Source organism: Neorhizobium sp. DAR64862/K0K3 (assembly GCF_050500185.1).
Lineage (GTDB): Bacteria > Pseudomonadota > Alphaproteobacteria > Rhizobiales > Rhizobiaceae > Neorhizobium > Neorhizobium soli.
Genome location: NZ_CP191449.1, coordinates 1,067,407 through 1,181,340 on the forward strand (window position 1 = coordinate 1,067,407; position 113,934 = coordinate 1,181,340).

At 61.0% G+C, this 113,934-nt stretch carries 103 protein-coding genes and 2 other RNA genes (2 of these 105 cut by a window edge); 77 read left to right on the forward strand and 28 right to left on the reverse strand.

Annotated elements, in window-relative coordinates:
- The 15 genes from ACQY1L_RS05280 to murB form a co-directional block, all read left to right on the forward strand.
- Positions 1 to 215, forward strand: partial view of a lytic transglycosylase domain-containing protein gene (locus tag ACQY1L_RS05280; protein ID WP_430243833.1) — the end only. Its footprint begins 412 nt before the window's first position; only the last 215 of its 627 coding nucleotides appear in the window; its start codon lies off the left edge, out of view; the stop codon is at positions 213 to 215.
- A gap of 67 nt (positions 216 to 282) precedes the next feature.
- Positions 283 to 1,473 (forward strand): NAD(P)/FAD-dependent oxidoreductase, encoded by a 1,191-nt coding sequence (locus ACQY1L_RS05285; protein ID WP_430243170.1) that lies wholly within the window; start codon positions 283 to 285, stop codon positions 1,471 to 1,473.
- 42 nt (positions 1,474 to 1,515) lie between these two features.
- An RNA gene (rnpB, locus tag ACQY1L_RS05290) (RNase P RNA component class A) lies at positions 1,516 to 1,962 on the forward strand.
- 443 nt (positions 1,963 to 2,405) lie between these two features.
- The gene (gene mraZ / locus ACQY1L_RS05295) at positions 2,406 to 2,840 is read left to right on the forward strand and encodes a division/cell wall cluster transcriptional repressor MraZ (protein WP_062457964.1); all 435 of its coding nucleotides are present in this window, start codon (positions 2,406 to 2,408) and stop codon (positions 2,838 to 2,840) included.
- A 14-nt stretch (positions 2,841 to 2,854) separates the two neighbouring features.
- Positions 2,855 to 3,880 (forward strand): 16S rRNA (cytosine(1402)-N(4))-methyltransferase RsmH, encoded by a 1,026-nt coding sequence (gene rsmH, locus ACQY1L_RS05300; RefSeq protein WP_062456153.1) that lies wholly within the window; start codon positions 2,855 to 2,857, stop codon positions 3,878 to 3,880.
- Positions 3,881 to 3,883: 3 nt separating this feature from the next.
- The gene (ftsL, locus tag ACQY1L_RS05305) at positions 3,884 to 4,351 is read left to right on the forward strand and encodes a cell division protein FtsL (protein ID WP_062581108.1); all 468 of its coding nucleotides are present in this window, start codon (positions 3,884 to 3,886) and stop codon (positions 4,349 to 4,351) included.
- Entirely contained in the window at positions 4,351 to 6,099 is a 1,749-nt protein-coding gene (locus ACQY1L_RS05310) for a peptidoglycan D,D-transpeptidase FtsI family protein (protein WP_062581106.1), read from the forward strand. The genes ftsL and ACQY1L_RS05310 overlap by 1 nt, the downstream gene beginning before the upstream one ends.
- Positions 6,100 to 6,158: 59 nt before the next feature.
- On the forward strand, positions 6,159 to 7,631 hold the full coding sequence (locus ACQY1L_RS05315; RefSeq protein WP_062456161.1) for a UDP-N-acetylmuramoyl-L-alanyl-D-glutamate--2,6-diaminopimelate ligase: 1,473 nt from the start codon (positions 6,159 to 6,161) through the stop codon (positions 7,629 to 7,631).
- On the forward strand, positions 7,628 to 9,061 hold the full coding sequence (locus tag ACQY1L_RS05320) for a UDP-N-acetylmuramoylalanyl-D-glutamyl-2,6-diaminopimelate--D-alanyl-D-alanine ligase (RefSeq protein ID WP_430243173.1): 1,434 nt from the start codon (positions 7,628 to 7,630) through the stop codon (positions 9,059 to 9,061). The genes ACQY1L_RS05315 and ACQY1L_RS05320 overlap by 4 nt, the downstream gene beginning before the upstream one ends.
- A gap of 30 nt (positions 9,062 to 9,091) precedes the next feature.
- Positions 9,092 to 10,195, forward strand: a complete 1,104-nt coding sequence (mraY, locus tag ACQY1L_RS05325) for a phospho-N-acetylmuramoyl-pentapeptide-transferase (protein ID WP_062456167.1) — start codon at positions 9,092 to 9,094, stop codon at positions 10,193 to 10,195.
- A 4-nt stretch (positions 10,196 to 10,199) separates the two neighbouring features.
- A complete protein-coding gene (murD, locus tag ACQY1L_RS05330; RefSeq protein ID WP_092660614.1) occupies positions 10,200 to 11,606 on the forward strand; it encodes a UDP-N-acetylmuramoyl-L-alanine--D-glutamate ligase in 1,407 nt (468 codons plus the stop codon).
- Between the two features lie 2 nt (positions 11,607 to 11,608).
- Positions 11,609 to 12,763: a putative lipid II flippase FtsW gene (gene ftsW / locus ACQY1L_RS05335; RefSeq protein WP_430243176.1), complete on the forward strand. Its 1,155-nt coding sequence runs from the start codon at positions 11,609 to 11,611 to the stop codon at positions 12,761 to 12,763.
- A 4-nt stretch (positions 12,764 to 12,767) separates the two neighbouring features.
- Positions 12,768 to 13,892, forward strand: coding sequence for an undecaprenyldiphospho-muramoylpentapeptide beta-N-acetylglucosaminyltransferase (gene murG, locus ACQY1L_RS05340; RefSeq protein ID WP_430243178.1), 1,125 nt, complete (start codon positions 12,768 to 12,770; stop codon positions 13,890 to 13,892).
- On the forward strand, positions 13,889 to 15,298 hold the full coding sequence (gene murC / locus ACQY1L_RS05345; protein ID WP_062456179.1) for a UDP-N-acetylmuramate--L-alanine ligase: 1,410 nt from the start codon (positions 13,889 to 13,891) through the stop codon (positions 15,296 to 15,298). The genes murG and murC overlap by 4 nt, the downstream gene beginning before the upstream one ends.
- A 1-nt stretch (position 15,299) precedes the next feature.
- The gene (gene murB, locus ACQY1L_RS05350) at positions 15,300 to 16,274 is read left to right on the forward strand and encodes a UDP-N-acetylmuramate dehydrogenase (protein WP_113110663.1); all 975 of its coding nucleotides are present in this window, start codon (positions 15,300 to 15,302) and stop codon (positions 16,272 to 16,274) included.
- A 453-nt stretch (positions 16,275 to 16,727) separates the two neighbouring features.
- Here murB and ACQY1L_RS05355 read toward each other — a convergent pair whose 3' ends face one another.
- The gene (locus tag ACQY1L_RS05355) at positions 16,728 to 18,032 is read right to left on the reverse strand and encodes an MFS transporter (RefSeq protein ID WP_062456185.1); all 1,305 of its coding nucleotides are present in this window, start codon (positions 18,030 to 18,032) and stop codon (positions 16,728 to 16,730) included.
- A gap of 393 nt (positions 18,033 to 18,425) precedes the next feature.
- Between ACQY1L_RS05355 and ACQY1L_RS05360 the strand changes: the two genes are divergently transcribed.
- The 8 genes from ACQY1L_RS05360 to ligA all read left to right on the forward strand — a co-directional run bounded on the left by ACQY1L_RS05360 (position 18,426) and on the right by ligA (position 29,884).
- The gene (locus tag ACQY1L_RS05360; protein ID WP_113167595.1) at positions 18,426 to 19,352 is read left to right on the forward strand and encodes a D-alanine--D-alanine ligase; all 927 of its coding nucleotides are present in this window, start codon (positions 18,426 to 18,428) and stop codon (positions 19,350 to 19,352) included.
- Positions 19,340 to 20,260 carry a cell division protein FtsQ/DivIB gene (locus ACQY1L_RS05365; RefSeq protein ID WP_062456190.1) on the forward strand — a complete coding sequence of 307 codons (921 nt, stop codon included), beginning with the start codon at positions 19,340 to 19,342 and terminating at the stop codon, positions 20,258 to 20,260. Before ACQY1L_RS05360 ends, ACQY1L_RS05365 begins: the two co-directional genes overlap by 13 nt.
- Positions 20,257 to 21,588, forward strand: a complete 1,332-nt coding sequence (ftsA, locus tag ACQY1L_RS05370; RefSeq protein WP_430261981.1) for a cell division protein FtsA — start codon at positions 20,257 to 20,259, stop codon at positions 21,586 to 21,588. Before ACQY1L_RS05365 ends, ftsA begins: the two co-directional genes overlap by 4 nt.
- 82 nt (positions 21,589 to 21,670) lie before the next feature.
- Positions 21,671 to 23,431: a cell division protein FtsZ gene (gene ftsZ, locus ACQY1L_RS05375; protein ID WP_209901252.1), complete on the forward strand. Its 1,761-nt coding sequence runs from the start codon at positions 21,671 to 21,673 to the stop codon at positions 23,429 to 23,431.
- Between the two features lie 366 nt (positions 23,432 to 23,797).
- Positions 23,798 to 24,754, forward strand: a complete 957-nt coding sequence (gene lpxC, locus ACQY1L_RS05380; protein ID WP_430243182.1) for a UDP-3-O-acyl-N-acetylglucosamine deacetylase — start codon at positions 23,798 to 23,800, stop codon at positions 24,752 to 24,754.
- 192 nt (positions 24,755 to 24,946) lie between these two features.
- A complete protein-coding gene (locus ACQY1L_RS05385; RefSeq protein WP_062456202.1) occupies positions 24,947 to 25,813 on the forward strand; it encodes an outer membrane protein assembly factor BamD in 867 nt (288 codons plus the stop codon).
- A gap of 40 nt (positions 25,814 to 25,853) precedes the next feature.
- Positions 25,854 to 27,527: a DNA repair protein RecN gene (gene recN, locus ACQY1L_RS05390; RefSeq protein WP_430243184.1), complete on the forward strand. Its 1,674-nt coding sequence runs from the start codon at positions 25,854 to 25,856 to the stop codon at positions 27,525 to 27,527.
- A 179-nt stretch (positions 27,528 to 27,706) separates the two neighbouring features.
- Positions 27,707 to 29,884 (forward strand): NAD-dependent DNA ligase LigA, encoded by a 2,178-nt coding sequence (gene ligA / locus ACQY1L_RS05395; protein ID WP_430243186.1) that lies wholly within the window; start codon positions 27,707 to 27,709, stop codon positions 29,882 to 29,884.
- Between the two features lie 3 nt (positions 29,885 to 29,887).
- On the opposite strand, the gene ACQY1L_RS05400 is transcribed toward ligA, so the two are convergent.
- Entirely contained in the window at positions 29,888 to 30,427 is a 540-nt protein-coding gene (locus tag ACQY1L_RS05400) for a GNAT family N-acetyltransferase (RefSeq protein ID WP_430243187.1), read from the reverse strand.
- A 267-nt stretch (positions 30,428 to 30,694) separates the two neighbouring features.
- On the opposite strand from ACQY1L_RS05400, the gene ACQY1L_RS05405 reads away from it, so the two are divergent.
- Both ACQY1L_RS05405 and ACQY1L_RS05410 read left to right on the forward strand, forming a co-directional pair.
- Positions 30,695 to 31,291: a 3'-5' exonuclease gene (locus ACQY1L_RS05405; protein WP_162734954.1), complete on the forward strand. Its 597-nt coding sequence runs from the start codon at positions 30,695 to 30,697 to the stop codon at positions 31,289 to 31,291.
- A 66-nt stretch (positions 31,292 to 31,357) separates the two neighbouring features.
- On the forward strand, positions 31,358 to 31,855 hold the full coding sequence (locus tag ACQY1L_RS05410; protein ID WP_430243190.1) for a CreA family protein: 498 nt from the start codon (positions 31,358 to 31,360) through the stop codon (positions 31,853 to 31,855).
- Positions 31,856 to 31,934: 79 nt separating this feature from the next.
- Here ACQY1L_RS05410 and ACQY1L_RS05415 read toward each other — a convergent pair whose 3' ends face one another.
- Complete coding sequence (locus ACQY1L_RS05415) at positions 31,935 to 32,402, reverse strand: chemotaxis protein CheW (protein WP_062457968.1); 468 nt, start codon at positions 32,400 to 32,402, stop codon at positions 31,935 to 31,937.
- A gap of 123 nt (positions 32,403 to 32,525) precedes the next feature.
- Between ACQY1L_RS05415 and ACQY1L_RS05420 the strand changes: the two genes are divergently transcribed.
- The 3 genes from ACQY1L_RS05420 to ACQY1L_RS05430 all read left to right on the forward strand — a co-directional run bounded on the left by ACQY1L_RS05420 (position 32,526) and on the right by ACQY1L_RS05430 (position 34,328).
- Positions 32,526 to 32,681: a hypothetical protein gene (locus ACQY1L_RS05420; RefSeq protein ID WP_430243192.1), complete on the forward strand. Its 156-nt coding sequence runs from the start codon at positions 32,526 to 32,528 to the stop codon at positions 32,679 to 32,681.
- Positions 32,682 to 32,780: 99 nt separating this feature from the next.
- Positions 32,781 to 33,380: an SCO family protein gene (locus ACQY1L_RS05425; protein WP_062456221.1), complete on the forward strand. Its 600-nt coding sequence runs from the start codon at positions 32,781 to 32,783 to the stop codon at positions 33,378 to 33,380.
- Between the two features lie 66 nt (positions 33,381 to 33,446).
- The gene (locus ACQY1L_RS05430; protein WP_062456224.1) at positions 33,447 to 34,328 is read left to right on the forward strand and encodes a 50S ribosomal protein L11 methyltransferase; all 882 of its coding nucleotides are present in this window, start codon (positions 33,447 to 33,449) and stop codon (positions 34,326 to 34,328) included.
- Between the two features lie 80 nt (positions 34,329 to 34,408).
- Here the strand turns inward: ACQY1L_RS05430 and ACQY1L_RS05435 are convergent, their stop codons facing one another.
- Positions 34,409 to 34,582 (reverse strand): hypothetical protein, encoded by a 174-nt coding sequence (locus tag ACQY1L_RS05435; protein ID WP_062456227.1) that lies wholly within the window; start codon positions 34,580 to 34,582, stop codon positions 34,409 to 34,411.
- A 238-nt stretch (positions 34,583 to 34,820) separates the two neighbouring features.
- Between ACQY1L_RS05435 and ACQY1L_RS05440 the strand changes: the two genes are divergently transcribed.
- On the forward strand, positions 34,821 to 36,656 hold the full coding sequence (locus tag ACQY1L_RS05440; protein ID WP_430243195.1) for an aminopeptidase P family protein: 1,836 nt from the start codon (positions 34,821 to 34,823) through the stop codon (positions 36,654 to 36,656).
- Positions 36,657 to 36,662: 6 nt separating this feature from the next.
- Here ACQY1L_RS05440 and ACQY1L_RS05445 read toward each other — a convergent pair whose 3' ends face one another.
- From ACQY1L_RS05445 to pncA, 3 genes are all read right to left on the reverse strand, one after another.
- The gene (locus tag ACQY1L_RS05445; RefSeq protein WP_430243197.1) at positions 36,663 to 36,980 is read right to left on the reverse strand and encodes an AzlD family protein; all 318 of its coding nucleotides are present in this window, start codon (positions 36,978 to 36,980) and stop codon (positions 36,663 to 36,665) included.
- A gap of 11 nt (positions 36,981 to 36,991) precedes the next feature.
- Complete coding sequence (locus ACQY1L_RS05450) at positions 36,992 to 37,738, reverse strand: AzlC family ABC transporter permease (protein ID WP_174196527.1); 747 nt, start codon at positions 37,736 to 37,738, stop codon at positions 36,992 to 36,994.
- 117 nt (positions 37,739 to 37,855) lie between these two features.
- Entirely contained in the window at positions 37,856 to 38,482 is a 627-nt protein-coding gene (pncA, locus tag ACQY1L_RS05455; RefSeq protein WP_430243199.1) for a bifunctional nicotinamidase/pyrazinamidase, read from the reverse strand.
- Between the two features lie 304 nt (positions 38,483 to 38,786).
- On the opposite strand from pncA, the gene ACQY1L_RS05460 reads away from it, so the two are divergent.
- On the forward strand, positions 38,787 to 40,010 hold the full coding sequence (locus tag ACQY1L_RS05460) for a YeeE/YedE family protein (RefSeq protein WP_062581070.1): 1,224 nt from the start codon (positions 38,787 to 38,789) through the stop codon (positions 40,008 to 40,010).
- Positions 40,011 to 40,505: 495 nt separating this feature from the next.
- A complete protein-coding gene (locus ACQY1L_RS05465; protein WP_430261983.1) occupies positions 40,506 to 41,966 on the forward strand; it encodes a DUF2778 domain-containing protein in 1,461 nt (486 codons plus the stop codon).
- 45 nt (positions 41,967 to 42,011) lie between these two features.
- On the opposite strand, the gene ACQY1L_RS05470 is transcribed toward ACQY1L_RS05465, so the two are convergent.
- Both ACQY1L_RS05470 and ACQY1L_RS05475 read right to left on the reverse strand, forming a co-directional pair.
- Entirely contained in the window at positions 42,012 to 43,157 is a 1,146-nt protein-coding gene (locus tag ACQY1L_RS05470) for an amidohydrolase (protein ID WP_430243835.1), read from the reverse strand.
- A gap of 68 nt (positions 43,158 to 43,225) precedes the next feature.
- A complete protein-coding gene (locus tag ACQY1L_RS05475) occupies positions 43,226 to 45,802 on the reverse strand; it encodes an ATP-dependent helicase (protein WP_430243202.1) in 2,577 nt (858 codons plus the stop codon).
- Between the two features lie 218 nt (positions 45,803 to 46,020).
- On the opposite strand from ACQY1L_RS05475, the gene ACQY1L_RS05480 reads away from it, so the two are divergent.
- Entirely contained in the window at positions 46,021 to 47,199 is a 1,179-nt protein-coding gene (locus tag ACQY1L_RS05480; protein WP_430243204.1) for an efflux RND transporter periplasmic adaptor subunit, read from the forward strand.
- Positions 47,196 to 50,381: an efflux RND transporter permease subunit gene (locus ACQY1L_RS05485; RefSeq protein ID WP_209901234.1), complete on the forward strand. Its 3,186-nt coding sequence runs from the start codon at positions 47,196 to 47,198 to the stop codon at positions 50,379 to 50,381. Before ACQY1L_RS05480 ends, ACQY1L_RS05485 begins: the two co-directional genes overlap by 4 nt.
- A gap of 10 nt (positions 50,382 to 50,391) precedes the next feature.
- On the opposite strand, the gene ACQY1L_RS05490 is transcribed toward ACQY1L_RS05485, so the two are convergent.
- Positions 50,392 to 51,828: a PLP-dependent aminotransferase family protein gene (locus ACQY1L_RS05490; protein WP_430243208.1), complete on the reverse strand. Its 1,437-nt coding sequence runs from the start codon at positions 51,826 to 51,828 to the stop codon at positions 50,392 to 50,394.
- 94 nt (positions 51,829 to 51,922) lie between these two features.
- Here ACQY1L_RS05490 and ACQY1L_RS05495 point away from each other — a divergent pair, with 94 nt between their 5' ends.
- From ACQY1L_RS05495 to ACQY1L_RS05505, 3 genes are all read left to right on the forward strand, one after another.
- Positions 51,923 to 52,786, forward strand: coding sequence for a DMT family transporter (locus ACQY1L_RS05495; RefSeq protein ID WP_113167508.1), 864 nt, complete (start codon positions 51,923 to 51,925; stop codon positions 52,784 to 52,786).
- A gap of 87 nt (positions 52,787 to 52,873) precedes the next feature.
- Positions 52,874 to 54,289, forward strand: coding sequence for an FAD-binding oxidoreductase (locus tag ACQY1L_RS05500; protein ID WP_113110650.1), 1,416 nt, complete (start codon positions 52,874 to 52,876; stop codon positions 54,287 to 54,289).
- Positions 54,290 to 54,376: 87 nt separating this feature from the next.
- The gene (locus ACQY1L_RS05505; protein ID WP_430243211.1) at positions 54,377 to 58,105 is read left to right on the forward strand and encodes an AsmA-like C-terminal region-containing protein; all 3,729 of its coding nucleotides are present in this window, start codon (positions 54,377 to 54,379) and stop codon (positions 58,103 to 58,105) included.
- Between the two features lie 51 nt (positions 58,106 to 58,156).
- Here ACQY1L_RS05505 and ACQY1L_RS05510 read toward each other — a convergent pair whose 3' ends face one another.
- The 4 genes from ACQY1L_RS05510 to ssrA all read right to left on the reverse strand — a co-directional run bounded on the left by ACQY1L_RS05510 (position 58,157) and on the right by ssrA (position 59,700).
- Complete coding sequence (locus ACQY1L_RS05510) at positions 58,157 to 58,402, reverse strand: ribbon-helix-helix domain-containing protein (protein ID WP_062456265.1); 246 nt, start codon at positions 58,400 to 58,402, stop codon at positions 58,157 to 58,159.
- 98 nt (positions 58,403 to 58,500) lie between these two features.
- Positions 58,501 to 58,707, reverse strand: coding sequence for a DUF4169 family protein (locus ACQY1L_RS05515; protein WP_062456267.1), 207 nt, complete (start codon positions 58,705 to 58,707; stop codon positions 58,501 to 58,503).
- A 9-nt stretch (positions 58,708 to 58,716) separates the two neighbouring features.
- On the reverse strand, positions 58,717 to 59,220 hold the full coding sequence (locus ACQY1L_RS05520; RefSeq protein ID WP_062456270.1) for an SspB family protein: 504 nt from the start codon (positions 59,218 to 59,220) through the stop codon (positions 58,717 to 58,719).
- A gap of 111 nt (positions 59,221 to 59,331) precedes the next feature.
- Positions 59,332 to 59,700, reverse strand: a transfer-messenger RNA (tmRNA) gene (gene ssrA, locus ACQY1L_RS05525).
- A 124-nt stretch (positions 59,701 to 59,824) separates the two neighbouring features.
- Here ssrA and ACQY1L_RS05530 point away from each other — a divergent pair.
- The 5 genes from ACQY1L_RS05530 (at position 59,825) to ACQY1L_RS05550 (ending at position 65,395) form a co-directional block, all read left to right on the forward strand.
- A complete protein-coding gene (locus ACQY1L_RS05530; protein ID WP_209901104.1) occupies positions 59,825 to 60,619 on the forward strand; it encodes a thymidylate synthase in 795 nt (264 codons plus the stop codon).
- On the forward strand, positions 60,619 to 61,146 hold the full coding sequence (locus tag ACQY1L_RS05535) for a dihydrofolate reductase (protein WP_430243214.1): 528 nt from the start codon (positions 60,619 to 60,621) through the stop codon (positions 61,144 to 61,146). Before ACQY1L_RS05530 ends, ACQY1L_RS05535 begins: the two co-directional genes overlap by 1 nt.
- Before the next feature lie 162 nt (positions 61,147 to 61,308).
- On the forward strand, positions 61,309 to 62,421 hold the full coding sequence (gene hflK, locus ACQY1L_RS05540) for an FtsH protease activity modulator HflK (protein WP_062581043.1): 1,113 nt from the start codon (positions 61,309 to 61,311) through the stop codon (positions 62,419 to 62,421).
- The gene (gene hflC, locus ACQY1L_RS05545) at positions 62,421 to 63,383 is read left to right on the forward strand and encodes a protease modulator HflC (protein ID WP_062581041.1); all 963 of its coding nucleotides are present in this window, start codon (positions 62,421 to 62,423) and stop codon (positions 63,381 to 63,383) included. Before hflK ends, hflC begins: the two co-directional genes overlap by 1 nt.
- 236 nt (positions 63,384 to 63,619) lie before the next feature.
- Positions 63,620 to 65,395 carry a Do family serine endopeptidase gene (locus ACQY1L_RS05550; RefSeq protein ID WP_430243217.1) on the forward strand — a complete coding sequence of 592 codons (1,776 nt, stop codon included), beginning with the start codon at positions 63,620 to 63,622 and terminating at the stop codon, positions 65,393 to 65,395.
- A gap of 9 nt (positions 65,396 to 65,404) precedes the next feature.
- Here ACQY1L_RS05550 and ACQY1L_RS05555 read toward each other — a convergent pair whose 3' ends face one another.
- On the reverse strand, positions 65,405 to 66,007 hold the full coding sequence (locus ACQY1L_RS05555) for a GNAT family N-acetyltransferase (RefSeq protein WP_430261985.1): 603 nt from the start codon (positions 66,005 to 66,007) through the stop codon (positions 65,405 to 65,407).
- Positions 66,008 to 66,033: 26 nt separating this feature from the next.
- On the reverse strand, positions 66,034 to 66,927 hold the full coding sequence (gene serB / locus ACQY1L_RS05560) for a phosphoserine phosphatase SerB (protein ID WP_430243220.1): 894 nt from the start codon (positions 66,925 to 66,927) through the stop codon (positions 66,034 to 66,036).
- On the opposite strand from serB, the gene miaA reads away from it, so the two are divergent.
- The gene (miaA, locus tag ACQY1L_RS05565; protein ID WP_430243222.1) at positions 66,928 to 67,821 is read left to right on the forward strand and encodes a tRNA (adenosine(37)-N6)-dimethylallyltransferase MiaA; all 894 of its coding nucleotides are present in this window, start codon (positions 66,928 to 66,930) and stop codon (positions 67,819 to 67,821) included.
- Between the two features lie 16 nt (positions 67,822 to 67,837).
- Here miaA and ACQY1L_RS05570 read toward each other — a convergent pair whose 3' ends face one another.
- On the reverse strand, positions 67,838 to 70,027 hold the full coding sequence (locus ACQY1L_RS05570; protein WP_062581035.1) for a helicase HerA domain-containing protein: 2,190 nt from the start codon (positions 70,025 to 70,027) through the stop codon (positions 67,838 to 67,840).
- Between the two features lie 382 nt (positions 70,028 to 70,409).
- On the opposite strand from ACQY1L_RS05570, the gene ACQY1L_RS05575 reads away from it, so the two are divergent.
- From ACQY1L_RS05575 to ACQY1L_RS05585, 3 genes are all read left to right on the forward strand, one after another.
- Positions 70,410 to 72,188 carry an acetolactate synthase 3 large subunit gene (locus ACQY1L_RS05575; RefSeq protein ID WP_082471955.1) on the forward strand — a complete coding sequence of 593 codons (1,779 nt, stop codon included), beginning with the start codon at positions 70,410 to 70,412 and terminating at the stop codon, positions 72,186 to 72,188.
- 70 nt (positions 72,189 to 72,258) lie between these two features.
- Positions 72,259 to 72,831, forward strand: a complete 573-nt coding sequence (ilvN, locus tag ACQY1L_RS05580) for an acetolactate synthase small subunit (RefSeq protein ID WP_062456299.1) — start codon at positions 72,259 to 72,261, stop codon at positions 72,829 to 72,831.
- Between the two features lie 30 nt (positions 72,832 to 72,861).
- The gene (locus tag ACQY1L_RS05585) at positions 72,862 to 73,872 is read left to right on the forward strand and encodes a capsular biosynthesis protein (RefSeq protein WP_430243225.1); all 1,011 of its coding nucleotides are present in this window, start codon (positions 72,862 to 72,864) and stop codon (positions 73,870 to 73,872) included.
- On the opposite strand, the gene ACQY1L_RS05590 is transcribed toward ACQY1L_RS05585, so the two are convergent.
- Positions 73,869 to 74,711 (reverse strand): aldo/keto reductase, encoded by an 843-nt coding sequence (locus ACQY1L_RS05590; RefSeq protein ID WP_430243227.1) that lies wholly within the window; start codon positions 74,709 to 74,711, stop codon positions 73,869 to 73,871. The two genes, ACQY1L_RS05585 and ACQY1L_RS05590, sit on opposite strands and share 4 nt — an antisense overlap.
- Positions 74,712 to 74,907: 196 nt before the next feature.
- Between ACQY1L_RS05590 and nthA the strand changes: the two genes are divergently transcribed.
- The 6 genes from nthA (at position 74,908) to ACQY1L_RS05620 (ending at position 78,477) form a co-directional block, all read left to right on the forward strand.
- A complete protein-coding gene (nthA, locus tag ACQY1L_RS05595; protein WP_430243229.1) occupies positions 74,908 to 75,567 on the forward strand; it encodes a nitrile hydratase subunit alpha in 660 nt (219 codons plus the stop codon).
- Positions 75,564 to 76,223 carry a nitrile hydratase subunit beta gene (nthB, locus tag ACQY1L_RS05600; RefSeq protein ID WP_430243231.1) on the forward strand — a complete coding sequence of 220 codons (660 nt, stop codon included), beginning with the start codon at positions 75,564 to 75,566 and terminating at the stop codon, positions 76,221 to 76,223. Before nthA ends, nthB begins: the two co-directional genes overlap by 4 nt.
- On the forward strand, positions 76,210 to 76,599 hold the full coding sequence (locus tag ACQY1L_RS05605) for a nitrile hydratase accessory protein (protein WP_430243233.1): 390 nt from the start codon (positions 76,210 to 76,212) through the stop codon (positions 76,597 to 76,599). Before nthB ends, ACQY1L_RS05605 begins: the two co-directional genes overlap by 14 nt.
- Before the next feature lie 45 nt (positions 76,600 to 76,644).
- A complete protein-coding gene (locus tag ACQY1L_RS05610) occupies positions 76,645 to 76,833 on the forward strand; it encodes a type II toxin-antitoxin system HicA family toxin (protein ID WP_192077005.1) in 189 nt (62 codons plus the stop codon).
- Between the two features lie 3 nt (positions 76,834 to 76,836).
- On the forward strand, positions 76,837 to 77,268 hold the full coding sequence (locus tag ACQY1L_RS05615; RefSeq protein ID WP_192077004.1) for a type II toxin-antitoxin system HicB family antitoxin: 432 nt from the start codon (positions 76,837 to 76,839) through the stop codon (positions 77,266 to 77,268).
- A gap of 84 nt (positions 77,269 to 77,352) precedes the next feature.
- Complete coding sequence (locus ACQY1L_RS05620) at positions 77,353 to 78,477, forward strand: ATP-dependent DNA helicase (RefSeq protein ID WP_062456323.1); 1,125 nt, start codon at positions 77,353 to 77,355, stop codon at positions 78,475 to 78,477.
- A gap of 6 nt (positions 78,478 to 78,483) precedes the next feature.
- Here ACQY1L_RS05620 and ACQY1L_RS05625 read toward each other — a convergent pair whose 3' ends face one another.
- Complete coding sequence (locus ACQY1L_RS05625; RefSeq protein WP_430243236.1) at positions 78,484 to 79,200, reverse strand: MerR family transcriptional regulator; 717 nt, start codon at positions 79,198 to 79,200, stop codon at positions 78,484 to 78,486.
- A 340-nt stretch (positions 79,201 to 79,540) separates the two neighbouring features.
- Between ACQY1L_RS05625 and ACQY1L_RS05630 the strand changes: the two genes are divergently transcribed.
- A complete protein-coding gene (locus ACQY1L_RS05630; RefSeq protein ID WP_325262629.1) occupies positions 79,541 to 80,293 on the forward strand; it encodes a pyridoxine 5'-phosphate synthase in 753 nt (250 codons plus the stop codon).
- Positions 80,294 to 80,569: 276 nt separating this feature from the next.
- Positions 80,570 to 81,835: an NAD(P)/FAD-dependent oxidoreductase gene (locus tag ACQY1L_RS05635; RefSeq protein WP_430243238.1), complete on the forward strand. Its 1,266-nt coding sequence runs from the start codon at positions 80,570 to 80,572 to the stop codon at positions 81,833 to 81,835.
- 53 nt (positions 81,836 to 81,888) lie between these two features.
- On the opposite strand, the gene ACQY1L_RS05640 is transcribed toward ACQY1L_RS05635, so the two are convergent.
- Both ACQY1L_RS05640 and ACQY1L_RS05645 read right to left on the reverse strand, forming a co-directional pair.
- Positions 81,889 to 82,833, reverse strand: a complete 945-nt coding sequence (locus ACQY1L_RS05640) for a bifunctional helix-turn-helix transcriptional regulator/GNAT family N-acetyltransferase (RefSeq protein ID WP_430243240.1) — start codon at positions 82,831 to 82,833, stop codon at positions 81,889 to 81,891.
- A gap of 85 nt (positions 82,834 to 82,918) precedes the next feature.
- Positions 82,919 to 83,803 carry an SDR family oxidoreductase gene (locus ACQY1L_RS05645; protein WP_430243242.1) on the reverse strand — a complete coding sequence of 295 codons (885 nt, stop codon included), beginning with the start codon at positions 83,801 to 83,803 and terminating at the stop codon, positions 82,919 to 82,921.
- A 117-nt stretch (positions 83,804 to 83,920) separates the two neighbouring features.
- On the opposite strand from ACQY1L_RS05645, the gene ACQY1L_RS05650 reads away from it, so the two are divergent.
- Positions 83,921 to 84,328 (forward strand): winged helix-turn-helix transcriptional regulator, encoded by a 408-nt coding sequence (locus ACQY1L_RS05650; protein WP_113110634.1) that lies wholly within the window; start codon positions 83,921 to 83,923, stop codon positions 84,326 to 84,328.
- A 51-nt stretch (positions 84,329 to 84,379) separates the two neighbouring features.
- On the opposite strand, the gene ACQY1L_RS05655 is transcribed toward ACQY1L_RS05650, so the two are convergent.
- A complete protein-coding gene (locus tag ACQY1L_RS05655) occupies positions 84,380 to 85,429 on the reverse strand; it encodes an NAD(P)-dependent alcohol dehydrogenase (RefSeq protein WP_430243244.1) in 1,050 nt (349 codons plus the stop codon).
- A 189-nt stretch (positions 85,430 to 85,618) separates the two neighbouring features.
- On the opposite strand from ACQY1L_RS05655, the gene ACQY1L_RS05660 reads away from it, so the two are divergent.
- The 13 genes from ACQY1L_RS05660 to lipA all read left to right on the forward strand — a co-directional run bounded on the left by ACQY1L_RS05660 (position 85,619) and on the right by lipA (position 97,261).
- On the forward strand, positions 85,619 to 86,524 hold the full coding sequence (locus ACQY1L_RS05660) for an AraC family transcriptional regulator (protein WP_062456341.1): 906 nt from the start codon (positions 85,619 to 85,621) through the stop codon (positions 86,522 to 86,524).
- A 175-nt stretch (positions 86,525 to 86,699) separates the two neighbouring features.
- Positions 86,700 to 87,350 carry a TetR/AcrR family transcriptional regulator gene (locus ACQY1L_RS05665; RefSeq protein WP_062581008.1) on the forward strand — a complete coding sequence of 217 codons (651 nt, stop codon included), beginning with the start codon at positions 86,700 to 86,702 and terminating at the stop codon, positions 87,348 to 87,350.
- 39 nt (positions 87,351 to 87,389) lie between these two features.
- Positions 87,390 to 88,409, forward strand: coding sequence for a ketol-acid reductoisomerase (ilvC, locus tag ACQY1L_RS05670; RefSeq protein WP_062456348.1), 1,020 nt, complete (start codon positions 87,390 to 87,392; stop codon positions 88,407 to 88,409).
- Between the two features lie 194 nt (positions 88,410 to 88,603).
- Positions 88,604 to 88,921 (forward strand): FtsB family cell division protein, encoded by a 318-nt coding sequence (locus tag ACQY1L_RS05675; RefSeq protein ID WP_062581006.1) that lies wholly within the window; start codon positions 88,604 to 88,606, stop codon positions 88,919 to 88,921.
- A gap of 183 nt (positions 88,922 to 89,104) precedes the next feature.
- The gene (gene pdhA / locus ACQY1L_RS05680; protein WP_192086369.1) at positions 89,105 to 90,163 is read left to right on the forward strand and encodes a pyruvate dehydrogenase (acetyl-transferring) E1 component subunit alpha; all 1,059 of its coding nucleotides are present in this window, start codon (positions 89,105 to 89,107) and stop codon (positions 90,161 to 90,163) included.
- 19 nt (positions 90,164 to 90,182) lie between these two features.
- Positions 90,183 to 91,622 (forward strand): pyruvate dehydrogenase complex E1 component subunit beta, encoded by a 1,440-nt coding sequence (locus ACQY1L_RS05685; RefSeq protein ID WP_113165432.1) that lies wholly within the window; start codon positions 90,183 to 90,185, stop codon positions 91,620 to 91,622.
- 10 nt (positions 91,623 to 91,632) lie between these two features.
- Positions 91,633 to 91,926 (forward strand): hypothetical protein, encoded by a 294-nt coding sequence (locus ACQY1L_RS05690; protein ID WP_062580997.1) that lies wholly within the window; start codon positions 91,633 to 91,635, stop codon positions 91,924 to 91,926.
- Between the two features lies 1 nt (position 91,927).
- A complete protein-coding gene (locus tag ACQY1L_RS05695) occupies positions 91,928 to 93,325 on the forward strand; it encodes a pyruvate dehydrogenase complex dihydrolipoamide acetyltransferase (protein ID WP_430243249.1) in 1,398 nt (465 codons plus the stop codon).
- A gap of 123 nt (positions 93,326 to 93,448) precedes the next feature.
- Entirely contained in the window at positions 93,449 to 93,691 is a 243-nt protein-coding gene (locus ACQY1L_RS05700) for a hypothetical protein (RefSeq protein WP_062456364.1), read from the forward strand.
- A gap of 47 nt (positions 93,692 to 93,738) precedes the next feature.
- Positions 93,739 to 94,377, forward strand: a complete 639-nt coding sequence (locus tag ACQY1L_RS05705; RefSeq protein ID WP_113110630.1) for an SGNH/GDSL hydrolase family protein — start codon at positions 93,739 to 93,741, stop codon at positions 94,375 to 94,377.
- Between the two features lie 77 nt (positions 94,378 to 94,454).
- Positions 94,455 to 95,918, forward strand: coding sequence for a dihydrolipoyl dehydrogenase (lpdA, locus tag ACQY1L_RS05710; protein ID WP_113110629.1), 1,464 nt, complete (start codon positions 94,455 to 94,457; stop codon positions 95,916 to 95,918).
- Positions 95,919 to 95,988: 70 nt separating this feature from the next.
- Positions 95,989 to 96,234, forward strand: coding sequence for a GlsB/YeaQ/YmgE family stress response membrane protein (locus tag ACQY1L_RS05715; RefSeq protein WP_430243251.1), 246 nt, complete (start codon positions 95,989 to 95,991; stop codon positions 96,232 to 96,234).
- A gap of 37 nt (positions 96,235 to 96,271) precedes the next feature.
- Positions 96,272 to 97,261, forward strand: a complete 990-nt coding sequence (lipA, locus tag ACQY1L_RS05720) for a lipoyl synthase (RefSeq protein WP_430243253.1) — start codon at positions 96,272 to 96,274, stop codon at positions 97,259 to 97,261.
- 27 nt (positions 97,262 to 97,288) lie between these two features.
- Here lipA and ACQY1L_RS05725 read toward each other — a convergent pair whose 3' ends face one another.
- Complete coding sequence (locus ACQY1L_RS05725) at positions 97,289 to 97,486, reverse strand: hypothetical protein (RefSeq protein WP_062456378.1); 198 nt, start codon at positions 97,484 to 97,486, stop codon at positions 97,289 to 97,291.
- A 305-nt stretch (positions 97,487 to 97,791) separates the two neighbouring features.
- Here ACQY1L_RS05725 and ACQY1L_RS05730 point away from each other — a divergent pair, with 305 nt between their 5' ends.
- On the forward strand, positions 97,792 to 98,244 hold the full coding sequence (locus ACQY1L_RS05730; RefSeq protein ID WP_062456381.1) for a type II toxin-antitoxin system RatA family toxin: 453 nt from the start codon (positions 97,792 to 97,794) through the stop codon (positions 98,242 to 98,244).
- 11 nt (positions 98,245 to 98,255) lie between these two features.
- On the opposite strand, the gene ACQY1L_RS05735 is transcribed toward ACQY1L_RS05730, so the two are convergent.
- Both ACQY1L_RS05735 and ACQY1L_RS05740 read right to left on the reverse strand, forming a co-directional pair.
- On the reverse strand, positions 98,256 to 98,753 hold the full coding sequence (locus ACQY1L_RS05735) for a CinA family protein (protein ID WP_192086376.1): 498 nt from the start codon (positions 98,751 to 98,753) through the stop codon (positions 98,256 to 98,258).
- Positions 98,750 to 99,973, reverse strand: a complete 1,224-nt coding sequence (locus ACQY1L_RS05740) for a bifunctional 2-C-methyl-D-erythritol 4-phosphate cytidylyltransferase/2-C-methyl-D-erythritol 2,4-cyclodiphosphate synthase (RefSeq protein WP_430243256.1) — start codon at positions 99,971 to 99,973, stop codon at positions 98,750 to 98,752. Before ACQY1L_RS05740 ends, ACQY1L_RS05735 begins: the two co-directional genes overlap by 4 nt.
- Positions 99,974 to 100,120: 147 nt before the next feature.
- On the opposite strand from ACQY1L_RS05740, the gene dusB reads away from it, so the two are divergent.
- The 9 genes from dusB (at position 100,121) to ACQY1L_RS05785 (ending at position 111,782) form a co-directional block, all read left to right on the forward strand.
- Positions 100,121 to 101,143 (forward strand): tRNA dihydrouridine synthase DusB, encoded by a 1,023-nt coding sequence (gene dusB / locus ACQY1L_RS05745; RefSeq protein WP_430243838.1) that lies wholly within the window; start codon positions 100,121 to 100,123, stop codon positions 101,141 to 101,143.
- Entirely contained in the window at positions 101,140 to 102,285 is a 1,146-nt protein-coding gene (locus tag ACQY1L_RS05750; RefSeq protein ID WP_430243258.1) for a two-component system sensor histidine kinase NtrB, read from the forward strand. Before dusB ends, ACQY1L_RS05750 begins: the two co-directional genes overlap by 4 nt.
- Positions 102,285 to 103,736: a nitrogen regulation protein NR(I) gene (ntrC, locus tag ACQY1L_RS05755; RefSeq protein WP_062456396.1), complete on the forward strand. Its 1,452-nt coding sequence runs from the start codon at positions 102,285 to 102,287 to the stop codon at positions 103,734 to 103,736. The genes ACQY1L_RS05750 and ntrC overlap by 1 nt, the downstream gene beginning before the upstream one ends.
- A gap of 218 nt (positions 103,737 to 103,954) precedes the next feature.
- Positions 103,955 to 106,231 (forward strand): sensor histidine kinase NtrY-like, encoded by a 2,277-nt coding sequence (locus ACQY1L_RS05760; protein WP_062457992.1) that lies wholly within the window; start codon positions 103,955 to 103,957, stop codon positions 106,229 to 106,231.
- The gene (locus tag ACQY1L_RS05765; protein ID WP_113110622.1) at positions 106,221 to 107,585 is read left to right on the forward strand and encodes a sigma-54-dependent transcriptional regulator; all 1,365 of its coding nucleotides are present in this window, start codon (positions 106,221 to 106,223) and stop codon (positions 107,583 to 107,585) included. Before ACQY1L_RS05760 ends, ACQY1L_RS05765 begins: the two co-directional genes overlap by 11 nt.
- 6 nt (positions 107,586 to 107,591) lie before the next feature.
- A complete protein-coding gene (locus tag ACQY1L_RS05770; protein ID WP_430243840.1) occupies positions 107,592 to 108,455 on the forward strand; it encodes a D-amino-acid transaminase in 864 nt (287 codons plus the stop codon).
- Between the two features lie 106 nt (positions 108,456 to 108,561).
- On the forward strand, positions 108,562 to 108,804 hold the full coding sequence (gene hfq, locus ACQY1L_RS05775) for an RNA chaperone Hfq (protein ID WP_007757453.1): 243 nt from the start codon (positions 108,562 to 108,564) through the stop codon (positions 108,802 to 108,804).
- Positions 108,805 to 108,806: 2 nt separating this feature from the next.
- Entirely contained in the window at positions 108,807 to 110,237 is a 1,431-nt protein-coding gene (gene hflX / locus ACQY1L_RS05780) for a GTPase HflX (protein ID WP_209903444.1), read from the forward strand.
- A gap of 273 nt (positions 110,238 to 110,510) precedes the next feature.
- Positions 110,511 to 111,782 carry an MFS transporter gene (locus tag ACQY1L_RS05785; protein ID WP_062580972.1) on the forward strand — a complete coding sequence of 424 codons (1,272 nt, stop codon included), beginning with the start codon at positions 110,511 to 110,513 and terminating at the stop codon, positions 111,780 to 111,782.
- A 93-nt stretch (positions 111,783 to 111,875) separates the two neighbouring features.
- Here the strand turns inward: ACQY1L_RS05785 and ACQY1L_RS05790 are convergent, their stop codons facing one another.
- The 3 genes from ACQY1L_RS05790 to ACQY1L_RS05800 all read right to left on the reverse strand — a co-directional run.
- Positions 111,876 to 112,691 (reverse strand): ferredoxin--NADP reductase, encoded by an 816-nt coding sequence (locus ACQY1L_RS05790; protein ID WP_430243261.1) that lies wholly within the window; start codon positions 112,689 to 112,691, stop codon positions 111,876 to 111,878.
- Between the two features lie 128 nt (positions 112,692 to 112,819).
- Positions 112,820 to 113,329: a DUF934 domain-containing protein gene (locus ACQY1L_RS05795; RefSeq protein ID WP_062580968.1), complete on the reverse strand. Its 510-nt coding sequence runs from the start codon at positions 113,327 to 113,329 to the stop codon at positions 112,820 to 112,822.
- A protein-coding gene (locus ACQY1L_RS05800) for a nitrite/sulfite reductase (protein WP_430243264.1) crosses the window boundary here: on the reverse strand, positions 113,329 to 113,934 show its 3' portion. The gene runs 1,068 nt beyond the window's last position; the window shows 606 of its 1,674 coding nt (coding positions 1,069-1,674); its start codon lies beyond the right edge, outside the window; its stop codon occupies positions 113,329 to 113,331. The genes ACQY1L_RS05795 and ACQY1L_RS05800 overlap by 1 nt, the downstream gene beginning before the upstream one ends.

Below are 113,934 nucleotides of genomic sequence, written 5' to 3' on the forward strand. Positions count from 1 at the left end.
CGGGCGCCCATGATCTGGGTGGCGGCAAGATTTGCGGCACGATCCTTAAATACAATGCGGGCCACGCCGCCAAGCGTATGAACCCGACGTCCAAGCGCTACTGTCAGCGCGTCGAGGCGGTTCTTGAAGACAACAAGGACGATGTGATCGAAAAGACCTTCGCGTTCGATTTTCCGCCGAAGGGGTATGCCGTTCTGGCGCCTCTGGTATTCTGATTCCGGAAACGGTTAGAACTGCCTGAAAAGAGCGGCAATTCGAGCTAGGGAATCGAAAGGACAGGGCATGGCGGCGCGGTTCAAATACATCATCATCGGAAGCGGCATGATGGGGGCGGCAGCGGCCCGGCATCTTTCCAAATGGACCGATGGTGTGGCGTTGATCGGGCCGGGCGAACCTGACGATTACCAGCGGCATGACGGCGTGTTCGCAAGCCATTACGACGAGGCGCGCATCACCCGGACGATCGATCAGGATCCAGTCTGGGCCCGCCTCGCCAATCGTTCGATCGAGCGCTACGGCGAGATCTCGTCCGAAAGCGGTATCGATTTCTACTCGGAAGTGGGCTGTCTGATGGTCGGGCCTGGGCGCGCCGGGCAGCCATCCTATGTCGGTCGCGTGCTCGATGCCGCCGGGCGGCTCGGGGTCGAGACCGAAACGCTGGGGCATGATGCGCTTTCGAAGCGGTTTTCGTATTTCGCCTTTCAGGATGGCGCCGAAGGCGTCTGGGAGGAGAAGCGGGCGGGTCATATAAATCCGCGCCGGCTGGTGAAGGCGCAAGTCATGCTTGCGGAGCGCCAGGGTGCCACGCTGATCCCCGAGACCGTTTCGGCCGTAAGCCAGGACGGCGCGATCGTGACCGTGACGACGGCGGAAGGGCGCAGCTACACGGCCGACAAGGTTCTTGTGGCGGCAGGCGGCTTTTCCATCAACGAGGCACTTGTCGGCGCTCGTCTCGATCTCTCAGTCTATGCAAGGACCATCGCGTTCTACGAGGTCGGCGAGGGGGCGATGGAGGAGCTGAAGGCCATGCCATCGCTGATCTGGAAATGGAACGAGGAGGATGACGGGATCTACCTTCTGCCGCCGGTCCGTTATCCTGACGGGAAGACCTATGTGAAGATCGGCGGCGATCCGGATGATCTCCTGCTGCCGTCAGAGCCAGAAATCCGTGACTGGTTCAAGACCGGCGGACGCGAGACGACCCGGCGCCACCTGACCGACGTGATGGAACGGCTGATGCCGAAGCTCGATCTGTCGCGATCTTCCATGGCAGCCTGCGTCACGTCTTTCACGCCAAACAACTATCCGGCCGTCGCCATGACAGCGTCCGACCGGATCGGTGTTCTGACCGGCGGTTGTGGCGCTGCCGCCAAGAGTTCCGACGAGATCGGCCGGCTCGGCGCCGAACTGATCTTTAACGGGTCGATCATCGACGATGGCTATCCGGTCGATTTCCATGCGGAATACCGGTAGGCCTATGGCCTTATCCGCGCATCTCGGCTAAGAGCCGCGCGACCAGTTGGCCGGGCAGCCGCACTTTACCAATGCCGAAAGGCGGTAGGGTGAGGAAAGTCCGGGCTCCACGGAAACACGGTGCCGGATAACGTCCGGCGGGGGCGACCCTAGGGACAGTGCCACAGAAAGGAAACCGCCCCGCTTTCTGATCGACCGGATGACGCATTGCGGCAAGGGTCGATGAGATAGCGGGGTAAGGGTGAAAGGGTGGGGTAAGAGCCCACCGCGCGACCGGTAACGGAAGCGGCATGGTAAACCCCACCGGGAGCAAGACCGAATAGGGATGACGCGGGACGTGCGCAAGTACGTCTACAGCCTGTTTCCGGGCCAGTCATCCGGGTGGGTTGCGCGAGGCGACGTGTAAACGGCGTCCCAGATGAATGGCTGCCACGTTCCGGTGTTCGCACCGGGGCCATACAGAACCCGGCTTACAGGCCAACTGGTCACTACTCTCTTCTGATTCGTCAATTGTGCCCGTCCCCGACGGGGCAATCTGACATGCAAATTGCCCGATTTCGGTGCCGCTTTTTATATGAGCAGGCCGGAAAGCGCCTTGCGTTTCCGGCTCTTAGCAACTGTCAAAATATCACTTGCGAAGGGTCGCAAAGGCAGTTTCTCCAAAGCGCTCAATAACCCTTTGTTAAACTTAACAGCTTATAAATAAATCCGAACATGGAGGAGCTTGCAGGGCCTCTCCCATTGACGCCCATATGGTCCCATGGTATCCCAAATTCGCACTGCACAAGGGCATTTTGCCCATCAAATCAAGAGTTTCGATCTCACAATCGGGCAAGCATCTGCTTATCCGCACGGATCTTCCTTGTTTGAATCCAAGCAGTCTGGCGGGAAGTTTCCCGTGTCTTTTGCGAACGGGGCGGGTGTTTGTTGCGATGAGCCGCTTCCTGTCGAATGCGACGAACAGGATCGATACGAAGGGGCGGGTCTCTGTGCCTGCCGGCTTTCGCGCGGTTCTTTCCGAGCGCGGAATTCAGGAGCTCTACTGCCTCCAGGATTTCATCTATCCGGCGATCAGCGTCGGCGGTCCGGATCTGCTCGATCGCTACGAGCGGCAGATTGCGTCCGTCGATCCGTTTTCACCGGACGCCAACAGGATGTCGCTGCTGATTCACGGCGGCGGTGTCTTCATGAGGCTCGATGCGGAAGGCCGGCTGATGGTCTCGGATTTCATCCGGGATTTCACGGGTATCAGCTCGGAAGTCACTTTCGTCGGGCGTTCGGATCATTTTCAGCTTTGGCAGCCGCAAGCATTTCACGAGGCGCAGGCGGCAGCACGGGAGGGACGTTTGAGTTCACGTCCCGCATAGTACAGGAGAGCGGGATGTCGGCGAATCCAGGCGAAGGTCAAACTGAGCCCGAAGGCGGACCGGTTCGCCATATTCCAGTTCTTCTGCACCAAGTGGTGGAGGCGCTTCAGCCTCTTCCTGGCAAGGTCATCCTTGATGGCACCTTCGGGGCGGGCGGTTATTCGTCCGCCCTGCTGGCTGCCGGTGCTGACGTCATTGGCCTTGATCGCGATCCTTCCGCAATCGCCAATGGGCAGGCTCTTGTTGCCGCGCATGCAGGTCGCCTCTCTCTCATTCATTCACAGTTCTCGCAGCTTGCCGATCATGCGCCGGAAGGCGGGCTCGATGGCGTCGTGCTCGATATCGGCGTGTCCTCGATGCAGATCGATGAGGCCGAGCGCGGCTTCTCGTTCCAGCGCAACGGTCCCCTCGACATGCGCATGTCGAGCAATGGCGTATCGGCGGCTGATGTCGTCAATCGCGCGAAGGTCGGCGATCTCATCCGCATCTTCGGCTTTCTCGGCGAGGAAAAACATTCCGGTCGTATCGCACGTGCCATCGAAAAGCGCCGCGTGACCGAGCCCTTCCGCACGACGCGCGATCTCGTCAATCTCATCGAGAGCGTCAATCCGCGTAAAGCCAAGGACAAGATCCATCCGTCGACGCGTGTTTTTCAGGCGCTGCGCATTTTCGTCAACGACGAACTCGGCGAGCTGGCACAGGCGCTGTTTGCCGCCGAGCAGGCGTTGAAGCCCGGTGGCCGGCTCGTGGTCGTCACCTTCCATTCGCTGGAAGACCGGATCGTCAAGCAGTTCTTCGCCGATCGCTCGTCCAAGACCTCCGGCTCCAGACATCTGCCGATGGTTGCGGTGAAGGAAGCGATCTTCGATCCGCTCGGCAAGGCGATGGTGGCGGCAAGCGAGGAGGAGGCGGAGATCAATCCGCGCGCCCGTTCCGCCAAGCTGCGCGCCGGTATCCGCACCGAAGCAAAATCGCGTGGCTCCGACATGTCGATCTTCGACCTGCCGAGCCTCGCAAGCCTTTCGACATTGGGGGTCTGACGGATGTTGAGAAGCTTCGATCTCGTGCTGATCGGCGTCATGACGGCAACGGCTGTTGTGACCTATTCGATCAAGCATCGCGCCGATGAGAAACTTGAAGAGGTCCGGCGTCTCGAAACCGAGATCAGGCTCGAGAAAGATACGATCGATCTCTTGAGGGCTGACTGGGCGCTTTTGACTCAGCCAAACCGTCTTCACCGGCTGATCGGCGTCTATGGCACCGAGCTCGGCCTTGGCGCGACCGATACGACGCAACTCGCCATGCCCAAGGAATTGCCGATGATGAAGTCGCGTCTGCCGCAGCCCGAGACCACCATCGAGGACATCATTTCCGGCAAGGACAGTGAAGTCGCAGCGGCGCTGAAGGGCGTCGAGGCTGCAAAGTCCAGGCCTCCGTCCAAAATACCGGTGCCGAAAAACCGTGGTGCTTCTTCTCTTGATGTTCATTCAACCGGATCGGTGAGACGCTGATGTCCTTCCTGTCACGAATCATGGTTTTGAAGAGCAGGGCGCATTTTTCGGCCGGGGGCCGTGGCCGCCCATCGATGCGCGGCGCGTCGTTCGAAGGTACGCGCAAGCGCAAGTCCGCCCAGGCGAAAAACCGCGTCGGCCTCCTGATCGCCGGCTTTGTCGCGTTCTACGGCGTCATCGGTGGACGTCTCGTGCAATACGGCTTTGCGATGCCTGAGGTAACGTCGAGCATTCTGCCGGCAGACCGGTTCATGGCGTCGCGCCCGGATATTGTCGACCGCAACGGCGAGGTGCTGGCCACCGACATCCGCACCGTCTCGCTGTTTGCCGAGCCGCACAAGATCGTCGACGCCGACGAGGTGATCGAAAAGCTCGCGACCGTGCTGAACGATCTCGACGTGAAGGGCACCTATACGAAGCTTCGCTCCAATTCGCATTTCCAGTGGCTGCGCCGCCAGCTGACCCCGAAGCAGCAGAGCCAGATCCTGGCGCTCGGCATCCCGGGTATCGGTTTCCGGCCTGAGAAGCGCCGTTTCTATCCCGGTGGCAGAACTGCTGCGCATCTCGTCGGTTACGTCAATATCGACAACCGCGGCGTCGCCGGAATGGAACGCTACATCGATTCCCAGGGTCTCGCGGACCTTGCGGCCGTCGGCATGACCTCCGATCAGCCGCTTGAGCCGGTCAAGTTGTCGATCGATCTGCGCGTCCAGGCAATCGTTCAGCAGGTCGTTGCCGAATCAATCGGCAAATACTCGGCGATCGGTGCTGGCGCCGTCGTCATCGACGTTCACACCGGTGAAATCCTCGGCATGGCATCGGCACCGGATTTCGATCCGAACGACCCGAACGGCGTGGACGCTGAAAAGGGCTGGATGAACCGCATGTCGAACAGCACGTTCGAAATGGGCTCCACCTTCAAATCCTTCACGCTCGCCATGGGTCTCGATGACGGCAAGATGAACCTGCAGAGCTCGTTCGATGCGCGCTTCCCGATCCGCATCGGCGGTTTCACCATCAAGGACTTCCATGGCAAGGGGCGCGTGTTGAGCGTTCCGGAAATCTTCCAGTATTCTTCGAACATCGGCACGGCGAAGATCGCCGACATGGTCGGCATTGCGGGACACAAGGACTTCCTGACGCGGCTTGGACTTCTCAGCCGGATGAAGACCGAACTGCCTGAAATCGCGATGCCAAGTCAGCCGCGTGAATGGAAGAAGATCAACTCCATCACCATCTCGTTCGGTCACGGCGTGTCGACAACGCCGCTACAGACGGCTGTTGCCGGTGCGGCACTGGTCAACGGCGGCAAGCTCGTTCCGCCGACATTCCTGCCCCGCACCCAGGCGCAGGCCGACGAGATCGCCACCCAGGTCATGAAGCCCACGACCAGCAAGGACATGCGCTTCCTGTTCGAATGGAACGGCATCAACGGATCGGGCCGCAATGCGCGCGTGGCCGGCTTCAATGTGGGCGGCAAGACCGGAACGGCGGACAAGGTCGTCAACGGCCGCTACGCCCACGACAAGAACTTCAACGCGTTTCTGTCTGCCTTCCCGATGGACAATCCGCGCTATGTCGTCCTGTCCTTCAGCGACGAGCCGAAGACCGACAAAGGCAATGGCGCCGCGCTTGCTGCAATGTCCGCAGCACCCATGGTCAAGGAGATCATCGCGCGGTCTGCTCCCATTCTCGGTGTAAAGCCAAAATTCGGCAATGACGGTTCTGCCCTGCTTGTGTCTTATTGAGGATCAAGAACGGGCCCTCGATTCGTGAGGGAGCCTGCTGTTAGATGGAAAGATTACCGATGAAACTGCGCGATCTTGCCGGAGACGATTTTCCGGAAGCGGCCGATATCCTGGCTGGACCAGCCGGTGATGTGGATATTCTCGGTCTTTCCTCGGACAGTCGGCAAATCGCCGAGGGCATGCTGTTCGCAGCTCTTGCTGGATCCAAGGCTGACGGGTCGCGCTTTGTCGACGATGCCGCCGCCAAGGGCGCGGTTGTCGCCATCGCGTCCCATCCGGCAGACAGCAGCATCCCGGTTGTGGTCGTGGACAATCCACGCCGCTTTCTAGCAATCGCTGCCGCTCGGCTGTATGGCGCTCAGCCGGAGACGATGGTTGCGGTAACAGGCACTGCCGGCAAGACTTCGGTTGCCTCCTTCACCCGGCAGATCTGGGCCTATGCCGGCCATGCGGCTGCACAGATCGGCACCACGGGCGTCGTCTCGCCTGATCGCAACGACTACGGCTCGCTGACCACGCCTGATCCCGTCGAGCTTCAGAAGCTACTGGCGGAACTCGCGTCCGAAGGCGTCACCCACGCGGCGATGGAAGCGTCCAGCCACGGTCTCGACCAGAGCCGTCTCGACGGCGTCAAGCTGTCAGCTGTCGGTTTCACCAATCTTGGCCGCGACCATATGGACTACCATCCGACTGTCGAGAGCTACATGGCCGCCAAGATGCGGCTGTTCGATACGCTGGCACCTGCGGGCGCTCCGGCCGTGATCTTTGCCGACGACCGCTGGACTGAAACTGCGATCGAGGTGGCACTTGCTTCAGGCCTCAGCATCCGGACCGTCGGGCGCAAGGGCGGTTATCTCTGCCTGAAGCGTGTCGAACACTTCCGTCACAAGCAGACCGCGGAGATCCATGCGGACGGCAAGATCTATGAGGTCGATATTCCGCTCGCGGGCGACTTCCAGGTGGCCAATGCGCTGGTTGCCGCAGGACTTGCGATGTCGACCGGCGTTCCGGCCGCTGTTGCCATGGCAGCGCTTGAAAAGCTCGTCGGCGCATCCGGCCGGCTCGAGCTTGTCGGCCAGACGAAGGATGGCGCGCTTGCCTATGTGGATTACGCCCACAAGCCCGATGCGCTCGAGAACGTTCTGAGCTCCGTGCGTCCGTTCACCACCGGCCGCGTGGTCGTTGTGTTCGGCTGCGGCGGAGATCGCGACAAGGGCAAGCGTCCGATCATGGGAGAGATTGCCACCCGCCTTGCGGACGTGGTGATCGTCACCGACGACAATCCTCGCTCCGAGGAGCCAGCCACGATCCGCTCCGAGATCATGGCGGCAGCGCCGGGCGCGGAAGAGATCGCCGACAGGGCAAAGGCAATCCGTCACGCGGTCGGACTGCTCAAAACTGGCGATACGCTGATCGTTGCCGGCAAGGGGCATGAGGAAGGACAGACGGTTGGGGCAACGACATTGCCGTTCTCCGATCATGTCGAAGTGCGCAAGGCATTGCAGGACCTGGCGGAGGGCGTAGCATCGTGAGCTTTCTTTGGACCTCGCAGGAAATGGCCACCGTCATGGACGGCCGGCCGATCGGGCAGATGCCGGAAGGCGTCACCGGTCTTTCGATCGACAGCCGCGGAATCACCGAGGGTGAAGCGTTTTTCGCCATCAAGGGTGACCGGGTCGACGGGCATGACTATGCCAGCATGGCGATTGCCAACGGTGCATCGCTGATCGTCGTTTCAGAAGCGAAGCTGCCGGCAATGGGCCGTCTGACGATCCCGATGATCGTCGTCGAGGACGTGCTGGCCGCACTCGTCAAGCTCGGGATCGCGGCGCGTGACCGCAGCCGCGCCCGTATCGTTGCCGTAACCGGTTCGGTCGGCAAGACGACGACCAAGGAAATGCTGCGGCATGCGCTTGCCCCGTCCGGCAAGGTGCATGCGGCCGTCGCCTCGTTCAACAATCACTGGGGCGTCCCGCTGACGCTTGCGCGCATGCCGTCCGATACGGATTTCGGCGTGTTCGAGATCGGCATGAACCATGCCGACGAGATCCGGCCGCTGGTCAAGATGGTGCGCCCGCATGTGGCGATCATCACGACGATTGCGGCCGCCCATCTCGGGCATTTCAACAGTCTCGAAGAGATCGCGGCTGCCAAAGCCGAGATCCTTGAGGGTATCGAGCCCGGCGGGGCTGCCATCCTCAACCACGACAATGCACAGTTTGCGATGCTGGAACAGAAAGCCCACGAGTTGGGTATCAGCCACGTCATGACGTTTGGCCAGCATGCAAAGGCCGACTATCGCCTTGCCGATTTCGAGGGCAATGCCGAGAGCTCCGTTATCTGGGCCGTTCTCAATGGCGAGACGAAGGAGTTCGTAATCGGCGCACCTGGCCGCCACATCGCCGAAAATGCCATGGCAGTTTTAGGAGCGGCGCTCCTCCTCGGTGCCGACATGGGCTCGGTGGGGCAGGCGCTGGCCGAACTCAAGGCCGTCAAGGGCAGGGGACAGCGCCATCGTCTCGGTATTGGCGAAGGCCATTTGACGCTGATCGACGAGAGCTACAACGCTAATCCTGCCTCCGTTCGGGCCGCGATCTCCCTGCTCGCAGCGACAGCACCGGAACTCACCGGTCGCCGCATTGCCGTCCTCGGCGACATGCTGGAAATGGGCGAGTTCTCGGCCCAGGTGCACGAAGAGCTGGGCGGGCCATTGCTCGCCTCCGGGATCGAGCACGTCTGGCTCGCCGGCAAGGAAATGGCCGCTCTGCGGGATGCGCTGCCTGATAGTGTCGACGTACAGTATTTCGAAACGACGGACGCACTGACTGAATACGTCGTGCGCTCCGTCATTCCCGGCGACGTGCTGATGGTGAAGTCGTCACTTGGGCTTGGTTTCGGCAAGATCGTTGCCGCGCTGCTTGACAACTACCCGGCTTTTTCCGACACGGACCGCCAACCTTAAGACGACGCGGCTTTTTTGAAAGGGCCCTTTATGCTGATCTGGCTCGTGGAACTGGCAGACAAGATTCAGTTCTTCAACCTGTTCCGATACATCACGTTCAGGACGGGAGCGGCGCTCTTCACCTCGGCGTTCATCGTCTTCATGTTCGGGCCACGGATGATCAATTCACTCCGAATCCGTCAGGGCAAGGGTCAGCCGATCCGCGCCGACGGACCGCAGACCCATTTCAAGAAGGCCGGTACGCCGACCATGGGCGGGTTGATGATTCTCGCCGGCATCGTCGGCGGATCGCTGCTCTGGGCCGATCTTTCCAACATCTACGTGGTCGCCACGCTGCTCGTGACGCTCGGATTCGGCGCGATCGGTTTTTACGACGACTATCTCAAGGTCACCAAGCAGACCGACAAGGGCTTTTCCGGCAAGGCGCGCCTCGGCATCGAGTTCCTCATCGCCGGCATCGCCGTGTTCTTCATGATGCGACTTGCGATGGTGACGGAGCCTGCGGGAAACCCGCATCTGGCAACCTCGGTCGCCTTTCCCTTCGCCAAGGATTTCCTGATCAATATCGGCTATTTCTTCATCCTGTTCGGTGGCTTCGTCATCGTCGGCGCCGGCAATGCGGTCAACCTGACTGACGGTCTCGACGGGTTGGCGATTGTGCCGGTCATGATTGCCGCCGCGTCGTTCGGGGTGATTGCCTATCTGGTCGGTAACGCCGTCTTTGCAGGCTATCTGCAGATCAATTTTGTCCCCGGAACCGGTGAGCTCGCCGTCATCATGGGCGCGGTGATCGGGGCTGGCCTCGGCTTTCTCTGGTTCAACGCCCCGCCGGCTGCGATCTTCATGGGCGATACCGGTTCGCTGGCACTCGGCGGCCTGATCGGTTCGGTTGCCGTCGCCACCAAGCACGAGATCGTCATGGCGATCATCGGCGGCCTGTTCGTGATGGAAACGATGTCCGTGATCATTCAGGTCGGCTTCTTCAAGATGACCGGCCGGCGTGTGTTCCTGATGGCGCCGATCCATCACCATTTCGAAAAGCTTGGCTGGACCGAAAGCCAGGTCGTGATCCGGTTCTGGATCATCGCCGTCGGCCTCGCGATGCTCGGCCTCTCGACCCTCAAGCTGCGGTGATCCGATGATCCCGGTCACGACGTTCAGCGGAAAACGTGTCGCACTATTCGGTCTCGGTGGTTCGGGGCTGGCGACCGCGCAGGCTCTGGTTGCCGGCGGTGCCACGGTTCTGGCCTGGGACGACAATCCTGACAGCGTCGCCAAGGCAAACGTTGCCGGCATCGAGACGGCGGACCTGAGAACCATCGACTGGAGCGCGCAGGCGGCCTTCGTCCTGTCTCCGGGCGTTCCGCTGACCCATCCAAAGCCGCATTGGAGCGCAGATCTGGCGCGTGCTGCCGGCGTCGAGATCATCGGCGATGTGGAGCTTTTCGTGCGCGAGCGCCGGGCGCATGCGCCGGATTGCCCGTTCATCGCCATCACCGGCACCAACGGCAAATCGACCACGACGGCGCTGATTGCGCATATCCTGCGCTCAAGCGGGCGCGACACGCAACTGGGCGGCAATATCGGGACGGCGATCCTGACGCTCGATCCGCCGAAGGCCGAACGGTATTACGTCGTCGAATGCTCGTCCTACCAGATCGATCTGGCTCCGACGCTCAATCCCACGGCCGGCATATTGCTTAACCTCACGCCCGATCATCTCGACCGTCACGGCACGATGCAGCATTATGCCGACATCAAGGAGCGATTGGTTGCTGGGGCGAAGACCGCCGTCATCGGCGTCGACGACAGCTATTCGACGCTGATCGCCGACCGGGTCGAGCGCACAGGCGTCAAGGTTCGTCGCATTTCCAAGCGTAATGCGGTCGCCGATGGTATCTATGCCGAGACAACCCGGCTCATCGAGATGAATGGTGGCGTTTCGTCTGCGCTCGTCGACCTCGATGGCATCCCGACGTTGAAGGGCAGCCACAATGCTCAGAACGCGGCAGCGGCGATTGCAGCCTGCCTGGCGGTCGGCGTGTCTGCCGATGACATCCGCGCCGGTCTGCGGTCATTCCCGGGCCTCAAGCACCGCATGCAGCCGGTCGGGAGACGGGACCATGTTGTTTTCGTCAATGATTCGAAGGCAACGAACGCCGAAGCCGCGGCCCCTGCGCTTTCCAGCTATGAGCGGATCTACTGGATTGCGGGCGGTCTTCCCAAGGAAGGCGGCATCGCAAGCCTCGCACCACTCTTCCAGAATATAACAAAAGTCTATTTGATCGGAGAAGCAGCACCGGCATTCGCAGCAACTCTTGGAGACACGGTCCCTTACGAAATTTCGGGCACGCTCGAACGGGCCGTTACCCATGCAGCCGCAGATGCGGCAGCCGACACTGTTTCGTCGGCAGTGATGTTGTCGCCGGCATGCGCCAGCTTTGATCAGTTTAAGAATTTCGAAGTGCGCGGCGATGCGTTTGTCGCACTCGTCGCAGCTCTCGACAGTGTGGACATGCTGGTCGATACCGGAAAAGGAAACTGAATATGGTAAGCCGCGCAGACCGTGGACCGCTCGCAGACTGGTTCTGGACGATCGACCGTTTTTTCCTGGCGGCCTTTATCATGCTGATGGGCATCGGGTTCATGTTGTCGTTTGCGGCATCGCCAGCCGTTGCCCAGCGCATCGGTCTCTCAGACTTCCACTTCGTCGAACGCCATGCGGTTTTCCTCATTCCGTCACTCGCCATCATGATTGGCCTGTCGTTCCTGACCCCGCGTCAGGTACGAAGGACCGCAATCGTGCTTCTTACTCTTTCGCTGGCCGCGATGGTTCTGGCGTTGTTCTTCGGCGTCGAGGTCAAGGGGGCGCGGCGCTGGATCGGTGTTGGCGCACTGTCCATCCAGCCGTCCGAATTCATGAAGCCCGCCTTCGTGGTGGTCTGCGCCTGGCTGTTTTCAGAGCACGCACGGCAGCCTGAAATTCCGGGCAATCTCTTCGCCATCATCCTGTTCGGCATCGTCGCGGCCCTTCTTGTCGCGCAGCCCGACCTTGGGCAGACGATCCTGACCAGCATCGTGTGGGGCGGCATGTTCTTCATGGCCGGCATGCCGTGGCTCTGGATCGTTCTGCTCGGCGGTGTCGGTGTCGGCGGTCTTCTTGCGGCCTATTACATGCTGCCGCACGTGACGGCCCGTTTCGACAAGTTCCTGACCGGCGAAGGCGACCGCTTCCAGGTGGAGACAGCGCATGAGGCGATCGTGCGCGGCAACTGGTTTGGCCAGGGCCCGGGCGAGGGCATCGTCAAGCGGATCCTGCCCGACAGTCACACCGACTTTGTGTTCTCCGTCGCGGCCGAGGAATTCGGCATCATCTTCTGCATGGCGCTTGTTGCAATCTTCGCCTTCATCGTGCTGCGCGGCCTCAAGCATGCCTTCAACGAGCGCAACGACTTCAACCGCTTTGCCGTCGCCGGCCTTGTGCTGCAGATCGGCATACAGTCGATGATCAATATCGGCGTCAATCTCGAGTTGATGCCGGCCAAGGGAATGACGCTTCCGTTGATCTCCTATGGCGGATCGTCGATGATCGCCATATGTGTGACAGCTGGTTTTATTCTGGCACTCACACGTCACCGGCCGGAACGGCGCGCGCAGGAACGCAGCTTGTTCCGCGTCGCGTCCGGAGTTCCCGCGGAGTAGGTATATGAGCAAGGGCATTATTCTGTTATCCGCCGGGGGAACCGGCGGTCATCTTTTTCCTGCGGAAGCATTGGGTCACGAGCTGAAAGCACGGGGCTTTTCCGTGCATCTGGTGACCGACAGCCGCGCCGAGCGTTTTGCTGGCAAGTTTCCGGCGGACGAGATTCATGTCGTACCGTCGGCGACGTTCGGATCGAAAAATCCGATCGCGATGGCGCGGACTGCCTGGAAGCTCTGGACCGGTCTTCGCGCCGCGCGCAAGCTGATATCGCGTTTGCGGCCGATCGCGGTCGTCGGCTTCGGTGGCTATCCAACAGTCCCGCCATTGATGGCCTCGACCGGCATGGGCGTGCCGACGATCATCCATGAGCAAAATGCGGTGATGGGCCGCGCCAACAAGGCGCTGGCTTCGAGGGTGCAGGCGATCGCTGGCGGGTTTCTTCCCGAAACGACCGGGACATACGCGGCAAAGACCGTAACGACCGGCAATCCGGTGCGTCCCGCGGTTCTGGAAGCCGCAAACGTGCCCTACGTCGCGTCGCGGGGAACTGATCCGTTCCGGCTCGTCGTGTTCGGTGGTAGCCAGGGCGCTCAGTTCTTCTCGTCTGCCGTGCCCACGGCCTTGAGCCTTCTCGATCAATCCGAGCGGGACAGGCTGGTTGTGACACAGCAGGCACGCCCCGAGGATCAGGGCCGTGTCGGCTCGTGCTTCGGCAAGCTGAATTCGAAGGTAGAAATCTCGCCGTTCTTCCCCGACATGGCCGAGCGTCTTGCGGCGGCGCATCTCGTGGTGTGCCGCTCGGGTGCATCGACGGTATCGGAGATCTCGGTGATCGGGCGACCGTCCATTCTGGTGCCCTATCCCTATGCTCTGGATCACGACCAGGCGGCCAATGCGGCGGCGCTCGTTGCGACCGGCGGAGCCGAGGTCGTGGCGCAGTCCGAGCTTTCGCCGGAACGCCTCTCGGCGATGATATCGTCTGCCATGAATGAGCCGGAGCGGCTGGAACGGACGGCGGCAGCCGCCAAGCGGGCAGGTCGGCCCAATGCGGCGATCGCACTTGCAGACCTCGTCACCGCGGTTGCTGAACGTAAAAATATTGCAGAATTCAAGGGAGTACGGGCATGAAGATGCCGAAGGCTATTGGCCTCGTTCATTTCATCGGCATCGGCGGGATCGGCATGAGCGGTATCGCCGAAGTGCTGCACAATCTCGGCCACAACGTTCAGGGCTCCGACCAGGCCGATAGCGCCAACGTGCAGCGCCTGCGCGACAAGGGTATCCCGGTTTTCGTCGGCCATACCGCCGAAAACCTTGGCGATGCGGAAGTCGTGGTCGTTTCGACAGCGATCAAGAAGAACAACCCGGAACTGGTCGCGGCACGCGAAAAATCGCTGCCGATCGTCCGGCGCGCGGAAATGCTGGCGGAGCTGATGCGCTTCCGCAATGCGATCGCGATCGGCGGCACGCACGGCAAGACCACCACGACTTCGATGGTCGCGGCGTTGCTCGAAGCCGGTAATCTCGATCCGACGGTCATCAACGGCGGCATCATTAATGCCTACGGCACCAACGCCCGCATGGGCGAGGGCGAGTGGATGGTGGTGGAAGCCGACGAATCGGACGGTACCTTCCTGAAGCTGCCCGCCGACGTTGCGGTTGTGACCAATATCGATCCGGAGCATCTCGACCACTACGGCAATTTCGACGCGGTGCGGGCGGCCTTCCGGCAATTCGTCGAGAACGTGCCGTTCTACGGCTTCGGCATTCTCTGCCTCGATCACCCGGAAGTGCAGGCGCTGGTCGGCAAGATCGAGGACCGCAAGGTCGTGACCTACGGGGAGAACCCGCAGGCCGATGCGCGGTTTTCGAACATCCGCATGGAGGGTACCAAGTCGATCTTCGACGTGGAAATCCGTCGCCGTCGCACCGGTCGGATCTTCACCTTCAAGGATCTGGTGTTGCCGATGCCGGGCCGCCACAACATCTCCAACGCAACGGCTGCGATTGCCGTCGCAAACCGGCTCGGGATATCGGAAGAGAATATCCGCAAGGGTCTTGCGAATTTCTCCGGCGTCAAGCGCCGCTTCACCCTGACCGGCACTGTCGACGGCGTTTCCATCTTCGACGATTACGGTCACCATCCGGTCGAGATCAAGGCCGTGCTGAAGGCAGCGCGCGAGGCATGCCAGGGGCGTGTCATCGCCGTCCACCAGCCGCACCGTTTCTCCCGGTTGTCGAGCCTGTTTGACGATTTTGCGAATTGTTTTAACGATGCCGACAGTATCATCCTTGCGCCGGTGTATGCCGCGGGGGAAGATCCGATCGAAGGGGTCAATTCAGAATCGCTGGTGTCGCGGATCAAATCGAGCGGCCACCGCGACGCGCGTTACATGACCTCTCCGAGCGAACTGGCTTCGATCGTCTCCGGCATTGCGAAGCCGGGGGATTTCGTGGTGCTTCTGGGGGCAGGCAACATCACGCAATGGGCTGCGTCGTTGCCGAAGGAACTTGAGAGATTTTCGGGACAGTAGAATGAAACAAGTAAATGGGGAAAAGCTGCTGACGTCACTCGGGGACGGCGTCAAGAACTTGCGTGGTCGTCTGACGCCGAACGCACCGATGGACCGTGTCACGTGGTTCCAGGCGGGCGGACTTGCCGAGCTGATGTTCCAGCCGCATGACGCCGAGGATCTCGCGACTTTCCTCAAGATGCTGCCGCAAGAGGTCCCTTTGACCGTTGTCGGCGTCGGCTCCAATCTGTTGGTGCGTGATGGTGGTATTCCGGGCGTTGTGGTCCGTCTCTCTGCCAAGGGGTTCGGCCAGCTCGATCTCATGGGTGACAACCGGATCAAGGCCGGTGCGATCTGCCCGGACAAGCACCTCGCTGCGATGGCGATGGACAATGGTATCGGCGGGTTTGCCTTCTACTACGGCATACCGGGTTCGATTGGCGGGGCGCTGCGGATGAACGCCGGCGCCAATGGCGGGGAGACTGCCGAGCGGCTGGTCGAAGTCCATGCCGTCGATCGCGAGGGCAACGAGCATGTGCTTTCCAACGAGGACATGGGATACAGCTACCGCCATTCATCGGCTTCCAAGGACCTGATCTTCACCCATGCGGTGTTCGAAGGGTACCCGGAGGACCGTGCCAAGATCCGCGCCGACATGGACGCTGTGCGCCAGCACCGCGAGACCGTGCAGCCGGTCAAGGAAAAGACCGGCGGCTCTACCTTCAAGAACCCGGAAGGCCATTCCGCCTGGAGCCTTATCGACGAGGCCGGCGGCCGCGGCCTGATGAACGGCGGCGCCCAGATGTCGTCGCTGCATTGCAATTTCATGATCAATATCGGCCATGCCACCGGCTATGATCTCGAATATCTCGGCGAGATGGTGCGCCAGCGCGTGTTCGACAAATCGGGCATCAAGCTGGAGTGGGAGATCAAGCGCCTCGGTATCTTCATGCCGGGCCGGGAAGTGCGGCCCTTCCAGGGTGCGACGACGGAGTAGCTATAACTAGTCCTTCTTCAAGGATGGGCGAATGACGCTGATACACAACGAGCGAACCAAACTTCTGGCGAATTCGCTGGACAGGCTTTCGACGGCCTGTGTGGCCGCGGGTTTCATAGCTCCGGCTGTCTCGCTTTCCAACGGAGCAGCTTCGGCTGGTATCTCGCTGTCTATCGCCCTTTCGACGCTGGCTTGGATTTCCGGCGGTTTGCTACTACATTGGGGTGCAAGACGTGCTCTTGGAGAGTTGATCTCATGAACGCACCCACTTTCTTCTTCCTGTATGTCCTGCCCTTTGTGATCGCTGGAGCGGGTTGGGTTGCCGTCTTGCTTGCGGAGCGAAGCAGCCGTCGCAAGCACCGGCTACATCCAGGAGAGTGACAGTTCACACAAAAAAAGCCCGCGAAGTCAGAGACTTCGCGGGCTTTTTTGTCATTTTGATTCCGGTTTAGCTTAGACCTCGTCCTTGCCCGACAGGAGGATGCAGACCAGCGTGATCACGGCAGCGATGCCGAGATAGTAGCCGACATAGGCCATGCCGTAATTGGCCTGGAGGTAGGTTGCGATATAGGGCGCGAGCGACGCGCCGAAGATGCCGGCGAGGTTGAAGGTGATCGACGAGCCCGTATAGCGGACCGCGGTCGGGAAGGGAGCGGCCAGTGCCGTTCCGATCAGGCCATAGGTCATGCCCATCAGCACCATCGCCAGTACGACGAACAGGAAGATCATGCCTTCGCCATTGGTCATCAGTGCCGGCAGGACAAACGAGAACAGCCCGATCAGCACCGTCGTCACGATCAGCATCTCGCGGCGTCCGTAGCGGTCACCCAGCTTGCCAACGATCGGAATGAAAATGCCGAACACGATCGAGCCGAGCAGCTGCACCTCGAGCGCATCGAGGAACGGCATCTTCAGGATCTTGACGTTGTAGGACAGTAGATAGGCCGAGCCGATGTAGAACAGCACGAAGGTTGCAAGTGCCACGAAAGTGCCAAGCGCCAGGCTGCGCTTATGCGTGCGGAACAGTTCCACGACCGGGATCTCGACCCGCTCCTGCTTGTCGATCGTCTTTTGGAAGGCTGGCGTCTCGGTGATCGAGAGGCGTACCCAGAGGCCAACGGCAATCAGCAGGATCGATGCAATGAACGGAATGCGCCAGCCCCAGGACAGAAGCGCTTCCTGCGACATGAAGTGCAGCAGGATCCAGAACACGCCCGAAGACAGGAACAGGCCGACAGGAGCGCCAAGCTGCGGGAACATGCCGTACCAGGTGCGCTTACCCGGAGGCGCGTTTTCGGTCGCGAGCAGAACAGCACCGCCCCATTCGCCGCCGAGGCCAAAGCCCTGGCCGAAACGGCAAAGCGCCAGAAGCAGCGGTGCTGCCACGCCGATCGTCTCATAGGTCGGCAGCAGGCCGATGATCACGGTGGAAATGCCCATGGTCAAAAGTGCGGCAACCAGCGTGGTCTTGCGTCCGATCCGGTCACCGAAATGGCCGAACACGACGGCTCCGAGCGGGCGGGCAAAAAATGCGATCGAGAAGGTTGCGAACGAGGCAAGCAGCGCCGTCGTCGGATCGCTGTTGGGGAAGAACAGCGCCGGGAAGACGAGGACCGCAGCCGTCGCGTAAACGTAGAAATCGAAGAACTCGATCGTCGTGCCGACCAGGCTGGCCGTCAGGACGCGTGCAGGAGAATTCATTGCAACATGCGCTAACGGCTCAGCTGACGGCGAAGCGGGAGGCGTCGCGTTTGTCATACTGATTCCAATTCAGGAGATTTAAATATGCGGCTCTCAAGGAGTACCGGCTGCGACATACAGCAGTTTTCTGACGAGTAAAACAAAAAACGCGCAATAAACGGCACGTTTTCACCCCTGATCCATTGCGATCTTGCCGCGTTCGAGCAGCTGTTCGAGCTGCATGTCCCGTGCGGTACCCTGCGACCTCAAGTCCTGCATTAACCATTTCAAAATCTAATTTGTGCTTCAATTTCAGCCTGTTGGGTTCTCCCATTGAGGAAAGTAAACGATTTGTTAACCATTTTGGTGCACCAATAGCCTGGCGATCAGATCTGAGAAAGAATCGTTGGTCGTACAAGTTTGGCGCAAGCGATGTCGCTTAAGCCTAAAGCCCTTTTCCGGGAGTGGTTGATGAACGACATGCATGTGGCTGTATTGATGGGAGGGTTTTCCTCCGAGCGGCCGGTCAGCCTGTCTTCCGGCAACGCCTGTGCTGAGGCTTTGGAAGGCGAGGGTTACAAGGTGACGCGGGTTGATGTCGATCGTGATGTCGCAGCGGTTCTTGCCAGCCTGCGCCCGGATGTCGCCTTCAATGCGCTGCATGGTCCCTTCGGTGAAGATGGCACCATCCAGGGCGTGCTCGAATATCTCGAAATTCCCTACACGCATTCCGGCGTTCTTGCTTCCGCTCTCGCGATGGACAAGCAGCAGGCCAAGCGCGTGGCCAAGGCTGCCGGTATTCCTGTTGCTGAAGCCAAGGTCATGGATCGCCATGAGTTTACCAACGAGCATCCGATCGCGACCCCTTACGTCGTCAAGCCGGTGCGCGAAGGCTCGTCCTTCGGCGTCGTCATCGTCAAGGAAGGCCAGTCTCACCCGCCGCAGATCATTACCTCGCCGGAATGGAAGTACGGCAGCCAGGTGATGGTCGAGCGTTATGTCTATGGCCGCGAGCTGACCTGCGGCGTCATGGGCGACGTGGCGCTGGGTGTGACGGAAGTCATCCCGAACGGCGATGCGTTCTATGACTACGATGCGAAATATGCGGTCGGTGGTTCGAGTCACGTCATTCCTGCACAAATTTCACCAAATATTTACCAAAAAATTCAATCCTTGGCGCTTGAGGCGCACCGGGCGATGGGGTGTCGTGGCGTCAGTCGCTCGGACTTTCGCTTCGACGACCGGTTTTCCGAAGACGGCGAAGTCATCTGGCTGGAAATCAACACGCAGCCCGGGATGACGCCGACCTCGCTTGTGCCTGAGATGGCTGTTCATGCTGGTCATACTTTTGGTGGTCTCGTCCGTTGGATGGTGGAGGACGCGTCGTGTTTGCGTTGAATAGCAAAAAAGCTGACGATCACGGCCGGGCAAACTATCTCGGCGCTGAAGAGCGTCGTGTACTGCCGCGTCCACTGCGCCGCGTCGTCCGCTTCGGCTTGAGCCTTGCGACGGGCCGCATCCATATCCCTGATCATACCGGCACGTTCGCGACTTTCGGTTTCTTCGCGGTTGTCGGCCTCTACGGAATGTCGCTTGGCGGTCATGCCCAGACGGTTGCTCAGGCGACGACAGCGGCCGTCGGTTTCGCCATCGAAGACGTTCGCGTCTCGGGCAATGACCAGACGTCGGAGATCGATATCCTTCAGCTTCTCGGTCTCGATGGCACGACCTCGCTGGTCGCTCTCGATGTCGATCAGGCGCGCCGCAAGCTGTCCGAGCTTCCCTGGGTTCGCTATGCCGAAGTCCGCAAAGTCTATCCGCGCACGATCGAAGTCATGCTCAAGGAGCGCGAAGCTTTCGGGATCTGGCAGAACGGTTCGGATCTCGCTCTGATCGAAAAGAACGGTTCCATCATCGCGCCGCTGCGGGACAGCAAGTTCGCTTCCCTGCCGCTGTTCGTGGGTCGTGAAGCAGACAAGGCCGCATCCGCTTTTGTCGATCAGATGGCTGCGTGGCCGGAGCTTCGCTCGCGGGTAAAGGCGTACGTCCGCGTCGCCGGTCGTCGCTGGGATTTGCACATCGACAACGGCGTTGTCCTGAAGCTGCCGGAAACCCAGGTCGAGACCGCGCTCAGCGTGCTGGCTCGTCTGGAAAAGGAAGAACGGATCCTGGAGCGTGACATCGCTGCCGTCGATCTTCGCCTGCACGACCGCACAACCGTTGAACTTACTTCTGCCGCCACCGAACGCCGCAACGAGGCAGTCGAGGCACGCACGAAGGCGTTGAAGAAGGCAGGAGAGACGTGAGTGTATTCGGTTCTTCCAATTACGGGCTTCCGCACATGAAGCCACTGTCTTCCAAGCGCAGCCACATCGTTTCGGTGCTCGACATCGGCTCGACCAAGGTCGTGTGCATGATTGCTCGGCTGACGCCAAAGCAGGAAAGCCAGATCCTGCCGGGTCGGACCCATCATGTCGAGATCATCGGCATCGGCCACCAGCGTTCGCGCGGCGTCAAGTCCGGCGTCATCGGCGATCTCGATGCGGCGGAAAGCGTCGTCCGTCTTGCGGTTGACGCTGCAGAGCGCATGGCCGGCCTCACGGTCGACAGCCTCATCGTCAATGTTTCTGCCGGTCGTCTGACCAGCGACGTCTATACGGCATCGATCGACCTCGGTGGACAGGAAGTCGAATTGGCCGATCTGAAGCGTGTTCTCGTCGCCGCCAGCCAGAAGTCGGCTCGCCAGGACCGCGCAATCCTTCACTCGCTGCCGACCGGCTTCACATTGGATGGCGAAGTCGGGATCCGCGATCCGCTGGCGATGTACGGCGATATGCTGGGCGTCGATATGCATGTCGTCACCGCCGAGCGCGTGATGCTGCGTAACCTCGAGCTCTGCATCAACCGTGCGCATCTGTCCGTCGAGGGCATGGTGGCAACGCCTTATGCCAGCGGCCTTGCAGCCCTTGTCGACGACGAAGTCGAACTGGGTTGTGCAGCGATCGACATGGGCGGCGGCACGACAACAATTTCGGTGTTTGCCGAAGGCAAGCTCGTTCATACGGATGCGATCGGCCTCGGTGGCCATCACGTCACCACGGACCTTGCACGTGGTCTTTCGACCCGGATCGAGGATGCCGAGCGGATGAAGGTCGTGCATGGCTCGGCCGTCTCCAACGGCGCAGACGACCGCGACATGATTTCGGTTCCGCCGATCGGCGAGGACGACCGCGACCAGCCGACCCAGGTTCCGCGCTCGCTCGTCACCCGAATCGTCAAGGCCCGCATCGAAGAAACGCTGGAACTGATTCGTGACCGGATCCAGAAATCCGGTTTCAGCCCGATCGTCGGCAAGCGCGTCGTTCTGACGGGTGGTGCAAGCCAGTTGACTGGCCTGTCGGAGACAGCCCGTCACATTCTGGCCCGCAATGTTCGTATTGGTCGTCCGATGGGCATTTCCGGCTTGCCGGCTGCCGCCAAGGGCCCGGCCTTTTCGACGGCCGTAGGACTGATGATCTACCCGCAGGTCGCAGACCTCGAAACACATGCATCCCAGAGCGGCCTGATCGGCTCGCTCGGAAATGGAAACGGCCGTCTCGCCCGCGTCGGGCAATGGCTCAAGGAAAGTTTTTGACCCGGGCTCTGCTCCCGGATCAGAGAAGTTGCAATGAATTGGCCAGCTCGGCAATGCGGCCACGAGAAGAAGGACAGGTACAATGACGATCAAGCTTCAAAAGCCTGATATTACCGAGCTGAAGCCTCGGATCACCGTTTTCGGCGTCGGCGGCGGCGGCGGCAATGCCGTCAACAACATGATCACCGCAGGGCTGGAAGGCGTCGATTTCGTCGTTGCCAATACCGATGCCCAGGCGCTGACCATGACCAAGGCCGAGCGGATCATCCAGATGGGTGTGCAGGTCACCGAAGGTCTCGGCGCAGGTTCGCAGCCGGAAGTCGGTCGCGCTGCCGCTGAGGAATGCCTCGACGAGATCATCGATCATCTTAACGGAACGCATATGTGCTTCGTCACCGCCGGCATGGGCGGCGGCACCGGCACCGGTGCTGCTCCAGTCGTTGCACAGGCTGCCCGCAACAAGGGTATCCTCACGGTTGGCGTTGTTACCAAGCCGTTCCACTTCGAAGGCGGTCGCCGCATGCGGCTTGCCGAACAGGGCATCCAGGAACTGCAGAAGTCGGTCGACACGCTGATCGTCATTCCGAACCAGAACCTATTCCGCATCGCCAACGACAAGACGACGTTTGCCGACGCCTTCGCCATGGCCGACCAGGTTCTCTATTCGGGCGTTGCCTGCATCACCGACCTGATGGTCAAGGAAGGCCTCATCAACCTCGACTTCGCGGACGTTCGTTCCGTGATGCGCGAAATGGGCCGTGCGATGATGGGCACCGGCGAAGCTTCGGGTTCGGGCCGTGCGATGCAGGCAGCGGAAGCTGCTATCGCCAACCCGCTGCTCGACGAGACTTCGATGAAGGGTGCACAGGGCCTGCTGATCTCCATCACCGGTGGTCGCGACCTCACACTGTTCGAAGTCGACGAAGCGGCAACCCGCATCCGCGAAGAAGTCGATCCGGACGCCAACATCATCCTCGGCGCAACCTTCGACGAAGCGCTGGAAGGCATCATCCGCGTCTCCGTCGTTGCCACCGGCATCGACCGCGCCCATGGCGAAATCGACCTGCGTGCCGCTGAAATGCGCGCAGCCCAGAAGCCGATTATCCGTCCTTCGGCGGCCGTTGCTCCGGCTCCGGCCGCACAGCAGCCTGTCATGATGCAGGCACCGGTTCAGGCCGCAGCGCCTGCGCCAATGGCTCCGAAGGCAGTCGATCCGATCGCCGAGACCATCCGCCAGGCCGAAGCCGACATGGAACGCGAACTGGCTATCCCGCAGCCGGTCATGCAGCAGCCTGCAGCGCCCGCGCCGCAGCCAGTCATGCAGCAGCAGCCGCCGGCCGAAGAGGCATTCCGTCCGCAGAGCCGTCTGTTCGCACAGTCTGCACCGGTTGAAGCCGCTCCGCAGGTTTCGCGCCCGGCTCCGCAGATGACGCAGCAGCCAGCACCACGCATGACACAGCCGGTTCAGCAGGAGCCTGTCTACCGCGAACCCGTCATGGAACCGGTCCGCATGCCGAAGGTCGAGGATTTCCCGCCGGTCGTTAAGGCCGAGATGGATCACCGCACCCAGCCTGCCAGCCATGTGCAGGAAGAGCGCGGCCCGATGGGTCTTCTGAAGCGAATCACCAACTCGCTTGGCCGTCGTGATGAAGAAGAGCATGTCGAACCGGCCGCCGCTCCGGCACCGGCTCAGCAGCAGCGCCGTCCGCTGTCGCCTGAGGCAAGCCTCTACGCACCGCGTCGCGGCAACCTCGACGATCACGGTCGTTCGGTACCGCAGAGCTCGCAGCATGACGACGATCAGCTCGAAATTCCGGCATTCCTTCGCCGTCAGTCGAACTGATTTGTGGGAGCGTCGCAGCGTCAGCGCGCGGCGTTCAACAAATGTCTGCAGAGCCCGGGTCGTTGCACCCGGGCTTTGTGTATCCGGACGCCTGAGGCGTTAAGGATTTTGTCCTGGACCTCCGGAAAAGTTGCCTTAATTCAGGTTGTTACCGGTAGACGTCCGCGTTTGTGCCTTGAGTCCTAACACCGCGTCATTCTGCGGGTTGGTGGCGTAACAATCCGATACGAACAGTGATTTGGAATGTTAAAGACGCCTGCGTATGTAAGACGATAAGTGATGCTGACATGAACGTTTGAGAGGCGTTGTCGCCGGTATCTAACCAAGCTCGATCCCAGACCAGGGGTCTTGAGAGAAGGCATTAGAATGACCATCGGATTGCTCGGTTTCCAGACCACCATCGCGGCCCCGGTTTCTTTGACCGGTATTGGCGTGCATTCGGGGTCTCCGGTCAGCATCACATTCCAGCCTTCTGAAGCCAATTCCGGTATCATCTTCGCGCGTCAGTTTGATGACGGATCTTCTGCCGAATACCGCGCCGTCTCCTCTCAGGTTGGACCGACCGATCTCTGCACGATCCTCGGTTCGTCGCCGGCCACCTGGGTTGCCACGATCGAACACGTGATGGCAGCACTCTACGCGCTCGGGATCGACAACGTGACTGTCGATGTCGATGGCGCCGAAATGCCGATCATGGACGGCAGCTCCTATCCTTTCATTGATGCGATCGAACAGGTCGGCATCGTCAATCTCAATGTGAAGCGTCGCTACATCCGTGTCATCAAGCCGGTCCGAATCGAATCGGGCGCGTCCTGGTCCGAGTTCCGGCCGCATGATGGTACCCGCTTTGAAGTCGAGATCGATTTCGCATCTCCGCTGATCGGCCGTCAGAGCTGGAACGGTGAACTGACCGCAGCGCGGTTCAAGCAGGATCTTTCACGGGCTCGTACATTCGGCTTCATGCGTGACGTCGAGCGCCTTTGGGCTGCTGGCTACGCTCTCGGTTCGTCGCTTGAGAATTCCGTCGTCATTTCCGATGACGAAACGGTCGTGAATGTCGAGGGTCTTCGCTATCAGGACGAATTCGTGCGCCACAAGACGCTGGACGCGGTTGGCGATCTTGCGCTTGCCGGCGCTCAGTTCATCGGCTGCTACCGCTCCTATCGCGGCGGCCACAAGATGAACGCCAATGCGCTGAAAGCTCTGCTCAACGATCCGACGGCTTATGAAATCGTCGAAGCGCCATCGTCGCGGGTTGCGCGCGTGAGGGCCGGAGATTTCGTTCCGGTCAGCGTCAGTGAACTGGCGCCGTCTTTTGCTTGAATAACAACTCCAGTCGACTTGGCCGCTTCCGTTGGAAGCGGCTTTTCTTTTGAATAGCCATGTGTGCTGCGGTCGGTGCCACAAAAATGCGTTAATGGGTGAGCATTGCGTTGCTCTGCCAATACTTTTATGGCTAGAACGACCTGCTTTCGGGCAGCAGGGCAAAACGGGCGGGACATCGGGAATTGTCGAATGGCGTATGCGAAGGCTGTAGAAATGCGTAGAGCGGCAAGGATCGCACTTGTATCGTTGGTGTTTGCGGGTGCCGGTCTCGGCCTTACCGCATGCCAGTCGGACAAAGACATCGACATCACCAAGCTCGGTTTCGAAAGCGAGTCGCCCGAGGCCCTCTACAATCAGGGCCTTGCCAACATGAAGGCGGGCAATATCGTCGAAGCGAGCCGCAAGTTCGACGCCATCGAGAAGCAGAACCCGTTCACCGAATGGGGCCGCAAGGCGCTCGTCATGAGCACGTTCAGCAAGTATCGCATGGGCCGCAACGACGAAGCCATCACCGTCGGTAACCGCTATCTCAACCAGTACCCGCGCTCCGCAGATTCGGCCTACGTGCAGTATCTGGTCGGCCTTGCCTATTCCAAGCAGGTCGCCGACGTCACGCAGGACCAGAAGGCCGCCAACAACACGATCGATGCGATGACCAAGGTCGTCCGTGATTATCCCGATTCGGAATATGTCGAGGATGCGCAGGCCAAGATCCGCTTTGCGCGTGACCAGCTTGCCGGCAAGGAAATGCAGGTCGGGCGATACTATCTCGAGCGCAAGGAATATCTTGCCGCCATCTCGCGCTTCCGCAGGGTCGTCGAGACCTTTTCCAATACCAACCAGGTTGAAGAAGCCCTCGCGCGTCTGACGGAAACCTATTACGCGATGGGCATCGTCGAAGAGGCGCAGACCGCCGCAGCCGTGCTTGGCCGCAACTATCCGGACAGCCAGTGGTACGCAGACTCCTACAAGCTGCTTCAATCTGGCGGCGTTCAGCCGCGCGAGAACAAGGGCTCGTGGATTGCGCGTGCCGGCGCAAAGCTCGTCGGCGCCTGAGACCTTTCAACCAAGTGCCTGACAGGATAGGCGAGGCCGCATGCTGATCCAGCTTTCGATCCGCGACATCGTTCTGATCGAGAAGCTGGACCTTGCCTTCGAAGCGGGCCTATCCGTGCTGACCGGCGAGACCGGTGCAGGCAAATCTATCCTTCTCGACAGTCTTTCTCTGGCGCTGGGCGGCCGCGGCGACGGCGGTCTTGTGCGCCATGGCGAGGATAAGGGGCAGGTGACGGCGGTCTTCGACGTGCCGATGAACCATTCCGCCCGCAAGCTTCTGCGCGACAACGGCATAGACGACGAAGGCGATCTGATCTTCCGGCGTATCCAGTCGGCCGACGGCCGCACCCGCGCTTCGATCAACGACCAGCCGGTCAGCGTGCAGATGATGCGCCAGGCGGGGCAGGTTCTGGTCGAGATCCACGGCCAGCACGACGATCGCGCGCTGATCGATACCGGCGCCCACCGCACTCTTGTCGATGCGTTTGCAGGCCTCAACGATGAGGTTCTCGCGGTTTCCCACCTCTACAAATCCTGGCGGGATGCCGACCGGAGCTTGAAGACGCATCGCGCCAAGGTGGAGGCCGCTGCGCGCGAAGCCGATTACATCAGAGCCTCGGTCGAGGAACTGGAAGCCCTCTCTCCCCGCGACGGCGAGGAGGAGGAGCTGGCCGAGCAGCGCTCGAAGATGCAGAAGTCCGAGCGCATTGCCGGTGATATTTCGGAAGCGTCGGAATTTCTCAATGGCAACGGTTCGCCCGTGCCGCTGATCGCCTCCATGGTGCGCCGCCTCGAGCGCAAGAGCCACGAGGCGCCTGGGCTGCTGGAAGAGACCGTCGAGCTGCTGGATCAGGCGCTCAACCATCTGTCGAACGCACAGATGGAAGTCGAAACGGCGCTTCGCCGGACCGAGTTCGATCCGCGTGAACTGGAGCGAGTCGAGGAACGGCTGTTCGCCCTGCGTGCCGCCGGCCGCAAATATTCGGTCGCCGTCGTCGATCTTCCGGCGCTTGCCGAGAAGATGGTGGCTGACCTTGCCGATCTCGATGCCGGCGAGGAACGGCTGGGTGAGCTGGAAAAAATCGCGGCCGCTGCGAAAGAGGAATTCGATCGGGCGGCACTCGTTCTCTCTGACAAACGTAAAGCGGGCGCGGAGACGTTGGCCGAAGCGGTGATGCAGGAATTGCCGGCGCTGAAGCTGGAGCGGGCCCGCTTCATGGTCGAGGTGACCGCCAATCCGGAGGCTGCGGCGGCCGAGGGTATCGATACGGTCGAATTCCATGTCCAGACCAATCCGGGCACACGCCCCGGGCCGATCATGAAGGTTGCCTCCGGTGGCGAGCTGTCGCGCTTCCTTTTGGCGCTCAAGGTGGCGCTTGCCGATCGCGGCTCGGCACCGACGCTCGTCTTCGACGAAATCGACACTGGTGTCGGTGGTGCGGTGGCGGATGCGATCGGCCAGCGGCTGAAGCGTCTGTCGGGCACCGTGCAGGTGCTTTCGGTCACCCACGCGCCGCAGGTGGCGGCCCGTGCTGCGACTCATCTTCTGATCTCGAAGGGTCCGGCCGGCGACGGTTCCGACAAGATTGCCACGCGGGTGGCCACCATGGCGCCTGAAAACCGCACCGAGGAAATTGCCCGCATGCTGGCCGGCGCTTCGGTAACGGACGAGGCGAGGGCGGCCGCCAGAAGCCTGCTTGCGGGCAAGAGCTAAACGGTTATCCGGCAGTCGCGGGAGCGTGCGGTCAGGCTCACCCGGACAGGGCGTAACGCAATCCGGTATCCCGAAACGATGCTGTATTTCGTGGCGTTCAGTCACAGGCGAGATGGGCGCTGCTTCTTCCAATCTTCTCAAATTGCACTAGAAATGCCGTTGAAGATGGAGATTCCCGCATGGCCGCCGACCAGACCCCGACCGAGACCCCTGTTGATGACTTGACGGAACAGGCAGCGGCTGATGAGCTGGAGCGACTGGCGCGTGAACTTTCCCATCACGACGAGCTCTACCATGCCAAGGACGCGCCTGACATTTCCGACGCCGCCTACGACGCGCTGAAGAAGCGTAATGCGGCGATCGAAGACCGTTTCCCGCAGTTGATCCGGGCCGATTCGCCGTCCATCAAGGTCGGTGCGGCACCTCTGCCGACCTTTGCGCAGATCACCCATTCGCGACCCATGCTCTCGCTCGACAACGCCTTTGCCGATGACGACGTGCGCGACTTCGTGAACTCCGTCTACCGCTTCCTCGGTCAGTTGCCGGACGGCTCGATCGCCTTTACGGCTGAACCGAAGATCGACGGGTTGTCGATGTCGATCCGCTACGAGAACGGGATCCTCGTCAATGCCGCGACCCGCGGCGATGGCACGACGGGCGAAAACGTCACCGCCAATATCAAGACGATCAAGGAAATCCCGAACCGGCTGCCCAAGGGCGTTCCTGCGATCGTCGAGGTGCGCGGCGAAGTCTATATGGGCAAGAGCGATTTTCTGGCGCTCAATGCGGAGATGGAGGCGAAGGGCAAGCAGCTCTACGTCAACCCGCGCAACACGGCGGCAGGATCTCTGCGGCAGCTCGATGCCAAGGTGACCGCAAGCCGAAAGCTGAAATTCTTTGCCTATGCCTGGGGCGAGATTTCCGAGCCGAACGAGTTGCCGAGCAACCAATATGAGATGGTGCAGACCTTCAAGGACTGGGGTTTCCCCGTCAATCCGCTGATGAAGCGGCTGAATTCCCTCGACGAGATCCTCGGTCATTACCGCGAGATCGGCCTCGAGCGTCCGGAACTCGACTATGATATCGACGGTGTCGTCTACAAGGTCGATCGGCTCGATCTGCAGGCGCGCCTTGGTTTTCGCTCGCGCTCGCCGCGCTGGGCGACGGCGCACAAATTCCCGGCCGAGCAGGCGTTCACGACGGTCGAGAATATCGATATCCAGGTGGGCCGTACCGGTGCGTTGACACCGGTCGCGCGACTGACCCCGATCACCGTCGGCGGTGTCGTCGTCACCAATGCGACGCTGCATAACGAGGACTATATCAAGGGCATCGGCAATTCCGGCGAGCGGATCCGCGAGGACGATCACGACATCCGCATCGGCGACACCGTCATCGTGCAGCGGGCCGGCGACGTCATCCCGCAGGTGCTCGACGTCGTCATGGAAAAGCGGCCGGCGGATGCCAAGGCCTATGAGTTCCCGAAGAAATGCCCGGTCTGCGGCAGTCATGCGGTGCGCGAGAAGAACGAGAAGACCGGCAAGCTCGATTCGGTCACCCGCTGCACCGGCGGCTTCGTCTGCCGTGCGCAGGCAACCGAACACCTGAAGCATTTCGTCTCGCGCAGTGCCTATGACATCGAAGGGCTGGGCGCAAAGCAGGTCGACTTGTTCTTCGAAGCGGAAGATCCGGCTTTGCAGATCCGCACAGCGCCCGACATTTTCACGCTGAAAAAGCGTCAGGAAACATCGAAACTGCTGAAGCTCGAAAACATCGACGGGTTCGGGAGAATCAGCGTCAGGAAGCTGTTCGACGCGATTGACGAGCGGCGCTCGATCGCGCTCAACCGCTTCATCTACGCGCTCGGCATCCGCCATGTGGGCGAGACGACGGCAAAGCTTCTGGCGCGTCACTACGGCACCTACGAGGCCTTTGCCGAGGCCATGAAGGAAGCGGCCAGTCTCTCCGGGGATGCCTGGGCTGACCTCAACAATATCGAAGGCATCGGCGAGATCGTCGCCCGCGCCATCGTCGAGTTCTTCAAGGAGCCCCGCAATCTCGATGTCGTGACGCGCCTCCTCACCGAAGTGACGCCGCAGGCGGCAGAACAGATCGCTGCGTCGAACAGCCCGGTTGCCGGCAAGACGGTCGTCTTCACCGGCTCGCTGGAGCGCTTTACCCGCGACGAGGCCAAGGCGCGTGCGGAAGGGCTCGGCGCCAAGGTGGCCGGTTCCGTTTCCAAGAAGACCGACTATGTCGTTGCCGGCCCCGGCGCCGGTTCCAAGCTCGACAAGGCAAGGGAACTCGGCGTCGAGGTGATGACGGAAGACGAGTGGCTGACGTTTATCGGTGGCTGATCATCAAGTCCTCAGCCGCGCCATCGCGTAGGCGTCGACATAGTGCCCGTCGCGAAAGGCGTCGTCCCTGAGATGCCCTTCGATAACAAAGCCGTTGCGCTCGTAGAGCCTGATGGCGTCGTGGTTGTCGGTAAAGACGTCGAGTTCCAGGCGGTGCAGGTTCAGCCAGTTGTCGGCAAGGTCGATCGCGGCCTTCATCAAGGCCGAGCCGACGCCGCGGCCGACGAAATCGTCGTGCACGCCCATGCCGATCGTCCCGACATGGCGGCGGCGGCCCTGTAGCGGACCGAGGGAGATGCCGCCGATGATGACGCCGTCCATGTCCGCCACGAGATTCTTTGCGCCGGGCGTCGGGTTTTCCAGATATTGGCGTGTCTCAGCCACGGTCTGATATGGCAGCCTCAGCGTGCCGTAGCGATATCCGGGAAGATTGGCGAGGGCCGTGATGGCCGCCGCATCGTCGGGTGTCGACGACCTGATCACGTAACCGTCCAGCCGTTCGGCTCGCGGTGGCTTTTCCTTGATCTCTTCGCTTGAAGTCACTCTTGCTCTCCTTGGGGATCACCGAGGCAGAGCAGACCAGCCGATCCCTGCCAGTTTCGGCAGGGTGGTGGACGGATGATCGACTAACGCGCCAAACCCGCCACACGCCCTGCAAGGCGGATGGTCATGGTAAGACGGGTAAGGGCGATAGCGTTCATCATGGTCACATTGGGCCTGACAATCATGTGGAGGTCAAGATGCAGGCGGGGATCCGCTTTGCCGAATCGTTCCATCCGGAATAAAAGTCCGATGACCGAAGATTAGGGTATGACCTTGAAGACCATTGCGATCGATTTCGAAACCGCCAACGAACAGCGCGGCAGCGCCTGCTCGGTGGGTCTTGCGTGGATCGAGGATGGTCGCGTGGTGCGGGTCGAGGAACGGCTGATCCGGCCGCGGGACATGCGGTTTTCGTCCTTCAACATCGCCATCCATGGGATCCGGCCCGACCATGTCGAGGATGCCGGCGAGTTTCCCGAAGTGATGGACGAGTTCATCGACGATTTTCGCGGCGCGACGATGATCGCCCATAATGCCGCCTTCGATTTCAGCGTCTGGCGCGCCTGTCTCGACCAGTACCGGCAGTCCTATCCGGAACTGTCCTATCTCTGCAGCGTCAAGATGGCCCAGAAAGTCTGGCCGCATCTGATCTCGCACAAGCTCAATATCCTCGCGCAGCACCTGGGGCTGAGCTTCCTGCATCACAACGCAGCGGAAGATGCGGCGGTCTGTGCCGAAGCCTCGATCGCGATTGCACGGTCGCTTGAGGTCATGCATATCCACGATATTCCGACCGCGATCGGCATGCGGGCAGGGCGGTTGTTTTCCGGTGGCTATGATGCCTGCACATTGCGCAAGCAGTGATCACTTGTAACCCCGCTGCCGAAGCTTATCTCTGATCACGTATCGTTGACTGGAGATTTTGCCACTATGACTCGTTCGAGCCGCCGCCTTGCCGTTCTCGCGACCGCCGCTATCCTCGGCGGTCTTGCCGTTCCCGCTCTTGCCCAGGTGGTCGGCAAGGTCGGCGTCGACTGGATCGGCAACGACATCATCGTCGAGGCGGTGCAGGACCCGAAGGTGAAGGTTGTCACCTGCCACGTCACGTATTTCGACCGCAGCGTCATCGACAGGCTGAAGAACGGCAAGTGGTTCGAGGACCCGTCCAACAATTCCATCTCCTGCCGCCAGACCGGGCCGATCGAGATCGGTGATATCGAGCTGGACGACGGTGGCGAGGAAGTGTTTCGCCAGGGTCGGTCGCTGATCTGGAAAGACCTTCTGGTCAAGCGGATCTACGACAAGCCGAACGATACGCTGATCTACCTTGCCCATTCGCGACAGGTTGTCGAAGGATCGGCGAAGATGGCGATCTCCAGCGTGCCGCTGTTCAACCAGCCGGTGACCTGGGAAAAGGGCAAACCCTGATCCGCTTTACGTCCTGACGTAAGAAAACCGGGCTCCTTTCGGAACCCGGTTTTAACTAGGACAGCTCTAAGGCTTACGATCAGGCGGCTTCCCGCGACAGTTCGTCTGCAATGACGGTGTCGAGGTTCAGGAAGCAGACCATGGTCTTTTCGAGAGCAACGATGCCGCGGCAGAAATCGCGCTGGGCTTCCGGAATGATTTCCGGTGCCGGCTGCAGATCTTCGCTTCTGATCGTCATCATGTCGGAGACCTGTTCGACCAGAAGGCCGACCAGCTTGCCCGCGATGTCGGTGACGATGATCGCCGAACGCTCTGATGGTTCGGTCATCTTCATGCCGAGGCGGCACGCCATGTCGATGACCGGGATCACCGCGCCGCGCAGGTTGATGAGGCCAAGCACGTAAGGCGGAGTATGCGGCATCGGAGTGACCGGCGCCCAACCGCGAATTTCGCGGATCGCCATGATGTCGATGCAGAATTCCTGGTCTCCCAGGTGGAAGGAGACGATTTCGAGATAGGCTCCCGACTGCTTGATGGCGTTACTCATGTCGATCATCCTGATGTCGTTTTTTTGAAGGTCTCACGTCCCCGTTAAACTTCCCCTAATCTTTGCCGCCTCAACGCGCTTTTTGTTCTATTTCCCAGCCGGTCGACGATGCTATAGTGGGTCATGCAACCGACCGCCCCATCGCTCCGACTTCCGGTTTTTCTGATCGCCGCGCTTGCCGCGATGCTGATCGGCGTCCTGGCTTTTGTTGGTTGGGCGCAGCACGGTTCTTCCATCTTCCTCGCGATGGCCGAGGGGACGCTCTCCTGGTGCATGTGACGGCCACGTCTGTGAAAACGCGGTGGTGATTTGCAACAATCGTCGTCTGCGGCTATCAGCGGTCACGATCGCAACTGATGATGCAGCAGGCAAACTACGATGAAGACTTTCCGAATTGTACTTTGGCTCGCCGTCGTCATTCTGGCCGGTGTTCTGGCCTGGCTGACCCTGGAGGTCACGCGTTCGAAGCAGCAGGTGGCCGAAGGGCCGTTCGGTGTCCCGTTTGAACTTGTGGCGCAGGACGGCAGCCCGATTACCGAAGCAGCGTTCCGCGACAAACCGACGGCCGTGTTCTTCGGCTTTACCCATTGCCCGGAAGTCTGCCCGACAACTCTGTTCGAGCTGAACACCTGGCTGCATCAGGTCGATCCCGATGGCACAAAGCTCAACGCTTACTTTGTGAGCGTCGACCCGGAGCGCGATACGCCGGAGCTGATGGGACAGTATGTCTCGAATGTCTCCGACCGTATTCGCGGTATTTCAGGCCCGCCTGCCAAGGTGATGGAGATGGTCAAAGGGTTTCGCGTGCTCGCCCGCAAGGTGCCGGTGGATGAGAAGAACCCTGGCGGCGATTACACGATGGACCATACGGCATCGATTTTCCTCCTGAAGGACGGCGGCCGTTTTGCCGGAACGATCGCTTACGGCGAGGATCCTGCTGCTGCTGCAAAGAAGCTCGAGAACCTGACCAAGGGATAAGTCGCTTGAGGCGGATGCCTTATCTGTGGCAAAGCTTGCCGCGAAGATTATGAAAGGCGACTTCCTTTGAGTGAAATCCGGCTTTACGTGACATCCACCGAAATCGGTTCGGCCGAGATCCTCGACCTCCTGTCGCTGGAGTTCGGCGAAGAGGACGTGGCGATTGCCACGACCGAGGTGGACGAGAAGAAGGATATCTGGGAAGCCTCCGTCTACATGATGGCGGACGACGAAGAGGTCTTCAGAGAACGCATCGCAAAGGCGATCAGCGAGGATTTTCCCGATCTTTCGATTGCGATGGAGGTTATCCCGGATGTCGACTGGATTGCCAAATCGCTCGAAGGGCTCAAGCCTGTCAGGGCAGGGCGGTTTCTGGTTCATGGCTCGCATGACCGCGACAAGGTCAAGATCAACGACATTGCCATCGAGATCGATGCTGGACAGGCATTCGGGACCGGCCATCATGGCACAACGGCGGGGTGCCTCGAGGTGATCGACACGGTCGTTCGAGCAACCGAGCCGAGAAATGCGCTCGATCTGGGAACGGGCAGCGGCGTTCTGGCGATTGCGGTGCGCAAGTTGCGCAACATCCCGGTTCTTGCAACGGACATCGATCCGGTCGCCGTTCGGGTTGCCAAGGAGAATGTTCGCCGCAACGGCATTGCCAGCGGACTGCGGCTGGAGACGGCACCGGGTTTCCACTCCTCGGCCTTTCGCCAGGACGGTCCGTTCGACCTCATCATCGCCAATATTCTGGCGCGGCCGTTGATCAAGATGGCGCCGCAGCTGGTGACGCATCTGACACCGGGCGGATCGGTGATCCTGTCCGGTATTCTAGCCGAGCAGCGCTGGAAGGTGATTTCCGCTTATGCAGGCGCCCGCTGCCGGCATGTGCGCACGATCTGGCGCAACGGCTGGGTGACCATGCACTTCGTGCGAGGCATGTGACGGGCCATGGGCTGGCCTGTCAGGTTCTGTAGGCTTGCCGGCACACCGAGTTGCGTGCCGGGTATCGCGTCGTCTTCAAATCAGAAGATGTAACGGGTCGCACCCTGGCGCTGAAGTTCTTCGCGCGTCGTGCCGAGGCTCTTCAGCGTCGCATCATCAAGGCCAAGCATTGCGCCGTTGACGTAACGGGAGACCTGACGCTGACGGGCTTCGACCACGCGGTTCATTGCATTGCGGAGAAATGAGTTGGCCATCGTGTTCGTCCTTTTCAAAGTGATGACCCCAGAGGTCATCGAACATTGACGACACCTTAGATGATAAAAAATGAGGCAGGCAGTGGGTCTGCATCATGTGTGGCATGCGTCGGCTGCATGGATGGGTTCCTGACCCTGACTGCCCTGTCACGTATCTGCATAGTATACTGGCGGCGGCGCGGGGAAATGTTCTAACATGGCGGCCATCAGTCGGAATCAAACCAGCCGGAATTCACTCATGTTTCAATCGTTCGAGACCAAGTCCGCCCCGCAGTTCGGCCGCGAAAGGGTGACTGCCCTGCGCGACGGCTTTGCCGAACTCGGCATCGACGGGTTTCTCGTGCCCCGCGCCGACGAGTATCAGGGCGAGTATGTGCCTGAGTCGGCCGAGCGCCTGTCGTGGTTGACCGGCTTTACCGGATCTGCCGGCATGGCGCTCATCACGCAGCGTGAGGCGATCGTGTTCGTCGATGGACGTTACGTGACGCAACTGGCCGAACAGGTTGACGGAACTGTGTTTTCCGGCGGCGATCTGGTCGGCGAGCCGCCGCATGCCTGGATTGCGAAACATGCGCCGAAAGGGTTCCGCCTCGGCATCGACCCTTGGCTGCATGCCGGTGCGGAAGTGCGCAAGCTGGAAAAGGCGCTTGCGGAGATCGGCGGCACGCTGGTTTCGCTGGCCCACAATCCGCTCGATGCGATCTGGAGCGATCGCCCTGCGGAACCGGTTGGCGCGTTGACCATCCAGAGAGAAGAGTTTGCCGGAAAGCCGGCCGGCGACAAGCTGAGCGAGATCGCGCGGCAGACCGAAGCGAAGGGACTGTCTGCGGTACTGATCACGGATCCGTCCTCCGTCGCCTGGATCTTCAATGTTCGCGGGGCTGACGTGCCGCACACGCCACACCCGCTGGCGCGCGCGATCGTCTTTGCAAACGGCAAGGCAGAACTCTTCATCGATGCGGCAAAGCTCGGGAGCGAAGAGGCGGTTTACCTGGACGCTCTCGCCCTCCGGCGGGATCCCTCCGAGTTCCTCGGGCGTCTTGCTGAGGTTTCAAAAGACGGCGCCTGCATCCTGATCGATCCGGATCTGACACCGCTCGCGCTGACGGCTGCAATCTTCGCAGCTGGCGGCGAGGTGATCGAGGGGATCGATCCGGCAAAGCTGCCGCGCGCCTGCAAGAATTCGGCGGAACTCGATGGATCGGCGAAGGCGCATCTGCAGGATGGCGCGGCTGTCGTCGAGTTTCTGTGCTGGTTGGATGGCCAGACGCCGGGCTCAATCACTGAGATCGAAGCGGTAAAGACGCTGGAAGCGACCCGGGCCCGCGTCGGCCAGAGTATGCAGAACCCGCTGAAGGACGTTTCCTTCGATACGATTTCCGGTGCCGGAGAGCATGCTGCGATCATGCATTACCGGGTGACGTCCGAAAGCAACCGGCAGATCCTGCCCGGCGAACTGTTCCTGATCGATTCGGGCGCGCAGTATGTCAACGGAACGACGGATATCACCCGCACGGTTGCGGTCGGCTCGGTTTCCGAGGATCGCAAGCGCTTCTTCACGCTGGTTCTGAAGGGCATGATCGCCATCAGCATGGCGAAGTTTCCGAAGGGAACGCGCGGCTGCGATCTCGATCCGCTCGCTCGGATCGCGCTGTGGAAGGCGGGGGCTGATTTCGCGCATGGCACGGGACACGGCGTCGGGTCCTATCTCTCCGTGCATGAGGGACCGCAGCGCATTTCGCGGATGTCGACGCAGGAGCTTCTGCCCGGCATGATCCTGTCGAACGAGCCCGGCTATTATCGCCCCGGCGCCTTCGGGATCCGCATCGAAAACTTGATCTTCGTGAAGGATGCGCAGCCCATCGAGGGTGGCGACATGCCGGTTCTGTCGTTCGAGACGCTGACCTGGTGCCCGATCGATCGCCGCCTCGTCGTCGCCTCGCTGATGACCTCGGAAGAACTGCAGTGGCTGAACGACTATCACGCAGAGGTGCGCGAAAAACTGATGCCGCTGATCGACAAGGATTCGGTCAAGACCTGGCTCACTGCTGCGACGGCGCCGATCTCCGGCTGAACCGGATTACATGCCGAAACCGTGCCGGGCGGCCATGACTGCCGCCCAGCCGACGACGAGGACCATGAGGCCCGGAAAACGCAAGCCGAACACCAGCGCCGCGATCATCGCAATGCGCACGTCCCAGCCGCTGTTGACGAAGGGTGGAGCGACGAGTGTCACCAGAACGGCGGCCGGCACGGCGTTGAGGGCCGATTCCACCCGTGGCGGTATGCGTTTCAGGCTGTTGACAAGGATGTAGCCGCCGAGCCGCGTGGCGTATGTCGCAATTGCGGCCATCAGGATCAGGGTGACGGTCTGGCTATCGACGGAGAAGGCGCTCATGCCGGTTTCCATTACGCAGCCTCCGTTTCAAGGGCCGGGTCTTTCACGTCGTGATCCGAGGCTCCGGGAGGAGGCAGGATGGCCGCGACGACGATCCCGAGCGCTGCCCCCACACTGATATGCCAGGGTGACCCGACGACCCAGTAGGCGACAACCGATCCGACTGCTCCGGCGACGAGGACGGGTAGAAAATTGTGCCGCTTGCGAAAGCCCATCACCAGACCGAGAAAGTAGACGGGCAGGAGGACATCGATGCCGATCGCCTTCGGGTCGCCGATCAGGCTGCCGAACAGCGCGCCGACAATGGTATTGCCGACCCATCCAATCCAGACCACGCCGCCCATGGCGATGTACCAGGCGAAGGTTACGGGGGTCTGTTCTTCACGTTTCTCCGTCTCGGCAAATTGCGGATCGGTCAGCAGGAAAAACGAAAGACAGCGCTTGAGGAGCGGGAAGCGCCCGAGGATCGGTGATACTGCCGCGGAATAGAGAACGTGGCGGAAATTGACGGCGAGCACCGAGAGCACGATCATCCAGGCCGCGACATGATGGCCGAACAATTCGATCCCGACCAACTGGCTCGCACCGCCGAAGACAAACGCGCTCATCAGCGCCGCTTCCGCCATGCTGAAACCGTTGTCGATGGCGATCGCTCCGAACAGGATGCCGAACGGGGCTGAGGAGAGGACGATGACGAAGCCCTTCTTCAATCCGTTCCTGATCTGGCCGCTTGTGGTGATCGGTTCGCTGAAACTCATGAGTCTTCCGATGCGTGCGCGTGCAATGCTTCGTTTATGCACGTGAGCGCCCGGTGACAATCGAATTGCGTTGATGCGTGTATCGATTTTGCTGAACGATCGGCGGCGCGGAGTGCGTCAGTCCGCGAGAATCTCGCTGCTCTTGATAATGCCGACACCGTTGGCACGCATCTCCTCGATGGCAGCCCTGACACCCTCGGGTGTTATGCCGCGGCTCGCATCCTCGATGAAGCGCACTTTGACGTCCGGCAGCATTTCGACAGCGTCCAAGGCTGAAAACTTCACGCAGTAGTCCGTGGCGAGACCGCAAACGTCAAGCTCCGTAATCTGCTGCGCCCGGAGGTAACCGGCAAGGCCGGTAAGGGCGGCCTGGTCGTTGTCGCGAAAGGCGGAATAGCTGTCGACCGCAGGGTTTTCGCCCTTCTGCTGGATATAATCGACTGCGCCGATATCGAGATCCGGGTGGAATTCCGCATCCGGTGTTTCCTGCACGCAGTGATCCGGCCACATGACCTGCGGCTGGCCCGAGAGCTCGCCCATGTCGAATGGTTTCTTGCCCGGTTGCTGGGAGGCGAAGCTGCCGTGATTGGCGGGATGCCAGTCCTGCGAGGCGACGATCACATCGTAACCGCCGTCGGAAATGAGGCTGTTTGCGATCGGCACGATGTCGTCACCGTGGGCAACAGCGAGGTTGCCGCCAGGGCAGAAGCCATTCTGGATGTCGATCAGGAGCAGCGCTTTCATAGATCGTCCTCACGAGTGGTTCTTCCTTGTCACACGAAGATGCCAAGCATGGCGGCATCGATCAAGCCTCTTCTGCCCAACACGATCGTCGCTCCAAATCATTTGTGACGAAACGGTCGGCCTTGGTGGCAGGTTCTGCGGTCATCTGATCTCCGCGGTTTCTAGGATGTCTGAAGATGACTCGATCGCTTTTGCTGACGGATCTGAAATCTCAATCCGGTTTCGAGCCGAATGTTGAAACGTGATTCCTCGTCGGATGCGGACCACAACCCTATCTAGAGGTCATCTTCACGGAGTTTCTCCCATGTCACTGTCGTCTTCGCTAGAAACGCGGGCTGAAGGCCTGCCGCCGATCGGTTTTCCCGGTCTCGGCGCTCTCATCGTGCTTGTTGTCGGCACCGTTGCGCTCGGCCTCGCTTATGGTCCAGCCCAAGGTGCGCTCTTCCTCATCGGAGGCGGGCTTGGCATCGCGCTCTATCACGCGGCCTTCGGGTTCACGTCTGCCTGGCGTGTCTTCATTGCGGAGGGCCGGGGCCGGGGTCTTCGCGTTCAGATGATTCTTCTGGCGCTTGCCGTCATCCTGTTTTTCCCGGCTCTATCCAACGGCGTGCTGTTCGGCACCGAGGTGCGTGGCAATATTTCGCCGGCCGGTATCGGCGTGATCGTCGGCGCCTTCATGTTCGGCATCGGGATGCAGCTTGGCGGCGGTTGTGCATCCGGCACGCTGTTTACCGCCGGTGGCGGCAATGCGCGCATGCTGGTGACCCTGTTCTTCTTCATCGTCGGTTCGGTTCTCGCCACCATTCACTTCGACTGGTGGGTCAGTCTTCCTTCGCTGCCGCCGACGTCTCTGTTTCAGACGTTCGGCGCATTTGGCGGCATTGCGGTATCGCTTGCCATATTCGCGGCGATCGCAGCGATCACTGTGGTCGTCGAGAAGCGGCGCAACGGCGCGCTTGAACAGGCACCACCGTCGCCACGGCATGGTCTTGCCCGCTATCTGCGTGGTCCGTGGCCGCTGGTGGCTGGCGCGATTGCACTCGTCATCCTCAATTTCGCGACGCTCGCAATCGCCGGCCGTCCCTGGGGGATCACGTCCGCCTTCGCGCTCTGGGGTGCGAAGGGCGCGCAGGCGATCGGCTTTGATCCGACAGCCTGGGCCTACTGGCAGCAGCCGGGGAATGCCAAGGCTCTGGCCGGAAGCGTGTTTGCCGATGTCACATCCGTCATGGATTTCGGCCTCATCGCGGGCGCCATGCTGGCCGCCGCGCTTGCTGGAAAGTTCGCACCCAGCCTCGACATTCCGCTCCGCTCGATCCTTGCGGCCGTCGTCGGCGGTCTGCTGCTCGGCTACGGTGCGCGAATCGCCTATGGCTGCAATATCGGAGCCTATTTCTCCGGCATCGCTTCCGGCAGCCTGCATGGCTATCTCTGGGCAGTCGCGGCGTTTGCCGGAAATGTGCTGGGTGTGAAATTGCGGCCCTTCTTCTTCATGGAAGGTCGGTCCATTCGCCGGGCCGACGGTTGAGCCGTTCACCGGATCCCTTCAAAACTCCACGATCCATGGGCGCCTCCACAGAGGCGCCCATTTTCGCATGTGGGTTCAGACAGAGTGTCGCCACACTTTGGCTCTGGCTTGCCGCATCTTACCCCCTCAAAATTGCGGGTGCGATTTCGTACCTCAAATGTCGCAACAGTTAAAAACCGGTGTAAGCCTTGAGTTTGTTAACTTTTGTCGCTAAACAGCAACAGTCGACGAGCTAGACACCGGACTTGCGGGCAGGGTCGAACACCCCTTTGCCGCATTTCTGCTTAACTTCCGGCGGTATGCGCTTTTAAGTGCACCACCGAAACCAAATCGGGGCGGCGTAAAGACATTGGTTACCATAATCGTTCATTCTCATATGCAGTCGATTGGCGGCGATGAGCAGATCCTGTCTGCTTTCTCAGTCCGCTTTGATCTTGCGGGCAAGACTGCGAAAGCAGGCCTTGCCGGTGTGAGTAACGGTTCGGGTAACGAGTAATGGCGCGTCAGTTGGAATCCAAAGCTTCGAAGCAGAACGGTCGCAAAGCGGCATCGAAAGCATCCTCGGCGCAGGCGCGCCGCAAGAAGTCCCGCTCACTCATGACGAATATGGCGCTTGGCGTCGGCTTTACCGTGGCGGCGCTGGTTGGTGCCTCGATGGTCACGGTCGCGACCTCGGTCAAGTCTGCCCCCAGCATCAGGTTCGAAACGGCCCTGCTTGCGCCACCAACGGCGCGCGAGCATCTCGTGGCTGCATCGGCGCGCACTGCGGACCGCAATCTCGATATTTCGAAATTCTCTCGCCTTCCAGGCAGCGCGCCGGCCGAGCCGAAGCGCGGTCGTCTGGAAGGAGCGCAGCTTGCTGCTCTCTCTTCCCAGCGTCCGGATGACGCAAGCGTTCGTCAGTCGATGCATCTCGCGATGGCAAAGGCTGCCCGTCACGCCGAAACCGAACAGCAGTTTGCGGCCCTTGGCAAGCTGCGGCCCGGCTCCGACCAGATCAAGTCCGCTCTCGGTTCTGCCATGGAAAGTCTTGTGGTCGTAGCGCCACGCGGTAGCGAAGCTCTGGGCGCAATGCCCGACATTCTCCAGGAAGTTCAGCCGGCGACAGAGGTGGCGGAACTCAACACGATGAAGCCGGTGGAACTGGCGTCGCTCGAAAGCGATCTGCCGGAAAGCATGTCGGAGGATACGGTGGCGATTGCCGAACAGGCGACGCCGCTACCTTCACCTGCGCCGACATCTCTCGCCCAGGCGCTGCCGAAAGCCGGACCACTGCCGGTCCTGCGTCCCGGTGCGGCCACCACCAGCGCTTCCATGGCCGTCGCTTCCGTCAAGCCTGAAAAGCCGAATGCACTTGCCGCAATCGCAGCCGTCGCACCGCAAAAGCCTGGCCGTGGCGACAACGATAACGACAAGCGAACCGTGCTTGCCTTTGCCAAGCCGAACAACCCGATGCGCGAAGAGCCTCTCGCTCCGTCGCAGGGTTCGCCGAAGTGGCCGGGCATTGGGACCAAGGTTGCGATCTACGACATCACCAACGGCGTGGTCATCATGCCGAACGGCAGCAAGCTCGAGGCCCATTCCGGCATCGGCAGCATGCGCGACAACCCGAACTTCACGCATGTGAAGATGCGCGGCCCGACACCTCCGGGCACCTACAAGCTCTCGATGCGCGAATCGCTGTTCCACGGTGTTGCGGCAATCCGCCTGACGCCGACCGACGGCAAGGCGCCGCAGGGCCGCACGGGTCTTCTCGCTCACAGCTTCCTGCTTCGCGTTCGCGGCGACAGCCACGGTTGCGTAGCGTTCGCCGACTACGACAAGTTCCTGAAGGCCTTCCAGCGCGGCGAAATCACCCACATGATCATCGTGCCGAAGTGGGATGGCAAGCGCCCCGGCGCCGGCCCAAGCGGCGGCGGCATCATGGCAAAGCTGTTCGGCAACAAGGACGCCTGATCAAACTCAAAACAAACGGAGCCTTTTAGGCTCCGTTTTTCGTTGTCAGCCCAGCGTCTGCCGCGTTGCGGCCAGGAAGATGCGCGCGCCGATCGCAATCAGATCGTCGGGATAATCATAAGTCGGGTTGTGCAGGGCAGGGTGGTTTTCGCCCGCGCCGAGAAACAGCATGGCCGATTTCGAGACCGTAGCGAAGCGGCCGAAATCTTCCGAAGCGCGATAGGCTTGTCCCGCGACATGCAAAACACCCTCGGCATCCATCGCAGCCCTCAGGATGTCGGCTGCAGCGGGATCGTTGATGCAGTGGCCGAACACATCCTGATAGGACACGGTCAACGCCAGCCCATCCGCCGCAGCCGTATCTCTCGCCATTGTCTCCGCCTGTTCGACAAGCGCCGACATCTGATCATCCGTCGACGTGCGCAGCGTCACCCAGATCTCCCCATGCGCCGGTGAAATGCCGGCGGCGGGTTCACCGATCGTCACGTGGGTCACGGTCGCACGCACGAGGTCGTCGTTTTCGACCGAACCATCTGAAATTCCGCTCAGGGCGGGCAACAACTTGGCCACCGCCGCCACAGGCGAAATCCCGGTCTCGGGCCATGCCGCGTGGGCAGTCTTGCCGGTCAGGATGATCTTCATGCCGCGCGATGCGCAATTGGTCGGCCCGTCCTTCAGATGGACGTGGCCGAGCGGGATGCCCGGCATATTGTGCAGCGACAGGCTGATATCGGGCGTGAGGGCCCGGAACGTCTCGTCGGCAAGGACCGCTGCCGCCCCGGCGCCGTTCTCCTCCGCCGGCTGGAACAGGAGAACGACACGACCCTTGGCGGGACGTCGACGTCCGAGCGCACGGCCGACCGCCGCAAGCGTTGCCATATGCCCGTCATGCCCGCACATATGGCTCTTTCCCGATACCTTCGACTTGTACTCGGGATCGCCCAACTCCTTGATCGGAAGAGCATCGAGCTCCGCCCGCAGCATCACCGTCATTCCGGGCACGCCACTGTCGTAGACGACCGCGACGCCGGTGCCGCCCAGACCTTCGACGATCTCGTCCGGACCGGTCTCCGACAGGAACCGCACCACCTCGCGCGCCGTCCCCGCTTCCTCACCGGAGACATCAGGCATGGTGTGAAGCCGGCGGCGCCATGCGGTGAGTTCGACGACGTCGCTGTTGGTGAGGGACATGTCATTCATCGAATTCTAAACCCCTCATCATGGTCACGACCCTCGTTTGCGAGTGGATAGACGTCCAGTCAGCCCGCCTTCTCCACGAACCCGTCCAGCACCCGCTTTTGCCCTGCCTTGTCGAACTCGATCGTCAGCTTGTTGCCTTCGATCGCGGTGACGTTGCCGTTGCCGAATTTGATGTGGAAGACGCGGTCGCCGACTGTGAATTTCGACGGCGTGTCGGTTGTCGACTTGGCGACCAGTTCGCCGTCGATCGTGCGGCCGCGGGGGCCGCTTTCGCCGTAGCCGATGCGTTCCACGGCGTGGCCGGAGCGGCTGCCCCAGTTGTCGCGGGTGGCGTCTGTCTTGTTGGCCTGGGCGCGTTTCCAGCCGGGCGTCGAATAGGAGTTGCCGGCGAAAGCATCCGCCTTGTCGAAGCGCGACTGGCCGTAGCCGCCGCGGCCGCCATAGCCGCCGAAGCTCGAGGACTCCGAGGACGCCACATCGACATGGCTCGGCGGCAGTTCATCGAGAAACCGCGAGGGCATGGTTGATTGCCACAGGCCGTGAATGCGTCGGTTCGAGACGAACCAGATGTGGCAGCGTCGCTTTGCGCGGGTGATGCCGACATAGGCGAGGCGGCGTTCCTCCTCCAGCCCCGAGCGGCCGCCTTCGTCCAGGGCGCGCTGGTGCGGGAAAAGGCCTTCTTCCCAGCCGGGCAGGAATACGGTCTCGAATTCCAGACCCTTGGCCGAGTGGAGCGTCATGATCGAGACGGCATCGAGGTTCTCGTTGGTCTCGGCATCCATGACGAGCGAGACGTGTTCGAGGAAGCCGCGCATGCTCTCGAACTGCTCCATCGAGCGGATCAGTTCCTTCAGGTTTTCCAGCCGCCCCGGCGCTTCGGCGGTCTTGTCGTTCTTCCACATGTCGGTATAGCCCGACTCTTCGAGGATCTGCTCGGCCAGTTCCGTATGCGGCACGGTTTCGAGACGTGCCTGCCAGTTGCGGAAATTCTGCACGACATCGAACAGGGCCTTGCGGGCCTTCGGCTTCAGCTCGTCGGTCTCGATCATTTCGCTTGCGGCCTGCAGCATGGGCACATCGCGGGCGCGGGCGCTGTCATGCAGGTAGCGTATGGTCGTGTCGCCGAGGCCGCGCTTCGGCGTGTTGACGATACGCTCGAAGGCAAGGTCGTCGGCCGGCTGGCAGACCATGCGGAAATAGGCCATCGCATCGCGGATCTCGAGGCGCTCGTAAAAGCGCGGGCCGCCGATGACCCGGTAGTTGAGCCCGAGCGTCACGAACCGGTCTTCGAACTCGCGCATCTGGAACGAGGCGCGCACCAGGATCGCCATGTCGTTCAGCGCGTGTTTCTTGGAATCGCTGCGACCATCACCGCGCTGCAGCCTCTCGATCTCCTCACCGACGGCACGGGCTTCCTCTTCGCTATCCCAGGCGGCGTGGACGATGACCTTTTCGTCTTCAGGGTCGACCCGGTCGGTGAACAGCGTCTTGCCGAGGCGTCCTTCGTTATGGGCGATCAGATGGCCGGCAGCGCCGAGGATATGTTCTGTCGAGCGGTAGTTGCGCTCGAGCTTGATGACCTTGGCGCCCGGAAAATCCTTTTCGAAGCGAAGGATGTTTTCCACTTCGGCGCCGCGCCAACCATAGATCGACTGGTCGTCGTCGCCGACGCAGCAGACGTTTTGCGGCACATCCTTCGGGCGCTGAGCGAGGAGACGCAGCCACATATACTGGGCCGTATTGGTGTCCTGATACTCGTCGACGAGGATATAGCGAAACCGCTGGTGATACTCCTTGAGCAGATCCGGTGCCTTGCGGAACAGGGCGATCGGGTGCAGCAGAAGGTCGCCGAAATCGCAGGCGTTGAGCGTGCGCAGGCGGGCCTGATAGGCGGCATAGAGTTCGCGGCCCTTGCCGTTGGCAAAGGCCCGGGCGTCGCCTTCCGGAATGTCGGGCGGCAACAGGCCCTTGTTCTTCCAGCCATCGATCATGCCGGCGAACTGCTTGGCCGGCCAGCGCTTGTCATCGAGACCTTCCGCCTGGATGAGCTGCTTGATCAGGCGCACGACGTCGTCGGTGTCTAAGATGGTGAAATCGGATCGCAGGCCGACCAGCTCCGAATGGCGCCGCAACAGCTTGACGCCGATCGAGTGAAACGTGCCGAGCCACGGCATGCCTTCGACGGCGCCGCCGACAAGAACGCCGATGCGCTCCTTCATCTCGCGCGCCGCCTTGTTGGTAAAGGTCACGGCGAGAATCTGGCTCGGATAGGCGCGACCGGTCTCCAGCAGGTGGGCGATACGGGTGGTCAGCACGCGGGTCTTACCGGTTCCGGCGCCAGCCAGAACCAGAACGGGACCATCCAAGGTCTCGACCGCTTCGCGCTGTTCCGGGTTGAGGCCGGTCATATAGTCGGGCGACGGCCGGTTGCCGCCGCGTGCCGCCATGGCCCGCGCCGCGATCCCCAGACCACCGGAGGCACCACCGGCACCACCAGCAGGAACAGGAGCCGAACCATGGTTGCCAGCCGATGCCGGCACCGGGCGCTGGTCCGATTGGTCTTCGCCTCGCGCCTTGCGGGGGGCGGGCTCCGGCTCCTCATCGAAGAAAGGGATGTCGTCGTAACTGTTACTCATCCGGCCAATGTAGTGATTCGGGCTCGAAAGACCAGCCGATGTTCTCTTTTCATTCCTATGTTTCCCCTAGGAATCGTCCGGATCCGTGTCGTTGAAGCTCTGACACATCCGTGAAATCGCGTGATGTTACAAAACAGTAAGGTAGGTTCCTCGACCTTGCCAGTTGGGCGCGAAACGGGGATACTTGCACCACTTATCGATAGACTTGCGAGGAATGAATGCGGATCTGGAACCAGCTTCTGATGTCGGTTGCGGTACTGCTCGGAGGGCTCTGTCTCTGGGTCTACCTGTCGGAAGATGCCGGGCGGTCACTGATTTCGATGGGCGTTCCCGCAGGCATGGTGACTTCCATCAATCCTGATGTCGCCGAGCCGGCGGCCGCAACGGTTGCGGGCGCACCGGCTTCGTCATCGCGCGGCGGGCAGCGGGGCGGCGGTGAGAGCCAGGTGGTGTTGGTTGCAACCAGACCCGTCGGAACCGGCGTGGTCAACGACAGACTGTCGGCGATCGGTGACGGCGAGGCGATCCAGTCGGTTATCGTGATGCCGCAGGCGACGGGCACCGTAAACGAGATCCTCGTCAAATCCGGCGACATGGTCAAAAAGGGCCAGATTCTTGCGCAGCTCGATGACGACGAGCAGATCATCCTGCGCGATCAGGCGCAGGTGGTGTTGCGCAGTGCGCGCGAGAAATCCGATACTTACCGGAACCTCAAGAGCTTTTCCCGTCTCGACGTGCTCGACGCGCAGATTGCGTCCGAAACGGCGCAGCTGACGGTCACCAACGCCGAATTGGCGCTGAAGCGTCGCTCGGTCGTTGCGCCAATCGATGGGATCGTCGGCATCGTCGCGGTCAATATCGGTGACAACGTCACGACCGCGAGCAATATCGTGACGATCGACAACCGTACCGAGCTGCTGGTGGATTTCTGGGCGCCGGAGCGTTTCGCGGTCCAGGTCAAGCCTGGCATGCCGGTCGAGGCCGCCTCCGTCTCGCGTCCAGGCCGCACCTTCGAGGGTTCGGTCGAGGCCGTCGACAACAGGGTCGATCCGGCAAGCCGTACGATCCGCATTCGTGCCAGAATTCCCAATGTTGATGACGAACTCCGCGCCGGCATGTCTTTCGGCGTGACGATGCGGTTTCCGGGCGAAACCTTTCCAAGCGTCGATCCGCTTGCAGTCCAGTGGGATGCGAAAGGCTCGTTCGTCTGGCATATCGTCGATCACAAATCGGTCAAGGAGCGGGTGAGGGTGATCCAGCGCAATCCCGATGCGATCCTCGTCTCGGCCAATCTGAAGGATGGCGATGTCGTGGCAACCGAAGGGTTGCAACGGGTCCGGGAAAATGGTGCCGTCCGCATTGCCGGTGAAAAGCCGCCGGAGGTCGCCAGCCGATGAGCAGCAGCCACAGCGGTAACGCCAATAACAACGGGTCGTCCGGCCAGTCTTCAGGAAAGCAGAACAGCTTTACCGCGCTCTTTGTGCGGCGGCCGGTCCTTGCCGCGGTTCTCAACACGCTTCTCGTCGTCGCAGGCCTTGCCGCTCTTGCCGGCGTCGAGGTGCGCGAGTTGCCGGATGTGGACCAGCCGGTCATCACCATCCGCACCACCTACGACGGCGCTTCCGCCCAGACGATGGACCAGGAGGTGACCGATATCATCGAGGGCGCGGTTGCCCGGGTCGCCGGCCTCAAGGCCGTTTCGTCGGAATCGCAGTTCGGCCAGAGCCGTGTCACGCTGGAATTCAACGACACCGCCGATCTTGCGGTGGCCGCCAACGACGTGCGCGATGCGCTTGGTCGTGTCACCGGCCAGTTGCCTGACGACGTGGACGAGCCGCGCATCATCAAGGCCGATTCCGACAGCCAGCCGATCATGCGGCTTGCCGTTACGTCCAACTCGTTGTCGATGGAAGACCTGACGCTTCTCGTCGATAACGAGGTCTCCGACCGGCTTGCGTCGGTTGACGGCGTCGCTGACGTGGAACTCTACGGCGACCAGGAAAAGGTCTTCCGCGTCGACGTGAACCAGACGGCGCTTGCCAGTCGTGGGCTGACGATTGCAGACCTCTCCGAGGCGCTATCGACGGCTGCGCTCGACGTGCCCGCTGGGTCGCTGGAATCCTCGACGCAGGACATTGTCGTGCGCGCGACGGCGAGCCTGACCAAGCCCGAAGACTTCGAAAACGTCATGCTGGGCAACAATGTTAGGCTGCGCGATGTGGCGACCGTGATGCTCGGGCCGGACGACGGCACGACGGCGTTGCGATCGAACGGCGTTCCGGGCGTCGGTCTTGGCGTGCTGCGCCAGGCGCAATCGAACACGCTCAGCATCTCGGAAGGTGTACGGGCCGCCGTCGCCGATCTCCAGAAGACGTTGCCCGAGGGCACGCGCATTGCCATCACCAGTGATGACGCGGTCTTCATCGAAGGCGCGCTGCATGAGGTGGAGATCGCGCTGGCGCTGTCTGGCACGATCGTCATTGCCGTCATCTATCTCTTCCTGCGCGACTGGAAGGCGACGCTCATCCCGGCGCTTACCATGCCGGTGGCGCTGATCGGTACGCTCGTCGCGATCTATGCCGTCGGGTTCTCGATCAACATTCTGACGCTGCTGGCGATCGTGCTTGCGACCGGCCTTGTGGTGGATGACGCGATCGTCGTTCTCGAAAATATCGTGCGACGACGATCCGAGGGGATGGGACCGCGCGCGGCCGCCGTGATCGGCACGCAGGAGGTTTTCTTCGCGGTGCTGGCGACGACCGCCACGCTTGCCGCCGTGTTTATTCCGCTGTCCTTCCTGCCCGGCCAGATGGGCGGCCTGTTCCGCGAGTTCGGTTTCGTTCTGGCATTTGCCGTCGCGCTGTCTTCGGTCACGGCGCTGACGCTTTGCCCGATGCTTGCCTCGCGCATGCTGACCAAGCCGATACAGGAAAAGAACGACGGCCTGCTCGGCCGGTTCGGAACGCTGTTTGCCAATTTCTACCGGGTGACACTGCATGCCTGCCTTGGCGCGCCGGCGATCGTCATCGTCTTTGCGCTGCTGTTCGGCGGTGCCGGCTATATGGCCTTCAAGACGGTCAAGAGCGAACTCACCCCACCGGAAGACCGGGCCATGGTCATGCTGCGGGCGACGGCGCCCGAAGGCATCAGCCTGCAATATATGCGCGACAAGCTGCAGCAGATCGAAGAGAAACTGCAGCCGCTCGTGGCGTCCGGCGAGATCCAGAACATCTATTCGATCTCGGGGCAGGGTGGCGCCACCAATAACGGCTTCATGGTTCTGACCCTCGCGCCTTGGTCCGAGCGGGAGCGTAGCCAGGCCGATATCGTCCGGGATATCAACGCGGCCACCGCGACCGTGCCCTCGCTTCGCGCCTTCGCGACGCAGCAGAACAGTCTGCGTATCCGCGGTGCCGGCAACGGGTTGCAGATGGCGATGGTCGGCACCAATCATGAAGAGCTGACGGCCGCCGCGCTGAAACTGGTCGACCAGCTTCGTGCGAGCGGATTGTTCGATACGCCGCGTCTCAACAACGAGCCGACACAGGCCCAGATCTTCGTGTCGGTGAACCGTGAGCGGGCATCGGATCTCGGAATCGACATCACCAATCTCGGCACGTCGCTGCAGTCTCTTCTCGAAGGCCGATCTGTGGTGGACGTGTTTGTCGACGGCGAGGCGACGCCGGTCAAGCTGACATCGACGACGCGTCCGATCGATGACCCGACGGATCTCGAGAACATTTTTCTGAAGGCCAAGGATGGCCGCATGGTGCCGCTCTCCACCGTCGCGACGCTCGAGGAACGGGCCGTGGCGCCGAGGCTCAACCGCGAACAGCGGCTTGCGGCAGTCTCCTTCTCGGCCAGCCTCAAGGACGGTGTCTCGCTCGGTCAAGCGGTCCAGGCGGCGACCGAGCTTGCGCAGCCGCTCCTGCCAGCTGGATCACGTCTGATACCGTTGGCAGAGGCTGCGACACTCAAGGAAAACTCGAGCGGCATGGCGCTGACATTCGGCTTTGCGATCGCCATCATCTTCCTGGTGCTTGCGGCGCAGTTCGAAAGTGTCCTGTCCTCGATCATCATCATGTCCACGGTGCCGCTGGGACTTGCCTGCGCTGCCTTCGCCTTGGTTCTGACCGGCTCCAGTCTCAACGTCTATAGCCAGATCGGGCTTGTGCTGCTTGTCGGGGTCATGGCGAAAAACGGCATTCTGATTGTCGAGTTCGCCAACCATCTGCGCAACGAGGGCGCGTCCTGCCGCGAGGCGATCGAACGGGCGTGCGCTATCCGTCTTCGACCGGTGATGATGACGATGATCGCGACCGTGATCGGCGGCGTGCCTCTGGTTCTTGCCAAGGGCGCCGGTGCCGAAGCCCGTATCGCGCTCGGCTGGGTGATCGTCGGTGGCCTCGGCATGGCAACCATGGTGACGCTCTACATCACCCCTGTCGCATACTTGTTGATCGCCCGCTTCTCCAAGCCACAGGTGCACGAGGAACAGCGGCTGCAGGACGAGCTGGAAAGCGCCCGCAAGGGACGTGCCAACGATACGAAAGAGCAGCAGCTGATGGCAGCCGAGTAAGGGCTTGCCTTCAGGCAACGGTTTCGGGGTTCCGCATGTCGGCGAAAATCTGCTTCAGGACGTCGTAGATCCGGCCATCGAGCGATTGCGACACGTTGAAGCGCATGGAGCTCGCCGCTGATTGCGACGGGCTGAAGACATTGCCCGGAGCAAGCACAATGTTGTGCTTCAGTGCCGCCCGCGCCACGTCGGCGGAATCGAGACCCTCGGGCAGCCTGCACCACAAAAACATGCCCGCCTGCGGCGCGATCCACGGCACGATCCCGATCGCCTTCAGCCGTGCCGATACCTCGAACCTTGCGCCGGCGAGCCGCCCCCTCATCGTGTCCACATGCTTGCGGTAGCTGGCATCGCTCAGCGCCTGGTAGACCAGTTCGGACGCAAGCGATGGGCCGCCGAACGAGGTCGCGATCTTGAGGTCCGTCAGACCCTCGATCCAGTCCCGCTTGGTGGCGATGAAGCCGCAGCGGACCGAAGCGGACAGCGTTTTTGAAAAGCTGCCGATATGAATGACCCGATCGAGACCGTCGAAGGCTGCCAGCCTCGGAGCCGGCGTGTGCTCGAAATCCGCAAAGATATCGTCCTCGACGATCGTCAGGCCGAACTGTTCGGCTAGTTTCAGGACGCGATGCGCAGTGACGGGACTAAGCGTTGCCCCCGTCGGATTGTGGACCGCCGAATTGGTGATGTAGAGGCGAGGGCGGTGTGAGGCGAGGACGTTTGCGAAAGCGTCGAGATCGGGCCCGCTTGGCGTATAGGGCACGCCGACGATCCGGGCGCGATGGGCGCGCAGGATCGCCTGGAAATTGAAGTAGCACGGGTCGTCCACAAGCACGGTGTCTCCGGGCTCGATCAGGAACCGGCAGAGAAGGTCGATCGCCTGGGTGCCGGAATCGGTCAGCACGATCTGGTCGGGCGAAGCCTCGATGCCGCGCTCTCCCATTCTGCGCGCAATCAGGCTTCGAAGCGGTGTCAGGCCGAGCGGAGAACCGTAGTCCGTAAGTGCTGCCGTATCGCCGCGGGACAGTGTGCGAAGCGATCGCCGCAGGGTCTCGTCCGGTAACCAGGACGGCGGTAGCCAGCCGCAACCAGGCGTGAGGCCATCGCGCCGGACATCGAGCGATTGCCGTGACACCCACAGGGGATCAACGGCGCGGTCGAGCTTCGGACCGATCTGCGCGAGCGACAACGGTGCCGTCTGGCTGGCAACGTAGAAACCGGAGCCGGGGCGGGAGGTGATCACGCCCTCTGCCGTCAGCCGGTCGTAGGCATCGACGACGGTGGAGGTGGAGACTTTAAGAGTTGCCGCGAGGCTTCGCACGGAGGGAAGCTTTGCTCCGGGCACAAGGCTGCGCCCGGAAATCCGTTGCCGGATGGTTGAAACGACCATAGCGACCTTCTGCCCACCTTGCGTCCCCAAGTCCATCCGTACTGCCTCATGCACCATTACAGTTTTGTCAAATCGTACCTGAGTGTAGCTGTCGCGGCCAGAGGCTTGCGTGCATAAGCGTCGAAGGCTTTTGGTAGGGGTATGCAGGCTTATGGATCGTTCTCTTTCAGGTTGGATCAACGGCATGATCGGCGTGATCATCTTCAGCGGGTCGCTGCCGGCGACAAGGGTTGCCGTCACGCAGTTCGATCCGGTTTTTCTAACCGTTGCCCGTGCCGCGATTGCCGGCATCCTCGCGCTCTGCATTCTCCTTGTTTTCCGGGAGAAATGGCCGTCGCGCCGCGACCTCGTGTCTCTTGTGGTCATCGCGCTCGGCGTCGTGGTGGGTTTTCCGCTTCTCACTGCGCTGGCACTCCAGCACGTGACATCGGCCCATTCCATCGTCTTCATCGCTCTGTTGCCGCTCGCGACGGCATGCTTTGCGGTTCTGCGCGGTGGCGAGAGACCCAGGCGGGCATTCTGGATCTTCGCGATTGCCGGGAGCGCTTGCGTTGCCGGTTTTGCGCTGTCGCAGGGTGTGATGGCGTCACCCTATGGCGACGGCATGATGCTTGCCGCGGTTCTCGTCTGCGGCCTCGGTTATGCGGAAGGTGGCCGCCTGTCGCGGACGCTCGGGGGGTGGCAGGTGATCTGCTGGGCGCTTGTTCTATCTCTGCCGGTGATGGTCGTCATCACGCTTACGCAGCTGCCGCCGGATTTCTCAGCGATCCGGATGCCGGTATGGCTTGGCCTCGGCTATGTCTCACTCTTCAGCATGCTGATCGGTTTCATCTTCTGGTACCGCGGGCTGGCGCAGGGCGGCATTGCTGCGGTCGGCCAGCTGCAACTGACGCAGCCATTCTTCGGCCTCGTGCTTGCCGCCCTGCTGCTCGGTGAAAGCATCAGCCCGATGATGATCGTCGTGACGCTGGCCGTCATCCTCTGTGTGGCCGGGGCTCGCCGCTTCGCGCGATAAACCCAGCGTACCGATGCGGGGTTGTTCGTTCTGGACAAACCTTGCCGTGTCTCCTAACCAAGCCCTAGCATCTTGAGGAGACGTAGCATGGCAATTCGCGACGTGAAGGCAGGCCAACGGAACGAGGAGGGCATTGCCGCGGTCCTCGGTATCTTGAAACAGGCCTTCGGCGAGCGGTTCCAGACCGGCCAGTCATTCCGCGAACAGCACGCCCACACAACGACCTATCTTCCGGGCCAGCTTCCGGATGGCGTCGTGTTCGTCGAGACGAGCGACGATGTGAAGACCGTGGTGAAGGCTTGCTCCGAACACCGGGTTCCGATGATCCCGTTTGGCGTTGGTTCCTCGCTCGAAGGTCAGGTCAATGCGCCGTCCGGCGGCATTTCGATCGATTTCAGCCGCATGAACAAGGTCCTTCGCATCAGCCCTGAAGATCTCGACGTCACCGTGGAGCCAGGCATCACCCGCGAGGAGCTGAACCGCGAACTGCGCGATACCGGCCTGTTCTTTCCGATCGATCCCGGTGCCAACGCAACGATCGGCGGCATGGCGTCGACCCGTGCGTCCGGTACCAACGCGGTGCGTTACGGCACGATGAAGGACAATGTCCTGGCACTGACCGTCGTGACCGCCGATGGCGAAGAGATCCGCACCGCGCGTCGCGCCCGCAAATCCTCGGCCGGCTACGATCTGACCCGGCTTTTCGTGGGCTCCGAAGGCACGCTCGGCGTGATCACGTCGGTGACGCTGAAGCTTCAGGGAATTCCGGAAAAGATCGGCGGCGGCGTCTGCGCCTTCCCGAGCGTCGAGGCTGCCTGCGATGCCGTCATCATGACCATTCAGATGGGCATTCCGGTTGCGCGTATCGAGCTTCTCGACGACGTGCAGATCCGCGCCTGCAATGCCTATTCGGGCCTATCCTACCCCGAGAAGCCGACATTGTTTCTCGAATTTCACGGCACAGAAGAAACGGTCCGCATCCAGTCGGAACAGTTCGCCGAGATTGCCTCCGACTGCGGCGGCGACGAGTTCCATTGGACTGCCAATGCCGAGGAACGCACGAAGCTGTGGAACGCCCGCCACAATGCCTACTGGGCAGGCCGGGCGCTCGATCCGTCGCTCAACGGCCTTTCCACCGATGTCTGCGTGCCGATCTCGCGGCTGGCGGAATGCGTGGCCGAGACCCAAGCCGATATTCGCGACGCGGGGCTTCTGGCGCCGATCGTCGGCCATGCGGGCGATGGCAATTTCCATGTTCTCGTGCTTTTCGACGACAAGGATCCGGCTTCCGTTGCCAATGTCGAGGCGTTTACGGGACGCCTGAGCCGCCGTGCTCTCGCGATGGACGGAACCTGCACCGGCGAACACGGCGTCGGGCAGGGCAAGATGTCCTATCTCGACGAGGAACTGGGCGGTGCCGTCGAGCTGATGCGGTCGATCAAGAAAGGCTTTGATCCGCAAAACCTCTTCAATCCGGGAAAGATCTTCCGCATCGCGGAATAACACTTCCCAATGATTGACTTGCCAGTCCGGCGCGTGGAACTACTCTTGCCGTAGAAACAGGGAGATAGGCCGGTGCTCGGACGCATCATGTTGGCTTTGGGCGGATTGGTCGTGGCGGCGCTGTTTGCGGCGCTGCTGGTGCCGTTCTTTGTAGACTGGTCGAGCTTCCGCGTCGCTTTCGAGGATCAGGCCAGCCGTCTGCTCGGCAAGAAGGTCGCCGTCCACGGCTCGGTCGATGCGCGGATCCTCCCATTTCCGTCGGTTACACTGCATGACGTGCGCGTCGGCCAGGACGTCGATGGCCAGCCGCTCGTGCAGGTGGCGCAATTCTCGATGGATATGGAACTCGCGCCGTTTCTCTCCGGCGAGGCACGCATTTTCGATATGCGCATCGACAAGCCGAAGGTGCGTTTCCGCATCCTGAAGGACGGCACGTTCGAATGGCTGCGCGGCAGTCGCCCGACGATTGCGGCCCGCAGCGTCATTCTCGAAGACGTCCATATCATGGGTGGCGAAATCGAGATCATCGACGATCGCAACGGCCAGGTCCGCCACATGACCGGACTGTCCACCGACCTGTCGGCGGGGACGCTTGCCGGGCCATGGCGGGGCGAGGGCAATGCGGTGCTGGATGGCCAGGAGGCCCGCTTCAGCCTGACAAGCGGTGAAGCCGCCGCCGAGGGACGGCAGATTCCATTGCGGCTTCGCGTCTGGCCGGATGCCCATCCGGTCGTGGTCGATTTCGATGGCGAACTTGCCGCAGTGGACAACAAGCCCAGCTACAACGGCAAGTTCAACCTTGCCTTCCTGCAGGAAGAAGACGAGTCCGAGCCGGTCAAGGCGCCGCCGCCCGGTCCGCGTGTCTCGGGCGATTTCGAGCTGACCGGCGAGCGCGCCCGCATTCCGCAATACCGGGTCGAAGTCGGTCCGAAGGAAAACCCTTACATCGTCACCGGCGAGGCAACGCTCGATACCGGGCCGAAGCCGGAATTCCTGCTGACGGCCGATGGCCAGCAGATCGACGTCAACCGCCTGAGCGACGGTCCCCAGGCTAAGACCGGTCGCAATCCGGCGGCGTCCGCGCAGCGCCGCCTGAATGCCTTCGTGCAGATGGTCGCGTCGATCCCGATCCCGCAGGTGCCAGGAAGGGTCAACCTCAAGCTGCCGGCAATCGTCTTCAACGACACAACGATCCGCGACATCCATCTCGACGTTAGACCGGCCGGGCGCGGCTGGGCCGTCGACAATGTGACTGCCACCCTGCCGGGCCGCACCCAGCTGGAGGCCAAGGGCAATCTCAACCTTGCAAACCGAACCGCCTTTGTCGGCGACATGCTGGTTGCCTCGACACAGCCGTCAGGTCTCGCCGACTGGCTGTCCGGCAGCGTTGATCCTGCGATAAGGCAGCTGAAAAACGCCGGCTTCTCGGCCAAGGTGAACCTCACGCCGGAACTTCAGAGGTTCGAAGCTCTGGAACTTGGGATAGGGCCTGCAACGCTTAAGGGTCGGCTGGAGCGCCAGTCGCCGAATGGCCAGGCGCCAAGCCTTTCCATGGCGCTTGCCGGCAACGAGATCGATATCGACGCGATGCGCGCGCTCGCTTCGCTGGTCACCGGCGACGATGCCGGTCAGGACGTGCTGGATCACCGGGTCGCAGCAAGCCTCAAAGCCGACCGGCTGACGGCTCTCGGGGTCGTTGCAACCAAGGTCGATACCGCTTTCAGCGTGGCCGAGGGCGTGTTGTCGCTGGAGCGGCTGACTGTCGGAGATATCGAGGGCGCCACCTTGTCCGCCAAGGGCAGGGTAGAGGGCTCGCTGGTTTCCTACGGCGGGACCGGGTCGGTGAGTTTCCGTTCACCGGACCCTACGTCTTTCATCACCATGCTGCGGGATCGGCTGCCGCATCATCCGTTGCTCGACCGGTTGGCCCGAAACGGCAGCTGGTATGCGGATTCGGATCTGATCGCCGATATTTCGCTTGGCGGTAGCGGTCTTGGCGGTGCGAATATCAAGCTGCGCGGCAAGGCGAATGGCAGCACTGTCGATGCAGATCTGAAGCTGCCCGGCATCTTCGATCTCACGGCCGGCAACGCGATGACGCTGTCTGCATCGCTTGCCAACCCGAAGGCGACGGTCCTGCTGGGTCAAGCCGGTCTCGATCCCTTGCCTTTCGATGGTGACGGCGCGGGACGGTTGGCGCTGACATTGCAGCAAAAGGAACAGCACGCGGCCACCACCGAACTGAGCTTCACGACGCCCAAGACGTCGCTGCTGATGGCCGGCGACGTGAATATCCAGAATGCCGGATTTGGCGAAGGGCGGGCGCGGGTGTCGCTCAAGAGCGCCGATATCGAGCCCTATCTGCTGGTCACCGGTGTCAGCCTGCCGCAGTTCGGCAGCGGACTGCCTGTCAATCTCGCGGCTGATGTCGAGCTTTCGGCAGATGCCGTGAAAGTCTCTGGCCTCAGTGGCGATCTTGCCGGAAACACTGTCGGTGGATCGCTATCCGCCGATCGCCGCGCTCCCGGCCTGCCTGTTACCGGCGACATGTCTGTCGACACGATCGATCTTGCCTGGATGGGCGAGGCGGTATTCGGGCCGATGGAGAATGGCGTGACAGGCGCCCCATCAAAGACGCCGTTCGCCACGCCGCTGATTGGATCGACGGATGTCGGCATCAATCTGTCGGCAAAAACGCTCCGGGCGGATGCGCTTGGAACAATTACCGGTTTTTCGGGCAGGGTGAACGGCAAAGCCGGTGGTCTGACGATCGACAACGCCTCCGGTACCTGGCAGGGCGGAAATCTGTCCGGACGGCTGATGATGTCGAACGGCGATGCGACCGGCATCGTCCAGGCAAAGCTGCAGGTCGAAAACGCCGATCTCGCACCGCTCGTCTGGCAAAAGGGCGGCACACCGGTCGCGACGGGCAAGCTGGACAGCACTGTCAGCATCGAGGCGACTGGCAAGAGCATGGACGAACTCATGCATGGCGTCAGCGGCTCCGGCGAGATGCGCCTCAAGGATTTCGAGATTGCCGGGATCAATCCGGATGCGCTCGCGCCGATACTTGCCGGTGCCGACAAGCTGCAGGGCGAGGTCAACGAGGCAGCGGTTCAACCGATCGTGACAACTGAGGTCCTGAAAGGGACAACCCGGCTCGGGTCCGTCACCATTCCGATGACGATTACCGGCGGCGCCGCACGGGTTCAGAATTTTACCGCAACGGCCGGCGCCGCACAGGTCTCGGCTGAGGGCGTGCTCGACTTTGTCGATAGCCGCATCGATGCCGGGCTGTCGGTCCGTTACGATGCGGGTGAAGAGACTGTGGCGGGGGGAGAACCGACTGTCACGCTCGGTTATTCCGGATCGCTCGAGCAGCCGGAACAGCGCATTGATATGGCCGCAATGGCAAACTTCCTGTCACTGCGTGCCTTCGAACAGGAACGCCGCCGCGTCGAGACGCTGCAGGCAAGCGTGCTCGAGAAACAGCGGCTGCGCCGCGAAGTCGCGCTCTACACATTTCGTGGCGTGGAACGGGAGGCGGCACGCGTCAAGGCAGAGGCCGAGGAGCGGGCACGCCAGGAGGCGGCGGAGGCAGAACGCAGAAGCCAGGAAGCCGAACGGCAGGAGGCAGCAAGGCGCGCTGAAGCAGCCCGGCTCCAGCAGGAGCGGCAACGGGAAATCCAAAGGCAGAACCAGCAGCCATCGGCGCCGGCGCCGTTCACGATGCCACCCGCCGGCGACCTTTTCCAGGAGCAGCCTTCGGGTACGGGTCGCTCCTCAAACCCCAGTTTGCCGGGCGTGCAGCCGTGAATGCGGCGGCACGCTGATCTGAGCAAATGGGGGGCGGGAGGACGCTGACCGTCAGCGCCTGGCTGGCAGCCCGGCAAGACAGTCTGCCAGCGAGGTTTTGAACCAGCGCAGCACATGCAGGCGGAGTGCGGAGGAAAGATTGTTGTCTTCCGAACGACCGTCGTCGACCTCGGCGATCAAGGCGGCCAGACTGATGCCGCGTTTGGCAGCAATGGATTTCAGTTCATGCCAGAATTCATCTTCCAGCGAAAAACTCGTTCGATGACCGTGCAGGGTCGCAGAATGTTTTCGGATCAAGTGTAGGCCCCGTCACCCTCATGGTGATTGATGGAGCGCAATTGAGGATGTCGCATGCGCACGGTCAAGCCGTTGCCATGAGTCAGCCTAACGAAGCCTTAACGCCGTTCGTCCGTTTCCGGAGAAGGCTTTTCGAGCTTGCCCTGATCGAGGGTTTTCCCCGCTTTTTCGTTGAGGGCCGTCGTCAGCTGCTTCTCAATCTTGGTGCGGCCAAAGCTGATGCGGTTCTGTTCGGCAGCCGCGTCCTTTTGCGAACGCGCCTTGCCTTTGCGAAACTGCCGAAGGTTGACGATCTCGGCGCACATCGTGTCTGCCTACTGCTTCTTGCGGAACGAATCGAGGGAGACGACGGAGCCTTCCTTCTTGTCCTCGCCGGTGGCGGCATCCGCATCCACAACCTTTGGCGTGGTATCGACCGGGATCGCGGTGATCTCGGCGGAAACTTCGCCTTCCTCGACCATCGGCACTTCGAACTCGAGTTCGAAATTCACGGACGGGTCGTAGAAGCCGCGGATCGTGTTGAACGGGATGACCAGGCGTTCCGGCGTATCGTTAAACGACAGGCCGATTTCAAAAAGCGTATCGGTGATCTTGAGGTCCCAGAACTGGTGCTGGACGACGATCGTCATCTGTTCCGGATATTTCGACTTCAGCGCCGGAGAGATTCGTACCCCGGGTGCGCCGGTCAGGAATGTGATGAAGAAGTGGTGGTCACCCGGCAGTCTGCCGGTTGCCGCGACCTCGGACAAAACCTTGCGGATAACGCCGCGGAGGGCGTCCTGTGCCAGAATATCGTAGCGGATGTGATCCTGCCCCATGCGATCCTGTCTTTCTATTGCTCTTCAAACGCCGCTTATGTCACGAGACGCGCCCGCGGGGAAGTCCGCTTCGGCGTCGAGTCATGTCATGATATTCCACCGGGGAGCGAAGGTGAAGGCTTCTGTTGCCAGGTGCCTCCGGACCCCGCCTTACGGGGCTAACCGTAAGGACTTAGTTCGGGTTTCCCGCACCGCCATTAGGCAGCGAGAGCGTAACCCTTAGCGTTGTTGTCATTTGCAACTACACTTGTGACCCGATAACGGCGGTATCATGCCGAGCAAAAGTTCGATCTTTACACCCTTGTCGATCCTATTTCGCCCCCATCACAAGCCGGTCCAGATTGACCGACCGGTTTGTGGTGGAGGCGCCGGGTACCGCCCCCGGGTCCAATAGGCTTATTTCATCGACCGTTTATCGCCATATCCGAACCGAAGTCCGGCACGAGTGATATAGGGGTTTGCGAACCGGATGAAAAGAGGTCTCGTCATATTCCTATCATCAACGTGAAAAGCTTGGAAAAGCCGCGCCGGTGACGGGGAGGTGATTGGTGAGTAGGCTTCGTGCTATTATGTAGGACGATCTCGACCAATCGGCGGAAGACCCATGAAGCAGTATCTCGACCTTCTCCGGCACGTGATGGAGACTGGCGCCGACCGCGGCGACCGCACCGGGACCGGTACCCGCTCGGTCTTCGGCTATCAGATGCGATTCGATCTGAACGAGGGTTTTCCGGTCCTCACCACCAAGAAGCTGCATCTGCGCTCGATCATCCATGAGCTCTTGTGGTTTCTGAAGGGCGACACGAACATTGCCTATCTCAAGGAGAATGGTGTCTCCATCTGGGATGAATGGGCGGACGAAAAAGGCGATCTCGGTCCGGTTTACGGATATCAGTGGCGCTCATGGCCGACGCCTGATGGCGGTCATGTGGATCAGATCGCCCACCTGATCGAGAACCTGAAGGTCAACCCAAACTCGCGCCGGCACATCGTCACAGCCTGGAATCCTGCACAGGTTGACGACATGGCGCTGCCGCCCTGCCATTGCCTGTTCCAGTTCTACGTGTCGGAGGGGCGGCTGTCGTGTCAGCTCTACCAGCGGTCGGCGGACATATTTTTGGGAGTTCCGTTCAACATCGCCTCTTACGCGCTCCTGACCATGATGGTGGCGCAGGTGACCGGGCTGAAGCTTGGCGATTTCGTGCATACGCTTGGCGACGCGCATATCTATTCGGATCATTTCGAACAGGCGCGGCTGCAGATGACGCGCGAGCCGAAGCCGCTGCCGACACTGCGCATCAATCCTGATGTGAAGGACATCTTCTCCTTCCGCTTTGAGGATTTTGCGCTGGAGAATTACGTCGCTGATCCCAGCATCAAAGCACCGATTGCAGTCTGATGGCGGTTCCGGTCGCAATCTTCGTCGCGGTGTCGCGCAACAATGTCATCGGCAGAGATGGCGACATGCCGTGGCGATTGTCGACCGACCTCAAACGTTTCAAGGCGATGACGCTCGGCAAGCCGATGGTGGTGGGGCGAAAGACGCTCGACAGCTTCGGCGGCAAGCCGCTGCCCGGCCGCCCGCATGTCGTGGTCACCCGCAATCGCGATCTCTCGGTCGAGGGTGTGGAGACGGCGGCGTCCCTCGAGCAGGCGATATCTAGGGCGAGGGAGATCGCTGCAGCGACCAGTGCTGAAGAGATCGGCATTCTCGGAGGCGGTGAAATCTACGCGAAAGCAATCGATCTGGCAGACCGACTTTACGTGACCCATGTGGAAGCGGATATTGCAGACGGTGATACGATGTTTCCAGCAATCGATCCAACCGTGTACGAAAAGATCGAGGAGATCTTCGTCCCGGCCGGCGAGCGCGACAGCTTTGCCACCCGTTTTGCTGTCTACAGCCGCCGATCGATGCCAAAGTGACATAATTCGTTACCGAACACCGGGAAGTTATTGAAGCTGCGTTGAAAGCGGCTCTTCCGATACTTATAACGGCATGACCGGGGGCACGGACCGCGAGCTGCTGCATTTCAGGCGGCTCGGACAGGCGACCGGTTAGGGAGTAGCACTAACAAAGAGGTTTTGATGCCCTGGAGCAATCAGAATGGCGGCGGCGGCCCATGGGGCGGCGGCGGCGGCGGCGGTAACAATCAAGGACCTTGGGGACAAGGCCCGAACCGTCCGCGCGGCGGCGGTGGTGGCGGAGGGGGAAATGGCGGACCGCCTGACCTCGAAGACATCCTGCGGCGCAGCCAAGACCGGCTGAAGGGTTTTATGCCTGGTGGTTTCAACGGCGGAGCAGTCGCGGTCGTCTTTCTGGCCGTTCTCGCATTCCTGGCATTCGAATCGATCTATACGGTTCAGCCGGACGAGCGGGGCGTCGAACTTCGGTTTGGAAAGCCCAAGGAAGAGCTGTCGATGCCGGGCCTTCACTTCCATCTCTGGCCGTTCGAAACGGTGGAGATCGTCAAGGTCACCGAGCAGCAGCAGAATATCGGTGCGCGCAGCAGTGCCACCAATTCGAATGCCGGATGGATGCTGACCGGCGACCAGAATATCGTCAACGTCCAGTTTTCGGTCCTCTTCACCGTCACCGATCCACGCGCCTATCTCTTCAACGTCGAGGCCCCGGCCCAGACGCTGCAGCAGGTTGCAGACAGCGCCATGCGCGAAGTCGTCGGACGCCGTCCGGCTCAGGATATTTTCCGCGACGCTCGTGAAGGCATGTCGACGCAGGTGCGCGACATCATTCAGGGCACGATGGACCGTTACGGCGCAGGCATTGCCATCAACGCCGTGCCGATCGAAGATGCCGCGCCGCCGCGCGAAGTGGCAGACGCGTTCGAAGAGGTTCAGCGCGCCGAGCAGGACGAAGACCGTATCGTCGAGGAAGCCAATCGCTACGCCAACCAGAAGCTTGGTGGCGCCCGCGGTCAGGCCGCGCAGGTCCGCGAAGAGGCGTCCGCCTATCGTGACCAGACGGTCAACGAGGCTCAGGGTGAAGCGCAGCGCTTCGTGTCGATCTACGACCAATATGTGAACGCACCGGACGTGACGCGCGAACGCATCTTCATCGAGACCATGGAGAACGTTCTGAAGAACTCCAACAAGGTCATCATCGAGCAGGGTCAGAACGTCGTCCCTTATCTGCCGCTCAATGAAATCAACCGGCCGGCAGCCGCACAGGGGGGCAACTGATGATCTCGAACAAATTGCCCGCTTTCCTGATCGGTCTCGCCGTTCTCCTTTTCCTCGTCTACTCGTCCGTCTTCGTCGTCAACGAACGGCAGCAGGCGCTCGTGCTTCGCTTCGGTGAAATCCAGAGCGTGAAGAACGAGCCGGGGATCTATTTCAAGCTTCCCTTCGCCTTTGCCGATGCGGATCGCGTTCAGTATATCGAAGACCGCGCACTTCGCCTGGATCTCGACAATATCCGCGTTCAGGTCCGCGGCGGCGCCTTCTATGAAGTCGACGCGTTCGTGATCTACCGGATCGAAAATCCGCAGCGTTTCCGGGAAGCGGTTTCGGGCGATCGCGTGTCTGCCGAATCGCGTATCAGCACGCGTCTCGACGCCGGTCTGCGCCGCGTCTACGGTCTGCGCAGCTTTACCGAGGCGCTGTCCGAAGAGCGTGCGTCGATGATGACCGAGGTCAAGCGTGATCTCGACGTTGCCGCCGAAACGCTTGGCGTCAAGATCCAGGATGTCCGCATCCGCCGTACGGATCTGACGCAGGAAGTCTCGCAGCAGACGTTTGCGCGCATGCGTGCCGAGCGTCTCGCGGAAGCGGAACTCATTCGCGCCCGTGGTAGCGAAGAAGGCCAGCGCCGCCGTGCTATCGCCGACCGCCAGGTTGTCGAGTTCGTCTCGGAAGCGCAGCGCGATTCGGAAATCATCCGAGGTCAGGGCGATGCCGAGCGTAACCGCATCTTTGGGGAAGCGTTCCAGCGTGATCCGTCGTTCTTCCAGTTCTACCGGTCGATGCGCGCCTATGTCGCCTCGATGGCCGGGAAGGATACGACCCTGGTGCTTTCGCCTGATTCACAGTTCTTCCGGTTCTTCAACTCGTCGGACGGCGTGGTAACGCCGCCTGCAGCGGGACGGCCTGCACCGGCACAGCCGACGCCAGCCCAGCCGGCACCGGCGCAACCGACGAACTAAGCACTTAAGAAAAGGGCGGCCTGTCATGGCCGCCCTTTTCGCAACTGCCCTTTTCACCCGTCATCCACATCCATGTGCGCCGATGGTCGCGGTTTCACGAAAAGGTAATTTTCCCGGCCGTTATTCCGCCCTATGCTTTCTTCAGAACGGGGCGCGAGTTATCAATGCGTAACGTTGTGGGTTGCACGGATGCTTTTCTGCCGCAGCAGACACCGTGACAGAAAACGAGGATGCCAATGGGCCATTCGAAACTATCGTCCTTGAAGGGTTCCGTGAGCCTCGGTCTAGTGGTTGCCGTCATGGTCAGTCCGCTTCAGGCACTGGCGCAAAGCCCGGCCCAGCCGCAGCAGGTCCAGGCCCCGGCCCCTCGGCCACAGGCGCCAGCGCCTCAGGGACAGGCGCCCGCTCCGCAGGGGGAAGCCCCGGCACCTCCGGGACAGGCGCCGGCTCCACAGGCTAACAGCCAGCCGGCCACTCAGCCCGGCGGCATGCTGCCCGCGCCACCAGCGCCAGTCGGCAACAATTTCAATCCGCCACCTCCGGTCAGCCAGTCCGCAGTGCCCGCCGGTCCAGCGCCGATCTCCGATCTGGCGGAAGGCCTGCTCGACGCCGTCGTCAACATCTCGACGTCGCAGAGCGTCAAGGACCAGGGTGCCGGCCCGCAGCCGCAGATCCAGGAGGGCTCACCCTTCCAGGAATTCTTCGACGACTTTTTCGACGACAAGGACAATCAGGGCGGAAACCAGAAGGTGTCTTCGCTCGGCTCCGGCTTCGTGATTGATTCCTCCGGCTATGTGGTGACGAACAACCACGTTATCGAAGGCGCCGACGATATCGAGGTGATTTTCCCGGATGGCCGTAAGTTGAAGGCCCGGCTGGTCGGCACCGACACAAAAACCGACCTCTCCGTGCTGAAGGTCGAGTCCAAGACGCCGCTCAAGGCCGTTCCCTTCGGTGATTCCAAGAAGATCCGGATCGGCGACTGGGTCATGGCGATCGGCAATCCGTTTGGTCTTGGCGGGTCGGTGACGCTCGGCATCGTGTCCGCACGCGGCAGAAACATCAATGCAGGGCCCTACGACAACTTCATTCAGACGGATGCGGCGATCAACAAGGGCAATTCCGGCGGACCGCTGTTCAACATGCGCGGCGAGGTAATCGGGATCAACACGGCGATCATTTCACCCTCCGGCGGCTCGATCGGTATCGGCTTTGCCGTCCCGACAGAACTTGCGGAAAACATCGTCCATCAGCTGATCGAGTTCGGCGAAACGCGCCGCGGCTGGCTCGGTGTCCGCATTCAGCCCGTGACTGACGATATCGCGGCGAGCCTGGGGCTCGACAAGGCCCGTGGAGCACTGGTTTCCGGCGTCGTTGAAAACGGTCCGATCAAGAACGGTGAAATCAAGTCGGGCGATGTCGTGCTCGCCTTCGACGGACAGTCGGTCAGTTCGATGCGCGATCTGCCGCGGATTGTTGCCGAAAGCCCTGTGGGCAAGGATGTCGAGGTGCGGTTGCTGCGCGACGGCAAGGAGCAGACCGTTCGCATCACGCTCGGGCAACTCGATGATACGGCCGATGCCGCAGATGGCGATGAGCCGGCAGCACCCGATGGACAGTCGCCAGACGCACAAAGCCCTGACGATCAGTCCCCGGATGACCAGGGCAAGAATGACAGCGGCTCCCCGGACGCCGGCGAGAAAAGCAGCGAGCCCGTCACGGTTTACGGCATGACGCTGAGCGTGCTGGATGAGGCGCACCGCAAGACGTTCGGGATCGCGGAAAGCGTCGAGGGCGTGGTGGTGTCCGAGGTGAAGGCTGGTTCGGTTGCCGCTGCCAAGGGCTTCAAGGCCGGCGACGTGGTGGTCGAAATCGCCCAGGACTTCGTCGAGAACCCGGGTGAGGTCGCCAAGCGCTTCGACGTGCTGAAGAAGGAAGGCCGCCGCAACGCGCATGTCATGGTGGCCGACAAGACCGGAAACCTGCGGTTCGTGGCACTTCCGCTGGAATAGCCTGAGAGTTCAGGCTTCCTCGACAAGGCGGGCGTTCCGCCTTGTCCATTCCTCCGGTGTCATTGCGTAGACGACATGGCGCTTGAGGTGGGGATGCGTCTCCGGCACGCGCGGATGGTCGAAATCCATGCCGGCCGCCCGATGCATTCCAAGGCGCTTCATGACAGCCGTCGAGCGGTTATTGTCCGCTACGGCGAACGAGACGACGGCCTTGATGTCCTTCTCCACGAAGGCGAAATCGAGAAGCGCTTCTGCCGCTTCCGTCACATAGCCATTGCCCCAGTAACGGGCAGCCAGACGCCAGCCGATCTCCACCGTTTCGGCCGGAAAAATCCCCGGCATATTGGCATAGGTCAGCCCGCAAAACCCGAGTGGCTCGCCGGTTTCCCTGAGTTCGAGCGCGTAAATGCCAAGCCCGTTTTCGGAAAACATGTCGTTCAGTTTCCCGAGGAACGCATCCGATTCGTCGTGGCTGCGACGGAACGGGAAGAACGCCATCACGTCAGGATCCGCGTTGATTTCGCGGAACAAGTCCCGGTCCGTGGGGAGCCAGCGGCGCAGGACGAGGCGTGAAGTTTCAAGGAGCGTGGTTGCGACAGGCTGCGGTTGCATGGTGATGCTCATCCCTCTGTGGAGCCTCAGCCGGGAATGACGAAATCCGTCTTCCGGTAGCCCTGGATATAGAGGAGCGCGGTCAGGTCGCCGTGGTCGATTCGGATCTTGGCCTGGGCCGCAACGGTGGGCTTGGCATGGAGGGCAACGCCGGAGCCTGCGATGCCGAGCATGCCAAGGTCGTTTGCGCCATCGCCGACAGCAATCGTATCATCAGGGGTGATGCCGAGTTCGCGGGCGATCTCTTCCAACGCATCCACCTTGGCCTGTTTGCCGAGGATGGGTTCGGCGACTTCGCCGGTCAGGATGCCGTCTTCTTCGAGAAGGATGTTGGCGCGGTTGATGTCGAAGTCGAGCATTGCGGCGATGCGGCTTGTAAAGACGGTAAAGCCACCGGACACGAGTGCCGTGTACCCACCTTTCGTCTTCATCGTCGCGATCAGTTCCGGTCCACCCGATGTCAACGTGATCCGCTTCTCGATGACCTCATCGACGACGCGGATCGGCAGGCCTTTTAAGAGCGCCACCCGTTCTCTCAACGCCGGCTCGAATGCGATCTCGCCGTTCATGGCACGTGCCGTTATCGTCGCCACCTTGTCCTTCAAACCGACGACGTCCGCGAGTTCATCGATGCATTCCTGGCCGATCATGGTGGAATCCATGTCTGCGATGAGGAACGACTTGCGCCGGGTTTCCGCCTCCTGCACCACGACATCGATCCGCTCCTCGCCGATCAAGCCGCGAAGTGTTTCTTCCGCAGCCGAGAGATCGGTGCCGTCGCGAAGGGCGATATCGCAGGCGATCCCGTCTGCCAGCCAGTAGAGACCGGAGGCATTGACCGCCTTGGCGGCCCGTTCGGCGATGGCCGGAGTGAGAACGGGGTTTGACGGATGGGCAATGAGCGTGGCAACGAAAGCCATATGACCGACCTTATGCAAAATACTGATGCGATCCTGATAACCGGGCCAACTGCCAGCGGCAAGTCGGCGCTTGCCATTCGCATGGCACGCGAATGCGGCGGCGTCGTCGTCAACGCCGATAGCATGCAGGTTTACGACACGCTCAGGATCATCACCGCGCGTCCGTCAGAGGAAGAGACCGCGGACATCACCCATTACCTCTATGGGCATGTGCCGGCGACACACGCCTATTCGACGGGCGAATGGCAGCGGGACGTATCCGCACTCCTGCCGGTCTTGAAAGAACAGGGGCGGATTCCGGTCTTCGTCGGCGGCACGGGGCTGTACTTCAAGGCGCTCACGGGCGGTCTTTCGGACATGCCGGAGATTTCCCAGGATATTCGGTGCCGTGTGCGCTTGCGGCTCAAGGAGGAGGGACCGCAGGCGCTTCACTCGGAGTTATCGGCACGTGACGCGGCGGTTGCCGCCAATCTGAGGCCGATGGACGGACAGCGAATCCTGCGGGCACTGGAGGTGCTGGAAGAAACAGGCCGATCCATCACCGAGTTTCAGGGCAAGGCAGGCCCGGTCATCATCGATCCGTTGCGAGCGCGCAAAATCGTCGTTCTGCCGGATCGAAAAATCCTGCACGATCGTATCAATGCCCGCTTCGTCAAGATGCTGGATGGGGGCGCAGTCGAGGAGGTCGAATCGCTGCTCGCCTGCGATCCGGCCCCGGACCTGCCGATCATGAAGGCGATCGGCGTGCGGGAGATCGGCGAAATGCTCGCGGGACGGATGACCCGCGACGCGGTCATCGAGCGTGGCTCCGCGCTGACGCGGCAATATGCCAAGCGTCAGATGACCTGGTTCCGCAACCAGATGGACGAAAGCTGGGAGCGCCTCGCGACGTGAGGACGCTCGCTCGCGATCAGTCCTTGTCGTAGAGACTACTCAGCGGCTTCTTGAGAAGGCCATCGCGCAACGAACCTTCCCTTGGCGGAGCTTCGCGCCGCAGGAATGCGTTCGGACGCGGTTCCAGTGACGGCGAGCCTGGTCGAGGGGTCTCGGACGAAACCTGCCGACGAAGATCGGCGAAACGGTCGTGAATGGCGGGCGGGCGATCCGTGAGCCGGTCGGTCTGACGCTCCGCGGGACGCTCGGCAAAGCGCTCAACCGGCCTGTCGCGTTCCGGGAAGCGCGGTGCAAGCCGCTCCGCTGCACGCGGGGTCGGTAGCATGTCGGATCTGTAGGGTGCCAACGAGGGCGGTTCCGGCGAGCGCGGGGCAGGCGCATCGAGCGGCGGTATACCGCTGCCGATTTCACGCCGCCAGTCATTCAGTTCCGCGTCATCGGCGGACGGCACAGCCTGCCTGTCTTCGGGCGGGATCGGCAGACCTGCCTCCGGGGCGGGTGGATTGGCGGAATAGCTCTGCTGGAACGATGAGATTTCCGGCGCTGTGACCGAGCGCATGCGGGACACGATCGAACGCAAATCAACCGTGTCGGGCGTTTCTTCGCTGCCCTTGTTTGCAAGACTGTTGGTCTTTGGAAGATAGCGTTTCTCGACGCGTGAGAAGCGCATGCGCATGGGAACCGAGATGGCCTCGCCGAACGCGATTGCCTCGCCATTGCCGATCGACGACAGGAAGCTCGTCGTCGAGATCGACGAATTCGGGATCGCCGACTTGATGATGACCTGATCCCGCTCATTCGACAGGCGCATGGCAAACAGTGTCGAACACTGGGACAGGATCGTCTGGTCAAGCTCGCCTGGGCGCTGCGTGATGATGCCAAGGGAAACGCCGTATTTGCGGCCTTCCTTTGCAATGCGGGAGATGGCCTGCACGGTCGGTGCAAACCCGAGCTCCCGGTCCGCCGGTACGTAGCGGTGCGCTTCCTCGCAGACAACGAGCATGTGAATTGCGCCATTGCTCCAGAGCGCAAGCTCGAACGCCATGCGGCAGAGGATAGAGGCGACAGAGTTCACGACTTCCGATGGGATGCCGGCAAGCTGGAACGTCGAGATCGGCCGGTCGTCGCCGGGAATGCGGAAGATATGCGCGATCGTCTCCATGATCGTGTCTTGGATCGTGTTGTTGGAGAACATGAAATGGTAGCGCGGATCGTTGATCGCCGACGTGATGCGCATTTTCAGAGCGCGCAGGAACGGCTTGTCGGAGCGACCCTCCAGCCTGCCGAGCCGTTCGTCGATCAGGGCCAGCAGATCGGCCATGCGGTAAGGGACGGGCGTATCAGCGGTCAGCGAACTTTTTTCCGAAGCCGAGCGGCGCATCAGGCCCGAATCGCTGCCCTTGAAAGCGCGTTTTGCTTCCGGAATGAGGTCGCGCATGATGTCGAGCTCTTCGGGGATAGCCGGGCGGCCACGGAAAATGACTTCCGAGAATTCCTCAAGGCGCATCAGCCAGAAAGGCAGGTCGAGCGTGTCGGTATCGATAACGACCGCATGATCGGGAAAGGCTGCCGCAAATTCGTTGTGCGGATCGAGGATCAGAACGCGCAGCCGATGGTCGGCTTCGATCGCCTTGTGCAGGAGAAGCGAAACGGCTGTCGACTTGCCGACGCCGGTGGAGCCGACGATGGCGAAATGCTTCGACAGCATCGAAGGCACATGAATCGCCGCATCGATGCTCTCATCCTGGCTGAGCTTGCCGATCGTGCACGTATCGTTCTTGCCGGCATCGTAGATGCGCAGAAGGTCGGCCGAGCGGATACGATGGGCAATGGCGCCGAGATAGGGGTAGGCGGAAATGCCGCTCGAAAACTCTTCGCGGCCATCATGCCCGACACGGACCTCGCCGAGCAGCTCGACTTCGATGTGGAATTTCGTGTCTTCGCCTTCCGCCCACTGGCGTTCGCCAGATTGCATCGAATAGGCAAGCGCGACGACGCGGTTGCTGCCGACGGAAATGGAGATCAGCCGGCCGACGGACCAGAGTTCGGTGAGATCGGTGTCGCCATGCTCGGCGACAGCTGCGATCGTCGCATGCGAGCCGTTGCAGGCGACGACACGGCCCAGCATCCGGTTACCGATTTTCTGGGCATCGCGACGCTCTTGCTCCCCGGCAGAGATCGAACGGTGAAGGTCGTTGTTCAACAACAGTAACGGCCCTGCAAATGGGGTGGCAATCGAAAGGTGATATGGAGATCAGGTTCCTCCAATCTCGCGACTGTAGCCTTGCCGGCTTAACAACTTGTGTAGGACCTCGTGACTTTCGGCGTGAACTGCGAGCGATCTCAATGAGATGACGTTTTTGCTGACGGTCTGCGTTGACGAATGGGGCATATCCGGCTAACACTCACGGCCATGAAGATTTCGAACGCACTTATCGTGGTGGGAACGCGCATGGGCAGGACGGTGTAACCGTCCGGCGATAGCCACCCATGCGCGGAAAGACAGGCTCCTCAAGGGGCCTTTTTTTATGTCTTCAAACCGGCTCGGAGGAGCCGCCGGTAAATCCAGAAGTGAACGGATGACGATGATGACGGATACGAATAACAGGATGACGGGCGCAGAGATCGTCCTGAAGGCGCTCAAGGACAACGGCGTCGAGCATATTTTCGGCTATCCCGGCGGCGCGATCCTGCCGATCTATGACGAAATCTTCCAGCAGGATGACATCAAGCACATCCTCGTCCGCCACGAACAGGGCGCCGGCCATGCTGCCGAAGGCTATGCCCGTTCGACCGGTAAGGTCGGTGTCATGCTCGTCACGTCAGGTCCAGGCGCCACCAACGCGGTTACGCCGCTGCAGGACGCGCTGATGGATTCGATCCCGCTCGTGTGTCTGACTGGCCAGGTTCCGACCAACCTGATCGGCTCGGACGCCTTCCAGGAAGCCGATACGGTCGGCATCACGCGCCCCTGCACCAAGCACAACTGGCTCGTCAAGGACGTCGACCAGCTGGCTGGCGTCATCCACGAGGCGTTCCGTATCGCCCAGTCGGGCCGTCCGGGACCTGTTGTCGTCGATATCCCAAAGGATATCCAGTTTGCGACCGGAACCTACACGCCACCGGGCGCGACGCCTGCCAACAAGAGCTACGCGCCCAAGCTTGCCGGCGATATGCAGGCAATCGAGGCAGCCGTCCAGCTGATGGCTTCGGCCCGTCGGCCGATCCTCTACACAGGCGGCGGCGTCATCAATTCCGGTCCGGAAGCATCGCGTTTGCTGCGCGAGCTGATTGAGCTGACGGATTTCCCGATCACCTCGACGCTGATGGGGCTCGGCGCCTATCCGGCATCGGGCAAGAACTGGCTCGGCATGCTGGGCATGCACGGTTCCTATGAAGCCAACATGGCGATGCATGACTGCGACGTCATGGTTTGCGTCGGTGCGCGTTTCGACGACCGCATCACCGGTCGCCTGAACGCGTTCGCGCCGAACTCGCGCAAGATCCACATCGATATCGACCCGTCGTCGATCAACAAGAACGTTCGTGTCGAGATCCCGATCATCGGTGATGTCGGCCATGTTCTGGAGGAGATGGTCCGCCTGTGGCGCGCCCTGCCGCAAAAGCAGGACAAGGCGCAGATCTCCGACTGGTGGAGCGAAATCCAGAGCTGGCGGGGTCGCAAGTCGTTTTCCTACAAGAACTCGACCGACGTCATCATGCCGCAATACGCGGTCGAGCGTCTCTACGAGGCGACGAAGGGTCACAAGACCTTCATCACGACCGAGGTCGGCCAGCACCAGATGTGGGCGGCACAGTTCTTCGGTTTCGAAGAGCCGAACCGCTGGATGACATCGGGTGGTCTCGGCACGATGGGTTACGGCCTGCCGGCAGCTCTCGGCGTTCAGGTCGCGCATCCCGATGCGCTCGTCATCGACATTGCCGGCGACGCGTCGATCCAGATGTGCATCCAGGAAATGTCCTGCGCGATCCAGCACGATCTGCCGGTCAAGATCTTTATCCTGAACAACCAGTATATGGGCATGGTGCGCCAGTGGCAGCAGCTGCTTCACGGCAACCGTTTGTCGAACTCCTATACGGAAGCGATGCCTGACTTCGTCAAACTCGCGGAAGCTTACGGTGCTGTCGGCATGTATTGCGACGATCCGAAGGAGCTGGACGACAAGATCGCCGAGATGATCGCAATCCGGCAGCCAGTCATCTTCGACTGCCGTGTCGCAAACCTTGCCAACTGCTTCCCGATGATCCCGTCAGGCAAAGCCCATAACGAGATGCTGTTGCCGGACGAGGCGACCGACGAAGTTGTTGCAACCGCGATCGACGCCAAGGGCCGTCAGCTGGTTTGATCGGCGCATCTGGGGCGTCAGCGGAGGGCTGGCGTCCTGAACCTATCTCTGAGGAAACGGACCTGAGACCATGAATGCACATCAGCAGCCGACCGGTTCTGCCTACTTCTTCCAGCCCGAGACCGCCAAGGTCGAGAGCCACACGCTTTCGGTTCTCGTCAGCAACGAGCCGGGGGTTCTTGCCCGCGTCATCGGGCTTTTCTCCGGCCGCGGCTACAATATCGAAAGCCTGACGGTTTCGGAGACCGAGCATGAAGCGCACCTATCGCGCATCACCATCGTGACCAACGGAACGCCGACCGTGCTCGAGCAGATCAAGGCGCAGCTCGAGCGCATCGTGCCCGTCCACCGGGTTCTCGACCTAACGGTCCGGGCGCGCGATCTCGGCCAGGACCGGCCGATCGAGCGGGAAGTGGCATTGCTCAAGGTCGTCGGCCACGGCGACCAGCGGGCAGAGGCCTTGCGTCTCGCCGACGCGTTCCAGGCGAAGGTCGTGGACGCGACGATCGAGCACTTCATCTTCGAAATCACCGGCAAGTCGTCGAAGATCGATCAGTTCGTGGCGGTCATCAGACCTCTCGGCCTGATCGAGATCTGCCGCACGGGCATCGCCGCGATGAACCGCGGCTCGCAGGGCATGTAAGTGTCGGGCCGTGGCGCCGGGGATATTCCATTGCAAAAGGACTGGCTGCCGAAACCTGGAATGCGCATCGGTGCGACCTTCTATGTCCGGCAGTCCCAGCCCTTTTTGCGGCATTACTTCGGTGTCGAGGCGCTTGAACCGACGCTTCGGCCGGGAATCGGCGGGATCGTTCTGTGGGGCGGTCGCGCTCCGGCAAAGGCGGCGCGGCTGATTGCTGCGCTGCGCGGCCTGCCGAGCTGGTATCTCGAAGACGGGTTTTTGCGTTCGGTCGGGCTCGGCAAGCAAAACACGCTGCCGATTTCGATCCAGATCGACGACCTCGGCATGCCGGTGAGGGCCGCCGTTCCCTCGCGCCTGGAAAAGGTGATCGCGGCATCTGCCGACGATTGGGATGCTGCATCCCTGGGCAGTGATATCCGCACTGCGCTGGTGTCTGAAAAGCTGTCGAAATACAACAACCTGCCGCATCGGGAGCTGAAACTCGAGAGATCGCGGCGAAAGCGCATCCTTCTGGTTGACCAGGTGTTCGGCGATGTTTCGGTGCCGATGGCGGGCGGCTCGCCGGACAGCTTTTCGCGGATGCTCAAGGATGCGATCGGGAGCGGTGCTCAATGCGTGGTGCGCACCCATCCGGATGTGATGGCCGGTTTCCGCAAGGGCTATCTGACCGAACAGGCAGCGAAAGCGTCCGGCGTGATTCTCCTGTCGGATGCAGTCTCGGTTGCCTCCATTCTCGATGTGGTGGATGAAGTCTGGACGGTCTCGAGCCAGTTCGGGCTGGACGCGCTCCTGCGCGAAAAGCCGGTGCGGTGTTATGCCGGTCCGTTCTATGCGGGCTGGGCCCTGACCGAAGATCACCTCGGTGAGGGCGCGCAGGCCACGCTGTCTCGTCGGACCGCCCGTCCCACCATCGATCAGCTGGCAGCGGCAGCCTTCGGCCTCTACCCGGTCTATCGCGACACGAAGAGCTTTGCCGAAATCGACGTGTTTACCGCGATCGAGACGCTCGTCGCCGAGCGTCGTCAGCTAGACCTCGACTAGAGCATTTCCAGCGGCTGCTTGCGTTCCGGCGGCGGGAAGGCGGCGTCGAGCACTTCCCAGTCCTCGTCGCTGATCTCAAGGTCCGCAGCACCGGCATTTTCCTCGACGCGCGACGCCGTCGAGGATTTTGGAATCGCGATCACCTTATCCCGCTCCAGCAGGAAAGCGAGCGCCACCTGTGCCGGCGTTGCCTGGCAGGCTTTGGCGATGCGGATCAGTTCCGCATTGCGCAGGATCCGTCCCTGTTCGATCGGGGAATAGGCCATGACCGGGATGTCGTGCTCCTGGCACCAGGGCAAGAGATCGTATTCGATGCCGCGGCGCGACAGATTGTAGAGAACCTGGTTGGTCGCGCAGTTGCGTCCATCCGGCACCTCCATCAGTTCCTCCATGTCGGCGATGTCGAAATTGGAGACACCCCAGGCGCCGATTTTGCCGTCGCGGCGCAGAGCCTCGAACCCGGCGACGGTTTCTTCGAGCGGATGCTCGCCGCGCCAGTGCAGGAGGTAGAGGTCGAGCCGATCCGTTTTCAGGCGTTCGAGACTGGCCTCGCAGGCCTCGATCACACCGCGGCGGCTGGCATTCCAGGGATAGACCTTGCTGACCAGAAACACCTCGTCGCGTCGGCCTTCGATGGCTTTTCCTGTCAGCTCTTCCGACGCGCCTTCGCCATACATTTCCGCCGTGTCGATCAGCGTCATGCCAAGGTCGAGGCCGCGGCGCAGACTTTCGATCTCGGCGTTGGCGTCGTTCGGGGACTCGCCCATCTTCCAGGTTCCAAGACCAAGCGCTGGAACCGAGATGCCGGAGGGCAGGGTGACGGTTGGAATATCGGGCATCTTCGACCTCGCTGATGAGTGATCTGATGTCAGATAAGGCGCTCTGCCGTGATGCCAAGCCTCCGGTTCGTCCGGTGGCGGCAAAGGCTTGCCGGGCATGAGGAAGGCGCATACGCTGAACCGACGACGACAACGTTTGCATCTCCTCGATGCGGACGTTGGCAAAGGTATCCCGCAGCGATCATGAGGTCCCGCCATGCACGAAGATCACGAGACCGATCACCACGACCACCATGGCCACGCTCACGGTCACGGTCACTTTCACGACCACGACAACCGCTACACCGACATGCAGGCGCGGGTAAGGGCGCTTGAAACGGTGCTGGTCGAAAAGGGCCTGATTGACCCGAAAGCGGTCGATGCGATCGTCGAGACCTACGAGACGAAGATCGGGCCGAAGAACGGCGCCCGCGTGGTAGCGAAAGCGTGGAGCGATCCGGCATTTGCAGACTGGCTGAAGGCAGATGCGACGGCGGCGATCGCCAGCCTCGGCTATGCCGGTCGTCAGGGCGAGCATATGCGCGCCGTGTTCAACACCGTGGAGACCCATAACCTCATCGTCTGCACGCTCTGCTCCTGTTACCCGTGGGCCGTGCTTGGCCTGCCGCCGACCTGGTACAAGGCGCCGGCCTATCGCTCTCGTGCGGTCATTGATCCCAGGGGCGTGCTCGCCGAATTCGGCCTCACGCTTCCCCAGGAGACAAAGATCCGCGTCTGGGATTCGACGGCGGAACTGCGCTACCTCGTCATTCCGGAACGGCCTGACGGGACGGACGGGCTGGACGAGCAAGCGCTTGCCGCACTCGTCAGCCGCGACGCGATGATCGGCACGGCGGTCGCAGGAGTGCCATCATGAACGGCCCGCACGACCTCGGCGGCCAGATGGGGTTCGGCCCGGTGGCGCCTGACAGCAACGAGCCCTATTTCCATGCGGACTGGGAACGCCGCGCGCTGGGCCTGACGCTGTCCTGCGGTGCATTTGGCGCGTGGACTATCGATGAAAGCCGGAATGCGCGCGAGAATATCCCGCCGGCAAGCTATCTCTCGGCCAGCTACTACGAGATCTGGACCCGGGCGCTGGAAGTGCTTCTGGAGCGGCACGGTTTTGCGACCGGCGCGGAAATCGCCTCGGGCACCAAACAGAGCGAGCCGGCAGTGCCCAAACGCATCCTGAAGGCCGAGATGGTTGCGGGCGTGCTTTCCAAAGGAGGTCCGTGCGACCGGCCGTTGGAGACAAGGCCTGCCTTTGCAACGGGTGACCGTGTCCGCACCAAAAACTTCAATCCGGAGACCCATACGCGACTGCCGCGTTACGCACGCGCAAAGGCCGGCGTGGTCGAGGCAGTACAGGGCGCTTTCGTGTTCCCGGATGACAATGCCCATGGCAAGGGCGAGAACCCGCAATGGGTCTATACGGTCGTATTCGACGCGTCAGAAATCTGGGGTGAGGGCGCCGATCCGACTCTGACGGTCTCCATCGATGCCTGGGAGAGCTATCTTGAGCGTGACTGAAACTCGATGCGATAGCAAACCCGACCTTGCGCAATCGCCGGGCTTGCCGGTGTCACCGGAGGGTGATCCGGTATTTCCCGAGCCCTGGGCAGCCGAAGCATTCGCGCTGACCGTGCACCTGCACGAGCGCGGCGTGTTTACGTCGGCCGAGTGGGCGGCGTCTCTGTCGCACCAGGTCCATCAGCCCAGCAGAGCAGATGATGGAAGCGACTATTTCGACTGCTGGGTGGCAGCCCTTTGCGACGTGCTGGCACAAAAACAGGTCGCCGACGAAGCGACGATCCTTGGCCTGCAGCAGAGTTGGCAGCGTGCAGCGCAAGCCACGCCGCATGGCATGCCGATCGAGCTGAGGAACGATCCGCACCGACAGAGTTGACAACAGGCATCTTGAAAATACACATCAAGTGTGTATAGATAGTCCATGAAGAGTGGCGACATCATCTCTGCGTTGAAGGCTGATGGCTGGTACGAGGTCGCCAGGAAGGGCAGTCATGTCCAGTCCAAGCATCCAAGGAAGCTTGGTCGGGTAACTGTTCCTCACCCGAAGCAAGATATTCCAGTCGGAACGCTCAAGAGCATCGAGAAGCAAGCCGGACTAAATTTGAGGTAAGCCATGCGCAATTATATCGCACTGATTCATAAGGATGCCGACAGCGATTTCGGCGTTTCCTTCCCGGATTTCCCCGGTGTTGTCACCGCTGGTCGGGATCTGGATGAGGCGCGGCGTATGGCTGAGGAAGCGCTGGCGTTGCATGTCGAAGGACTGCTGGAAGATGGCGATGCTATTCCGGAACCGGCGTCGCTTGATGCCGTGATGGAGAACCAGGACAACAGGGACGGTGTCGCCATCCTTGTTTCGCTCAAGACCGAAGGCAAGAAGTCCGTTCGCATCAACATCACGCTTCCCGAAGACATGCTCGCGTCGATCGACGCTTTCGCCGAGGCGAATGGATTTACCCGATCCGGCTTTCTGGCCCGTGCGGCCAAGCATGAGATGGAGTCCGCCGAGTCGGGCAATGGCCGGAAGCGAGCGCTGGACGTCTGAACCAGCTTCCTCCATCCCCGGCTTCCATTCATCTTTCGTTCTTTTCAGTTGCGCTGACGGGCAGAATCCTGCCAAGTCGCGGCCATGCAATTTGCGCCGCAACAAGACGAGGCCTTGAAGGCCGTTTCGAAATGGCTGAAGGAAGGCCGTAGCCAGGTTTTCCGTTTGTTCGGGTATGCGGGCACGGGCAAGACGACGCTTGCCAAGCATTTCGCCGAGCATGTGGATGGCGACGTGCTGTTTGCCGCGTTTACCGGCAAGGCGGCGCAGGTGCTGCGGTCGCGTGGCGCGCGCAATGCCAAGACAATTCACTCGCTGATCTATCGCCCCCGTGGCGAGGAGGAGGTTGAAAACGAGGAAACCGGCAAGACTTCCGTGTCGCCGATGTTCTCGATCAACCGCCAGAGCCCGCTCACCAAGGCCGCTTTGATCGTCATCGACGAATGCTCGATGGTAGACGAACAGCTGGGGCGTGACCTCTTAAGCTTCGGCACGCCTGTTCTGGTTCTGGGTGATCCCGGCCAGCTGCCGCCGGTCACAGGCGGAGGGTTCTTTACCGAACAGGAACCGGATTATCTGCTGACCGATATCCATCGCCAGGCGCAGGACAACCCGATCATCCAGCTCGCCATGACCGTGCGCGAAGGCAAGGAGATCATGCATGGCGACTACGGCAAGGCGAAGGTAATTTCCCGCAACGAGGTGACGCAGGAACTGGTGATGGAGGCCGATCAGGTTCTGGTCGGAACCAACCGGACCCGCAAGCGCTACAACCAGCGCCTTCGCGAACTGAAGGGCTTTACCGCCGATTACCCACAGTCCGGCGACAAGCTGGTCTGCCTTCGCAACGATCAGGTCAAGGGCCTTTTGAACGGGTCTCTGTGGCAGGTGATGAGTTCGTCGCGAGAAACCGTCAAGCCCGGTATCAACCTGATGATCCGCCCGGAAGACGACGACATGGATCGCGGTGCAGCCAAGATCAAGCTGCTGAAGACTGCGTTTGAGAGCGACGAGGAAATTCCGTGGTCGACACGCAAACGCTATGACGAGTTCGATTACGGCTATGCGCTGACCGTCCACAAGGCGCAGGGTTCACAGTGGCAGAACGTCGTTCTGTTCGACGAGAGTTTTGCCTTTCGCGATACGCGGGAGCGCTGGCTCTACACGGCTATCACCCGCGCTGCCGAAACGCTGACGATCGTCCGCTAGAGCGGTTCAGTTGAGGACGACACCGGCCACCAGTGCCTTGGCGATTGCCTGAAAACGGTTGCTCGCCTCGAACTTGTCGATCAGCGCGATCTCGATTCGGCGCATTTCGTCGAGATCAATCTCAAGCTCGCGGGCTATCCTTGATGCGGAATATCCATCGCTCATCAACGACAGGCATCGGCGTTCGATATCGGCAAGCGGCGGACAGGCTGCACGCCGGCTGTTCTCGGTACGGTCGTCGGTGTCCTGTGACACCAGGGTCTCGATCTGCTGCATCTGCCGCCGGATCTGGGAGATCTCTGCGGTCATCTCCCGTTTGCGTTGTTGAAGTGCGGTACTGAAGATGTCGTCGGCCTTGGCCTGGCTGGCAGCTCCTGCCAGCTCCGACAGGAGGTCCTGGATCATCACGATGCCGATGCCGACCTCGCGGCAGGCCGTGATAACTGCCATGCGACGGATCTGATCTGATGCGTAAACCCGCATCGGGGCCGTTCCGCGTCCCGTTGCACGGCCTGCGACCAGCAGCCCTTTTTCCTCGTAGAAATGCAGTGTCCGGTGCGTTACGCCGAACAGGTCCGCCACGTCGGCAATCGGCACAGGCTGATCCGGCAGCTCGAACGGCAACTGGATTTGCGGGAAAAATCTGATCGCCAGGAATTCCGGCGACAACAGGCAGGAGGGCTGGGAACTCTGGCTCGTTGCATCAAACAGGTCGCTTCGCATCGGATCCTTCGGTCGCTAGCTGGTCCTGCTCGATTGCATCCACAGGCCGCTTTATGCGTCATGATGAGCGGATGATCTTCGGTAAAAGGAATGCGGACCCGATTGATCGTGACAGCAGAATTCGCCTCGCCGGCCTCATGTGCCGCATCTTGCCGACTTGGCGAATTCTGCATGAAGACAACGTACGTAAAGTTTTAACGATTACTACTCCGGATTTTTGTAGATTATAATATGCTTACGTATCGGAAAGATCTATTTTCTACGTAATGTTCCCAAAAGGTGGTCAACACGCTGCGCATGTCCTAAAAGCAGGCTGACATTTCTCGCTTCGGACGCTGCCATGACCACTACGCTCTCCGTCAATCTCAATGCTGTCGCCATGCTCCGCAATCGCCGCGATCTTCCGTGGCCAAGCGTTGAAGCTTTGGGGCGGATTGCGTTGCAGGCCGGGGCATCCGGACTGACGGTTCATCCGCGTCCCGACCAGCGCCATATCCGTTTTTCCGATCTGCCGGTTTTGCGCGCCCTGATCGACGACGAATTCCCGGATGCAGAATTCAACATCGAAGGCTATCCGAGCGAGGATTTTCTGGCGCTGTGCGAACGTATCCAGCCGGAGCAGGTGACATTGGTGCCTGACGATCCGGCCCAGGCGACGTCCGACCACGGTTTCGATTTCCGTGCGACAGGCGAAATGTTGAAGCCGATCGTGGCGCGCTTGAAAAAGGGCGGTATGCGCGTTTCGCTGTTTGCCGATGGTGACGGAGATGTCGAGGCAGTAAAGCTTGCCAAGGCGACCGGCGCGGACCGGATCGAACTTTATACCGGTCCCTATGGCGGCTGTTTCGACAATCCGGAACGCGGCATCGAGTTTCTCGAGCTGTTGGGAAGGACTGCGGATGCTGCATTGGCGCACGGCCTTGGCGTCAATGCCGGGCACGACCTGACGGTCGACAATCTCCCCGCGCTGGTGAAGCGCCTTCCGGCGCTTGCTGAAGTCTCGATCGGCCACGGGCTGACGGCCGATGCGCTGGAATACGGAATGGCCGAGACGGTGCGCCGTTTCTGCCGCGCCTGCGGTCAGACGATCTAACTGAACCCGCAGCCGCGGCTCTCTCTTCGACCATGAGGCTGTTAGCGTCTGGTGCCGTCACGGCAGGCTTGTCACGGCGTAAAGGCGACGGGTCGGATGCTGACCCCACGCGGCGCTATCGAGCGCCTGAATGCCTTGCATCAGGCGCTCCCTGCCTTGCACAAAAGGCAGATGGACAAAGTGCCGCAGTTCCGTTGACTGAGAACTTGATTAAGACCTGCATCATATTGCGCTGCAGCATTTCATTGTCATTCGTCATTCGGGGAAGCATCCATCGTGAGCAAGCATAGAGTTGTCGTCGTCGGGGGAGGTTTCGGGGGATTGCAAACGGTGCATGGGCTGAAAGGTGCCGATGCCGACATCACGCTCATCGATCGTCGCAACCATCATCTGTTCCAGCCGCTCCTCTATCAGGTCGCGACGACGGTGCTCGCCACGTCGGAAATCGCATGGCCGATCCGCAGGCTGTTCCGCGATCGGCGCGATGTCACGACGGTGCTCGATGAAGTTCTCGGGATCGACAAGGGTGCGAAGACGGTGAAGCTCGCGTCCGGCCGTATGGTGCCCTATGATACGCTGGTTCTCGCAACCGGCGCACGCCACGCGTATTTCGGCCGCGACGAATGGGAAAGTGTCGCGCCCGGCCTGAAGACGTTGGAGGATGCGACGACATTGCGCCGCCGCATCCTGCTCGCATTCGAGCGGGCAGAGATGGCGGAAAAGACGTCGGAGCTGGATTCCGAGCTGACATTCGCGATCATCGGCGCCGGTCCGACAGGCGTGGAAATGGCCGGCATGATCGCGGAACTCGCGAACAAGGTGCTGCCGAACGAATTTCGCAAGATCGACACGACCCGCACACGGGTGATGCTGATCGAGGCAGGTCCACGCGTGCTGCCGGCTTTCACCGAGGATCTGTCGGCTTACACGAAGACGGCGCTCGAAAAGCTCGGCGTCGAGGTTCATACCGGCAAGCCCGTCACCGCGATCACCGAGGAAGGCGTCACCGTTGGCGACGCGTTCATTCCCTGCAAGACGGTGATCTGGGCAGCCGGTGTTCAGGCATCGCCCGCAGCGCGCTGGATCGGCGCGTCGGCGGACCGGGCAGGGCGCGCCGTCGTCGGTCCGGATCTGTCAGTCCCGGAGCAGCCCGAGATCTTTGTCATCGGCGATACCGCGCTGGTCTCGCAGGATGACGGCAAGCCGGTGCCCGGCATCGCGCCGGCCGCCAAGCAGCAGGGCGAGTACGTCTCGAAGGTCATCAAGACGCGGCTCGCCGGCAAGCCTGTGCCCGCGGCGTTCCACTATCGCCACCAAGGCAGTCTCGCAACCATCGGCAAGCGTGCGGCGGTGATTGATTTCGGCAAGTTCAAGCTGACCGGCGGACTTGCCTGGTGGATCTGGGGGCTTGCCCATATCTACTTCCTGATCGGCACGAGATCACGCGCCGCCGTCGCCTGGAGCTGGCTGTGGATTTATCTGTCCGGCCAGCATAGCGCGCGGCTGATCACCCAGAAGGAAACGCTGAAGGACGAGTCCTGATCGTCTGGCAGGGTATGGATCCTCGGGCGTGATCCAAGGATCCAAGCACGATCTCAGACATCGGCGCGTGGTACGTCCGTCAGATCGAGTTCCCAGGTCTGGCCGACGCATTCCGGGCCGAACATCGCATGTCTCTCCTCGGCGACAAGCGTGAAGCCGGTGGCCTCGTAGATGTGGAGGGCAGCCTTCAGCACGTCATTGGTCCACAGCGACAGCTTGGTATAGCCTGCCGCCTTCGCGAAGGCGATGCAGTGCTCGACAAGGGTCCTGCCAAGGCCGAGGCCACGGCCTGCAGGATCGACATAAAGGACGCGCAGCTTGGCGATGTTTTCGCCAGCGTCAGCGACCAGAACCGAGCCTATGCGCTGTCCGTCTCTTTCGGCAATCCAGCACCGCTCCCTGTCCGGATTGAAGTTCTGGATGAACCGTCCCGCCACCTCGGCGACGAGACCTTCGAACCGGTCGTTCCACCCGTATTCCCGCGTATAGGCAACCGCCTGCGCCTCAATCAGCCAGCCCATGTCGCCGGTTCGGTGTTCACGGATCACGACCGGTGCCGTGGAGCGCTCTGTGGTTGCCAGGATGCCGTGGATGGTAGCCATCGCGGTGACCAGTCTGTCTCGATCACCGTCGCTGACGCCGGAAAGCTCGCGGGCGATCTGCGCTCTCGATCGCGTGCCGAGCATTTCGTATTCCGCTTTCCCCGGCGCGGTAATCGTCAGGATTTGACTGCGCCGGTCCAACGGGTCGGGTTCGCTCTCGAGAAAGCCTGCTTCGCGGAATTTCTTCAGGATGCGGCTGAGATAGGCAGGATCGAGCCCGAGTTCACGGTTGAGCTCGGTGGCCGAAATCCTTTGGCGCGCACCGATCTCGTAGAGGATACGCGCTTCCGTCAGCGTGTGGTCGGTATCGAGGTATCCCTTTGAAAGCACGCCGAGCTTGTTGGTGTAGAAGCGGTTGAAGGCGCGGATTGCCTCGAAGGTCTCTGCTTTAGACATGATGATCCTCCCATTCAGGAGGATAGATGTTCCGGTATTTAGTTGACTGAGTCAACTAAATACCGGAACTAGGTCGCCTGTTGTCTTACGCGGTGAGGTCGGCCTTGCGGCTGTCGAAATAGGACGCAAGCGATTGGGGCTTTGCACCCGTCAGCGTCTCGTAATCGTCGGTCACCAGATCGAAGTTGCCCGCCCTGATATTGGCATCGGCGGATACGAGCATCTTGATCAGGAAGTCGGGAAGCCCCGCATTGGCCATTCCGCCCGCAAGTTGCTCCTCGGTGACCTTGACGACCGCAAGCGTCTTGCCTGTGACCTTCGAAACCAGTGCTGCGATGTCGTCCGCGCCGAGGCTTTCCGAGCCCGTCAATGTCACCGTCCTGTTGCCGGCCGGGGGATTGGCGAGCGCTGCTGCGGCGGCGCGGGCGCAGTCATCGCGTGAGATGTTGGAAAGCTTGCCGTCGCCCATGGCCGTGTACCAGGTGCCGGTCGCGAGGTTATGCGGCATCGACATCAGATAATTGTCGCCGTACCAGGCGTTGCGCAGGATCGTGTAGGACAGCCCCGTCGCCTTGATGGCCTCCTCGGTGCCGAGATGATCCGGCGCGAAGCTCACCAGCGATCTGTCCGGGTTCGGCATCGATGTGTAGAGGATGTGCTTGACGCCGGCCTTTTCAGCAGCGGCAACGGCAGCCTTGTGCTGCTTGAGGCGACCGCCCGGCGTGGCGAGATCATCGGTCGAGATGATCAGCACGCGATCGATCCCTTTGAACGCCTCTACCAGCCCGGCTTCGTCGGTGAAATCCGCCTTGCGGGTTTCGATACCCTTGGCCGCAAGCTCCGACAGTTTGGACGGATCGCGGCTTGCGGCAACGATATCGCCTGCGGAAACCTTCGATGTCTCCAGGAGGTGATGAAGAACGGCGCGGCCGAGCTGACCGGCGGCACCGGTGACGAGAAGTTTGGTCATCCTGCGTTTCCTATCTTTGTAAGTCTCAAAAAGAGACTAACACTAGAATAGGAATTGACGACCTCCTGTAAAGGAGGCAGTTTTGAGGGAGATCGTTACCAAAAGGGAACCACCGCAATGGCCGTTACCGCACGCAAGCCGACGCTGGCTGAGCAGCCCTGTGACACGTCGACCTGGGATGCCGGGAACTGTCCGGTCCGGGACGTGATGAACCAGATCGCAGGCAAGTGGTCGACGCTCATTCTTCAGGCGCTTTCGGAAAAGCCGTACCGGTTCGGCGAGCTGCGGCGGCTTGTGCCCGATATTTCCCAGCGGATGCTGACGCAGACGCTGCGGGATCTGCAGCGCGACGGTTACATCGATCGGCAGGTGTTTCCGACCAAGCCGCCAAGCGTCGAATACCGGATGACGCCGCTAGGCTACTCGCTGTTTGAACCACTCTCGGCAGTGCTTGCGTGGGCGGCAAGCAACCACGCCAACGTCAGGGCGGCACGGTCGAAGTTCGACGCGGGCGATCTTCGCTAACACAAAGGGCGGCCCGAAGACCGCCCTTGTCATTGCACTATACCAAACGGATTAGGCGTCGAGCGATGCCATGTCGATGACGAAGCGGTAGCGCACGTCGCTCTTCAGCACGCGCTCATAGGCTTCGTTGACGTCCTGGATCTTGATCATCTCGATTTCCGAAACGATGTCGTGCTTGCCGCAGAAATCCAGCATGTCCTGGGTTTCCTTGATCGAGCCGATCATCGAACCCGACAGGCTCTTGCGGCCCGGGATCAGCGAGAAGGCATGAACCGGGATCGCATGCTCCGGTGCACCGACAATGACCATCGAGCCGTTGACCTTGAGCAGGCCGAGATAGGCGTTCCAGTCGATCGCCACGCCGGCCGTGCAGATGATCAGATCGAATGTGCCGGCAAGCTTGGTGAAGGTTTCCGCGTCGCTCGTCGCGTAATATTCCTTGGCGCCGAGCTTCAGGCCGTCTTCCTTCTTGGAGAGGCCCTGCGAGAGGACGGTGATATCAGCGCCCATCGCGGAACCGATCTTGACACCCATATGGCCGAGACCGCCCATGCCGACGATCGCGACCTTCTTGCCAGGGCCAGCCTGCCAGTGGTGGAGCGGCGAATAGAGCGTGATACCGGCGCACAGCAGTGGAGCGGCAGCGTCGAGCGGAAGATTGTCCGGGATCGACAGGACATAGCCTTCCTTGACGACGATGTGATCGGAATAGCCGCCCTGGGTGGCCGCATTGCCGTTCAGCGTATCGACATCGTTATAGGTCTGGACGAGGCCTGGCATATACTGCTCGTTGTCGACATCGCGCGCTGCGCAGCCGACGCAGCTATCGACGAAGCAGCCGACGCCGACGCGGTCGCCGACCTTGAATTTGGTGACGGCCGAACCGACGGCGGTAACGATGCCGGCAATCTCGTGACCGGGAACGATCGGATAGACGGCGTTCTTCCACTCGTTGCGGACGGTATGGATGTCGGAATGGCAGATGCCGGCGAATTTGATATCGATCACCACGTCATCTTCTTTCGGCTCGCGGCGCTCGAAGGTAAACGGTGTGAGCGGCTTGGTGGCGTCGGTCGCGGCATAGCCTCGTGCAATAGCCATGGAAAACTCCATTCATTTTCAGTTGAAATCAACTGCCGGACTATGCCGATCCGTCGTCACAAGCGTTAGATCGATCCTGCAAGCTTCTTGCACGATCCTACAAATTCCGTTTTCGGATACTACCTCTGTCTTGTGCCTGATATGGATTTGCCATGTCAGTGCCGGAACGCGCGACGGTGGTGAGACTTCATGACAATTTCCTTCATGCCCTATCAGGAACTGACGGCACTCGCTGCCCGGCATGCAGTCGAAGGCAATGATGGCACGACTGCGATCGAAGGTTTGCGGCTGCACCGATGTTCGGCTCCAACCGCGCCGCTTCATACGGCCTATTCTCCCAGTTACACGCTGGTCCTACAGGGCTCCAAGAGCCTGACGCTTGGCCGTGAGACGTATCGCTACGGCGTCGGCCAGTATCTGCTGACCTCGCTCGATCTGCCCGTCGCGTCCTGGGTGGTGGAGGCCAGCGGCGATATTCCCTACTACTGCCTCTGCCTCGATCTGAAGATGGAGCGGCTCCACGAATTGTTCGACCGTATCAACTTCCAGCCAGACTCTCTGGCAAGCGAGGGATACCGCGGGCTGACGGTCAACCATGCGTCGCCTGATCTGATCGATGCGACAACCAGACTGGTGCGGTTGCTCGATACACCATCCGATATCGCTGCGATGGTGCCGCTTATCGAACAGGAGATCTTCTACCGCCTGCTGACCTCGCCCGATGGGCCAAGGCTTGTCCATATGGCCATGTCGGAAACGCAGAGTTCCAGAATCGCACGCGCCGTCAGCTGGTTGCGATCAAATTTCCATCGTCCGCTCAAGATCGAGGATCTGTCGGATCACGTGGGAATGAGCCCGTCCTCGTTCCACCATCACTTTAAGGCCGTGACGGCTCTCACGCCTGTCCAGTTCCAAAAGCATCTCCGCCTTCACGAGGCGCGCCGGTTGATGCTGGTCGACGGGCTGGATGCAGGCAATGCCGGCCACCGCGTCGGTTACCAGAGCCCGTCCCAGTTCAGCCGCGAATATGGCCGTCTCTACGGCATGTCGCCGAGCCGTGACATCAGCGCAGTGCGTGAGCCGTCTGCCGGCTGATCGCGGTTGAGGCGGGTGAGCGCGACTTCTCTCTTGCTTTGCAAAGCCAATTCCTTCCGCATCTTATTCACAGGACCCGCCAGAAGAACTTGACGGACATGTGAAATCATTTATACCGGCAGAACCGTACCGTACGGTACTTCAGAGGTGAGCCGTGAGAACCGAAACCGCAGACATGCCCGACTTTTCGCCGCGCCAGAACGAGGTTCTGGAGCAGGCGCTGCGTCTGCTCGTCGAAGGCGGTGAGAAAGCACTCACCACATCCGGGCTTGCACGCGCTGCAAGCTGCTCGAAGGAAAGCCTCTACAAGTGGTTCGGCGACCGCGAAGGCCTGCTGGCCGCGATGATCGCCCATCAGGCCGCCAAGGTCCGCACGTTCGAGCGGTCCGGCGAGCGGCTGAGTGCCGAGCTTTTGCGGGATCATCTCGAACTTTTTGCACGCGATCTGCTGGAGGTTTTATCCGGCGATGTGTCGCTGGCGCTCAACCGGCTGGCGATCGGCCAGTCGGGACCGGGTGCCGGGCCGAACGGATCCAAGCTCGGCAAGCTGCTGGTCGAGCATGGCCGTCGCCAGATCGATCGTCGCGCCATGGCGCTGATCGATGCGGGCAAACGGGTAGGGCTCCTGCGGTTCGACAACGCGGATGCCGCCTATCATACGCTTTACGGCCTGATCGTCTCCGACCTGCATGTCCGCATGCTGCTCGGCGAACCCGGGCTGAAGGATACTGCACGTCAGGCGGAAAGAGCCATCGATGCCTTTCTGTCGCTGTATCGCACCGAGAAACAGCCGCTGGAGGTGTCACGCACCTCCGCGGCCCGCTAATCATCAACAACAGTTACGTTCATAGGGAAGGAACATACGATGCGCGTTTATTACGATCGGGATGCTGATCTCAATCTCATCAAGTCCAAGAAGGTTGCCATCATCGGTTACGGTTCGCAGGGTCGCGCCCACGCGCTGAACCTGAAGGACAGTGGTGCCAGCAATGTCGTCATCGCCCTGCGTGCCGATTCGCCGACCGTCAAGAAGGCCGAAGCCGATGGCTTTAAGGTCATGACCGTTGCCGAAGCTGCCGCCTGGGCAGATCTGATGATGATGGCGGCTCCCGACGAGCTGCAGGCAGACATCTACAAGGCCGACATCGCCGGCAACATTCGCGACGGCGCTGCCATCGCTTTCGCCCACGGCCTCAACGTCCATTTCGGCCTGATCGAGCCGAAGGCTTCCGTCGACGTCGTCATGATCGCACCAAAGGGCCCGGGCCATACGGTTCGTGGCGAATACCAGAAGGGCGGCGGCGTTCCTTGCCTCGTTGCCATCGACCAGAACGCGTCCGGCAATGCGCTTGAGATCGCTCTCTCCTACGCTTGTGGCGTTGGCGGCGGCCGGTCCGGCATTATCGAGACCACGTTCAAGGAAGAGTGCGAGACCGATCTGTTCGGCGAACAGGCTGTTCTCTGCGGCGGTCTCGTCGAGCTCATCCGCGCCGGTTTCGAAACGCTGGTCGAAGGCGGCTACGCGCCGGAGATGGCCTATTTCGAGTGCCTGCACGAAGTGAAGCTGATCGTCGACCTGATCTATGAAGGCGGTATCGCCAACATGAACTACTCGATCTCCAACACGGCCGAGTGGGGCGAGTACGTCACCGGTCCGCGCATCATCACCGCCGAGACAAAGGCCGAGATGAAGCGGGTTCTGACCGATATCCAGACTGGCAAGTTCACGTCCGACTGGATGCAGGAATACCGTGCCGGTGGCGCCCGCTTCAAGGGCATTCGCCGCATGAACGACAAGCACCAGATCGAGGAAGTCGGCACCAAGCTTCGCGCCATGATGCCCTGGATCGGCAAGAACAAGCTGGTTGACAAGGCCGTCAACTAAGCGATTGTTGCAGATTGAAACGGAGGCCGGAGCCAAAAGCTCCGGCCTTTCGCATTTCTGGGTGACGTCGAGCGGGTGAAGTCGCCGGTCGAGGCTCCCCGGTCAACCATTGCTTAAGCAAGTTCTGCGATTCTCTCTCGCAGTTCGGATCGATCCTGATCCAGTTTAGCGTATTGGGTGGGCGTCTCGTGAGCATGTGGACCAAGCATCACAAGAAAAGAAAATTCGGTCGTTTCGTCCTGCCGGCCATCACGATCGCATTCGTTTCCTATTTCGGATATCATTCCGTGCATGGCGAACTCGGGCTGATCGCGACGGAGAAATTCGAGAAGCGGCGGATCGAGCGGGTTGCCGAACTGACAAGGCTGACCGACGGTCGCAAGGCGTTGGAGCGTCAGGTCCAACTGATGAGCGACGGGTCTCTCGAGAAGGACATGCTCGACGAGATTGCCCGCTACCAGCTCAACGTCTCCAAGCGCGACGAGATCGTGATCTTCAACAACTACTTCTAAATTAACCAAAAGCTGGTTAATTTCACAATTCAGCAACGATATCAGTGATTTAATTTGGATGTGAGCCATGCAATTATGGCATTGCTGGTCCGTGCTTTCTTCCCTATGTTACGCTCCGAAACCAGGGTGCGTCATTTTGACATGATGTCCCCTTTATAAAGAGCAGCACACAGGGAGGGATCGATGGCGCAAGCTAAAACCGCGTCTACGTCCGGCCGCAAAACGGCGGCAAAGTCTGCAACCCAGAACGTTTCAAAGGATTTTACCGGCAAGAATATGTCGGACTTCGGCAAGGATGACGAGCTGCACGCGTATCGCGAAATGCTGCTCATCCGCCGCTTCGAGGAAAAGGCCGGCCAGCTTTACGGCATGGGCTTCATCGGTGGTTTCTGTCACCTCTATATCGGCCAGGAAGCTGTCGTCGTCGGCATGCAGATGGCGCAGAAAGAGGGCGATCAGGTCATCACCGCCTATCGTGACCACGGCCATATGCTGGCAACCGGCATGAGTGCCCGTGGTGTGATGGCGGAACTGACGGGGCGTCGCGGCGGCTATTCCAAGGGGAAGGGCGGCTCGATGCACATGTTCTCCAAGGAAAAGCAATTCTACGGCGGCCACGGCATCGTCGGCGCGCAGGTGTCTCTCGGCACCGGTCTTGCTTTCGCCAATGCCTATCGCGGCAATGACAGCGTATCGGTTGCCTATTTCGGCGATGGCGCTGCCAACCAGGGTCAGGTCTACGAGAGCTTCAACATGGCTGCTCTCTGGAAGCTCCCGATCGTCTATATCGTCGAGAACAACCGTTATGCGATGGGCACATCGACTGCCCGTGCGACGGCGCAGTCGAACTATTCGTTGCGTGGCTCCGGCTTCGGCATTCCCGGCATCCAGGTGGATGGTATGGATGTGCGCGCCGTCAAGGCCGCCGGCGACGAGGCGCTCGCGCATTGCCGTTCCGGCAAGGGTCCGATCATTCTCGAAATGCTGACCTACCGCTACCGTGGTCACTCGATGTCCGACCCGGCAAAGTATCGTTCCAAGGAAGAAGTGCAGAAGATGCGCTCCGAGCAGGACCCGATCGAACAGGTGCGTCTGCGCATCCTCGACGGCGGCTGGGCGACCGAGGACGAACTGAAGACGATCGACAAGGATATCCGTGACGTGGTCTCGGATTCTGCAGATTTTGCCCAGAACGATCCGGAGCCGGATGTATCCGAGCTCTACACCGACATTCTGCTCTGATCGCGGGGAGGGAACCTCAATGCCAATCGATATCCTGATGCCCGCGCTTTCTCCCACGATGGAAGAAGGCACGCTCAGCAAGTGGCTGAAAAAAGAGGGTGACAAGGTCACCTCCGGCGACGTGATCGCCGAAATCGAGACCGACAAGGCGACCATGGAAGTGGAAGCTGTCGATGAAGGCGTGATCGGCAAGCTGCTGATCGAGGCCGGCACCGAAAACGTCAAGGTCAACACCAAGATCGCAATCCTGCTTGCCGAAGGCGAAACCGCCGACGACATGAAGGCTGACAAGCCTGCACAGGAAAGTGCGCCCCAGGCGGATGCTCCGAAGGCCGATGCCGACACTCCGGCGGCGACCTCCGATGCTGCCGGCGGCAAGGCACGCGAAGCCAAGGACGAGACACCTGCTGACGCCAAGGTACCGGCCCAGCCGAAGATCGAAATTGCTGCCGATCCGGACATTCCGGCCGGCACCGAGATGGTGATGACCACGGTTCGCGAAGCACTTCGCGATGCCATGGCCGAAGAAATGCGTCGCGATGGCGATGTGTTCGTGATGGGTGAGGAAGTCGCCGAATACCAGGGCGCCTACAAGATCACGCAAGGCCTGCTGCAGGAATTCGGCGCGCGTCGCGTCGTCGATACGCCGATCACCGAACACGGCTTTGCCGGCGTCGGCGTTGGTGCCGCTATGGCGGGCCTGAAGCCGATCGTCGAGTTCATGACGTTCAACTTCGCCATGCAGGCGATCGACCACATCATCAACTCGGCTGCCAAGACGCTTTACATGTCCGGCGGCCAGATGGGTGCGCCGATCGTGTTCCGTGGACCGAACGGTGCTGCTGCCCGCGTTGGCGCACAGCACAGCCAGGATTACGCTGCCTGGTACAGCCAGATCCCGGGCCTCAAGGTCGTCATGCCGTATACTGCTGCCGACGCGAAGGGTCTTCTGAAGGCTGCGATTCGCGATCCGAACCCGGTCATCTTCCTGGAAAACGAGATCCTCTACGGACAGCAGTTCGAAGTGCCGAAGCTGGACGATTTCGTTCTGCCGATCGGCAAGGCGCGTATCCACAAGACCGGCAAGGACGTGACAGTCGTCTCCTTCGGTATCGGCATGGCCTATGCCACGAAGGCGGTTGCCGAACTCGAGAAGGACGGCATCGATGTCGAACTGATCGATCTTCGCACCATCCGTCCGATGGACCTGCCGACTGTGATCGAATCGGTGAAGAAGACCGGTCGTCTGGTCACCGTCGAGGAAGGCTATCCGCAGTCGTCGGTCGGTACCGAAATCGCCACCCGCGTCATGCAGCAGGCCTTCGACTATCTCGATGCGCCGATCCTGACGATCGCTGGCAAGGACGTGCCGATGCCTTACGCCGCCAACCTTGAAAAGCTGGCGCTGCCGAATGTCGGTGAAGTCGTTCAGGCGGTGAAGACCGTCTGCTACAAGTAAGGGACCGGTCATGCCGAAATCTTCTGTGAAGCAGATTCTGCCGGTTTCCGGTTCTTGGTTCCGAGTGATCGGCACCAAGAACAACCCGGTCTTTGAAAGAATTGTGTTCTGGGCCTTGGTCAAGACTGAAGACACCGAGGTGATCGTCGGTGTGCCGCGCGAAGAGATTGGCGTGATTGGTGCCGTCGACGGCTGGCTTGAAGACGTTGCCGGTTACATCGAAGTGACGCCTGAAGATGTCACCCGGCTGACGGAACATCCTGACGAACTTGCCCAGTTTGAACTTGTGTGGGCGGAGGATTAACATGCCTATCAACATCACCATGCCTGCCCTGTCGCCGACCATGGAGGAGGGCAACCTCGCCAAGTGGCTGGTCAAGGAAGGCGATACGGTCAAGTCCGGCGACGTGATCGCCGAAATCGAGACCGACAAGGCAACGATGGAAGTCGAAGCCGTCGACGAAGGCGTTGTCGCCAAGCTGGTGGTTCCGGCCGGCACCGAAGGCGTCAAGGTCAACGCCCTGATCGCCATCCTTGCGGTCGACGGCGAAGATGTTTCGGCTGCCGCTTCCGGCGGCGAGGCTCCGAAGGCTGAAGCCCCGAAGGCAGATGCTCCGAAGGCTGAAGCCGCTCCTGCGGAGAAGGCGTCCGAAGCGCCGAAGTCCGAAGCCAGTTCCAACAAGCCGCTGACGGATGCCGCTCCGGCACCGTCGACGCCTGCTCCGAAGGCAGAAGACGGCAAGCGTGTGTTTTCGTCGCCGCTCGCCCGTCGTATGGCCAAGGAAGCCGGTCTCGATCTCACCGGCGTTACCGGCACCGGCCCACATGGCCGTGTCGTCAAGGCCGATATCGAGAAGGCAGCCGCTTCCGGCGGTGCAAAGCCTGCTTCTTCTGCTGCAACGCCGGCAACTGCCGGTGCCGCTCAGGTTCCAGCCGCGCCAATGGCAAAGGGTCCGTCGGACGACAACATCATGAAGCTGTTTGCGGAAGGCTCGTACGAGCTTCTGCCGCATGACGGCATGCGCAAGACGATTGCCTCGCGCCTGACCGAGTCGACCCAGACGGTTCCGTCGTATTTCGTTTCGATGGATTGCGAACTCGATGCGATGCTCAAGCTGCGCGCCGAGATCAATGCGTCCGCGCCGGTGAAGAAGACGGAAAAGGGTGAGGTTCCGGCCTTCAAGCTTTCCGTCAATGACTTCATCATCAAGGCGATGGCGCTGGCGCTGCGGGATGTTCCCATGGCAAACGCCTCCTGGACGTCTTCTGCCCGCGTCCTGCACAAGCATGCGGATGTCGGCGTCGCCGTGTCGATCCCGGATGGTCTGATCACTCCGATCGTCCGCAAGGCCGAGACGAAGACGCTTTCGGTCATCTCCAACGAGGTCAAGGACCTTGCCAAGCGGGCCCGCGACAAGAAGCTGAAGCCGGAAGAATACCAGGGCGGCACCACGTCGGTGTCAAACCTCGGCATGTTCGGTGTCTCCAACTTCACGTCGATCATCAACCTGCCGCAGGCCTCGATCGTCTCCATTGGCGCCGGTGTCGAAAAGCCGATCGTTCGTGGCGGCAAACTCGAAGTCGGCACGGTGATGACGGCAACGTTCGCCTTCGACCACCGCGTCATCGACGGCGCGCTCGGCGCAGAGCTTGCCTCGGCCTTCAAGCGCTACATCGAAAGCCCGATGGGCATGCTGGTTTAAGAAATCTCGGCCGCGGCCTAAGTCGCGGCCGTTCCCATCGGTGAATGCGCTTGATGCGTGACATTTGTAAGCTGCTCCACCATATTTGATGGAGCGGAATACGGTCCGCTCAGGAGCACGTCGATGGCGAACGAACCGGTGGACATGATCATGCCGATGCTGCGTGAAATACGCGGTGAAATGCATGAGATACGCGGTGAACTCGGTGCCGTGAAACAGCAATTGCACAAGCTTGAGATCGGCCAGAAGAGTATTCGCAATGCGCTGACCGCCGATACGATGCTCTCGAAGTTCATGACTGGTGACTTCGAGGAGCGGATATCCGAGTTGGAAAGCAAGGTCGAGACGCTGATGAAGGGGACCTGAGCTCGACAGAGACAGGTCGGCAGGGAATGACTGGGCGTATGGACACTATGAAAACCGTTCTCTGCTTTGGCGACAGTCTCACCTGGGGATACGACCCCGTCGGTCCCGGCCGGCATGCGTTCGAGGATCGCTGGACGAGCGTGCTCGGCGCCGCACTCGGAGACGAGGTCACGGTGATTGCCGAGGGCCTGAACGGGCGCACCACCGGCTACGACGACCATCTCGCCGATTGCGATCGCAACGGCGTCAGAAATTTTCCGACCGTCCTCCACACCCACATGCCGCTTGATCTGGTCGTCATCATGCTCGGCACCAACGATATGAAGCCTGTCATCGCCGGCACGGCGCATGCGGCGCGGGCCGGCATCCAGCGGCTGGTCGCTTTGATCCGGCACCACGAATGGTCGTTCGACTATGATGCACCTGACGTGCTGATCGTTTCGCCGCCACCACTTTGCGAGACCGGGGATCCGATCTTTTCGGCGATGTTCCAGGGCGGGATCGAGCAGTCGTCGATGCTGGCCTCCCTTTACCGCGATCTCGCCGACGAGCTCGGGTGCGGCTTCTTCGATGCAGGATCGGTCGCAAAGACCAGCCCGCTCGATGGTGTGCACCTGACCGCTGAAGATACCCGCGCCATCGGCCGTGGGCTTGAGCCGATCGTCCGGATGATGCTCGGCATCTGACCCAAGAATTCACATCGGCAGGCCGCGTATCGATGGTCGCCGCAGACACAGACTTGAAAAGACAAAGGCAGGAAACAATGGCTCAGTCCTACGATCTCATCGTTATCGGCGCCGGTCCGGGCGGTTATATCGCCGCGATCCGTGCATCCCAGCTGGGCATGAAGGTTGCCGTCGTCGAGCGCGAGCATCTGGCCGGCATCTGCTCCAACTGGGGCTGCATCCCGACCAAGGCGCTGCTTCGGACCGCCGACGTGCTGCACACCGCGCAGCATGCCAAGGATTACGGCCTGACGCTGGAAGGCACTATCACGCCCGACGTCAAGGCGGTCGTTGCGCGGTCGCGCGGCATTGCCAACCGCATGAACAGCGGCGTCGGCTTCCTGTTCAAGAAGAACAAGATCGATATCATCTGGGGTGAAGCCAAGGTCACCAAGGCGGCATCCGGTTCGCAGATGGCCGAAATCGTCGTCGGCAAGATCACCAAGGAGATCGTCCAGCCGCAGGGTCCGGTGCCCAAGAACACGCTGGGCGAGGGCACCTACACCGCCAAGCACGTCATCGTCGCCACCGGCGCCCGCCCGCGTGCGCTGCCGGGTATCGAGCCGGATGGCAAGCTGATCTGGACCTATTTCGAAGCGATGAAGCCTGAAGAGTTGCCGAAGTCGCTGCTCGTCATGGGATCTGGCGCAATCGGCATCGAGTTCGCGTCGTTCTATCGCACCATGGGCGTCGACGTGACCGTGGTCGAAATCATGAGCCAGGTCATGCCGGTCGAGGATGCCGAGATCTCGGCCTTCGCCAAGAAGCAGTTCGACAAGCAGGGCATCAAGATCCACCTCGAAGCCAAGGTCGCGAAGGTCGAGAAGGGTGCAAACTCGATTACTGCCACGATCGAGAAGAAGGACGGCACGTCGGAGAAGATTACCGCAGACCGGATGATCTCGGCTGTCGGCGTGCAGGCCAATATCGAGAATATCGGCCTTGAGGCTGTCGGCGTGAAGACCGACCGTGGCTTCATCGTCATCGACGGCTACGGCAAGACCAATGTCGAGGGTATCTACGCGATCGGCGATGTCGCCGGCGGTCCGCTGCTGGCGCACAAGGCCGAGCATGAAGCCGTCGTCTGCATCGAGAAGATCGCCGGTCTGCCCAACGTCCACGCCATGGACAAGAGCAAGATCCCGGGCTGCACCTATTGCAATCCGCAGGTCGCGTCGGTTGGTCTGACGGAAGCGAAAGCCAAGGAGCAGGGCCGCGAGATCCGCGTCGGCCGCTTCTCGTTTGCGGCCAACGGCAAGGCCGTGGCCCTCGGCGAGGACCAGGGCATGGTCAAGACGATCTTCGACAAGAAGACAGGCGAGCTCATCGGTGCACATATGGTCGGGGCGGAAGTGACCGAACTCATCCAGGGCTTCGTCGTCGCGATGAACCTCGAGACGACAGAGGAAGACCTGATGCACACGATCTTCCCGCATCCGACGATTTCGGAATCGATGAAGGAAAGCGTTCTCGATGCCTATGGTCGCGTCCTGAACGCTTAAGTCTCAGCGCCGATTGCATATGGGCGGATCGCCGCCCATATCTGCTGAAGAGGTTTGAACGGAGTAAGACATGGGCGTGGGCTGGTTTGCAGCAATCATCATCGGAGGCCTGGCAGGCTGGCTTGCCGGCAAGCTGATGGATATGCGCTTCGGCATCTTCATGAATATCGTGATCGGCATTGTCGGCGCGGTGCTCGCCAATGCGATCTTCGATTCTGCCAACATCCATGTCGCCAGCGGTTGGCTGGGTTACCTCGTGCAGGGTTTCGTCGGCTCGTGCATTTTGCTATTGGTCGCAAAACTCGTCAGACGTTGACGGTACCCGCATTCAAGGCGGTTGAGGACAGTAATTTATGGTCACCATTCTCGACAGGATAAACCTCATCACCCCGGCCACGGGCGATGAGAAGCGTGTCCGCCATCCGGAAAAGGCGCATCGGCCCGATACCGCAGTGCTGCGCAAGCCGGAATGGATCCGTGTCAAGGCTCCGGTTTCCAAGGGCTATCAGGAAACCCGCTCGATCGTGAAGGAGCACAAGCTCGTCACTGTTTGTGAAGAAGCGGGTTGCCCCAACATCGGCGAGTGCTGGGACAAGAAGCACGCCACGTTCATGATCATGGGCGAGATCTGCACGCGCGCCTGCGCGTTCTGCAACGTCTCGACAGGAAAGCCGAACGCGCTCGACCTGTCAGAGCCTGAAAACGTCGCAAAGGCCGTCAAGGAGATGGGCCTCAGCCACGTCGTCATCACCTCGGTCGATCGTGACGATCTGGCCGATGGCGGTGCGGAGCATTTCGAAAAGGTGATCTGGGCAATCCGTGCAGCGTCACCGTTGACGACGATCGAGATCCTGACGCCGGACTTCCTCAAGAAGCCGGGCGCTCTCGAGCGCGTCGTTGCGGCAAAGCCCGACGTCTTCAACCACAATATGGAGACGGTTCCTGGCAACTACCTGACGGTTCGCCCCGGTGCGCGGTATTTCCACTCGGTTCGTCTGCTGCAGCGGGTGAAGGAACTGGATCCGACGATGTTTACCAAGTCGGGCATCATGGTCGGCCTCGGCGAAGAGCGCAACGAAGTGCTGCAGCTGATGGACGACCTGCGGACCGCCGACGTCGACTTCCTGACGATCGGCCAGTATCTGCAGCCGACCCGCAAGCATCATGCGGTGATGAGTTTCGTGACGCCGGAAGAGTTCAAGTCCTACGAGACTGTGGCCTATACGAAGGGCTTCCTGATGGTGGCGTCCAGCCCGCTGACGCGATCGTCGCATCACGCAGGCGATGATTTCGCCCGTCTGCGCGCCAATCGCGCCCGCAAGCTGCTCGCAGCAGCGGTGTAATCCGCACTTCTGCGGTCTGGCGGCCGATCACTCGGCCGCTTGAACCTTCTCGATCTTATCCTGGTTCTTGTCCTGCCCGCGGCGGCGCTCGCGCAGCGTCGTACGATGTCCGCGTGTCTCGGCTTTCGCCATTTCCACAAAATAGGCGAGCATGGGGAGCTGGTTCATATCGGCCAGTTGCTTGGCGGATTCGAGCAGCTTGATCATTTGTGTGAAGTCATCCATGGAATGCGTCTTTCCGACAGGTAAAAGCCAGTCATCTCCCGTGAAGCGTTATACGCAGGATTGATCCCGCGGATCATTACAACTTCATTGCTGAGACATTAAAATTATTTAATCTTCGGGCGTCCCGTTATCGAGCCGAGCGGCGACGTCCCAGATATGCCTTGAAGCAGCAACCCGCCAGAGGGCAGGGCCATTTTTTTGGACGACAGCGAGAGCGCAGGATTTGGGCGCGCCTGATGTTGAAATCGCACCGACACATGCGTCAGCTTCTTGATCTTCTGCCTGTGCGCGATTAACTCCACGACATGCCCAAGTTCGAAATACGCCGCCCCGTCAAGCATAGTCCCGAGAAGATGTACGCGCTGGTCGCCGACATCGAGAAATATCCGGAATTCCTGCCGCTTTGTGAAGCGCTGTCGATCCGTTCCCGCAAGGAACGTGATGGCAAGGAGTTGCTGCTTGCCGACATGACCGTCGGCTACAAGGCGATCCGTGAAACTTTTACGACCCAGGTCCTGCTGCATCCGGCGGAGCAGGCGATCGATGTCAAATATATCGAAGGTCCGTTCAAGTATCTCGATAATCGCTGGCGGTTCGAGCCGGCGACGGACGGTTCCGACGGTTGCACCGTTGCCTTCTTTATCGACTACGAATTCAAGAGCATGATTCTCGGCGCTCTGATGGGCTCGATGTTCGACCGCGCCTTCCGCATGTTTGCCGAAGCGTTCGAAGCACGCGCGGACAAGATCTACGCCTAATTGGGGTCAGTTCAGTCCGCCGCCTCCAGCAGCATCTCCAGCGCAGTCCTGACGGTCGCAAGCCGGATCTCGGTTCGGCCGATGTCGCCATAGCGCATCTCCCGGTGCAGGATCTTCCCGGTCCGGCCGCGCGCTGCGAGATGGACCAGCCCGACTGGCTTTTCGGCCGAGCCGCCGCCGGGGCCTGCTATGCCTGTTACGGCAACAGCGAGATCGGCGCGGGAGCGGAACAGGGCGCCAGTTGCCATCAACAGGGCAGTTTCCCTTGAGACGGCGCCGTGTGTTGCAAGCACCGACGAGGGCACTCCCAGCATGTCTGTCTTCGCGTCATTGGTATAAGTGACAAAGCCGCGATCAACGACCGCCGACGACCCGGCGATCTCGGTCAGCGCTCCGGCGATCAGGCCGCCTGTGCAGGATTCTGCCGTCGAGACCATCAGCTTGCGCTTTGAAAGCGTCTCGATGATGCGGCGGGCCTGTGCCTCGATATCGTCCGGAAACAGGCTCATGCCTTCACCGAGCCGAACACGACGGTGGCTGTGGCAATCGCCGCGATCCCCTCGCCACGGCCGACAAATCCGATCTTCTCGTTGGTCGTCGCCTTGACCGAGCAGCGGTCGAGCGAGATGCCGAGGATTTCGGCGAGCTTTTCGCGCATTTCCTGACGATGCGGACCGATCTTGGGGGCTTCCGCGATCAGCGACACATCGGCATTCATGATGGTGCCGCCGTGTTCGCGCACGATCTTCGCAGCGTGCTCAAGAAAGATCCTCGAGGCCGCGCCCTTCCACTGCATGTCGGACGGCGGAAAGTGGTCGCCGATGTCGCCGGCGCCGCAGGTGGCGAGCAGCGCGTCGGTGAGGGCATGCAGCGCCACGTCGGCATCCGAATGGCCGCTCAGCTTCTGATCGTGGGGAATGAAGATCCCGCACAGCGTCACGCCGTCGCCGGACACGAGCTGGTGGACGTCGTAGCCATTGCCGGTGCGAACATCCGGCAGATAGTGTGGGGCAGGGTTGCCCTGCGTGAGTTTTTCGTCAGCCATATCGATATCCCGCTTCAGCGTCAGTTTGATATTGTCGACGGAGCCTTCCACAATCGTCACGGCAAGGCCCGCCCATTCGGCGATCGAGGCATCGTCGGTGAAGTCGTCGTGGCGAAGGGCTGCGGCCTTTTCATGCGCGGTGCGGATTTCCGAGAGACGGAAGCTCTGCGGTGTCTGGGCCGCATAGAGCCCCGCCCGCGAAACCGTTTCGTGCACCAGCCCGTCCGATCCGCCACGCTTCAGCGTATCGGTCACCGCCATCGCCGGCAAGATTCCGTCATTGCCCGCGGCAAAGCCCTCTGCAATGCGATCCAGCAGTGCGTGGTCGACGAAAGGGCGGGCCGCGTCATGGATCATCACGTGGGTCGCCTCCGTTGCCGCAATCGCCCGCAGGCCCTCGTAGACGGAGCGCTGCCTTGTATCGCCGCCGAAGGTGACGATGATGTTCTCGGCTCCGCCAAGTCCCTCCGTGGAAGCCGCATAGAGCGCCTCGTCTTCCGGATGGATGACGACGACGATCGGACCGCTCTTTGGCCAGGTCAGAAATTTCTGCAGCGTATGATGAATGACCGGCAGGCCACCGATGCGGCGATATTGCTTCGGCCCGTCTCCCGGCGCACCCGCACGCTCTCCGCGGCCAGCGGCCACGATGACGATGCCTATCTTGAAGATCTCGCCGTCCATGAGCCCTCGGAAATTGGTGGGAGGTTGACAGCCGCAGAACTATAGGACCAAAAGCCTTTATTCCAGCACGTCGCTTAAAAATAACGCAGCTCGTGAATTGCCCTTGGCAAACGCATGACTCCTGAATAAAAATAGTGCAGAAGAATTATCTGCCCGAAAGATCATCACTTGCCGTTTCCCGACCTTGCCTCACCTTTTCATATCGGGCCAGTCGCCATCCGTAACCGGGTGGTCCTGGCGCCGATGTCCGGCGTCACCGATCTGCCGTTCCGCACGCTTGCCTGGCGCCACGGTGCAGGCCTCGTCGTAACCGAAATGGTGGCGAGCCGCGAACTGGTCATGAACCGCGAGGAATCCTGGTCGCGTCTGCAGGGAACGGGGATCACGCCGCATATGGTGCAGCTCGCCGGTCGCGAAGCACACTGGATGGCGGAAGCGGCAAAGATCGCCGAAGCCAATGGCGCCGATATCATCGATATCAACATGGGCTGTCCGGCGAAAAAGGTGACCGGTGGCTATTCCGGTTCCGCGCTGATGCGCGATCCTGATCACGCACTGTCGATGATCGAGGCGACCGTCAAGGCGGTCAGCGTGCCGGTCACCGTCAAGATGCGGCTCGGCTGGGACGAGAATACCATCAACGCACCGGAAATTTCACGCCGTGCCGAACAGGCCGGTGCCCGGATGATCACCATCCATGGCCGCACCCGCATGCAGTTCTACGAGGGCAAGGCGGACTGGGATGCCATCCGTGCGGTGCGCGATGAGATCAAGATCCCGCTGATCGCCAATGGCGATGTCGAGACGCCGGAAGATGCGGCCGAGATCATCCGGCGCTCGGGCGCCGATGCGGTCATGGTCGGACGTGGCGCGCAGGGTCGTCCCTGGCATATCGGATGGCTTGCCGGCGCTTCTGCACCGTGCCGCGAGGAGATGGCTGTCATCGTCGTTGAACATTACGAAGCGATGCTGGAGCTTTATGGCCGCGAGGCCGGGCTTCGACACGCAAGGAAACATCTCGGCTGGTATCTCGACCGGTTCGCGCCGAACCTGCCAGCAGATCAGAAGGGCGCAATCATGATCTCGAAGGACGCGACCGACGTTTCGAAAAGAATGTCGTCGGCACTGCTCGACGGTGCGTTCGATGAGTCGGCAAGGAAGGCAGCATGACAAAGTCTCCCGCACCCGATGCCGCGCAGGGGCAAGCGCTGGCCATGGCGGTTCTCAATTCCGTTCAGAACCCGGTCATTCTTGTCGATGCCGATGGCAGGGTCGCATTCGCCAACTGGGAAGCAGAGTCGTTCTTCGGCTCCAGCGCCTCGCATCTGGCCAAGAACACGATCTCGAGTTTCATTCCGTTCGGAAGCCCGCTTCTTGCGCTGATCGATCAGGTTCGCGAACGCAGGGCGCCGGTCAACGAGTACCGCGTCGACCTGTCGTCGCCGCGCCTCGGCCAGGAAAAGCTGGTCGATCTCTATGTCGCGCCTGTCGTCAGCGAACCGGGGTCTGTCGTCGTGGTGTTCCAGGAACGCTCGATGGCCGACAAGATCGACCGGCAGCTGACCCACAGGGCTGCGGCGCGATCGGTCACCGGTCTTGCGTCAATGCTGGCGCATGAAATCAAGAACCCGCTCTCCGGCATCCGCGGAGCAGCCCAGCTGCTTGAGTCGGTCGTGCCGGACGAAGACCGCTCGCTGACCCGGCTGATCTGCGACGAGACCGACCGCATCGTGTCGCTGGTCGACCGTATGGAGGTGTTTTCCGACGAGCGTCCGATCGACCGTATGCCGCTCAACATCCATTCCGTGCTCGATCATGTGAAGGCTATCGCCAAGGCCGGGTTCGGACGCGATATCAGGATCGCGGAAATGTACGATCCGTCGTTGCCGCCGGTCTATGCAAACCGCGACCAGCTGGTGCAGGTGTTCCTGAACCTCATCAAGAATGCTGCCGAAGCGGTCGGCGATCAGCCGGATGCGGAGATCATGCTGACCACCGCCTACCGTCCGGGCATCCGCCTGTCGGTTGCCGGCACGCGGGAGAAGATCTCGCTGCCGCTGGAATTTTGCGTCATCGACAACGGTCCGGGCGTGCCGGCCGATATCCTGCCGCATCTGTTTGACCCTTTCATCACCACCAAGACGAACGGTTCCGGCCTTGGTCTGGCGCTGGTTGCTAAAATCATCGGTGCCCATGGCGGCATCATCGAATGCGACAGCCAGCCGCGCCGGACGATATTCCGCGTTCTTATGCCCATGCACAAGGAAGAAGGCGGCGATGGCCGCGCCTTGAACTTCACAGGAAGCGATTAATGACTGCCACGATCCTTGTCGCAGACGACGACGCAGCCATCCGCACGGTTCTCAACCAGGCGCTGACCCGCGCCGGTTATGACGTCCGCATCACATCGAATGCCGCAACGCTATGGCGCTGGATTTCCGCCGGCGAGGGCGATCTTGTCGTCACCGACGTGATCATGCCGGATGAGAACGCGTTCGATCTTCTGCCGCGCATCAAGAAGGCGAGACCGGATCTTCCGGTACTCGTCATGAGCGCCCAGAACACGTTCATGACCGCCATCAAGGCCTCAGAGAAGGGCGCCTACGACTATCTGCCGAAGCCGTTCGACCTTACCGAGCTGATCGCGATCATCGGGCGGGCCCTGGCTGAACCGAAGCGCAAGCCGGCTCGCCTCGACGACGATACGCAGGACGGCATGCCGCTGGTGGGCCGTTCGACGGCGATGCAGGAAATCTACCGCGTTCTGGCGCGTCTGATGCAGACCGACCTGACGCTGATGATTACCGGCGAGTCGGGCACCGGCAAGGAGCTTGTCGCCCGCGCGCTGCATGACTACGGCAAGCGCCGCAACGGCCCGTTCGTCGCCATCAACATGGCGGCAATTCCACGCGATCTGATCGAGTCGGAACTGTTCGGCCACGAAAAGGGTGCCTTTACCGGCGCCCAGAACCGCTCGACGGGCCGTTTCGAACAGGCAGAAGGCGGCACGCTGTTTCTCGACGAAATCGGCGACATGCCGATGGATGCCCAGACGCGGCTTCTTCGTGTCCTCCAGCAGGGCGAATACACGACGGTTGGCGGTCGCACGCCGATCCGCACCGACGTGCGCATCGTTGCCGCGACCAACAAGGACCTGAAGCAACTCATCAACCAGGGTCTGTTCCGCGAGGACCTTTACTATCGCCTCAACGTCGTTCCCTTGCGCCTTCCGCCGCTCCGAGACCGCGCCGAGGATATTCCCGATCTCGTCCGCCATTTCATGCAGATGGCGGAGAAGGAAGGGCTCGACGGCAAGCGTTTCGAGACGGAAGCGCTGGATGCGATGAAGGCCTATGCCTGGCCGGGCAACGTCCGCGAGCTGGAAAACCTCGTGCGCCGCCTGATGGCGCTTTATCCACAGGATGTGATCACCCGCGAGATCATCGAAACGGAGCTGCGCTCCGACGTGCCGGATAGCCCGATCGACAAGATGACGGCCCGTTCGGGGTCGCTCACCATCGCCCAGGCGGTCGAAGAAAACATGCGGTCATACTTTGCCGGTTTCGGCGAAAACCTGCCGCCGCCAGGTCTTTACGACCGGGTTTTGACGGAAATGGAGTATCCATTGATCCTTGCCGCGCTGACTGCCACCCGTGGTAACCAGATCAAGGCAGCAGATCTTCTCGGCCTCAACCGCAATACGCTGCGCAAGAAGATCCGGGAACTGGGCGTTTCGGTCTATCGCAGCTCGCGCGGCGCATAGTCCTGTCATTTCCGTTCGCCACAATCGCTTGACACTTCTGCTTCATCGTTGCATTTTCGCCACAAAGCGTTGCTTAAACATCACGCAGATTTACGCTTCAGGCTGAGCCTCCAAGCTCGGCCCGAGCAGCGCGAGTTTTCGTTGCAAATGAATGACTGGCGTCTGCGTCCGGATGAGATATCCGCACCGGCCACGCCACGAAGGCCGGGGTTTTAACGATGACGGATGGCGCTGCAACGCAGTCGGCCGAAACGGAGCCGGCAGCTGTAGTCCACGATCGGCGTGCATCCTTCGCGCTGCCGGGCCTGCTTCTTGCCGGTGGTGCACTGATCTGCGCCACACTGACGCTGTTCGTGCTGCTGGGCGTGACGCCGGTCGCGCCGACGACCAATGTCGTGATCGCGTCCGCCGCGATCAACTCGCTGTTCATTCTCGGCCTTGTCTACCTGATCGGCAGAGAGGTCGGACGACTGGTAAAGGCCAGGCGTCGCGGCCGTGCCGCGGCCCGTCTGCATGTGCGCATCGTCGTCCTGTTCTCGTTTGTGGCGATCACGCCCGCTGTGCTGGTTGCGATCTTCGCCAGCCTGACGCTGAGCGTTGGTCTCGACCGCTGGTTTTCGCTGCGCACCCAGTCGATCGTGCAGTCGTCGCAGGACGTTGCGCGGGCCTATATGATGGAGAACGCAAGTTACCTTCAGGGCCAGACCGTCTCGATGTCGAACGACCTCGAGCGGAACCGGGCGATGTATTATCTCGACCGCACCGGTTTCATCGATCTTCTCACCCGTCAGGCACGGGGCCGCGGTCTGCTCGGTGCCTTCCTGGTGCAGGAGGATGGCCAGGCCGTCGCACAGGCTGACATCAAGACGGAAAAGCCGCTTCCCGCCATCCCCCAGGACGCGCTCAAGAGTGCTGCGTCCGGCCAGCCGACGCTGATTCCGCCGGGCATTACCAACCTCGTCGGCGCCGTCATCAAGATCGATACGATCCCGGGCGCCTTTCTCTACACGATCCGGGCCGTCGATCCGCGCGTGATGAACGCGATGCGGCTGATGGAGGAGAACACCGCCGAATACAAGGCGATGGAAGCCGGCCGCATGTCGCTGCAGGTCGCCTTCGCCGTGCTCTATCTCGGCTTTGCGTTGATCGTGCTTCTCGCCGCCATCTGGGCCGCCATCGCGGTTGCCGACCGTATCGTGCGGCCGATCCGGCTGCTGATCAGTGCGGCAGACAGCGTCGCCACCGGCAATCTCAACGTGGTCGTCCCGGTTCGCACTGTTGACGGCGATGTGGGCAGCCTGTCGCGCACCTTCAACAAGATGATTTCCGAAATCCGCAGCCAGCGCGATGAAATTCTCGAGGCCAAGGACGAGGTCGACGATCGCCGCCGGTTTATCGAAGCCGTACTGTCTGGCGTGACCGCTGCCGTCATCGGCGTTGAGGCCGACCGCCGCATCACCATCGTCAATCCGACGGCCGAAGACTTTCTCGGCGCGCCTGCAGAGGAGCTGATGGGCAAGACGCTTGATGACGTGGCGCCCGAGATCGACCATGTGCTGACCGAGGCGACCGCCCGCTCGCGTGGGGATTTCCGCAAGCAGGTCAATCTGATGCGCAACGGGACCGAACGGACGCTGTCCGTGCAGGTCACCCGTGAAGAGCAGCGTTCGCCGCAGGATGCCTATGTGATCACGCTGGATGACATTACCGACCTTGTCATTGCTCAGCGTTCGACCGCCTGGGCGGATGTGGCGCGGCGTATCGCGCACGAGATCAAGAACCCGCTCACCCCGATCCAGCTTTCCGCCGAGCGCCTGAAGCGCCGCTATGGCAAGCAGATCGACCCCAGCGACCGGGCGGTGTTCGACCAATGCACAGATACGATCGTGCGCCAGGTCGGCGATATCGGCCGCATGGTCGACGAATTCTCCTCGTTTGCCCGCATGCCGAAGCCGGCCAAGGAAGACGCGGACTTACGCGATATCCTGCGCGATGCCATCTTCCTGCGCGAAATGGGTGAGACACATGTGGACTTCATTCGCGAGCTCGGAGATCAACCGCTGAAAGGTCTGTTCGATGCCCGCATGCTGGGCCAGGCTTTCGGAAACCTCGTCAAGAATGCTGTCGAGGCGATCGAGGCGGTGCCGAGCGATCAAGAGCGCGACGGCCGCAAGATCATGGTTCGCGCGGCTCTCGAAAAAGGCCGGGACACGTTCGTCGTCGATATCATCGACAACGGCAACGGACTGCCGACCGAAAACCGGCACCGTATTCTCGAGCCCTATATGACGATGCGCGAGAAGGGCACGGGCCTTGGCCTCGCGATCGTCAAGAAGATCATCGAGGAGCACGGCGGACAGCTGGAGCTTCACGATGCTCCCAACGATTTCGATCATGGCAAGGGCGCCATGATCCGGGTGCTGCTGCCGCATGTCGAGCGGGTGGCAAAGCCCAACACAGATAATAACGATAAGGAACTGGCATATGGCATCTGATATTCTTGTCGTCGATGACGAGGCCGACATTCGTGACATCGTTTCGGGGATCCTGTCCGACGAAGGCCATGAAACGCGAACGGCCCACGATGCGGACAGCGCGCTTGCGACGATATCCGACCGTGTGCCACGGCTCGTCTTTCTCGATATCTGGATGCAGGGATCTCGCCTCGATGGTCTAGCACTCCTCGAGGAGATCAAGTCCCGTCATCCCGACCTTCCCGTCGTCATGATTTCCGGTCACGGCAATGTCGAGACGGCGGTATCGGCCATCAAGCGCGGTGCCTTCGACTTTATCGAAAAGCCGTTCAAGGCCGATCGGCTGATCCTGATCGCCGAGCGAGCGCTCGAAAACTCCAAGCTGAAGCGCGAAGTGACGGAGCTGAAGCGCCGCACAGGTGACGCCGCCGAACTCGTCGGCACGTCGGTTGCCGTGTCGCAGCTTCGCCAGACGATCGAGAAGGTCTCGCCCACCAACAGCCGCATCATGATCCTTGGCCCATCCGGTTCCGGCAAGGAGCTGGTGGCACGGATGATCCACAAGAAGTCCTCCCGCGTCACGGGGCCGTTCGTGGCGCTCAACGCCGCAACGATCACGCCTGACCGGATGGAGATCGCGCTGTTCGGGACCGAGGGTGGGCCAGGCCAGCCGCGCAAGATCGGTGCGCTGGAAGAGGCGCATCGCGGCATTCTCTATCTCGACGAGATCGGCGAAATGCCACGCGAGACGCAGAACAAGATCCTGCGCGTGCTTGTCGATCAGCAGTTCGAGCGTGTCGGTGGCTCCAAGCGGGTCAAGGTGGATGTGCGCATCATCTCGTCGACCGCCCTCAATCTTGAAAGCCTGATCGCCGAAGGGGCGTTTCGCGAAGATCTCTATCACCGCCTCGCGGTCGTGCCGGTCAAGGTGCCGGCGCTTGCCGAACGGCGGGAGGACATTCCGTTCCTCGTCGACATGTTCATGCGCCAGATCTCCGAGCAGGCGGGCATCCGCGCCCGCAAGATCGGTGACGATGCCATGGCGGTGCTGCAGGCGCATGACTGGCCGGGCAATATCCGCCAGCTGCGCAACAATATCGAACGGCTGATGATCCTTGCCCGCACCGACGGTCCTGATACGGCGATATCAGCGGACATGCTGCCGCCCGATCTCGGCGACATGCTGCCGAAAGTCTCGGCGAAGGGCGATGTGCATATCATGACGCTGCCCCTGCGTGAGGCACGCGAAATGTTCGAACGCGACTATCTCGTCGCGCAGATCAACCGCTTCGGCGGCAACATTTCGCGCACCGCGGAATTCGTCGGCATGGAGCGCTCGGCGCTGCACCGGAAACTGAAGTCGCTGGGCGTGTAAGGGATCATCATGCGTATCGCTTACGTCAACGGCCGGTATGTCAGGCATTCCGAGGCTGCGGTCCATATCGAGGATCGCGGTTTCCAGTTCGCCGATGGTGTCTACGAAGTCTGCGAGGTCCGGGAAGGGCTGATCGTTGATCTGACGCGGCATCTGAACCGGCTCGACCGGTCGCTGAGCGAGCTTCGCATGACCCAGCCGATGAGCCGGGCGGCACTCACCCTCGTCATCCGGGAGGTGCTGCGCCGCAACCGGGTTCGCAACGGCATCTTCTACATGCAGGTGACGCGCGGTGCGGCAAAGCGCGACCATTTCTTCCCGCCGGAGGGCACTGCTCCGACCGTCACGATCACCGCCAAGAGCACCGATCCGTCGCTGCTTGCCAAGAAGTACGCGACCGGCATCAAGGTGATCACGCTCCTTGAAAACCGCTGGGATCGAGTCGACATCAAGACTGTCGGCCTCTTGCCCAACGTTCTTGCCAAGCAGCAGGCCCGTGATGCGGGTGCCCATGACGCGATCTTCGTGACGCGCGACGGCATGGTGCTGGAAGGTGCGTCGGCCAATGCCTGGATCGTCACGCCGGATGGCAAGCTCGTCACGCGGCCGGCGGAGCATGGGATCCTGAAGGGCATTACCCGCACCACGGCGATCGACGTTGCGGCGAAGCTCGGCCTGGTTTTTGTCGAGCGGGAGTTCTCCGTGGACGAAATGCATGGCGCCCGCGAGGCCTTCATGACATCCGCAACCGGCATTTGCGTTCCGGTCGTCGAGGTCGATGGTAAGCCCGTCGCGAACGGCCATCCAGGCACCGTCTCAAGCGATATAAGGGACGCTTTTTTCGCGATTGCGGAGAAGACGGCGATTTGATAACCAGACTGTCAGGGGAAGGGAAACACGAGGGCGTTTCCCGCTCAACTCTAGAAATTTTGATCAGCTTCCGGCAATGACCGGCAAGAAAGAAAGAAGCGACGCTATGGCGGAACGTTCTCAGAACCTGCAGGATTTGTTTCTCAACACAGTCCGCAAACAGAAGATTTCCCTGACGATATTCCTGATCAACGGGGTGAAGCTCACGGGCGTCGTGACCTCGTTCGACAATTTCTGTGTGCTTCTACGCCGTGACGGACACTCGCAGCTCGTGTATAAGCACGCTATCTCCACCATCATGCCGGGCCAGCCGATGCAGATGTTCGAGACAGAAGAAAACGCTGCTTAAGGATCGATAGAATCTCCAATCGCGATACCTCGAACGAATCAATAGTCCCGGAAGCTGAAAAGCACCGGGACGACATGCGCGCTGTCGTCATCGTGCCTGTGCTGAAACAGAGCCGGGCACGCAGCGGGCAGGGTGAGGCGACAGCCACGCCTGCGCCCTCAAGACCTGCCGCGCCGCAGCGATCCAACGAAGCCCGGCTGGAAGAAGCGACCGGCCTTGCCCGTGCGATCGATCTCGAGATCGCCGAAGGCATGATCGTAACCGTCGGTCAGCCGCGGCCCGCCACGCTGATGGGCACCGGCAAGATCGAAGAGATCAAGGCACTTCTCGACGAGAAGGATGCCGGGCTCGTCATCGTCGATCATCCGCTGACACCTGTCCAGCAACGCAATCTCGAGAAGGAATGGGGCGCCAAGGTCATTGACCGCACCGGCCTCATTCTGGAAATCTTCGGCCGCCGTGCCTCCACCAAGGAAGGCACGCTGCAGGTCGATCTCGCTCACCTGAATTACCAGAAGGGCCGCCTCGTTCGGTCCTGGACCCACCTTGAACGCCAGCGCGGTGGTGCGGGCTTCATGGGCGGTCCCGGTGAAACCCAGATCGAAGCCGACAGACGGCAGTTGCAGGACAAGATCATCAAGCTCGAGAGGGAGCTTGAACAGGTCGTGCGGACCCGCCAGCTGCACCGCGCCAAACGCCGCAAGGTGCCGCATCCGATCGTGGCGCTGGTCGGCTATACCAATGCCGGCAAGTCGACGCTGTTCAACCGCATTACCGGCGCCGGTGTGCTGGCCGAGGACATGCTGTTTGCGACGCTCGATCCAACGCTGCGCCGGATGAAGCTGCCGCATGGCCGCACCGTCATCATGTCCGATACGGTCGGGTTCATCTCCGATCTTCCGACCCACCTTGTCGCCGCCTTCCGCGCGACGCTGGAAGAGGTGCTGGAAGCCGATCTCGTGCTGCATGTGCGCGACATGTCCGACCCTGACAATGCCGCCCAGTCGGCTGACGTGCTGCGCATCCTCGCCGATCTCGGGATCGACGAGAAGGAGAGCGAGAAGCGCATCATCGAGGTCTGGAACAAGATCGACCGGCTCGACCCGGAAAGCCACGACGCGCTGTTCGAGCGTGCCCAGGGGCGCGCCAACATCATGGCCGTCTCGGCGATCACAGGCGAAGGCGTCGAGGCACTGCTCGATGAAGTCTCGAACCGGCTTTCCGGCGTGCTGACCGAGGCCGAGATCGTGATCCCGGCCGATAAGCTGGCACTCGTCTCCTGGGTCTACGGCAATGCCGTGGTGAGCGAGCGTGAGGACAATGAGGACGGCTCGGTGACGCTGGTCGTCAAACTCACGGATCGGCAGGCTTCTGAACTGGAGCGCAGGCTCGGGAACGGCGCAAAGCCGGACAAGGAAGAGTGGGAGCGGTAAGACGCTCCTTCTTCATTCCCTGTAGCTGCTGCGAAGGTTCGCGGGAGCGTATTTCCCTCCATACGGATGGTAATTCGCTTTGTGAACCTATGTCGGAAAACGCCAGTCCAGTAACGCTCCATTGTGATACGTATTCATCTTCGTGGCGCGAAGCTAACACACTGACAATATTTGAGTATTAAATAGGGTTTACGCGTAATTCACGGGCGGCGGAAGCAACCAAAGCTTGGCGGATGCATTTAGGCTGCGCTCTCCAGCTAAGGTTCGCTCCTGATGACATCATCCGTTCTTCACAAATCTGCGGGTGGCAATCCACCGCGCATCTTCTCCGACCGATCTCTGGCGGCGCTCTGCCTCCTCAATTTCTTTCTAGCCGATGCGCGTGATGGGCTCGGGCCGTTTCTTGATGCTTTCCTTGCGACGCAAGGCTGGTCATCGATGTCACTCGGCCTGATCGCCACGGTCGGTGGTTTGATCGGGCTTGCCGCAACGCCGCTTTGTGGGGCGCTGGTCGATGGAACGTCGTGGAAACGGGCGCTCGTTGCCATTCCGGTCGTGGTGGTCACCGCTGCAGCGCTGGTGACGCTTCTTTCCCCCAATCCGGCAATTGTCTGGATCGGTCAGATCGGGACCGCCGTCGTCGGCGCCGTGATCGGTCCGGCACTGGCCGGCCTGACGCTGGGTCTCGTCGGCGAGAAGCTGTTTTCGCAACAGATCGCTCGCAACGAGTTCTGGAACCACACAGGCAATTTCGCCTCGCTGTTTGCCGTCTACGTCATCATCTCGCTGTTCGGCCAGGGTGGCATGATCTGGCTGATGATCGCGACGGCGTTCGGTGCTCTTGCGGCAGTCGCAATGATCGATCCTGATCGCATCGATCACAAGGTCGCCCGCGGCCTTGCGGCGGACGACGGCAGCGGAGCAGACGCTAGCGCGGCGGAGGCGCCATCCGGTTTCAGTGTGCTTCTGAAAAGCCGGGGACTTATTCTGCTCGCACTGATCCTGATGATCTTCCATTTCGGCAACGCGCCGATGAGCCGGTTGATCGCCCAGCAGTTCGCCATCGAACTCGGAACACCATTCCGGACCACGGCGATCATCACAGGCATCGCCCAGCTTTCGATGGTGGCTGTCGCGGTCGTGACGCCGTTCCTGATCCGAAGGCTTGGCCTTGCCGCGACGCTTGCGATCGGGCTTGCAGCGCTGCCGATCCGCGGGTTGATCGCCGGCAGCTTTGACGGTTTCTGGGTGGTATGGCCCGTCCAGATCCTCGACGGCGTCGGTGCCGGGCTGCTTGGCATCGTCACACCGGTTGCAGTGGAACGCATCCTGAAGGGTACAGGCCGTTTCAATGTCGGCTTTGCGAGCTTGATGACGGTCCAGGGCCTCGGCGCATCGCTCAGCAACGTCGTTGCCGGCTATGTGGTCAGCCAGGGAGGCTATGCGGTCTCGCATCTCGTCGGGGGCGGCGTCGCGCTGATCGCCGTGGCCGTCTTCGCGATCTACCACAAGGAAATCGCGCCTTCGCAAAAGTCGATCGGCTGAAACAGAGATGCCGCGATCCCCGGATGTATTCGGGGATCGCGGCATTGATAATCAGATCATTAGACCGGTCTTTTAAACCGATATCTCAGAAGCTTACCCAACAAATGCGCGTTCGATAACGAACTCGCTCGGCTTGTTGTTGGCACCTTCGGTCAGGCCGGCATCTTCCAAGCGTTCCTTGGTGTCTTTCAGCATCGCAGCCGAGCCGCAGATCATGCCGCGGTCGACCGCAGGATCGAGCGGCGGCACGCCGAGATCGGTGAAGAGCTTGCCGTTGTCGATCAGGTCCGTGATGCGGCCCTGATAGGGGAACGCCGCGTCGCGGGTTACGGTCGGATAATGCTTCAGCTTGGTGCCGACGACTTCGGAGAGAAACTCGTGATTACGGATCTCTTCCATCAGGTCGAACCCATATTTCAGCTCCGCCACTTCGCGGCAGGTATGGATGAGGATGACCTCATCGAATTTCTCGTAGGTTTCCGGATCGCGGATCAGGCTTGCGAACGGAGCGATGCCTGTGCCGGTCGAGAACATGTAGAGACGCTTGCCGGGCGTCAGCGCGTCGAGCACCAGCGTCCCTGTCGGCTTCTTGCGCATCAATACCGTATCGCCCGGCTTGATCGCCTGCAGATGCGACGTCAGCGGGCCATCCGGAACCTTGATCGAGAAGATTTCGATCTCTTCGTCCCAGGAGGGGCTGGCAATCGAATAGGCGCGGTAGATCGGCTTGTCGCCGACCATCAGGCCGATCATGGCAAATTCGCCTGACCGGAAGCGGAAGCCTGCCGGACGTGTCATGCGGAAGCGGAACAGATGATCCGTGAAATGCTCCACCGAAAGCACGGTTTCGGCGTAGACTCCATCCGGGATCTTCACGGCAAACTCTTCGGTCTTGGCAGGTGCGTTCATAGTCTCGTCCGTTACTCGGTCAGATTGGTTTCGCAGCAGCGAAATACACTATCGAGCCGCGCTTATGAAGCAATCGGCCGCGCTTTCTGGCCGATCGCTTAGAAAATATGTCTTCTGAGGTCAGCTTTTCAAGCCGGCACAGAGCGGCGGCGCCAGCTATAGCCTTCGCCTGGCTCCGCAGGACGGGCCGTTGGCTGGTAGTGAACGTCAATGCCGGGCAGGCGGCCTTCCTCCAGACGCTGCAGCGCCGTCGCGTTGGTGACCGCGAAACTGTCGATGCCACAGCGCAGCATCAGCGGCACCTGATCGATCAGCACGTCGCCCACGGCGCGCAACTCGTTCTTGTAGGCCAGCCGATCGCGCAGCAGCGACGCGTGGCTGAAGGCGCGGCCATCGCTGAAGGCTGGAAACTCCACCGCCACCAGTTCGATGCGGTAGAGATAGGGCTCAAGCTTCCTGACGTCGTCGGCGGGCTTGATCAGCACACCGAGACCGACATCGTTGCTGGCTTCCGCCTTCTCGATGAACTCGGCAAGCGGAAGCAGCGGCTTCTGCTCGCCCTCGGCCTTTACCTCTTCCGTCTCGATCACCCAGGGGTCGTTGGCGACGAAGCCGGTTTCTCTCCAGATCTTCGCCATCACGCCGCCTCCGCCTTCGCATCACCGTAGAGCGCATCCTTGAAGGGCTGCGGTCCAACCCGGCGATAGGCGGCGAGGAAAGTTTCCTCCCGGCCCTGCCGAAGACCGAGATAGGTGTTGACGATGGTTTCGATCGCGTCCGTCACCTTCGACGGCTCGAAGCCGCGGCCGATGATTTCGCCGATCGAGGTGTTCTCGTCAGCCGAACCGCCAAGCGTGATCTGGTAGAGCTCGGTGCCCTTCTTCTCGACGCCCAGAAGGCCGATATGGCCGACATGGTGGTGGCCGCAGGCGTTGATGCAGCCGGAGATCTTGATCTTCAGCTCACCGATTTCCGCCTGCCGCTCCGGGGAGCCGAAACGCGTGGAGATTTCCTGCGCGACCGGGATCGAACGGGCGTTCGCCAGCGCACAGTAATCCAAGCCGGGACAGACGATCATGTCCGTGATCAGGTTGGAGTTTGCCGTTGCCAGATTGTGTGCGGCGAGGGCGCGATAAAGCGGCTCGAGATCGGCCAGCGCCACATGCGGCAGGATGACGTTCTGCTCGTGGCTGATGCGGATTTCGTCATGGCCGAATTCTTCGGCCAGATCGGCCATCGCATC

Bases quoted from the DNA above. Each gene is read 5' to 3' on its own strand.
- ACQY1L_RS05285 (WP_430243170.1), top strand. From the start codon at position 283: ATGGCGGCGCGGTTCAAATACATCATCATCGGAAGCGGCATGATGGGG.
- mraZ (WP_062457964.1), top strand. From the start codon at position 2,406: ATGAGCCGCTTCCTGTCGAATGCGACGAACAGGATCGATACGAAGGGG.
- rsmH (WP_062456153.1), top strand. From the start codon at position 2,855: ATGTCGGCGAATCCAGGCGAAGGTCAAACTGAGCCCGAAGGCGGACCG.
- ftsL (WP_062581108.1), top strand. From the start codon at position 3,884: ATGTTGAGAAGCTTCGATCTCGTGCTGATCGGCGTCATGACGGCAACG.
- ACQY1L_RS05310 (WP_062581106.1), top strand. From the start codon at position 4,351: ATGTCCTTCCTGTCACGAATCATGGTTTTGAAGAGCAGGGCGCATTTT.
- ACQY1L_RS05315 (WP_062456161.1), top strand. From the start codon at position 6,159: ATGAAACTGCGCGATCTTGCCGGAGACGATTTTCCGGAAGCGGCCGAT.
- mraY (WP_062456167.1), top strand. From the start codon at position 9,092: ATGCTGATCTGGCTCGTGGAACTGGCAGACAAGATTCAGTTCTTCAAC.
- murD (WP_092660614.1), top strand. From the start codon at position 10,200: ATGATCCCGGTCACGACGTTCAGCGGAAAACGTGTCGCACTATTCGGT.
- ftsW (WP_430243176.1), top strand. From the start codon at position 11,609: ATGGTAAGCCGCGCAGACCGTGGACCGCTCGCAGACTGGTTCTGGACG.
- murG (WP_430243178.1), top strand. From the start codon at position 12,768: ATGAGCAAGGGCATTATTCTGTTATCCGCCGGGGGAACCGGCGGTCAT.
- murC (WP_062456179.1), top strand. From the start codon at position 13,889: ATGAAGATGCCGAAGGCTATTGGCCTCGTTCATTTCATCGGCATCGGC.
- murB (WP_113110663.1), top strand. From the start codon at position 15,300: ATGAAACAAGTAAATGGGGAAAAGCTGCTGACGTCACTCGGGGACGGC.
- ACQY1L_RS05355 (WP_062456185.1), bottom strand. From the start codon at position 18,032: ATGACAAACGCGACGCCTCCCGCTTCGCCGTCAGCTGAGCCGTTAGCG.
- ACQY1L_RS05360 (WP_113167595.1), top strand. From the start codon at position 18,426: ATGAACGACATGCATGTGGCTGTATTGATGGGAGGGTTTTCCTCCGAG.
- ftsZ (WP_209901252.1), top strand. From the start codon at position 21,671: ATGACGATCAAGCTTCAAAAGCCTGATATTACCGAGCTGAAGCCTCGG.
- lpxC (WP_430243182.1), top strand. From the start codon at position 23,798: ATGACCATCGGATTGCTCGGTTTCCAGACCACCATCGCGGCCCCGGTT.
- ACQY1L_RS05385 (WP_062456202.1), top strand. From the start codon at position 24,947: ATGGCGTATGCGAAGGCTGTAGAAATGCGTAGAGCGGCAAGGATCGCA.
- recN (WP_430243184.1), top strand. From the start codon at position 25,854: ATGCTGATCCAGCTTTCGATCCGCGACATCGTTCTGATCGAGAAGCTG.
- ligA (WP_430243186.1), top strand. From the start codon at position 27,707: ATGGCCGCCGACCAGACCCCGACCGAGACCCCTGTTGATGACTTGACG.
- ACQY1L_RS05405 (WP_162734954.1), top strand. From the start codon at position 30,695: ATGACCTTGAAGACCATTGCGATCGATTTCGAAACCGCCAACGAACAG.
- ACQY1L_RS05410 (WP_430243190.1), top strand. From the start codon at position 31,358: ATGACTCGTTCGAGCCGCCGCCTTGCCGTTCTCGCGACCGCCGCTATC.
- ACQY1L_RS05415 (WP_062457968.1), bottom strand. From the start codon at position 32,402: ATGAGTAACGCCATCAAGCAGTCGGGAGCCTATCTCGAAATCGTCTCC.
- ACQY1L_RS05420 (WP_430243192.1), top strand. From the start codon at position 32,526: ATGCAACCGACCGCCCCATCGCTCCGACTTCCGGTTTTTCTGATCGCC.
- ACQY1L_RS05425 (WP_062456221.1), top strand. From the start codon at position 32,781: ATGAAGACTTTCCGAATTGTACTTTGGCTCGCCGTCGTCATTCTGGCC.
- ACQY1L_RS05435 (WP_062456227.1), bottom strand. From the start codon at position 34,582: ATGGCCAACTCATTTCTCCGCAATGCAATGAACCGCGTGGTCGAAGCC.
- ACQY1L_RS05440 (WP_430243195.1), top strand. From the start codon at position 34,821: ATGTTTCAATCGTTCGAGACCAAGTCCGCCCCGCAGTTCGGCCGCGAA.
- ACQY1L_RS05445 (WP_430243197.1), bottom strand. From the start codon at position 36,980: ATGAGCGCCTTCTCCGTCGATAGCCAGACCGTCACCCTGATCCTGATG.
- ACQY1L_RS05450 (WP_174196527.1), bottom strand. From the start codon at position 37,738: ATGAGTTTCAGCGAACCGATCACCACAAGCGGCCAGATCAGGAACGGA.
- pncA (WP_430243199.1), bottom strand. From the start codon at position 38,482: ATGAAAGCGCTGCTCCTGATCGACATCCAGAATGGCTTCTGCCCTGGC.
- ACQY1L_RS05460 (WP_062581070.1), top strand. From the start codon at position 38,787: ATGTCACTGTCGTCTTCGCTAGAAACGCGGGCTGAAGGCCTGCCGCCG.
- ACQY1L_RS05465 (WP_430261983.1), top strand. From the start codon at position 40,506: ATGGCGCGTCAGTTGGAATCCAAAGCTTCGAAGCAGAACGGTCGCAAA.
- ACQY1L_RS05470 (WP_430243835.1), bottom strand. From the start codon at position 43,157: ATGTCCCTCACCAACAGCGACGTCGTCGAACTCACCGCATGGCGCCGC.
- ACQY1L_RS05475 (WP_430243202.1), bottom strand. From the start codon at position 45,802: ATGAGTAACAGTTACGACGACATCCCTTTCTTCGATGAGGAGCCGGAG.
- ACQY1L_RS05480 (WP_430243204.1), top strand. From the start codon at position 46,021: ATGCGGATCTGGAACCAGCTTCTGATGTCGGTTGCGGTACTGCTCGGA.
- ACQY1L_RS05485 (WP_209901234.1), top strand. From the start codon at position 47,196: ATGAGCAGCAGCCACAGCGGTAACGCCAATAACAACGGGTCGTCCGGC.
- ACQY1L_RS05490 (WP_430243208.1), bottom strand. From the start codon at position 51,828: ATGGTGCATGAGGCAGTACGGATGGACTTGGGGACGCAAGGTGGGCAG.
- ACQY1L_RS05495 (WP_113167508.1), top strand. From the start codon at position 51,923: ATGGATCGTTCTCTTTCAGGTTGGATCAACGGCATGATCGGCGTGATC.
- ACQY1L_RS05500 (WP_113110650.1), top strand. From the start codon at position 52,874: ATGGCAATTCGCGACGTGAAGGCAGGCCAACGGAACGAGGAGGGCATT.
- ACQY1L_RS05505 (WP_430243211.1), top strand. From the start codon at position 54,377: ATGTTGGCTTTGGGCGGATTGGTCGTGGCGGCGCTGTTTGCGGCGCTG.
- ACQY1L_RS05515 (WP_062456267.1), bottom strand. From the start codon at position 58,707: ATGTGCGCCGAGATCGTCAACCTTCGGCAGTTTCGCAAAGGCAAGGCG.
- ACQY1L_RS05520 (WP_062456270.1), bottom strand. From the start codon at position 59,220: ATGGGGCAGGATCACATCCGCTACGATATTCTGGCACAGGACGCCCTC.
- ACQY1L_RS05530 (WP_209901104.1), top strand. From the start codon at position 59,825: ATGAAGCAGTATCTCGACCTTCTCCGGCACGTGATGGAGACTGGCGCC.
- ACQY1L_RS05535 (WP_430243214.1), top strand. From the start codon at position 60,619: ATGGCGGTTCCGGTCGCAATCTTCGTCGCGGTGTCGCGCAACAATGTC.
- hflK (WP_062581043.1), top strand. From the start codon at position 61,309: ATGCCCTGGAGCAATCAGAATGGCGGCGGCGGCCCATGGGGCGGCGGC.
- hflC (WP_062581041.1), top strand. From the start codon at position 62,421: ATGATCTCGAACAAATTGCCCGCTTTCCTGATCGGTCTCGCCGTTCTC.
- ACQY1L_RS05550 (WP_430243217.1), top strand. From the start codon at position 63,620: ATGGGCCATTCGAAACTATCGTCCTTGAAGGGTTCCGTGAGCCTCGGT.
- ACQY1L_RS05555 (WP_430261985.1), bottom strand. From the start codon at position 66,007: ATGCAACCGCAGCCTGTCGCAACCACGCTCCTTGAAACTTCACGCCTC.
- serB (WP_430243220.1), bottom strand. From the start codon at position 66,927: ATGGCTTTCGTTGCCACGCTCATTGCCCATCCGTCAAACCCCGTTCTC.
- miaA (WP_430243222.1), top strand. From the start codon at position 66,928: ATGACCGACCTTATGCAAAATACTGATGCGATCCTGATAACCGGGCCA.
- ACQY1L_RS05575 (WP_082471955.1), top strand. From the start codon at position 70,410: ATGACGGATACGAATAACAGGATGACGGGCGCAGAGATCGTCCTGAAG.
- ilvN (WP_062456299.1), top strand. From the start codon at position 72,259: ATGAATGCACATCAGCAGCCGACCGGTTCTGCCTACTTCTTCCAGCCC.
- ACQY1L_RS05590 (WP_430243227.1), bottom strand. From the start codon at position 74,711: ATGCCCGATATTCCAACCGTCACCCTGCCCTCCGGCATCTCGGTTCCA.
- nthA (WP_430243229.1), top strand. From the start codon at position 74,908: ATGCACGAAGATCACGAGACCGATCACCACGACCACCATGGCCACGCT.
- nthB (WP_430243231.1), top strand. From the start codon at position 75,564: ATGAACGGCCCGCACGACCTCGGCGGCCAGATGGGGTTCGGCCCGGTG.
- ACQY1L_RS05610 (WP_192077005.1), top strand. From the start codon at position 76,645: ATGAAGAGTGGCGACATCATCTCTGCGTTGAAGGCTGATGGCTGGTAC.
- ACQY1L_RS05615 (WP_192077004.1), top strand. From the start codon at position 76,837: ATGCGCAATTATATCGCACTGATTCATAAGGATGCCGACAGCGATTTC.
- ACQY1L_RS05620 (WP_062456323.1), top strand. From the start codon at position 77,353: ATGCAATTTGCGCCGCAACAAGACGAGGCCTTGAAGGCCGTTTCGAAA.
- ACQY1L_RS05625 (WP_430243236.1), bottom strand. From the start codon at position 79,200: ATGCGAAGCGACCTGTTTGATGCAACGAGCCAGAGTTCCCAGCCCTCC.
- ACQY1L_RS05630 (WP_325262629.1), top strand. From the start codon at position 79,541: ATGACCACTACGCTCTCCGTCAATCTCAATGCTGTCGCCATGCTCCGC.
- ACQY1L_RS05640 (WP_430243240.1), bottom strand. From the start codon at position 82,833: ATGTCTAAAGCAGAGACCTTCGAGGCAATCCGCGCCTTCAACCGCTTC.
- ACQY1L_RS05645 (WP_430243242.1), bottom strand. From the start codon at position 83,803: ATGACCAAACTTCTCGTCACCGGTGCCGCCGGTCAGCTCGGCCGCGCC.
- ACQY1L_RS05650 (WP_113110634.1), top strand. From the start codon at position 83,921: ATGGCCGTTACCGCACGCAAGCCGACGCTGGCTGAGCAGCCCTGTGAC.
- ACQY1L_RS05655 (WP_430243244.1), bottom strand. From the start codon at position 85,429: ATGGCTATTGCACGAGGCTATGCCGCGACCGACGCCACCAAGCCGCTC.
- ACQY1L_RS05660 (WP_062456341.1), top strand. From the start codon at position 85,619: ATGACAATTTCCTTCATGCCCTATCAGGAACTGACGGCACTCGCTGCC.
- ACQY1L_RS05665 (WP_062581008.1), top strand. From the start codon at position 86,700: ATGCCCGACTTTTCGCCGCGCCAGAACGAGGTTCTGGAGCAGGCGCTG.
- ilvC (WP_062456348.1), top strand. From the start codon at position 87,390: ATGCGCGTTTATTACGATCGGGATGCTGATCTCAATCTCATCAAGTCC.
- ACQY1L_RS05675 (WP_062581006.1), top strand. From the start codon at position 88,604: ATGTGGACCAAGCATCACAAGAAAAGAAAATTCGGTCGTTTCGTCCTG.
- pdhA (WP_192086369.1), top strand. From the start codon at position 89,105: ATGGCGCAAGCTAAAACCGCGTCTACGTCCGGCCGCAAAACGGCGGCA.
- ACQY1L_RS05685 (WP_113165432.1), top strand. From the start codon at position 90,183: ATGCCAATCGATATCCTGATGCCCGCGCTTTCTCCCACGATGGAAGAA.
- ACQY1L_RS05690 (WP_062580997.1), top strand. From the start codon at position 91,633: ATGCCGAAATCTTCTGTGAAGCAGATTCTGCCGGTTTCCGGTTCTTGG.
- ACQY1L_RS05695 (WP_430243249.1), top strand. From the start codon at position 91,928: ATGCCTATCAACATCACCATGCCTGCCCTGTCGCCGACCATGGAGGAG.
- ACQY1L_RS05700 (WP_062456364.1), top strand. From the start codon at position 93,449: ATGGCGAACGAACCGGTGGACATGATCATGCCGATGCTGCGTGAAATA.
- ACQY1L_RS05705 (WP_113110630.1), top strand. From the start codon at position 93,739: ATGAAAACCGTTCTCTGCTTTGGCGACAGTCTCACCTGGGGATACGAC.
- lpdA (WP_113110629.1), top strand. From the start codon at position 94,455: ATGGCTCAGTCCTACGATCTCATCGTTATCGGCGCCGGTCCGGGCGGT.
- ACQY1L_RS05715 (WP_430243251.1), top strand. From the start codon at position 95,989: ATGGGCGTGGGCTGGTTTGCAGCAATCATCATCGGAGGCCTGGCAGGC.
- lipA (WP_430243253.1), top strand. From the start codon at position 96,272: ATGGTCACCATTCTCGACAGGATAAACCTCATCACCCCGGCCACGGGC.
- ACQY1L_RS05725 (WP_062456378.1), bottom strand. From the start codon at position 97,486: ATGGATGACTTCACACAAATGATCAAGCTGCTCGAATCCGCCAAGCAA.
- ACQY1L_RS05730 (WP_062456381.1), top strand. From the start codon at position 97,792: ATGCCCAAGTTCGAAATACGCCGCCCCGTCAAGCATAGTCCCGAGAAG.
- ACQY1L_RS05735 (WP_192086376.1), bottom strand. From the start codon at position 98,753: ATGAGCCTGTTTCCGGACGATATCGAGGCACAGGCCCGCCGCATCATC.
- ACQY1L_RS05740 (WP_430243256.1), bottom strand. From the start codon at position 99,973: ATGGACGGCGAGATCTTCAAGATAGGCATCGTCATCGTGGCCGCTGGC.
- ACQY1L_RS05750 (WP_430243258.1), top strand. From the start codon at position 101,140: ATGACAAAGTCTCCCGCACCCGATGCCGCGCAGGGGCAAGCGCTGGCC.
- ntrC (WP_062456396.1), top strand. From the start codon at position 102,285: ATGACTGCCACGATCCTTGTCGCAGACGACGACGCAGCCATCCGCACG.
- ACQY1L_RS05760 (WP_062457992.1), top strand. From the start codon at position 103,955: ATGACGGATGGCGCTGCAACGCAGTCGGCCGAAACGGAGCCGGCAGCT.
- ACQY1L_RS05765 (WP_113110622.1), top strand. From the start codon at position 106,221: ATGGCATCTGATATTCTTGTCGTCGATGACGAGGCCGACATTCGTGAC.
- hfq (WP_007757453.1), top strand. From the start codon at position 108,562: ATGGCGGAACGTTCTCAGAACCTGCAGGATTTGTTTCTCAACACAGTC.
- ACQY1L_RS05785 (WP_062580972.1), top strand. From the start codon at position 110,511: ATGACATCATCCGTTCTTCACAAATCTGCGGGTGGCAATCCACCGCGC.
- ACQY1L_RS05790 (WP_430243261.1), bottom strand. From the start codon at position 112,691: ATGAACGCACCTGCCAAGACCGAAGAGTTTGCCGTGAAGATCCCGGAT.
- ACQY1L_RS05795 (WP_062580968.1), bottom strand. From the start codon at position 113,329: ATGGCGAAGATCTGGAGAGAAACCGGCTTCGTCGCCAACGACCCCTGG.